The sequence below is a fragment of the Streptomyces axinellae genome (assembly GCF_039532135.1).
Lineage (GTDB): Bacteria > Actinomycetota > Actinomycetes > Streptomycetales > Streptomycetaceae > Streptomyces > Streptomyces axinellae.
Genome location: NZ_BAAARJ010000005.1, coordinates 342700 through 425214, shown reverse-complemented (window position 1 = coordinate 425214; position 82515 = coordinate 342700). Strand labels below are relative to the sequence as shown.

Sequence of the window (82515 nt, the reverse complement as noted above, 5' to 3'; positions counted from 1 at the left end):
CCCGGCAGATCGGGGTATCAACATATCTGGCGTTGACTTTTGGCACGCTGTTGAGTTCTCAAGGAACGGACGCTTCCTTCGAAACCATCTCACTGGCTTCTCCGGGCGCTTCCCTTTCGGTGTCTCCGACTCTATCAGATCGTTCCCCGGTCCGTTTCCGGCCCGAATTCCGAATCCGACTTTCCCCTGTCGGCGGGGCGCCTTCCGGCTGGCCCTTACTTTAGAGGATTTCCCCGCCAGGCTCAAAATCGAGCCTTTCGCAGAACAATTCGGCATGCCGAAAAGACCCCTGCGAAGGAGAGTCGTACTGAAGTAAGAGTTTCCGCCGGAGTGGCGGGAGAGCCGCCACGGAACCACTACAGCTCCCTGGCAACCCGGGGAACCTTACGGACCGGTGTCCAGGGTGTCAACTCGGGGTGAGAGGGACGTCAACCGCTGTGCGGTGGACGTCAGGCGCCCAGTTCTCGGCTACGGTCGCGGGCTGCCTCGATGGCGTCGATGAAGGCCGCGCGGACGCGGTGGTTCTCCAGTTCGCGGATCGCGTTGATGGTGGTGCCGCCGGGTGAGGTGACGTTCTCGCGGAGGGTCACGGGGTGTTCGCCGCTGTCGCGGAGCATCGTGGCGGCGCCGACGGCGGCCTGGACGATCAGTTCGTGTGCCTTGTCCCGGGGGAGGCCGAGCTGGATGCCGGCGTCGGTCATGGCCTCGACGAGGAAGAAGAAGTAGGCGGGTCCCGAACCGGAGAGCGCGGTCGCGGCGTCCTGCTGGCTCTCCGGGAGGCGGAGGGTCTTGCCGACTCCGCCGAAGATCTCGTCCGCGAGGGCGAGGTGGGTCTCGGTGGCGTGGACTCCGGGGGAGATGACGGACATGGCCTCGTCCACCAGGGCCGGGGTGTTGGCCATGACGCGGATGACCGGGGTCCCCTCGGGGAGCCGCTGCTCGATGAAACCCGTGGTGATGCCCGCTGCGCCGCTGATGACCAGGCGGCCGGCGGGGACGTGCGGGGTCAGCTCGTCGAGGAGGGCTGCCATGTCCTGGGGCTTGGGGGTGAGGATCAGGGTGTCGGCGCTCTTGGCGGCCTCGGCGTTGGGGACCGGCTCGACGCCGTAGCGCTCGCGCAGTTCGGCGGCGCGCTCGGGGCGGCGGGCGGTGACCAGGAGCCGGGAAGGGGACCAGCCGCCCCGGAGCATGCCGGAGAGCAGGGCCTCACCGATCTTGCCGGTGCCGAGGACGGCGACTTTCTGGGGGGTCATGGGGTGGTTCACCTCGTGCGTCATGGGGTGGGCGCTGGCCGTTGTACTGGTGGCTGCCCATCCTCGCACCGGGGCCCTGGCGTACGGAGGGGTGTGCCCGCCGGTCCGGGGCGCGCGTACGCCTCCCATGTCCGTACGTCCCTCATGTCCGTACGTCCCTCATGCCGTGCGGCGGCGGAGGGTGGCGGCGCCGAGGGTGAGGACGAGGAGGGCGCTGCCGGCGACGACGGCGAGGTCGCGGTAGAAGTCGCCGGTGGCGTGCGGGTGGTGGAGGACCTCGGTCATGCCGTCCACGGCGTAGGACATGGGCAGCGCGTTGGAGAGGCCCTCCAGGACGGGCTGCATGCTGTCCCGGGGTGCGAACAGGCCGCAGAGCAGGATCTGCGGAAAGATGATCGCGGGCATGAACTGGACGACCTGGAACTCGGAGGCGGCGAACGCCGAGACGAACAGGCCGAGCGCCGTGCCCAGCAGCGCGTCGAGCAGCGCGATCAGGAGCAGCAGCCAGGGCGAGCCGGCGATGTCGAGGTCGAGGAGCCAGATGGCGACGCCCGTGGCGAGGGATGCCTGGACGATCGCCAGGAGGCCGAAGGCCAGGGCGTAGCCCAGGATCAGGTCGGCCTTGCCCAGCGGCAGGGACAGCAGGCGCTCCAGGGTGCCGGAGGTGCGCTCGCGCAAGGTGGCGATGGAGGTGACCAGGAACATCGTCACCAGCGGGAAGATGCCCAGCAGGGAGGCGCCGATGCTGTCGAAGGCGTGGGGGTCGGCGTCGAAGACGTAGTGGAGCAGGACGAGCAGCAGTACCGGGACGAGCAGCAGCAGCGCGATGGTGCGGGGATCGTGGCTGAGCTGGCGCAGCACCCGGCGGGCGGTGGCCAGCGTGCGGGCCGGGCTCATGAGGGATGCGGGCGCGTGGGCGGCCGGGGCGGGGGTGCCGGGCCGCTGCTGGGGAGTGGTGGCGGTCATGGGGGCCTCGTCAGCTGGGGGCGGTGGGCTGGGTGCGGGCGGGGCGGACCAGTTCGAGGAAGGCGTCCTCGATGGTCGCGGTGCCGGTGCGCTCGCGGAGGGTCTGTGGGGTGTCGGCGGCGAGCAGGGTGCCCTCGCGCAGGAGGAGCAGGTGTGCGCAGCGGTCCGCCTCGTCCATGACGTGCGAGGAGATCAGCAGTGTGGTGCCGCGCGCGGCCAGGCGGTGGAAGAGGTTCCACAGGTCTCGGCGCAGTACGGGGTCGAGGCCGACGGTGGGCTCGTCCAGCACCAGCAGTTCGGGGCTGTCCAGCAGCGCGACGGCCAGGGAGACGCGGGAGCGCTGGCCGCCGGAGAGGTTGCCGGTCAGGTCGTCCGCGTGCGAGGTGAGGTCCACATCGGTGAGGGCCCGGGTGACGGCGGCCGGGCGCCGGGCGCGGGGGATGCCGAGGATCGCGGCGTAGTAGCCGAGGTTCTGCCGGGCGGACAGGTCGGCGTAGACGGACGGGGCCTGGGTGACGTAGCCGACGCGGGAGCGCAGCGGGGCGGAGCCGGCGGGGGTGCCGAGAACTTCGAGGGTGCCGGTGACCTTGGCCTGGGTGCCGACGAGGGCGCGGATCAGCGTGGACTTGCCGCTGCCGGAGGGGCCGAGGAGGCCGGTGACGGTGCCGGGGGCCACCTCGAAGGAGAGGCCGTCCAGCACCGTGCGGCTGCCTCGGACGACGGTGAGGCCGACTGCGCGGACGGCGGGGCGGGTGGCCGAGGAGGCCGGGTGGTCCGGTGATCGGTCCGGTGATCGGTCCGGTGATGGGTCCGGCGATGCGTCCCGGGGTCGGTTCGGGGGTGGGTCCGAGGGGCGGTTCGGGAAGGGGTTCGGGGGTGGGTTATTCATCGTGTGATGAATTGTGAATCCGGCGCTGTTGGAGCGTCAAGCAGCGGGGGCGCACGACTGTCGTGCCGACGCCGGTAGGGGGCGCTCACTGGTGGGGCGTACGCGGGGAGTCCGGGGTGCCGGTTGTGCCTCGGCCGTGCCTCGGCTTCGGTGCGGACGGCCTCGACGCGCCGTACAACCGCCCGGCCTTCGCTGGGCAGGATGGAGTTCAGTTCGCTGTCCGCGGCCCTGGCGAAGGCTCCCGTGGAAGGCGGCCACGGAAGGAGATCCCATGCGTTCCCCGTCCGGATACAGAACGTTCCGACGATTCGGGCGAGCGGCCCCGCGTGCCGCCCTCCGTTCCGACTTTCTCGCCTCGCTCGTCGTCTTTCTCGTGGCGCTGCCGCTGTGTGTGGGCGTCGCCGTCGCCTCGGGGGTGCCGCCGGAGCTGGGGCTGGCGACGGGGATCGTCGGCGGGCTGGTGGCCGGGCTGCTGCCGGGGTCCAGCCTTCAGGTGAGCGGGCCCGCCGCGGGGCTGACGGTGCTCGTCTACGAGGCCGTACAGGCGTACGGGCTCTCGGTGCTCGGCGTGCTGGTGCTGATGGCGGGCGTGCTCCAGATGACGATGGGGGCGCTGCGGCTGGGGCGGTGGTTCCGGGCGATCTCGGTCGCCGTGGTGCAGGGGATGCTGGCGGGCATCGGGCTCGTCCTCGTCGCGGGGCAGGTGTACGGGCTGGCGGACGCGCGGGCGCCGGAGGACGGGCTGGGCAAGCTGCGGGGGCTGCCCGGACTGGTGCGGGAGGTCCTCGGTTCCGCGGAGACCCTCGTCGCGCTGGCGGTCGGCGCCGGGACGGTGCTGGTGCTGGTGGTGTGGCCACGGCTGCGGGGCGTCGCGCGGCTGGCTCCGGCGCCGCTGGTCGCGGTGGGGCTGGCGGCCGGGGTCGTGGGGGTGTGGGAGTTACCGGTGACGCGGATCGAGGTGCGGGGGCTCGTGGGGGCGCTCCAGCCGCCGGGCGGCGCCGACTTCGCACGGCTGATCGAGGTGGGGGTGCTGGGCACGGTGCTGGCCTTCACGCTGATCGCGTCGGCCGAGTCCCTGTTCAGCGCGGCGGCGGTCGATCGTATGCACGACGGCACCCGCACCGACTACGACAAGGAGCTGATGGCGCAGGGGGCGGGCAACGCGGTGTGCGGGGTGCTGGGCGCGCTGCCGATGACGGCCGTGATCGTCCGCAGCTCGGCGAACGTCCGGGCGGGGGCGCGGACCAAGCTGTCGCGGGTGCTGCACAGCGTGTGGCTGCTGGTGTTCGTGGTGCTGCTCCCGCAGGTGCTCGGGCTGATACCGGTGGCCGCGCTGGCGGGGGTGCTGGTGTACGCGGGCTGGCAGCTGCTTCCCCTGCGGGAGTTCGCCACGCTCTGGCGTGAACACCGGGGCGAGGCGGTGGTGTTGACGGCCACCGCCGTATCCGTGGTGTTGACGAACCTCTTCGAGGGAGTGCTGCTCGGGCTGCTGCTGGCGGTGGTCAAGAGCGCGTGGGAGACCTCGCATGTGCATCTGGAGATCGAGGAAACGGGTGGGGAAGCGGGCGGGGAGGGGGAGCCTCGGGAGAGCGGGGCTCCGGTCCCGGACAGGGCCCCGGGGGACGCTCCGTTACGGGTTCGCGTCGTCGGCAACGCGACGTTCCTGCGGCTGCCCAAGCTCTTGGACCAGCTCGCCGAACTGCCCCGCGACCGCCCGGTGGTGCTCGACCTGTCGGGGTTACGGCACCTGGACCTGGCCTGCCGTACCGCGCTGGAGGGCTGGGCCGTGGAGGCGGAGTACGCGGGGAGGGCGGAGGCGGGGCTGGAGGGTGCCGGGCTGCTGGAGGGCACGGTCGGGAAGTGAGCGGCTCGGCGCCAGGCGGGGCGTGGTGTGGGCCGCCTGCCCGACCGCGTTCGACCGGCCTGGCTGCCTTCGCCGGTCCGACCGCGTTCGCCGACCCGGGCTGTGTGCGTCGGCCCGTTCCCGTCCGGCCGTGGTGGCGGGACGGGAGCGGGCCGGGGTGAGCAGACGGGGTGCGGGGCGGCGCGGGGCGGGGCCGTGGCAGGCGTCAGACCTTCTGGAGCTTTCGCGCCTCCCCCGTCCGCGGCGCCCCCGCGCCGGCGCCTTCGTAACCGTCACCGTCACCGACCCCGCTCTCGCCGTCGTCCCGGGTGGCGGCGGCCCGGCCGAGTCGGCTGGGCCACCAGATGCGGGCTCCGATGTCGAGTGCGAGGGAGGGGACCAGCACCGTGCGGACCAGGAAGGTGTCCAGCAGGACACCGATGCCGACCAGCACGCCCATCTGCGCCATGGTCACCAGCGGCATGGTCGCGAACACGGCGAAGGTCGCGGCCAGCACGATCCCGGCGGAAGTGATCACGCCGCCGGTCGAGGTCAGGCCGGTCAGGACACCCTTGGTGTGGCCCTGGCGCAGGGTCTCCTCGCGGACGCGGGTCATCAGGAAGATGTTGTAGTCGATGCCCAGCGCCACCAGGAAGACGAAGCCCATCAGCGGGATGGAGTGGTCGATTCCGGCGAAGCCCAGCAGGTGGGTGAAGAGGAGGTTCGAGGCGCCCAGCGCGCCGAAGAAGGACAGCACCACCGTCGCGAGCAGCAGCACCGGGGCGAGCAGGGAGCGCAGCAGCCACACCAGGACGAGCAGGACGACGCCGAGCACGATCGGGATGACCGTCCGCAGGTCGCGGCCGGCCGCGTGTGCGGTGTCCAGCGATTCGGCCGTCGTACCGCCCACCAGCGCGTCGGCGCCGTCGATCCGGTGAACCGCGGCGCGCAGCCCGGCGATGGTGTCCTTGGCCGCTTCGCTGTCCGGGGCGTGCTGGAGGACGACGGACAGCGAGGTCAGCGCGGCGTCGGGGGTGCGGTCCTCGGCCCTGACCGACTCGACACCGGCCACGCCGAGGGCCGCCTTCCGGGTGGCGTCCCGCGCGCCGGTCCTCACCACGATGGTGGCCGGGTCGGAGGAGCCGGAGGGGTAGTGCGCGGCCAACTTCTCCTGCGCGAGGACGGACTCGGGCTTGTCCTGGTACATCTCCTCCTGGGTGAGGCCCATGGTGATGCCGGTGGCGCTGAGTGCCAATACCGCCGTCATGCCGACCGACATCAGCCAGGACCAGCGCGGACGGCGCACCAGCAGGCCGCCGATACGGGACCAGACGGTGCGGGCCGTGCGCGGCTGGGTGCCGTACCGGGGGACGAAGGGCCAGAAGACCCAGCGCCCGGTGGCCACCAGCAGCGCGGGCAGCGCGGTGATCATCGCCAGCAGGGCGCAGACGACGCCGACGGCGCCGACCAGCCCCAGCGAGCGCGAGGAGTTGATGTCGGCGAAGGCCAGGCAGGCCAGGCCGATGGCGATGGTGCCCGCCGAGGCGACGATGGCCGGGCCCGAGCGGCGCAGCGCGACCCGCATGGCCTCGTGCCGGTCCTCGTGGCGGTGCAGTTCCTCGCGGTAGCGGGCGATCAGCAGCAGGGCGTAGTCGGTGCCGACGCCGAAGACGAGCACCATGAGGATGCCGCTGCTCTGCGGATCGACGGGCAGGGACGCGTACTTGGCCAGCGCGTAGGTGGCGACCTGGGTGAGGACGGCGGCGAAGCCGACCGACAGGACCGGGAAGAGCCACAGCAGCGGGCTGCGGTAGGTGATCAGGAGCAGCAGGGTGACGACGGCGCCGGTGGCCAGCATCAGGGTCGAGTCGAGCGTGTCGAAGACCTTGACGCTGTCGATCAGGGAGCCGGCCGGCCCGCCGACCTCGACGTCGAGTCCGGGAGGCGCGTTGGCCCCCGCGACGGTGCGGATCTCCTCCAGTGCGTCGCCGAGCCCGTCCTCCCCGGAGGCGAGCGGGGCGACGACCATCAGGGCCTTGCCGTCCTCCGCGGGCACGGGCCCGCTGATCTTCTCGCCCTTGGCGGCGTGCGCGGCGAACTCCGCGCGGTCGGCGCGCGCCTTCGCGACATCGGCCTGGGTCGTACGGGCGTCGTCCCGGGAGTAGACGACGACCGCCGGCATGATCTCGTCCTTGCCGCGGAACTTCTCCAACTGGGTGTTGACCTGCGCGGATTCGGCGCCGCGCGGCAGGAAGGAGTTGGGGCCGCTGTCCTCCACCTCGCCGAGCTTTCCGGCCAGCGGGCCGAGAGCCAGGGCGAGGAGCAGCCAGACGGCGAGGACCAGCCATTTGGTGCGGCTGCCGCCGGGGGCGGTGGCCAGGCGGCGCAGCGCGTGGCGGCGCCGCCCGGCCGGGAGCCGGGAGAAGGCGGGCATGGGTAATCTCCTGTGGTGTGAGTGCGGGTCGCGCGAGGGGTTCGCGGAAAGGTTCGCGCTCATGAGTACGGCCGGGAGTTGCCGCTCCCGGCCGTACGAGCGCCGAGGACGCCGGTGGCGCCGGTTATGCCGGTGCCGTCTGTGGCGTTGGTGACGTCTGCGTGTTGGTGATGTATGCGGGGTGTTGGTGATGTCCCTGACGTCGGTGTCGTCGGTGTCGTCTGTGGCGTCTGTGGCGTCCATGGCGCCTGTGACGCCTATGACGCCCCTCGTCAGCGCTCCGGGGTCATTCGATCTCGCGCATCATCTTTTCCATCGACGCGATCGACTGGCGTGCCTGCGTCAGCTCTTCGATACTGCGGCGGTGCAACTCCACGTTGTCCTCAAGGAGTTGCGCGTACTTCTCCGCCAGGTTCTTGTACTGCTGTTCGCGGGCCGCCACCATCCGGGAGCGCCATGTGGCGGCGAGTTGCCAGACGATGACGATGAGCAGGACGAAGATGCCGCCGGTCCCGAGCGCCGCCGCCCAGACTCCCGCCGCGTCGGTGCCGCCGGCGGCGACTAGCTGCTCGTTCACTGGGCTCCCTCTTTCTCGTCTTGACGGGGCGCGTCCGCGTTGTGCCGGGGCGCGTCCGGGCCGATACGGGCCGCGTCCGCGTCCTGGTCGGTGAGGCCGGCCGCCGCGCGGGCGATGGCCTCGGGGGTCAACGCGTAGGCGAACGGCGCCACCTCGAAGAACTTCATGGCCTTGCCGCTGTCCGACAGCTCCAGCGTCCCCACGACGAGTCCGGCCGCCTCCAGCCGCTGGAGGTGCATATGGAGCAGCGGACGACTCATCCCGATGTCGCGGGCGAGCCTGCTGACGTAGTTACGGCCCTGGGAGAGCGCCGCGACGATCCGCATGCGGTGCGGGTTGCCCAACGCCGCCAGGATCTTCAGCAGTTCGTCTCCTGTCGGGGTCTCGATCGCGCTCACCGCGACCCCTCTCTCTTGGGTGTAAGGAGAATCTGACACGTGACTGACCAGGCTGTCGAGGCAGACGGGCCCATGTCCGGGACAGCTCAGGGATCCCCCTGATACGGGGTGGGGAGACCCCCGGACACGGCTACGGGAGGGCCCGGATCGGGGTACGGAGGAGTCTCGGATCGGGGTACGGAAGGGGCCCGGCCCTGGGCGCCCGCGCCCCGTTTCCGCCGCGCCTCGCGCGTCCGCCGTGCCCCGGGCCCGCCGCGCCCCCGCGTCAGCCGCGCTGGGCCCGGTCGTACACCCGCTTGGCCGCGGCCCCCAGTACCTCGACCCGCGTTGCGGTCGGCGTCAGGGAATCCAGCGAGGCGTTGACCGAGACGAGGACGCCCTTGCCGCTGGCCTGTGGGTCCGCTCTCCGCAAGAGGGGGGAGACCGCCTGTTCGGTTGCGTTGTCCACAGCCTGTGACACACGACGTGCGAGTCGGGCGGGCTAGCTCTTCCGACTGTTCTTCTTCGCGTTCTTCGCGTTCTTCCCGCCGGAGCTGCCGTGCCCGCCGCCGCTCGCGCGCCGGCCGGCCGGATTCCTCGTACGTGCGGTGCGCAGGCGCTCGTGCCGGGCGCGGGCCTCCTCGTACTCGGCCCGGCGCAGCTTCTCCCCCGGTGCCTCCACGCAGCTGCGCAGCGCGTAGGCGAGCAGGACGCCGATGAACCCGATGAGCCGGATGCTGTGCATCGAGGACTCGGTCGCGGCCTCGCGTGCGTCGGGGCGGCGGCCGTAGAAGGTGAGGGTGCGGGAGAACGCCATCGCGCTGCACGCCGCGAACGCGACGACCAGCAAGATCGTCGCCCAGCTGCCGATGTCGGCGAGCGCCACGCCCTGGTAGGCGAAGCGCAGCACGAACGCTCCGGCGACCGCCGCCAACAGCGCGGCGAGGGCCAGACCCGTACGGCGCAGCAGGTAGCCGCCGGAGTGGTCCACCCAGGTGGTGCCGTAGAAGCGGATCGGCTCGGGTTCGGGTTCGCTGGGGGTCTTCGGGCTCTCTCGCACGTTTCGATTATGACGCGCCCCCGGGTACCGCCGGCTGGGGCGGTACCCGGGGGCGGGGCCACGGCCCTTCGGGCCGCATCGGATGGGGTCGGCCTGTCAGCGGGTCGGCGCGGGTCAGCGCTCCAGCAAGGTCACATCGCGCACCGCGCCCCGGTCCGCGCTGGTGGCCATGGCCGCGTAGGCGCGCAGCGCGGTGGAGACCTTGCGTTCGCGGGCCGTCGGCGCGTACCGGCCGCCGAGGGCCTCGCGGCGCGCGGCCAGGGTCTCCTCGGGCACGTCCAGGCGCAGCTGCCGGTCGGGGATGTCGATGACGACGCTGTCCCCGTCCTCGACCAGCGCGATGGTGCCGCCGGAGGCCGCCTCGGGGGACATGTGGCCGATGGACAGGCCGGAGGTGCCGCCGGAGAAGCGGCCGTCGGTGATCAGCGCGCACGCCTTGCCCAGACCCCGGCCCTTGAGGAACGAGGTGGGGTAGAGCATCTCCTGCATGCCGGGGCCGCCCTTGGGGCCCTCGTAGCGGATGACGACGACGTCGCCCTCCTTGACCGTCTTGTCGAGGATCTTCTGGACGGCGTCCTCCTGCGACTCGCACACCACGGCGGGTCCGGTGAAGGTCAGGATCGACTCGTCCACGCCGGCGGTCTTCACGACGCAGCCGTTCTCGGCGAGGTTTCCGTACAGCACGGCCAGGCCGCCCTGCGCGGAGTAGGCGTGTTCGACGTCGCGGATGCAGCCGCCCGCGGCGTCGGTGTCCAGGGACTCCCACCGCTCGGACTGCGAGAACGCCTCGGCGGAGCGGACGCAGCCGGGCGCCGCGTGGAACATCTCCACCGCCTCGGCGGAGGGCGAGCCGCCGCGGATGTCCCAGGTCTTGATCCACTCGGCCATGGAGTCGGCGTGGACGGTGTGCACGTCCTCGTTCAGCAGCCCGCCCCGGTACAGCTCGCCCAGGATGGCGGGGATGCCGCCGGCGCGGTGCACGTCCTCCATGTAGTACGTGCCGCCGGGTGCGACGTTGGGCGCGACCTTGGCCAGGCAGGGCAGCTTGCGCGAGAGCTGGTCGATGTCCTTCATCGTGAAGTCCAGCTCGGCCTCCTGCGCCGCCGCCAGCAGGTGCAGGATCGTGTTGGTGGAGCCGCCCATGGCGATGTCGAGGGCCATGGCGTTCTCGAACGCGGCGCGCGAGCCGACGTTGCGCGGCAGCACGGTCTCGTCGTCCTGCTCGTAGTAGCGCTTGGCGATATCGACGACCGTGCGGCCCGCCGTCTCGTACAGCTCCTTGCGCGCCGTGTGGGTGGCCAGCACGGAGCCGTTGCCGGGCAGGGCCAGGCCGATGGCCTCGGTCAGGCAGTTCATCGAGTTGGCGGTGAACATGCCGGAACAGGAGCCACAGGTCGGACAGGCGTTCTCCTCGATGCGGAGGATGTCCTCGTCGGAGACCTTGTCGTTGGCGGCCTCGGACATCGCGTCGATCAGGTCCAGCTTGCGGACCGTGCCGTTCACCAGCGTCGCGCGGCCGGCCTCCATGGGGCCGCCGGAGACGAAGACGGTGGGGATGTTGAGCCGCATGGCGGCCATCAGCATCCCGGGCGTGATCTTGTCGCAGTTGGAGATGCAGATCAGCGCGTCCGCGCAGTGCGCCTCGGTCATGTACTCGACCGAGTCGGCGATCAGGTCGCGGGAGGGCAGCGAGTAGAGCATGCCGCCGTGGCCCATCGCGATGCCGTCGTCCACGGCGATGGTGTTGAACTCGCGCGGAATGCCGCCCGCCGCCTTGACCGCCTCGCTGACGATGCGGCCCACGGGCTGGAGGTGGGTGTGCCCCGGCACGAACTCGGTGAAGCTGTTGGCCACCGCGATGATCGGCTTGCCGAAGTCCTCACGCGCTACGCCCGACGCCTGCATAAGGGCGCGAGCCCCTGCCATGTTGCGTCCGTGGGTGACGGTGCGGGACCTCAGCTCGGGCATGGCTGCCTCTCCCTTGGTGCGTGCGGCCGTGCTCCGGTGGACCGGCCGCTGCGGTACGTAGAAGTTTCCGAGGGTACGCCTCGGGCTCAGGATCCGGACATCGAGTCCGGATCCTGGACGAACCCGCCGGGCGTTTCCTGACCGCGTCCGCCGGACGTTTCCCGGCCGGACCCACCGGGCCGTTCCTGACCGGACCCGCCAGACGCTTTGCGGCCGGACCCACCGGACGTTCCCTGGCTGAACGCGCCGTGCGGGCGCGGGCCCGTCAGATGGTGCTGCACCACCGGCCCCAGCCTGCTGACCAGCTCAGCGACCGGCTCCGAGGCCACCGGCTCGATACGGATGACGTAGCGCAGCAGCGCGGCGCCGACCATCTGAGCCGCTGCCAGGGTCACCCGCAGCTCGGCGTCCGGGCCCTCCAGCTCGCCCGCGACACGGGCGAGCAGGTTGCGGGTCAGCAGGCGGCGGAAGACCGCGGCGGCCCGCTCGTTGTTCACCGCCGAGCGCACGATGGCCAGCATCGGTTCGCGGGTGGCCGGGTCCTCCCAGATCCGGAAGAACCCCCCGACGACCCGTGCCCCCAGCTCCTCGCGGGGACCGGCGGCGAAGACGGCGTCGGGGACGGCGACCGCGGGGGCGAAGGCGGCCTCGATGGCGGCGGCGAACACTTGTTCCTTCGTACCGAAGTAGTGGTGCACCAGCGCGGCATCCACCCCGGCGCCGCGCGCGATGGCCCGTACGGATGCCTTGTCGTAGCCGCGCTCGGCGAACTCGCCGCGCGCCGAGGCCAGGATCCGCTCCCGCGCACCGGGCCCGCCCGCCCCGGCCTGCCGCGCGGGACGGCCGCGCTTGCGGGGCTCTGGGGAGGCGGGCTCGTCCTGGCTCCGCTTCACGCGTCTCTCCGGCCACCGCCGTGGCCACCGCGCTCGCCCTGCCCACCGTGTCCGACGGGGCCGACGTGCCCCATGGGGCCGCCGTGCCCGCCGGGGGCGCCGTGGCCGGCGCCGCTGCCCGGGGCCGTCAGGCCCGTCGCCAGGTGCAGCCGGGCGTACGCCAGGGCCTCGGACAGGTCCTCCTCGCGCTCGGCGGCCGACATGGCACGCCGCGTGTTGACCTCCACGACCACATGCCCGTCGAACCCGCGCCGCCCCAGCCGCTCCAGCAGCTCCGCGCACGGCTGCGAGCCGCGCCCTGGCACCAGGTGCTCGTCCTTGCCGGATCCTGAGCCGTCGGCCATGTGGACGTGGCCGAGCCGGTCGCCCATCCGGTCCACCATGGCCAGGGTGTCGGTGCGGGAGGTCGCGGTGTGCGAGAGGTCGATCGTGAAGTGCCGGTAGTCGTTCCGGGTGGGGTCCCAGTCGGGCGCGTAGGCGAGCATCTCGCGGTCCCGGTAGCGCCAGGGGTACATGTTCTCGACGGCGAAGCGCACGTCCGTCTCCTCGGCCATGCGCCACACTCCCCGCTCGAATTCGCGGGCGTACGAGCGCTGCCAGCGGAAGGGCGGGTGCACCACGACCGTGGAGGCGCCCAGCGTCTCGGCCGCTGCCCTGGCCCGCACGAGCTTGGTCCACGGATCCGTGGACCAGACACGCTGCGTGATGAGCAGGCACGGTGCGTGGATGGCGAGTACGGGGACGCCGTGGAAGTCGGAGAGCCTGCGCAGGGCCTCCACATCCTGGCTGACCGGGTCGGTCCAGACCATGACCTCGACGCCGTCGTAGCCCAGCCGCCCGGCGATCTCGAAGGCCGCCGCCGTCGATTCCGGGTACACGGACGCCGTCGACAGCGCGACCTTCGCCTTGGGAACGCGCACAGTTTCCTTGCCCACCCCAGCCACACTAGGACGCCGGACGTGGTGCTCGCCCCTGGCCCCGCTCCCCGGCCCGGCACGGGAGCCGCCGGGCCGCGGCGGATCCCGGCGAAGAGTCCGGCCCCCTCACGCGGCCCGCAGGCGGTCCAGGCGGCGCAGGATGATGCCCTCCCGCAGGGCCCAGGGGCAGATCTCCAGTGCCTCGACGCCGAACAGGTCCATGACGCCCTCGGCGACCAGCGCGCCCGCCACCAGCTGGTGGGCGCGCCCCTCGGAGACGCCGGGCAGCGCGGCCCGCTCCTCGGCGGGCATCGCCGCCAGCTTCGGCACCCACTCCTCCAGGGACTCCCTGCTCAGCTCCCGCTGCACGTACAGGCCCTCGCCGGAGCGGGGCGCGCCCGCGATCCGGGCGAGCTGCTTGAAGGTCTTGGAGGTGCCGACGATGTGGTCCGGCGGGTTGAAACGGTTGAACTCCCCCACCGTCCGGGCGATTTCGGCGCGTACGTGCCGCCGCAGCGCCCGCACGTCCCCCTGGTCCGGCGGGTCGCCCGGCAGCCAGCCCGAGGTGAGCCGGCCCGCGCCCAGCGGCAGCGAGACCGCGGCGTCCGGCTCCTCGTCCAGGCCGTAGGCCACCTCCAGCGAGCCGCCGCCGATGTCCAGGACCAGCAGCCGGCCGGCCGACCAGCCGAACCAGCGGCGCACGGCGAGGAACGTCAGCCGCGCCTCGTCCGCACCCGAGAGCACCTCCAGCTTGACGCCGGTCTCCTGCGCGAGGCGGGCCAGTACGTGCTCGGCGTTGCTCGCCTCGCGGACGGCGGAGGTCGCGAAGGGCAGCAGCGCCTCGACGCCCTTGTCCTCGGAGACCTCCATCGCGTGGGTGAGCGTGGCGGCGATCCGACCGATGCCCTCCTCGCTGATCGCGCCCTGGGCGTCGAGGAGTTCGGCGAGCTTCAGCGTCGCCTTGTGCGAATACGCGGGCAGCGGGCGCGCACCGGGGTGCGCGTCCACCACGAGCAGGTGGACCGTGTTCGAGCCCACATCCAGGACACCGAGTCTCATAGCCAGCACGCTAACCCGCTTTACGGCGGGGCGTGGGCGCGAGGCAGACGGCGAGCAGACGCGAAACGGTCCGGCGGACGTGCCTCAGGTGGGGGACGCGGGGCAGGAGCGGCTGACGGGGGCGGGCGCCCGGGGCCCGTACGCTGGTCGCGTGGGTAAGACGAAAGCGGCGAAGCATAAGAAGCAGGACGGCCCCGGAGGTCCGGAGGAGGTTCCGGCACCCCGGGCACGCGATGAGGAGGTCGGCCTCGACTTCACTCGCGCATGGGTGGAATTCCCCGACCCCGCCGACGACGAACAGGTCTTCCGCTGCGACCTGACCTGGCTGACCTCCCGCTGGAACTGCATCTTCGGCCAGGGCTGCCAGGGCATCACCGAGGGCCGCCCCTCCGACGGATGCTGCACGCTGGGCGCGCACTTCTCCGACGAGGACGACGAGAAGCGCGTCGCCGCACATGTGGCGAGGCTCACCCCGGAGACCTGGCAGTTCCACGACGTGGGCACCGGGCCGCGCGGCTGGGCCGAGGTCAACGACGACGGCGAGCGGCAGACCCGGCGCTGGAAGGGCGCCTGCATCTTCAACAACCGCGCGGGGTTCGAAGGCGGCGCCGGGTGCGCCCTGCACACCCTCGCGCTGCGCGAGGGCCGCGAGCCCCTGGAGACCAAGCCGGACGTGTGCTGGCAAGTGCCGGTGCGGCGCACCTACGAGTGGGTGGAGCGGCCGGACGGCGAAGAGGTGCTGTACGTCTCGATCGGCGAGTACGACCGGCGCGGGTGGGGCTCCGGGGGGCACGACCTGCACTGGTGGTGCACGTCGGCGCCGTCGGCGCACGGCGCGGGCAAGGCGGTGTACGAGTCGTACCGGCCCGAGCTGATCGAGCTGATGGGCGAGGCCGGCTACGAGCAGCTCGCCCGGCTCTGTGAGCAGCGGCTCGCCTCCCAGCTGCCCCTGGTGGCTCCGCACCCCGCCGACTGAGCGCGCCGCCGCCGCTGACTCGGGGCGGTCGGCGGCGGGAGAGATCAGCACGGGCGACAGATCGCGACGGGCGACAGATCAGGACGGGGCCGGAGCCGGGGCCGGGGAGTGGGTCTCGGCAGGGGGCGATGGCGCGGGCGCGGTCTCCGGCTGCGTGGTGGCCGGCGGGGGCGGCGTCGGCGGGCGGGAAGGAGACCCCGTCAACGTGATGACCGCTAGCGCGGGATCGACCCGGACCCGCGCCGTCCACGGGGCGGCGGGCTCGCGGGCGTGGTCCACCAGGACACGGACCGCCGCGCTCTCCCCCGGCCGCAGCGTCCCGCCCGTACGGCTGAGGACGAGCCAGGGCGCGTCCGGCGACGCCGACCAGCGCACGGGGGCGCCGCCGGTGGCGGTGAGCGTGAGGAAGGAGCCGTCACCCAGCGGCTGGGCCTCGACGGTGAGGCGGCCGGGCCCTTTGCCGGAGCGCCGCGTGCCGCCCGGGCTCTCGACCTCGACGCCGACGCCCCCGCTCGCACTCGCGCCCGCACCGGCTTCGGACCTGATCTCGGCACCGCTGGCGGCTCCGGCTTCGGACCTGATCTCGGCACCGCTGGCGGCTCCGGCTCCGGGCCCGACTCCAGCTTCGACTCCGGCTCCGGCTCCGGCAGCGCCCGAACGCCGCCCCGCCTCCTGGGTCCTGGCGCCGGATCCGCCGCCGCGCCCCGCTCTCTCGGACGGGGGGCCGTCCAGGCTGTCGAGCCCGGTGGGGCCCGAATCCCCGCCCTTCTCCCGGTTCTTCTCGACGGCGGAGACGGAACGGTCCGCCGGGGACTCCCCGCCCCCGCCGCGGTAGGCGGCCCACAGCGCCAGGACGGGCGCCGCCAGCACCGTGGCGACGACGGTGGTCGCCAGGGCCTTGCTGCGCAGCCGGTCACGGCGCGCGGCGCGGCACTTGTCGTCGAGCGGGAAGCCCGCACGGTCGAAGCGGGGGGCGCGCTGGGCCCGCGCCCGGCGGGCCAGCGCGGCGGCGGCGCGCACCGCCGGGACGGGCGCCTCCAGCATCACGAGCGACCCGGCGACCGGCGCCGTACCGGGCCAGGAGACCCCGGCCATGGCGCGCTCGGCGGCACGGCGGCACTGCCCGCACCCGTCCACATGCCACACCAGCTCACGGCGCAGGGCGGTGCCGAGCAGCAGACGGTCATCACCGGCGAGGCGCGAGACGGCCGGGCAGCCGCCGGACTCGACGACACACAGCGCCGCGCGGGTGCGTTCGACCTCGCAGGCGGCGTGCGAGAGGAGGTCTTCGGCGGCCTCGGGGACGAGCGAGAGCACGGCCGCGATCTCCTCGGCCGGGAGCCCGTGGCGTACGGACAGCTCCAGGGCCTCGCGCTGCTCGGGTGACGTACCGGCGGCCTCCGGCCAGGCGAGCGCGGCCAGTTCCCGCCGCCGACGGGCCCGGTCCGCCCCGGTGGCCGACGGGGCGGCGGAACGGCGAGGGGAGGGAGGCGCGGCGGGGGTGGCGGACGCGGAAGGCGCTGGAGGCGCGAAGGGGCCGTCCCGCAAAGGACTCCGCGGCAACGGGCCGCCGCCCCGTGCACGGCGCGGGGCCGGGCCGCGCTCCCCCGCGCCACCCCCCTCGGTGGCCGACTCGCGTCCGGCCGCACCCGACTCGCGGCCATGCGGGCCCGATGCGCGCTCCCTCGCTCTCTGCTCGCTCAGCCGACGCGAACAGGCCCAGCGTGCCAGGGCATAGAGCCAGGGGCGGTGCGCTTCGGCCGCGGCGGGTGCCCGGCCGCGCGAGCGCTGCCGCTCGGCGAGAGCGAGCGTCTCGCCCACGGCCGCGATCGCGGCCTCGTGCTCGCACATCACCGACAGGCAGTAGGTGAACAGACCGTCCAGATAGGGCTCGTCGCACCGGGTGATGCTCTCCGCCTCGGGGGCAGAGGCGCCCGCCGCTTCGGGGGCATCCTCCGCTTCGGGGGCGCACTCGGCTTCGCGGGGCGTCGACCGGCTCACCGGACGCGCTGGGGGTGCGCCGGTGGTGTTCGTGGGGTGCTCGCGCCTGCTCGTCATCACCCGGCGACGGTAGGCGGATGATGGCGCTTTACTGGACCCGCAGGCATGGGATTACCTCCTTTGGGTGACGTTCTCCTTCAAAAGGGGACATGCGCCCCGGGTTTGACGACGGCGGAAGCGGTAAAGGGCGCGCAGGGGGCGCATACCCGGGGGGCGACCGACGGCGCGCGGCCGGACTGTCGGCAGGCGCCTATACGGTGGCCGTCATGGCGACCCGTAAGACCTCCGCGAAGGACCGCCCCACCTATCGCTGCACCGAGTGCGGCTGGCAGACGGCCAAGTGGCTCGGCCGCTGCCCGGAATGCCACGCCTGGGGCACCGTCGAGGAGGCGGGCGGCGCCCCCGCCGTGCGGACCACGGCGCCTGGGAGAGTGGCGGTCTCCGCGCTGCCCATCGGCCAGGTCGATGGCAGGCAGGCCACCGCGCGGGAGACCGGCGTACCGGAGCTGGACCGGGTGCTGGGCGGCGGTCTGGTGCCCGGCGCCGTGGTATTGCTCGCCGGCGAGCCCGGCGTGGGGAAGTCCACGCTGCTGCTGGACGTGGCCGCCAAAGCGGCGAGCGGCGATCACCGCACGCTGTATGTGACCGGCGAGGAGTCGGCCGGGCAGGTGCGGCTGCGCGCCGACCGCATCGGGGCGATCAGCGACCACCTCTACCTCACGGCCGAGACCGACCTGTCAGCCGTGCTCGGACACCTGGACGAGGTCAAGCCGACGCTGCTGGTGCTCGATTCGGTGCAGACAGTCGCCTCGCCGGAGATCGACGGCGCACCCGGCGGCGTCGCACAGGTCCGCGAAGTAGCGGGCGCGCTGATCCGCGCGTCCAAGGAACGCGGCATGTCCACGCTCCTGGTCGGCCACGTCACCAAGGACGGCTCCATCGCGGGCCCGCGCCTGCTGGAGCACCTCGTGGACGTGGTGCTCAACTTCGAGGGCGACAGACATGCCCGGCTGCGCCTGGTGCGCGGGGTGAAGAACCGCTACGGGACGACGGACGAGGTCGGCTGCTTCGAGCTGCACGACGAGGGCATCACGGGCCTGGCCGACCCCTCGGGCCTCTTCCTCACCCGCCGCGCCGAACCGGTGCCCGGCACCTGTCTGACCGTGACGCTGGAAGGGCGCCGCCCGCTGGTCGCCGAGGTGCAGGCGCTCACCGTGGACAGCCAGATCCCCTCCCCCCGCCGGACCACCTCGGGGCTGGAGACGTCCCGGGTGTCGATGATGCTGGCGGTGCTGGAGCAGCGCGGCCGGATCAGCGCCCTGGGCAAGCGCGACATCTACAGCGCGACGGTGGGCGGGGTGAAGCTCTCCGAACCCGCCGCCGACCTGGCGGTGGCGCTCGCCCTGGCCAGCGCCGCGAGTGACACACCGCTGCCCAAGAACCTGGTGGCGATAGGGGAGGTCGGCCTCGCGGGCGAGGTCCGCCGGGTCACGGGCGTCCAGCGGCGGCTGGCGGAGGCGGCCAGACTCGGCTTCACCCACGCGCTGGTGCCCGCCGACCCGGGCCGGATCCCCGAGGGCATGCGGGTGCTGGAGGTGGCGGACATAGGAGAGGCCCTCAGCGTGCTTCCGGCCCGCCCCGCCCGACCGGACCGCCCGGCCCGCGCCGATTGACCGCCCGGCCCGGACGAGTTGACCGACCGGCCGCATGAAGCGAGCGACCGGCCGGCACGGATCGAACGGCGCCGCCGGTAGCCACCCCGCCCGGCCGGACCCGCTGCGGCTGGGCCGGGCCGCCGCATACGGTGGGTGAGGCGCGGCGGGGCCCTCACGGGGGCGCCGGTAGACTTTGCCCGGTCTCGACCGACCGCGCGCGCCCCCGGGGCCGTGTACGGCGCCACGGGGGAATGCGGCCACGGCTCCCGGTGAGGTGGCGACGTCCAGTGACGTGGCAACGTCCGGTGACGTGCGCGGCGTCCCGAGGTGTGTGCGACGTCCCCGAGGCGGGTGCGGCATCCGCGGACGTGGCGACGTGGTCGAGGAAATGCCGACAGGCACCCGCACGACCGAAGGAGTGCAGTGGCAGCCAACGACCGGGCAGCGGTCCCCGGCAGGACCGAGGGAGCGTCCGGCCTGATGCGCGCCTCGCTGAGCGCGGTCGCGCCGGGCACAGCTCTGCGCGACGGGCTGGAGCGCGTACTGCGGGGGAACACCGGCGGTCTCATCGTCCTCGGCATGGACAAGACGGTCGAGGCGCTGTGCACCGGCGGCTTCGTCCTGGACGTGGACTTCAGCGCGACCCGGCTGCGCGAGCTGTGCAAGCTGGATGGCGCGCTCATCCTGGACGGCGACATCTCCAAGATCGTCCGAGCCGGTGTGCAGCTCGTCCCCGACGCCTCCATCGACACCGAGGAGACGGGCACCCGGCACCGCACGGCCCAGCGCGTCTCGATCCAGACCGGCTTCCCGGTCGTCTCCGTCAGCCAGTCCATGCGGCTGATCGCCCTCTATGTCGAGGGTCAGCGGCGGGTCCTGGAGGACTCCGCCGCGATCCTCTCCCGCGCCAACCAGGCACTGGCCACCCTGGAGCGCTACAAGCTGCGGCTCGACGAGGTCGCCGGCACGCTCTCGGCGCTGGAGATCGAGGACCTGGTGACCGTCCGCGATGTCACGGCCGTCGCCCAGCGGCTGGAGATGGTACGCAGAATCGCCACCGAGATCGCCGAGTACGTGGTGGAACTGGGCACCGACGGGCGGCTGCTCTCGCTCCAGCTGGACGAGCTGATCGCGGGCGTGGAGCCCGAGCGCGAGCTGGTCGTGCGGGACTACGCGCCGCAGACGGGAGGTTCGGGCCGCCGCGTGCGCACCGTGCCGGAGGCGCTCAGCGAGCTGGACCGGCTCACCCACACGGAACTGCTGGAACTCCCCACGGTGGCACGGGCGCTGGGCTACAGCGGGGCGCCTGAGACGCTGGATTCCGCCGTCTCACCGCGCGGATTCCGGCTGCTGGCGAAGGTGCCGAGGCTGCCGGGAACCGTCATCGACCGGCTGGTGGACCACTTCGGCGGGCTGCAGAAGCTGCTCGCCGCGAGCGTGGACGACCTCCAGGCGGTGGACGGCGTCGGCGAGGCCCGCGCCCGCTCCGTCCGCGAGGGCCTCTCCCGCCTGGCCGAGTCCTCGATCCTCGAGCGCTACGTCTGAGCACCCCTGGACTCTCCGTCTGGGCGCCCCTGGACTCTCCCGGGGCCCGTGCCGGGTCTGACGTACGGGACCTCTTGAACGTTTCCCGGGTCGGCGCCGCCCGGGCAACCGTCCGCGCGGCTCCGCGAGGTGCTTCGGGCGGAGCGGGGGCGGGCTACTTCACGAGCTTGAAGGTCGTGTGGACCTTCTTCAGGCCCTTGACCTTGACCTCGATCTCGTAGGTGCCCGGCTTCGGCGAATCGAAGGTCGGCGTACCGCAGTTGGCGGCGCTCGCCTTGCGGAACCAGGTGAGCGTGTGGACCGACTCGCCGTGCGCCGGAACCTGGCGCAGCATCGCCTTCTTGTTCGGCGGGCAGTCGTCGGAGGCCCAGAACTTCGCGTCGTCGGGGTTGGTGATCGTGACGATCGTCGCGGTACGGCCCAAGTCGATCTTGCAGTGGCCGCCCCGCTTGTTGACGACCTTCAGCTCGAACTTCGGCTTCTCGCCGGGCCCGTACTCCGTCTCGACGCTGCGCAGCTTCAGCTTCACGTCGGACTCCGCGCAGTTCGCGAGGCTCGGGGAGGCCGGGAGAGCGGCCTTGCCGCCGCCGGAGCCGCCCGAGCTGTCAGAGCCCCCGGAGCCGCCGGAGGCACCCGCGTCCGAACCGCCCCCGGCCGCACCGCTGCCGGGTCCGGTGCCCCAGCCGGTGCCGCCCGAGGAGGACTGGTCGTCGTCGCCCGCGCCGGACGAGGAGCCCGACCCGCCCGAGCCCTCGGAGCCGCCGTTCTCCTCGTCGCGCCCGCCGGGGCGCTGGCTGTTGACGGGGCCCGAATCGGTGGGGCCCGGAGTGATCGTGCTGGCTGGGCCGTTGCCCTTGCCGCCCTTGCCCTCGTCGCGGGAGCTGTTGTCGCCGTCGCCGGAGAACAGCACCCAGCTGACGACGAGGACCAGCAGCGCGAGGACGACAAGAGCAACTGCCCTCCGTCGCCAGTAGATGGAGGAGGGAAGCGGCCCGATCGGATTGCGCAGAGATCCCACGCGGAAACCTTACGAGACATCAGGGGCGGCACAGGCCGGTACCCGCCGCAGGGAACGCGAATTGTTGTGATGAGCGCCAGTCGGAACGCACCCTGCGGCACGACTCGTGACGATCCGTGAGGACTCAATTCCGCTTCGTGTGTTTTGCGAGGTAACGCCGTGCACAAGCTTTCGTGCCGCGTGTGCGTTTTTCGGATGAGGAGTGCCGTGCCAGGATCGGTCGTGCCATGACTGCGACCACCGAGACCTCCCCAGCCGCTTCGGCCGGCGCCGCACCCGAGCGCACAGCCGACGCAGAAGCCGTCGATCCCGCGCTGCGCGAGACCGCGCGCGCCCTCCACTCCCCCGTCGTCGACTGGTTCGCCGCACACGCCCGCGACCTCCCCTGGCGCCGCCCGGAGGCGGGTGCGTGGGGCGTCATGGTCAGCGAGTTCATGCTTCAGCAGACTCCCGTCAACCGGGTACTGCCGGTGTACGAGGAGTGGATGGAGCGCTGGCCGCGACCCGCCGACCTGGCCGCCGAGGCGCCCGGTGAAGCCGTCCGCGCGTGGGGCCGCCTCGGCTACCCGCGCCGCGCGCTGCGCCTGCACGGCGCAGCGAAGGCCATAGCGGAACGCCACAAGGGCGAGGTGCCCGTCGAGCACGCCCAGTTGCTGGCGCTGCCCGGCGTCGGGGAGTACACGGCGGCTGCCGTCGTCTCCTTCGCCTACGGCAAACGGCACGCGGTACTCGACACCAATGTGCGCCGCGTCTTCGCACGAGCGGTCAGTGGGCAGCAGTATCCGCCCAACGCGACCACGGCGGCCGAACGGAAGCTCGCCCGCATGCTGTTGCCCGAGGACGAGGCCACCGCCTCGCGCTGGGCGGCGGCGACGATGGAACTGGGCGCGCTCGTCTGCACCGCGCGCAGCCCCGCGTGCACGCGCTGCCCGATCGCGGCGCAGTGCGCCTGGCAGTTGGCGGGTGCCCCCGAACATCAGGGCCCCGCCCGCCGCACCCAGTCCTACGCGGGCACCGACCGCCAGGTGCGGGGCCGGCTGCTGGCCGTCCTGCGCGCCGCCAAGGACCCGGTGCCGCAGTCGGACCTGGACCAGGTGTGGCACGAGCCCGTCCAGCGCGCCCGCGCCCTGGACGGCCTGGTGTCCGACGGCCTGGTGGAGCCTCTTGAGGGCAAGCGCTACCGGCTGCCGCTGACCTGAGCCCCGGCACCGGTCTGCGGCGCTCACCGGGGTCCGTGACCTTTGGCCCCGGCCCGGCCCCGCCCCAGGCCACGGCCCCGGCCTCCCGCCCCGGACGTGGGTCCCGCTCCTGGCGTTGGCTCGCCGGGCGGGCGCGAGGGGTCGGTCCGGCACCCGAACCCGGGCTGGGGCCGGGGCGGTCGAGGCGGGAGGCGTCGGGGCGGGAAGCGTCGGGTCAGGCTTTGACGCCGACGGCGGCGTGGTCCTTCTCCGGAGCGTGCCGGGCATCCTCGTCGGCTGTGGCAGCCGTGGGCTCTGCTTCCGTCGCCGCGCCGTCCTCCTCGGAGGAGGCCGATATCTCCTGGGCGGTATCCGGCTGGGCCTTCTGCGCCTCGGCGTCCTTCAAGGGGACCTCCTTGATGAACCACGCCGCGAGGAAGGCGATCAGGGCTATCGCTCCGGCGAGCAGGAAGACACCGTTGCTGCCGCTGGCGACCGCATGCTCGTACGCCTCGCGGACCTTGGCCGGGAGCTTGGCGAGGGAGTCCGCGTCGAGTTGCGCGCCGCCTTCGGTGAGCTTGGCCATGGCCCCGCCGCTCTCCCGTCCTGCCGCCGCCGCGCTCTCCTTCATCGAGTCCTCGACCTTCCCGGAGAAGACCGTGCCCATCAGGGCCACACCGAACGAGCCGCCGATGGTGCGGAAGAGCGTGGTGGTGGAGGAGGCGACGCCCATGTCCTTCAGCTCGACGCTGTTCTGTGCGATCAGCATCGTGAGCTGCATCAGGAAGCCCATGCCGGCGCCGAGCACCGCCATGTAGAGCGCGGAGGTGAGGCGGGAGGTGCCCACGTCCATCTGGGCGAGCAGGAAGAGACCGGCGGGGATGAGCGCACCGCCGATGATGGGGTACACGCGGTACTTCCCGGTCTTGGTGGTGGCGCGGCCGGTGACCACGGACACGATCATCATCGGCAGCAGCACCGGGAGCAGCAGCAGCCCGGAGTTGGTGGCCGAGGCGCCCTGGACGCTCTGCTGGAAGAGCGGCAGGAAGGTCATCGCGCCGAACATCACGAAGCCGAGCAGGAAGCCGATGAGGGTGACCAGCGAGAAGTTGAGGTTCCGGAAGACCCCCAGCGGCAGGATCGGCTCGGCGAACCGGCGCTCCACGATCGGGAAGGCCACCAGTGCCGCTATCGCCAGCGCGGAGATGCCGATGATGGTGGCCGAGTTCCAGTCGTACTCCGTGCCGCCCCAGCTGGTGACGAGCACGGCCGCGGTGATGCCGATGGTCAGCAGTGCGGCACCCAGGTAGTCGATACGGCCCTGGGTCCGCTTCTTGGGCAGGTGCAGCACGCTCGTGATCATCGCGAGGGCGATGGCGCCCAGCGGCAGGTTGATGTAGAACGCCCAGCGCCAGCCGAGGTGATCGGTGAGGGTGCCGCCGACGAGCGGACCGCCGATCATGGCCAGCGACATCACGCCCGCCATCATGCCCATGTACTTGCCCCGCTCACGGGGCGCGATGAGGTCTCCCATGATCGCCATGGCGCCGACCATCAGACCGCCGGCGCCCAGCCCCTGGAGGGCGCGGAAGCCGATGAGCTGGCCCATGGTCTGCGCGGCGCCCGAGGTCATCGAGCCGGCGAGGAAGAGGACTATCGAGGTGAGGAAGACGCCCTTGCGCCCGAACATGTCGCCGAGCTTGCCCCATACCGGGGTCGAGGCCGCCGTGGTCAGGGTGTAGGCCGTCACGACCCACGACAGGTGCTCCAGGCCGCCCAACTCGCCGACGATGGTGGGCATCGCGGTGCCCACGATCATGTTGTCGAGCATCGCGAGCAGGACGGCGATCATCAGGGAGAGGAGGACGAGGCGCACGCTGCGCGGCTTGGGGCCCGCCCCGGCACCGCCCCCCGCCGCGCCGGCCCCGGCGCCTTCTGCGGCGGCCGGTTCGGCCTCCGGCTGTCCGGCGGCCGATTCGACAACCGGCTGTCCGGTGACCCGCCCGGCGGCCGGTTCGGGCTCCGTTCTGGCCTCCGCCTTGTCCTCCGCTTGACCTGTGCTCAACTCACTCTTGTCCATGGCACCCCCCTTGGCCGCCTTTGCCCCGTTTTTCCCGCCACTCGCACTCATGCGCGGCCACTCCCCTTTTGCCCGCCGCTTACTTGCCGCACGGCTAGTTCAGTACGATGGACAAGCTAAGACGTCCGCTAGCCGGTCGTCAAGTAAGTTGGGAAGGGATCGGCCATGAGCAGGGGCAATACCCGTCAGCGCATTCAGGACGTCGCCCTGGAGCTGTTTGCTGAACAGGGCTACGAGAAGACCTCGCTCAGAGAGATCGCCGAGCAGTTGGGCGTCACCAAAGCCGCCCTGTACTACCACTTCAAGACGAAGGAAGACCTGGTCAGCAGCATCTTCCAGGATCTGGCGGTGGGGCCCGTGGACGAGCTGATCGCCTGGGCCGAGGAGAACCGCCCGACCACGCTGGAGACCAAGCTCGAAATCCTGCGCCGCTACAGCGCCAGGCTGAGCCAGTCCGCGTCCGTCTTCCGGTTCATGCACGAGAACCAGGCGGCCCTGCGCGAGTTGTCCATCGGCGACCAGATGAAGTCCCGGATCTTCAGCCTGCTGAACCTGATCAAGGACTCCGACGCCCCCCTCGCCGACCAGGTCAGGTGCGCCTCGGCCCTGTTCACCATGCACTCGACGCTCTTCGTCCTGGAGGGGGCGGCGGGGGGCCCGGACGAGAAGCGCAAGGCCGCGCTGGAGGTCGCCGAGGAGCTGGTCACCTCCGCGCACCACGGTGGGGATGCCTGAGCGGCCCACCCGCCGCCGGGCGGCTGTGGCAGGACGCGGGGGTGCGGCCGCGTTCCGCGCGCCATAGCGCTCCCACACGAAAGGGTGACCCGCCGCCCCCGCCGCCCTCGTACACGAGTGAGCGCCCGCCCCAGCCGGGGCGGGCGCTCATCGTGTCAGGCCGTCAGGCCGTCAGGCGGGCGCTACGCGCCTCAGAAGCGCACGCCCAGCGAGCGCATGGCGTCCTTGGGATCGACCGCCGAACCGTAGGCGGCGCTCTTGCGGATCTCGAAGTGCAGGTGCGGGCCGGAGGAGTTACCGGTGTTGCCGGACTTGCCGATCGTCTGGCCGGTCCTCACCTGCTGGCCGGGCTTCACGTCGATCTGCGACAGGTGCGCGTACTGCGAGAATTCGCCGTTGCTGTGCCGGATCACTATCGCGTTGCCGTAGGCGGGGCCGTCACCCGCGCCGTTGCCGCCGGCCTTCACGACGGTTCCCTTGTGCACGGACTTGACCGGGGTGCCGATCTTGACGGCGAAGTCCTGGCCCGAGTGGTTGTGGGCCCAGCGTCCGCCGGCCTTGCCGAAGGAAGCACTCAGCTCGTAGTCGACCGAGACGGGCTTGACCCAGGACAGCTGAAGTCGCTTGGCGTCCCGGGCCGCCTTCTGGGCGGCGCGCTGCTTCGCCTGCTTGGCGGCGTCGGCCGCCTTGTGCTGCTGGTCGGCCTGGTGACGTGCGGAGTCGGCGAGCGTGCCCGCCAGGTCCGACGCGAAGACGTCGCCCCCGGCCCGGTTCGCCGCCCCGGCCTCGTTCGTCCTGTCGGCCGCCGTCGCCGCGCCCGCCCCCAGGGCCATCGACGCGCCGAGCCCGGCGACAATGACCGCCGCCATGGTCGCGGCGCTGTTGGTGGTCCTAGTCCTCGTCATAGGGGTGCTACCTCCGGATGGGAGTGTGGGATCCACGCCCTGAAGTGGACGCAGGACCTTGGTAACCCGCCAGAAAAGGGACATCAAGGGACCCAATTACTAAAGACCCACGTAGCAGACGGAGCGACCTGCGTCACTCCCAGCCCGGTGGTGCTGCCCAGCGCCGCCCGCCACCGCACCCCGAGCCCCCCAGGGCTCCTAAGCCGCGTAGTACAGCCCTCACCCCCTGTGCCTCACCTCACCCGGACGCCCCGCTCGTTGTGGCCGCCCTCATATGACGCCACTCACCCCACGGGCCGAAGCCCGAAGCTCCGCGCACCGAAGCCCGAAGCACCCGGCCGCAGCCTGAAGCCCGAAGCACCCCCGCCCGAGCCATAAGCATCCCCGTCGAAGCCTGAAGCGCCCGCGCCGAACCCCGGGCACGCCCCGCCGCGCTTCCCTTACGATCCGCGCATGGAGCCCTCGACTGTCGCCGCGCGCCTCGCCTCCAGCGCCGTAGCGCCCCTGGTCAGAAAGCTGTTCGTGGCCGAGGGGCCGGGGGCCGGGCTGGTGGCGGAGCCCGTGCGGGTCTCGGCGCGGCTCTCCTTCACCGGGGAGCGGCGCACGCTGTCCGAACGGGAGCTGCGCAAGCTCGCCCAGGAGCTGGTGGCCCGCTGCGTCCACGCGGCGGGGCCCGCCGAGGAGCCGGCCGCGGAAGTACGTGCCGAGCTGACGGACGCGCTGGTCACAGCCCTGCACAGCCTGGGCGATCTCGACATGGACGACGTACAGGCTGTACGGCTGGGGCCGACGGGGCTGGCGGCCCGGCTGGCCGCGCCCCCGCTGCTGTCCCAGGCCGCCGAGGCGCGCTTCCGTCCGCTGCTGCACACCGCCTGCCTGCACATCCTGCACTTCTTCACCCAGCGTTCCACCTTCGTCGCGCGCACCGTCACGGAGCAGACGCGCGCCCTGGACCACCTCGTCGCCACCACCGACCTCCTCGCCGCGCGGCTGCCCTCGCGCACCGCCGAGGACGCCCGCTTCGAGGAGCGCTACGCGCGGCACATCGCCCGCAAGCACGGCGAGACGGCCCTCTACCGCCTGGAGCGGGGGCACGGGCCCGGAGGCGGGCGGCCGGACTTCCGGCTCGACTCGGCCTATGTCTCGCTGGAAGCCGCGCAGGAGGCGGGTCCGCCGCTGGCGGCGGAGCGGGCCCTGGCCGGGCGCGAGCGCGTACTGCTGCGCGGCGGGGCCGGGAGTGGAAAGTCCACGCTGGTCAAATGGCTGGCGGTGACCACCGCCCGTCAGGAGTGCGAGAACGGCGAACCCCTCACCCACCTCACCCACCTCGTAGGGCGCGTGCCCTTCGTACTGCCTCTGCGGCGTGTGGTGCGCGAGGGGCTGCCGCCCACTCCCGACCGTTTTCTGCACGCCGTGGGCAGTTCCCTGGCCGGATCCCAGCCCCCCGGCTGGACGGACCGGGTACTGGGCGCCGGGCGCGGGCTGCTGCTGCTCGACGGGGTGGACGAGATACCCGAGCGGGCGCGGGAGGCCGTACGCCGCTGGCTGCGGGAGCTGGACGGCGACTTCCCCGGCAACCTGTGGCTGGTGACCGCGCGCCCCGCCGCCGTACGCGAGGGCTGGCTGGGCCCGGAGGGGTTCGCCGAGCTGTCGCTGACGCCGATGTCGCACGCCGACGTCGCCGCGTTCGTCCGCCGCTGGCACCGCGCGGCGGACGCGGAACCCGGTGCCGCCGAAGCGCTGCTGGCCGTACTCCGCTCCAGCGGCGATCTGCGGCGGCTGGCGGTGAATCCGCTGATGTGCGGGCTGCTGTGCGCGCTGAACCGGGAGCGGCGCGGCGTACTGCCGTACGGGCGCGGGGAGCTGTACGAGGCGGCGCTGTCGATGCTGCTGGAGGGGCGGGACACGGAGCGCGGCATCCAGTCCACGGACGGTCCGCGGCTCACCCTGGCGGCCCGGGTCCAGATTCTTCAGCGGCTCGGCCACTGGCTGATCCGCAACGGCCGCACCGAGCTGGACCGCTCGGACGCGGTGGCGCAGGTGGGCAGAGCGCTGGCCACCATGCCGCAGCCGGTCGCTGTGCCGCAGCCCGGCATCCCGGCGCAGCCTGTACCCCCACCGCAGCCCGGCGCCCCACCGCAGCCCGGCGCCGCGTCCGAGGCGGTCTTCCGGCAGCTGCTGGAGCGCTCCGGGGTGCTGGCCGAGCCCGCCGAGGGCCGAGTCGCCTTCGTCCACCGCACCTTTCAGGACTATCTGGGCGCGAAGGCCGTCGTGGAGGAGGGCGACTTCCCTCTCCTGCTGGACAACGCGCACCGTGCCCAGTGGGAGGACGTGGTGCGGATGGCCGTGACCCTGGGAGGGCCCGCCGAGCGCGAGCGGATCCTGCGCGGGCTGATCGAGCCGGATGAGGACGGCACGCCCGGGCCGGAGCGACTGGTGCTGGCCGCCGCCTGCCTCGACCACGCGGCGGGGATCTCCCCCGTGCTCCGCGAGCGGATCCTCACGCTGATCTCCCGGCTGCTGCCGCCCGCCACCCGGGAACTCGCGCGGATGGTGGGGCGTGCGGGGCCCGTGGTGCTGGGGCTGCTGCCGGGTCCGGAGGAAGTGTCCGGGAAGACCGCCGAGACCGCCGAGACCGCCGAGACCGCCGAGACCGCCGAGACCGCCGAGAATATTGTCATCACCGCCACCCGCGTCGCCACCGACGCGGCCCTCCCCCTGCTGTCCCGCTACGCGGCGCACCCGGCCTTGCGCGTACGGCGTCAACTGGCCTGGTCCTGGCGCCGTTTCGACACCGACGCGTACGCCGAGGAGGTCATCGCGCGGCTGGCGGAGGAAGACCTCTACTTCACCGCCCACACCACCGCGCACCTGCGTGCCCTCAAGGCGCTGGGCGGCCGGGCGCGCGTCCAGCTCGTGGGGGAATTCGGCACGGGGGCGTTCGACACCGGGGAGCTGACGGAGTTGCTCGTACCCGAACGGCTGACCCATCTGTGGCTCACCGGTCCGGGCCCGTCCGACGGCGCGTGGCTGGCGGCCTTTCCCCGGCTGAGCACGCTGGTGCTGCCGAAGGACACTTCGGAGCACGTGCCGCGCGGGGTGCCCGGCCATATCACCGTCGTCCGCGGCCGGTTCCCGGGCTGAGGACGGGCCGTCATCGACGCGGGGACCTGATCGTTCTACGCTGCTCGCCGTAAGCGACCCCGTACCGGGGGGAGTTGGCCGAGACGGGTGGCGGGGGTAAGCGGATGGATGCCGGGGTCGTGGGGGCGCGGATCGCCTCCAGCGTGGTGGCGCCGCTCGTCAGGAAGCTGTTCGTCGCTCAGGGGGCGGGGGCCGGACTGGCGGAGGCCCCCGTACGGGTCTCCGGCCTCGTCTCCTTCACCGGGGAGAAGCGCACCCTCACCGAGCGGGACCTGGAAAAACTCGCGGGGGAACTGGTGCACCGCGCCGTGCGGGACATCGGCCCCCATGAGGCGCCTTCACCCGGTGAGACGGAGCGGACCGTCCAGCGGCTCACCCGCACCCTGCACGCGCTCGGCGACATCGGCCTGAGCGATGTGGAGGCCGTACACCTGGGCCACACCGACTTCGCGCGCGCACTGCACGCCCAGGCCACCACGAGCCACCCCGACACCCACCCCGCGCACCTGGACCCCACCCCCGGCGAGGCCGCGCTCTACCACCGGGTGCTGGACACCGCCTGCCTGCACATCCTGCACTTCTTCACCCAGCGCTCCACCTTCGTCGCGCGCACCCTGGTCGAGCAGAGCCGCCGGCTCGGGGAGCTGATCACTCTCGTCGATGTCCTCATCGAGCGCATCCCCTCCCAGTCGGCGCGGGACGCGGACTTCGAGCAGCGCTACGCGCGCTACATCGCCAACAAGCACCGCAAACTCACCATCTACGGCATCGATCTCCAACAGGCCAGCGAGTGGCCGCTGGATACCGCCTACCTCAGCCTGGAGGCGGCCCCGTCCGTCGAACAGCCCGGCGCCGAGGACCCCACATGGCAGGCCGCCGGGGAACCGCAGCCGGCCGAGCAGGCGCTCTCGGGCCACCGCCGGGTCCTGCTGCGCGGCATCGCGGGCTCCGGCAAGACGACACTGGTGCAGTGGCTGGCCGTCACCACCGCGCGCCAGGCCGAACTGACCGGTAGGCGTGCACACCTGATCGGCCGGGTGCCGTTCGTGCTGCCGCTGCGCACCCTCACCCGCGGCGGCGGCGACCTGCCCGTGCCCGCCGACTTCCTGACCGCCGTCGGCTGCCCGCTGGCCGGCTCCCAGCCGCCCGGCTGGGCGGACCGCGTCCTGGACGCCGGACGGGGCGTGCTGCTGATCGACGGCATCGACGAGGTCCCCGAGGAGGAGCGGGAGCGCACCCGGCGCTGGCTGCGCGACCTGCTCGCGGCGTTCTCCGGCAACCTCCTGCTGGTCACCTCCCGCCCCTCGGCCGTCCGCGAGGACTGGCTGGGCCGCGAGGAGTTCACCGAGCTGACCCTCTCGCCGATGCGCCCCGCCGATGTCGAGGTGTTCATCCGCCGCTGGCACACCGCCGCCGAGGCCGGCGGCGAGCTGGAAGAGGCACTGCGCACCGCCGTCCGCGCCAAACCGGACCTGGGCAGGCTGGCCACCAACCCGCTGATGTGCGGCCTGATCTGCGCCCTCCACCGCGAGCGGCGCGGCTTCCTGCCACGCGGGCGCAAGGCCCTCTACGACGCGGCGCTCAGCATGCTGCTGGAGCGGCGCGACCGGGAGCGCGCGATGCACACCCAGCCGGGCGCCGTCGAGCTGGACGAGGAGTCCCAGGTCGAGCTGTTGCAGAAGCTGGCCTACTGGCTCATCCGCAACGGCCGCTCCGAACTGGCGCACGACGACGCGCTCGACCTGCTCGGCCGCGCCCTGCCCTCGATGCCGTACGCGGCCGGGCAGGGCACGGCCGAGGAGATCTACCGCCACCTGCTGGTGCGCTCCGGGCTGCTGCGCGAGCCGGCGCACGGCGCCGTGGAGTTCGTCCACCGCACCTTCCAGGACTACCTGGGTGCCAAGGCCGCCGTGGAAGAGCGCGACTTCGACCTGCTGGCCCGGCACGCGCACCTGGACCAGTGGGAGGACGTCATCCGCATGGCCGTCGCCCACGCCCGCCCCGACGAGCGGGCCCGCCTGCTGGGCCGCCTGATCGAGCGCGGCGACGCCGAGCCCGAGGCGCGGACCCGCCTCCACCTGCTGGCGATGGCGTGCCTGGAGCACGCGACGAAGCTGGATCCGGCGGTGCGCGCGGACGTCGAGGCCAGGGGCCGGGAACTCATCCCGCCGCAGAGCGTCGACGAGGCCAAGGCGCTGGTACCCATGGGCCCCGTGGTGCTGGAACTGCTGAGCGAGGTGACGGACCTCACCGTCGGTGAGGCGACGGCCGTCGCACACACGGCCGCCCAGATGGGCACGGACGCGGCGCTCGTGCTGCTCACCCGCTTCCGCGGCCACCACTCCCCCGCCGTACTCCAGCAACTGGCCGGCCACTGGGACCGCTTCGACGCCGAGAAGTACGCGACGGAGATCATCCGCTACCTGGCCGACCTCCCGACGGTGCAGGTGACCGCGAGCACCTCCGAACACCTCGCCTGCCTGCGCCGCATGGACGAGCGCCTCTGCTCCCGCGTCCGCGGCGAACTCTCCCCGGACGAGATCATCGCGGCGCAGGGCACCGGCACCAGACTGCGGCGCCTCAGCTTCGCCTACAACCCCGGCCTGACCCGGCTCGACTTCGTCAGCTCCTTTCCCCACCTCACCGACCTCGACATCCGCGAGTGCCCGGTCACCGACCTCACCCCGCTCGGCGAGCTGCCGCTGAGCACGCTGTACCTGTGGGACGTGCCCGCCCTGGACGCGCTCAAGGGCATCGAGGCCCTCAGCGGCCTCACCTGGCTCGGCCTGCGCGAGGGCACCAGGTGGCCCGGCGTCCGGCGCGTGGAGGCCCTCACCTCGCTCACCACGCTGCTGCTCCCGTACGACACCACCGAGTTCGAGGGCATCTCCCGGCTGCCGAACCTGGAGACCCTGAACGTCTACTGCGTGCGGGACGGCATCAACGCGGCGAGCTGGGCCGAACTGGCAGAACTGCCGCACTTTCGCGAACTCACCTGCGAACCCCACCACTTGGCGAGCCTGACCGCCTCGGGGACCGTCCTGCCCCACCTCACCCGGCTCCAGCTGGTCCTGGACGGCAAGGAAGCGGATCTGACACAGCTGACCCGCTGCGCTCCGGAGCTGGAGACTCTCCAGATCAGCACCGCCCCCAGCGGCATCAGCCTCGCCCCCCTCGCCGGACTGCCCCGCATGCACGAGGTGTCGCTGCAACGGCCGGCAGGAGCCGCCGAGGATCAGGGCCTCCCCTCCCGCATCAGCCTCAACTACATCGGGCATCCCACCCACAACATGCGCCCGCGCCGAGCCTGACCCGAACTCACGGTGACCGATTCCCTACGGGCGGCCTAGGCTGGGCCCCGACCAGTCAACCCCCTGCCCTCGTCGGGGAGTCCGCACGCCATGGATCCCGCAGTCCGTCTCGCGTCCACCATCGCCGATCCCCTCGTCAGCCAGCTCCTCCTCCCCGTCGAAGCCACCCCCGACAACGCCCAGACCGAGGACGAACTCCTCGCCCGGCTCGTCTCCTTCCGAGGCGCGGCGCCACCGCTGTCCTACGAGTCGCTGCTGTCGCTCGCCGGGGAGCTGGTCGCGCTCACCGCGAGCGGCTACCGGCTGCCGCCGCAGGACGAGACGCCGGTGGCCGGCGTACTCTCCCGCACGCTGTGGATCATCGGCGAGCTGGACACCACCGATGTGCAGGCCATCCGCCTGGGCCCGCAGGACTTCGCCCGCAAGCTGCGCTCCACCGTCCCGGGCGCCGACCGCGAGCTGAGTTCGGATGCCGCCTGGTTCCACGACCGGCTGCTGGTCACCGTCTGCCTGCACCTGCTGCACCATCTGATCCGCCGCTCGCCACGCCTGGCGGAGCGGATGCCCGAACGCGCCCACCGGATCCGCCAGTTGATCGACCTCAACGATGTGGAGGCCGTCCGTGGCCGTCCCGAACCATCCGCCATAGACGCGCGGTTCGAGGCGCGCTACGTCCGTTCGGTGGCCGAGCAGTACAACCGCGTGACCATCTACGGCATCGACCTTCCCAACCCCAACTCCCCCGACAGCTGGTCCCTGGACGCCACCTACCTCAGCCTCAGCGCCGAGTTCGACAACCCGGAGGAGCGGACCGAGGCGACACCGCCCCGCCCCGACGGCGACAGCGGCGAGCCCGTACTGTCCGCCGACCGCGCCCTGGGCGGCCACGAACGGGTACTGCTGCGCGGCGTGGCCGGCTCCGGCAAGACGACGCTGGTGCAGTGGCTCGCCGTCTCCACCGCGCGCGACGCGCTGCCGCCCGAACTGGCCTCGCTGCGCGGCCGGATCCCGCTGGTGCTGCCCGTGCGCCGCTTCGCCCGCGAGGGCTTCCCGGCGCCGGACGACTTCCTGAGCGCGATACGCCACCCCCTGGCCGGCGAGGCACCCGACGGCTGGGCCGCCAGAGTGCTCGCCGAAGAGCGCGGACTGCTGCTGGTGGACGGGATCGACGAGGCACCCGAGTCGGAGCGCACCGCACTGCGCGGCCGGCTACGGCGGCTGATGCGCATCTATTCGGGCAATTTCTGCCTGGTCACGGCCCGGCCCTCGGCCGTAGAACCCAACTGGCTGGCCGACGAGGGCTTCGACGAGCTGGCCCTGGCCCCCATGAACCGCGACCAGGTGGCCGCCTTCATCACCGCCTGGCACGCGGCGGCCGGTGACGACGAGGGCAAGGACCACCGCCGCCTCGACGACTACCGCGACCGGCTGCTGGCCTCCATCCCGCTCTACCGCGAACTGCGCGGGCTGGCCACCAACCCGCTGATGTGCGGCCTGATCTGCGCCCTGAACCGCGACCGGTCCGGCTCGCTCCCCCAGGGCCGCAAGGAGCTGTACGAGGCGGCCATGGAGATGCTGCTCCAGCGCCGCGACCCCGAGCGCCGCGTGCTGTACGCGGACGCCGTCAAGCTCCAGCGCGGCGCCCGCGAGCGGCTGCTGCGCAAACTGGCCTACCGGATGCTCGTGGACCGCAGAGTCGAGCTGTCCATGGACGAGGCCCTGGCGGAGATCGCACGCCAGCTGCCCGCCATCCCCTCCACCTCCGGCCAGGGCAGCCCCGAGGACATCTTCAACCACCTGCTGCTGCGCACCGGCCTGCTGCGCGAGCAGTCCGACCACTCCGTGGAGTTCGTCCACCGCACCGTGCAGGACTACCTCGCGGCGAAGGAATCCGTCGAACAGGGCGCCTTCGACCTGCTGCTCGCTCACGCGCACGAAGCGGAGTGGGAGGAGGTCATCCGCATGGCCGTCGCCCACGCCCGCCCCGGCGAGTGCGCGAAGCTGCTGGGCGGCCTGCTGGCCCCGGGCCGCACCGGAATGCAGCGCAACCGCCGCCGGCTGCTGGCCGCCGCCTGCCTGGAGCACGTGACGGAACTGGACCCGGACACCCACTCCCGCATCCGCCGCGAGACCCGCCACATGGTGCGCCCGACCACCCTGGAGGCGGCCCGCAGCCTGGGCTGGGTGGGGCCGATAGTGCTGGAGATGCTGCCCGACCCCACCCGCGTCACCGACCGCGAGGCACACCGGCTCGCGGTCACCGTCACCCGCATCAACGACGACGCCGCCATCCACTACCTCGCACAGCTGCGCAACCGTGCCTCGCTGGAGCTGCGCGCCGAACTCGCGCGCGGCTGGCACAACTTCGACACCGACCGCTACGCCGAGGAGATCATCGGGCATCTCGACCCGGAGGGCCTGTACTTCCCCGTCTCGGACCGCTTCGAGCTGGCCGCGCTGCGGAAGCTCGGAGGCCGCTCGCGGGTCCAGATCGTCGGCCACTTCACCCCCGACGAGCTGCTGGAGGGCCTCGCCCACGACCAGCTCACGCACCTGTGGCTCGCCTACGACCTGGGCGTCCCGATGGGCTGGCTGGCCTCCTTCCCCCAGCTGACGACGCTGCGCGTCAACCCCCGGCTGCCGAGGGTGAGCGGGGTGCCGGACGGCATCCGCATCCTCAGTTAGCGCACCTCGGTCGGGGCTCCGCCACGGCACTCCACAGCGCGCCACAGCACACAGGGCCGGCCCCCGAGGGGACCGGCCCTGTGTGGTCGAGCGCGGGGAGGCTACGCCTCCTTGGAGAGGTTGGGCCCGCCACCTGCGGCGGACTCGACCGGCGGAACATCCGGCAGAGCCGACTTCTCCTCACCCCGGAAGGTGAAGGTCTTCGCCTCGCCCTCGCCCTCGGTGTCCACGACCACGATGTGACCGGGCCGCAGATCGCCGAAGAGGATCTTCTCGGAGAGGATGTCCTCGACCTCGCGCTGGATGGTCCGGCGCAGCGGCCGGGCGCCCATCACGGGGTCGTAGCCCTTCTTCGCGAGCAGTTCCTTGGCGTCGGTGCTCAGCTCGATGCCCATGTCCCGGTCCTTCAGCCGCTCATCGACCTGGGCGAGCATCAGATCCACGATGCGGATGATGTCGTCCTGCGTGAGCTGGTGGAAGACCACCGTGTCATCGACACGGTTGAGGAACTCGGGCCGGAAGTGCTGCTTCAGCTCGTCGTTGACCTTGGCCTTCATCCGGTCGTAGCCGGCCTTGGTGTCGCCCTGTGCGGCGAAGCCGAGGTTGAAGCCCTTGGAGATGTCACGGGTGCCGAGGTTGGTCGTCATGATGATGACCGTGTTCTTGAAGTCCACGACCCGGCCCTGGGAGTCGGTCAGTCGGCCGTCCTCCAGGATCTGCAACAGCGAGTTGAAGATGTCCGGGTGCGCCTTCTCGACCTCGTCGAAGAGGACCACGGAGAACGGCTTGCGCCGCACCTTCTCCGTGAGCTGGCCGCCCTCCTCGTAGCCGACGTATCCGGGCGGGGAGCCGAAGAGCCGCGAGACGGTGTGCTTCTCGCTGAACTCCGACATGTCGAGCGAGATGAGCGCTTCCTCGTCCCCGAACAGGAACTCGGCCAGCGTCTTGCTCAGCTCGGTCTTACCCACACCGGACGGGCCGGCGAAGATGAACGAACCACCGGGCCGCTTGGGGTCCTTGAGGCCCGCACGGGTGCGCCGGATCGCCTGGGAGAGCGCCTTGATGGCGTCCTCCTGGCCGATGACGCGCTTGTGCAGCTCGTCCTCCATGCGCAGCAGGCGCGAGGACTCCTCCTCGGTCAGCTTGAAGACCGGGATGCCCGTGGCCGTGGCCAGGACCTCGGCGATCAGCTCCTCGTCCACCTCGGCGACGACGTCCATGTCGCCGGCCTTCCACTCCTTCTCGCGCTTGGTCTTCTGCGCGAGAAGCTGCTTCTCGGTGTCGCGGAGGGAGGCGGCCTTCTCGAAGTCCTGCGAGTCGATCGCGGACTCCTTGTCCCGGCGCACGTTCGCGATCTTCTCGTCGAACTCGCGCAGGTCCGGCGGCGCGGTCATCCGGCGGATGCGCATCCGGGAGCCGGCCTCGTCGATCAGGTCGATGGCCTTGTCCGGCAGGAAGCGGTCCGAGATGTAGCGGTCCGCGAGGGTCGCGGCACCGACCAGGGCGGCGTCCGTGATGGAGACGCGGTGGTGCGCCTCGTAGCGGTCGCGCAGACCCTTGAGGATCTCGATGGTGTGCGGCAGCGACGGCTCCGCGACCTGGATGGGCTGGAAGCGGCGCTCCAGCGCGGCGTCCTTCTCCAGGTACTTGCGGTACTCGTCGAGCGTCGTGGCACCGATGGTCTGCAGCTCGCCGCGGGCCAGCATCGGCTTGAGGATGCTCGCCGCGTCGATCGCGCCCTCGGCGGCGCCCGCGCCGACCAGGGTGTGCAGCTCGTCGATGAACAGGATGATGTCGCCGCGCGTGCGGATCTCCTTGAGCACCTTCTTCAGGCGCTCCTCGAAGTCACCGCGGTAGCGCGAGCCGGCGACCAGCGCGCCCAGGTCGAGGGTGTAGAGGTGCTTCTCCTTGAGGGTTTCGGGCACCTCGCCCTTGACGATGGCCTGCGCCAGCCCCTCGACGACGGCGGTCTTGCCGACGCCGGGCTCACCGATGAGCACGGGGTTGTTCTTCGTCCGGCGGGACAGGACCTGCATGACCCGCTCGATCTCTTTCTCGCGCCCGATGACCGGGTCGAGCTTGGACTCACGGGCGGCCTGCGTCAGGTTGCGGCCGAACTGGTCCAGAACGAGCGAGGTGGACGGCGTGCCCTCGGCGGGGCCACCGGCCGTGGCGGCTTCCTTGCCACCCGAGTATCCAGAAAGCAGCTGGATGACCTGCTGGCGCACCCTGTTCAGGTCGGCGCCCAGCTTCACGAGGACCTGGGCGGCGACGCCCTCGCCCTCGCGGATCAGCCCCAGCAGGATGTGCTCGGTCCCGATGTAGTTGTGGCCGAGCTGAAGGGCTTCTCGGAGCGACAGCTCCAGCACCTTCTTGGCACGGGGCGTGAAGGGAATGTGGCCGGACGGGGCCTGCTGGCCCTGCCCGATGATCTCCTCCACCTGCTGGCGGACAGCCTCAAGCGAGATCCCGAGGCTCTCCAGTGCCTTAGCGGCGACACCCTCACCCTCGTGGATCAGGCCCAGAAGGATGTGCTCGGTGCCGATGTAGTTGTGGTTGAGCATCCGGGCTTCTTCCTGAGCCAGGACGACAACCCGCCGCGCGCGGTCGGTGAACCTCTCGAACATCGTTAATCGCTCCTCAGAGCGGTCAGGCAGTGAGGGGACGCTCCCCTCGCTGTCCTTCCGCAGCTTAGTCCCGCAACGGGGGACCGCTCATTCCAACTGCCGACTGCGGCCCGATCGACCGGCTCGATCATGCGCCTCCTGCCCCGGACAGCCGACAACAGTTCCAACCCGATGGTGCGAGACGATGTTCCCGCAGGCCAGGCGTATTCACCTGGATCCACTACGCCGACGGCGAACGCCCCCGCACCGACGCGCTCTCCTCTCATGGGAGCCGTCGCTCCACACCCCCGTTCCGCCCGCTGTCACCTGGGCTTCCAGCCCGTCAGAGCCTTCTTACCCGCTCGGTGTGACAGTCCATGCGGCCTTCGGCGGATACGGACCCGCGCATCCGCTGTTGGCGAACAGCCGGACATGCGTCCGGGTCCACCCTCGCGGACAAAGCACTCTGAGTAGTTACCCTCAACGCTGCGTCACCACATCGCCGTTCGGCGACAGCGCGGGCGCACCCGCGGACGGAACACCGGCCGCCGGATACCCGGCGGACGCCTGGGAGGCCGCGGCATACTGCGGCCTCCCGAGCCGGGGTGCGCGCCGGGGCCGGCCACCGAGGCCACCCCGCGCTCCCTCTCGCGCTCCCGGTGAATCGCGGTGGAAGACCCACTGAAAGACCTGCGAGATCCGCGAGCCCCGAGGGACCTGCGAGACCTGAGAGAGTTGCGGGAACTGCGGGAGCTACGGCGCCATGGGAACTACGGGGGCTGCGGGGACTACCGGACAGGGGCCCACCGCGCCCCCGTCCCGGGCCTCCGGGCCCAGGGGCCCGGAGCGGTTCAGCCGTTGGCCTTCTCGTACGCCTCGCGAATGCTGGCGGGGACCCGGCCCCGGTCATTGACCTCGTAACCCTGCTCCTTGGCCCACGCGCGGATCTTCGCGGTGTCCTGGCTGCTGCTGCCGCCGGTTGCGGCGCGGCCACCCTTTCCGCGGGCGGACCGGCCACCGGTGCGGCGGCCACTCTTGAGATAGGGCTCCAGAGCGGTCCTGAGCTTGTCGGCATTAGAGGTGGTGAGGTCGATCTCGTAGGTCTTCCCGTCGAGCGCGAACGTCACGGTCTCGTCCGCCTCGCCACCGTCGAGGTCATCGACAAGAAGAACCTGAACCTTCTGTGCCACCGCTACTCCCATTCGTCATCGATAACGGATTACTGATACTGCCGACGAAAGCAAACCGCTTTTCCGGGAGAAACACAAACCCTCGGCTGAGTTTGCCCCGCGGCCCGCTGGGATTGGCGGGACCTTTCGGACATAGTGGTGGCCGTTCTGGGCGGTCTTCAGAGATGCAGCAGCATGCGGCTGTTGCCCAAGGTGTTCGGCTTCACTCGTTCGAGACCCAGGAACTCGGCTACTCCCTCGTCATTGGAACGCAGCAGCTCGCTGTAGACATCCCCGTCGACTGGAGTCTCACCGATCTCGGTGAAGCCGTGCTTGCCGAAGAAGTCGACTTCGAAGGTGAGGCAGAAAATTCGCCGCACACCGATCCAGCGAGCGGTCCGCAGGAGCTTCTCCAGGAGCAGATGTCCGAGTCCGGTTCCGCGCTGCGCCGGATCGACCGCCAGCGTTCTGACCTCGGCCAGGTCTTCCCACATGATGTGCAGCGCGCCGCAGCCGACGACTTCCGCGTCCGCATCCCGTTCCGCCACCCAGAACTCCTGGATGTCCTCGTAAAGCGTCACCGTGGCTTTGTCGAGGAGGATGCGCTCGCGGGAGTAGGCGTCGAGGAGCCGACGCACCGCGGGGACATCGGCCGTACGTGCCCTGCGGATGGTGACTTCGGATAGCGGCGCGCGTTCTGGCATGAACGGACGCTATCGCTCTTGGCCCTCACCCTCCTCGGCGGGGCCATCGAGATGGACGCCGTTCAGTTGTACGACGCGCAAGGCGTCACGCAGCACCTCGACCTGTTCCGGCGACATCATGCCGAAGAAGTCCACGAGAGCGGCGGCAGGGTTGTCACTGGCCGACCACGCTTCGTTCATGAGAGCCGCGGAGTAGGCGGCCCGGGTGGAGACCGCCGCATATCTATAGGCGCGGCCTTCTTGATCCCTCCGGAGCCAGCCCTTCTGGCGCAGGTTGTCCATTACGGTCATCACCGTCGTGTAGGCGACGGTGCGTTCCTTCTGCAGATCTTCGAGGACTTCCCGCACGGTGACCGGGCGGTTCCAGCGCCATACCCGGGTCATCACGGCATCTTCCAGCTCTCCCAATGGCCTCGGCACGGAAGAACAATAGTGGAAAATGTCCGAATCGAGGGAATTAGGGAGGGTGGGGGCCACGTCACTCCCGCACTTGTACGGAGTCGGCTCTCACCCTTGTGACGGGTCGGCTCTTCCGCTTGCACCGGGTCGGCCGGCGCGCTTGTCCGGTTCAGCTCCCGGCTTGTGCAGGGTCAGCTCTCGCGCTTCTGGCGGGTGCCTTCGGCCCTGGCCAAAGCGGCATCGACGATGCCGTCCTCCTTGGCCTTGTTGGCGCCGCCCTGACTCTTGACGATCGTCACGATGAGCGCGGTGAATGCCACCGCCATCACGAGCGGCGGGGTGAGCGCGGCGACATAATCCATGGCCGTCCTCCTCGGTGAGCAGGCGTCCAGAGTAACCCCGTCGCCTTATGCGGAAACGGGGTCCCTCCGCTTCACGGACTCCTCGGTACCGGGCCGTTCCGTCTCCGGCACCCCCGGTTCGGGACCGGCGGGCGGCGAATCCGGCGCCTGCGGGTCCTGCGGGGACTGGGGAGCGGGGCGGCGCCGGGGCGGGAAGACCTCGGCAGGGGTGGGGACGGGGCGCGAGGGCGCGGCCCCCGGCTCCGTCGGGCCGGGCTTGCCGGGGCCGGGCTCGGCGCCGGGCTCCGCGTCGCGTTCCGGTTCGTCCCCGTTCCCGGCGTTCGCAGTGTGCCCGGCGTGCCCGGCCTGCCCAGCGTTCCCGGCGTGCCCGGCGTGCCCGGCGTGCCCGGCGGCGACGGGTGCCGGGGGGCGCTCGTCCCAGGGCAGGCGGCCACTGGGGACGAACCGCAGCCTGGTGCGTACGGCTCCCGCGGCCGGGGTCGGCGCCACGAGGCGTGCGCAGCGGCGCAGCAGCGAGGCCCGGCGGGCGCTCTCCCGTTCCCCGGCGGCCTCGGCGCACAGCGTGCGGAGGGCGGCCAGGTCCTCGGGGCGGGGGCGGTATCCCGCGGCGAGGGCGCCGTCGAGCCGGTCGAGGTAGCCGAGGGCGGCGCCGGGCAGGGCCGCGCGGTGACGGGCGAGGTCGGCCAGCAGGAAGGCGCGCAGTCTGGCGCCCTCGCGCGCCGCCTCCTCCACGGACCGCGCGAGCCGCAGATACTCCCCGGCCCGTTCGGGCGCGGGATCGGACTGGAGGGCGATGGCGAGGGCGCCGCCGAGCACACGCAGCTCGTCCGCGCTGAACGCCACGCCGCCTCGTGAACCGTAGGGCGTGGGCATGAGGCGACGATAGGGGGCAAAACGACTAAATGTGCTTATCTACCGGGTGCCGGGCGTGGCGAGCGCCTGCTGTCGGGATCGGCTCCGCCCCGCCCAGGCCCCGCTCGGCTCCGCTCAGCTCGGCTCCGCTCAGCCCCGCTCCCGTCAGCTCCGGTCGATGTTGCGCTCGTACACCAGGCGCAGGCCGATCAGGGTGAGCCAGGGCTCGTGCTCGTCGATGACGGCGGACTCCCCCAGCACCATGGGCGCCAGGCCGCCGGTGGCGATGACGGTGACGTCCTCGGGGTCGTCCGCCAGTTCGGTCGCCATCCGGTTCACCACCCCGTCCACCTGGCCGGCGAAGCCGTAGACGATGCCCGCCTGCATGGCCTCGACCGTGTTCTTGCCGATGACGCTGCGCGGGCGGGCGATCTCGATCTTGCGCAGCTGGGCGCCGCGCATGCCCAGCGCGTCCACGGAGATCTCGATGCCCGGCGCGATGACGCCGCCGACGTACTCGCCGCGCGCCGAGACCGCGTCGAAGGTGGTGGCGGTACCGAAGTCCACGACCACGCACGGGCCGCCGTACAGCTCGACGGCGGCCAGCGCGTTGATGATCCGGTCCGCGCCGACCTCTTTCGGGTTGTCCATCAGGATCGGCACGCCCGTCTTGACGCCCGGCTCGACCAGCACGGCGGGGATGTCGCCGTAGTAGCGGCGGGTCACCTCGCGCAGTTCGTGCAGGACGGAGGGGACGGTGGAGCAGATGGCGATGCCCTCGATGTTGTCGCCCAGCTCCTCGCCCAGCAGCGGGTGCATGCCCATCAACCCCTGGAGCAGCACGGCCAGTTCGTCGGCGGTGCGGCGGGCCTCGGTGGAGATGCGCCAGTGTTCGACGATCTCCTCGCCGTCGAACAGCCCCAGCACGGTGTGGGTGTTGCCCACGTCGATGGTCAGCAGCATCAGACCGGCTCCTCTCGCAGGTCCAGGCCGATGTCGAGGATCGGGGAGGAGTGGGTCAGGGAGCCGACGGACAGGAAATCGACGCCGGTGGCGGCGTATTCGGCCGCGTTCTCCAGGGTGAGCCGCCCGGAGGACTCCAGCCGCGCGCGGCCCGCCACGAGCGTGACGGCCTCGGCGGTGAGGCCCGGGGTGAAGTTGTCGAGCAGGAGCAGATCGGCGCCCTGGTCGAGGACCGGCGGGATCTGGTCGAGGCGGTCCACCTCCACCTCGATGGGCAGGTCCGGGAATTCGGCCCGGACGAGCGCGAACGCCTCGGCCACGCCGCCGGCCGCGATCACGTGGTTGTCCTTGATGAGCGCCGCGTCCGAGAGGGACATCCGGTGGTTGACCCCGCCGCCGCAGCGCACCGCGAACTTCTCCAGCGCGCGCAGCCCGGGCGTCGTCTTGCGGGTGTCGCGCACCTGGGCCTTCGTGCCCTCCAGCGCGTCCGCCCAGGCGCGGGTCGCGGTCGCGATGCCGGACAGCCGGCACAGCAGGTTGAGCGCGCTGCGCTCGGCGGTGAGCAGGTCGCGGGTGCGGGTGCGGACGGTCAGCAGCTTCTGGCCCGCCTCGACGCGGTCGCCGTCCAGGACGTGCCGTTCGACCTCGAACTCGTCGGTGCACACGACGGACAGCACGGCCTCGGCCACCCGCAGCCCGGCGACGGTACCGGCCTCGCGGGCGGTGAAGTCGCCGGTCGCGACGGCCTCTTCGGGGACGGTGGCGACGCTGGTGACATCCACCCCCCGGTCCAGGTCCTCCTCGACGGCCAGGTGTGCGATGTCCTCGACGTGCACGGGGTCGAGACCGGCATCGGCCAGGAGCGCCGCCAGGTCGGGGTCGAGGCCGCACTCCAGCGGGTCGAGGCCGGGCTCTTCCGACGCGCAGCCGCAGCCGTCGCCGCAGCCGCCCGAGGTCCCCTGGGGGGCCTGGCCGATCTGGAGGAGGGGGAGGTCGTCGGTCACTGTTGCTGCTCCTTGGACGGGGCGGCCCGCGGGGACGCCGGGGGCACGGGCGCGGTGGTGGGCGGGAAGGCGGTTGTCCGGGTCGTACGGACGGTCAGGGGCGCGCCGGGCGCGCGGCTGATGATCAGGTGGCGGCGCCAGGCGGTGTCGTCGCGGTCGGGATGGTCCTCGCGCCAGTGGCAGCCGCGGGTCTCCTCGCGGAGGGCCGCGGCCTCGACCAGGACCTGGGCGACGAGATGGAGGTTGGTGGTCTCCCAGGTCTCGACGCCCGGTTCGGCGGGTCCGGCCGGTCCGGCGGGTTCGACAGGTTCGGTGGCTTCGGCGAGTCGGGCGTCCGACCTAGTTGCGCCGGGCTCACCGGTTGAACCGGTGACGGTCGCCGGGCCGGGGGGTGCCGCCGATGCGGAGAGTGCCTCCAGGCGCGCGGCGGCGGTGGCGAGTGAGCGCGCGGAACGGAGCACTCCGGCTCCCTCCGTCATGATGCGCTGGATCTCGGCGCGGGCCCCGGCCGGAAGGAGAGCGCCCGCGGCTTCCCTCGTCCCTTGGCCCGCCTCTCGGGCCGCTTCCGGGCCGTGCGCTGGAATGACCGGCTCCGGATTCCGTTCGCGGGGCCTGAGCCGAGCGGCGATCCGTTCCGCGAAGACCAGGCCCTCCAACAGGCTGTTGGAGGCGAGGCGGTTGGCGCCGTGCACGCCTGTGCAGGCGACCTCGCCGCAGGCGTAGAGACCGGGCACCGTGGTGCGGCCGTACAGGTCGGTGCGGACACCGCCGCTGGCGTAGTGCGCGGCGGGCGCGACCGGGACCAGTTCGGTGACCGGGTCGATACCGTGCGCACGGCACGCGGCGAGGATCGTGGGGAAGCGGGTCCTCCACATGGCGGCGCCGAAGTGCCGGCCGTCCAGGAACATGTGGTCGGTGCCCTGCTCGGCGGCCCGGCGCATGATCCCCTTGGCGACGATGTCGCGGGGCGCCAGCTCGGCGAGCGGGTGCCGGCCCACCATGAAGCGCGCCCCCGCCGCATCGACCAGATGCGCGCCCTCGCCGCGCACCGCCTCGGAGATCAGCGGCTGCTGGCCCTCGGCGTCCGGGCCGAGGTAGAGCACCGTGGGGTGGAACTGCACGAACTCCAGATCGGAGACCTCGGCCCCGGCGCGCAGCGCGAGGGCCACGCCGTCGCCCGTGGAGACGGCGGGGTTCGTCGTCGCGGCGAACACCTGTCCCATGCCGCCGGTGGCCAGGACCACGGCCGGAGCGTGGACGGCGCCCACACCGTCCTCCTGCCCCTCGCCCATGACGTGCAGCGTCACCCCGGCCGCGCGGCCCTCGGCGTCCTTGAGGAGATCGAGGACCAGGGCGTTCTCGACGGTGCGGATGCGCTGTCCGCGTACGGCGGCCACCAGCGCGCGGGAGATCTCGGCCCCGGTCGCGTCGCCGCCCGCGTGGGCGATACGGCTGCGGTGGTGACCGCCCTCGCGGGTGAGCGCGATCCCCCCGGTGGCCGCGGAGGTGTCGAAGGCGGCGCCCGCCCGGATGAGCCGTCGCACGGCATCCGGCCCCGCGGTGACCAGGGCGTGGACGGCCGCCTCGTCACACAGCCCGGCGCCCGCCTCCAGGGTGTCGTCACGGTGCTGGGCCGGGCTGTCGCCCTCGCCCAGCGCCGCGGCTATGCCGCCTTGGGCCCAGCGCGTGGAACCGTCGTCCAGGCGCGCCTTGGTCACCACGACCGTCCGGGCACCGGCCGCGGCGCAGCGCAGCGCGGCAGTGAGCCCGGCCACCCCTGAGCCCACGACGACGACGTCGGCCTCGACGGTCCAGCCGGGCGGGGGTGCGGCCAGCAGTCCCGGTGCGGGGTCGCTCTTCGCGGAGCCGGGGCCTCGGCCTGCATCTGGGCCTGGGGCTGGGGCTGCGTCTGGGCCTGGGCCGGCGTCCCGGCCCGGGCGTGGGCTCATCGTGCGGGTCCCGGTGCCGCGAGGAAGCGGAGGGGGACGTTGTCGATCAGCCGGGTGCTGCCCACGCGGGCGGCGACGACCAGTACCGCCTCGCCCTCCCAGCTCTCGCCCCCGTCGATCGCGGTGAAGCTCGCGGGATCCACGAGCGCCGCGTAATCGACGTCCAGCCCGTCCGCCTCGGCGAGCACCGAGCGGGCCGCGTGCAGCGCGGCGGCCGGGCCCCGCTCCGCGGCGCGTCCGGCGGCCGTCAGCGCGCGGGAGAGCGCGAGCCCCTCTCCGCGCTCGCGCGCGGAGAGGTAACGGTTGCGGCTGGAGAGGGCGAGGCCGTCGGCCTCGCGGACGGTGGGGACGGCGACGATCTCGGCGGGGAAGTTCAGATCGCACACCATGCGGCGTACGAGCGCGAGCTGCTGGGCGTCCTTCTGGCCGAAGAAGGCCACATCGGGCGAGGTGAGGTGGAGCATCTTGGCGACGACGGTGAGCATGCCGTCGAAGTGCCCCGGCCGCACGGCACCCTCCAGCACCGCGCCCATCGGGCCGGCCGAGACCCGCACCTGGGGCTCGCCGCCCGGGTAGACCTCGTCGCCGGACGGCGCGAAAATCACGTCGGCACCCGCCTCCCCGGCGACGACGAGATCGGCTTCCAGCGTGCGCGGATAGCGGTCCAGGTCCTCCCCCGCGCCGAACTGGAGAGGGTTGACGAAGACCGTGACGACGACCTGACCGCCCGGCCCCACCCGCTCGCGGGCCGCACGGACGAGCGCCGCGTGGCCCTCGTGCAGGGCGCCCATCGTCATGACCACGGCACGCTCACCGGCCCGCGGCAGGGCCCGCAGCCCGGCGGTGGTGATGACGACCTCGGGCAGCACCGGCGAGGCGGGCGGCGCGGGCGACGCGGGCGACGGCACGGGTGCCGTACCGGTCGCGGAAGCAGGGGGCGTCGCGGGAGTCCCAGGCGCGGCCGAGATCATGAGTCCGTCCCCTTGTCCTCCGGTCCGCCGTCCTCCGGTCCGCCGTCCTCCGGGCCGCCGCCGTCCGGGCCGCCGTCCTCGGGCCCGTCGTCGTCCTTCCGCTTGCCGGCCGTCCCCGCGTCGCCGTCGGTCGCGAGGACGTCGAGCAGGGCCTCGGCCAGTCCGGGCTTGAGGAGGCCGTGTGCCAGTGCCCGGTCGGCGGTCGCCCGGGCCATCGCGAGGTATCCGGCGACGGTCTGCGGGGCGTGCTTGCGCAGCTCGGTCACGTGTGCGGCCACGGTGTCCGCGTCGCCCCTGGCGACCGGCCCCGTCAGCGCCGAATCGCCCGAGCGCAGCGCGTTGTCCAAGGCGGCGCCCAGGAGCGGCCCGAGCATCCGGTCGGGCGCCTGCACGCCGGAGGCCCGCAGCAGGTCCATGGCCTGGTTCACCAGTGTGACCAGGTGGTTGGCGCCGATGGCGAGGGCCGCGTGGTAGAGCGGACGGGACTCCTCCGCGACCCACTCGGGCTCCCCGCCCATCTCGATGACCAGCGCCTCGGCCGCCAGCCGCAACTCCTCCGGCGCGGTGACCCCGAACGAGCAGCCGACCAGACGCTGGACATCGACGGGGGTCCCGGTGAAGGCCATCGCCGGGTGCAGCGCGAGCGGCAGTGCTCCGGCGCGCAGCGCGGGCCGGAGCACCCCGGCCCCGAAGCGGCCCGAGGTGTGCACCAGCAGTTGCCCGGGGCGGACGGCGCCCGTCCGCGCCAGCCCGGACACCAGGTCGGGCAGCGCGTCGTCCGGCACGGTCAGCAGCACCAGATCGGAGCGGGCCAGCACCTCGGCCGGGTCCACGAGGGGGACGTCGGGGAGGAGTTCGGCGGCCCTGCGCCGCGAGGCGTCCGAGACGCCTGAGGCGGCGACGGGCCGGTGCCCGGCCAGCCGCAGGGCGGCGGCCAGCGCGGGCCCGACCCGGCCGGTGCCGACGACGCCGACCGCGAGCCGCGCGGGCCGGTCCTCGGCCCGCGCCGCCCCCGAGGGGTCGGGGGCGGCGGAACCGGTGGCGGACGTGGACGATCCGGACGTGGACGATCCGGACGCGCTCGCGGAGGCTCCGGACGCGGACGGTCGGGGAGCGCTCGCGGACGGGACCGGCCCGTACGGGGACTTGTCCGGCTCGTCCGCCGGAGAGGGGTGATGTGCGTTCACGGAGTGGCCTTCCGTATGCGTTCCGGTCCGCTCATTGACGCCGGTACCGGACGTGACCACGCCATGCTAAGCCCTGCGCGCGGGCCCCTCGGGTGACGGTGCGCTCGGGGCCCGCTCACCGGGGCGGGGCGGCCGGACGGCTCACCCCCCGGCCTGCCGAGGGCCCCGGCCCGTCTCCTTTCCCGCCTCTTCACGAGCCGCATTGCGGGCCTCTTCACGGGCCTCTTCACGGGCCTCTTTGCGGGCCTCTTTGCGGGCCGTCCACCAGGCCCACAGGATCCTGGCCTCGTGCGCACCGGGCGCCGGGGGCTCCGGTACGCCCTGGCCACGAAGCCGCCAGATGTCCATCGCGTACTGCTCGGTGATGCTCATGCCCTCGACGCTGCGCCCGTTCCAGGAGCCGGTGCACGCCGATTGACCAGGGACGTCAACCAACGCCGGACAACGCCCCGCAGGCAGCGCGCCGATTGACGGCCCTGGTCAATCGGCGCACCGCGCGCTCGGCCAGAGCGGCACGATGGGGGCATGAGCGTCACCATCCACATCGCCGGACTGCCACAGGAACGGATCGTCTTCGCGCCGTCTCCCCTGGCGGAGCTGGGCACCGCGCTGCACGCGCTGTCCGAGCCCGGCCACCACCCGGGGGTGCACGGCTGGGCCACGGCCACGGAAGCCTCCCTCAAGCAGGACCTCGCCGACCGGCTGTGCGAGGCGGACTTCCTGTGGCGCACCACGTTCTCCGACATCCTGCTGGGGTTCGCCGGGCTGCGGGACGCCTCGGTGCGGCCCGGCGAGACGCTCGCGCAGGACCTGGACACCCTCGACCGGCTGGACGACGAGGAGTACGTCTCCGCCGCACTGGAGTTCACCTGCTCCACGCGGTACGGCACCGCCTCGCCGCACTCGCCCCTCACCGACCCCGCGCTGCACGAGCGCGCCGTCGAACTGGCCTCGGCGCGCGGCCCGCAGCAGCGGAAGTTCACCGAGTGGCTGCTGGCCGATCCGCCCGCCGTACGCGCCTGGGTGCGCCGCCTGTTCGAGGACTGCGACCAGGCGTTCTTCGCCGACACCTGGAACCGGGTGCGCTTCCAGCTGGCCGCCGACGCCCGCGAGAAGAGCGAACTGCTGCGCCGCAGAGGGCTGGCCGCGACGATGGAGGCGGTCTCGCCCGCGCTGTCCGTGGACGAGGCGTGCACCCGCATCGACGCGGACAAGCTCGCCAGCGCCCGGACCACGGCGGTCGATCCGGAGGTCGGGGCGGGGATCACCTTCGTGCCCTCCGTGTACCAGTGGCCGCATCTGGTGGTGCTGCACCGGCACGGCTGGCGGCCCGTCGTGCACTACCCCGTCGCGGGGCGCGAGCTGCCGGGGCCACTGTCGGTCGAACAGTTCGAGCTGCGGATGGAGGCGCTGGCGCATCCGATGCGGATGCGGCTCTGCCGCAATATCGCTCGCGCTCCGTACACCACGGGAGAGCTGGCCGATCACTACGGGATCAGCGCTCCGGAGGTCTCGCGGCACCTCGCCGTACTGAAGAGGGCCGGGCTGATTGTCGCTCGGCGGCGGGGGCGCTATGTGCAGTATCAGCTTGATCTGAAGATTGTTGCGCGGCTGGGCAGTGATTTTCTGGAGACGGTGCTTCGGTGACTTGGGGGGTCGGGGAGCCGCCGTTGTGGCTTGCGGGTCGTCGCCGAGCGCGGGTTGTCTGTGACTGAGCGCGCCGTTCCCCGCGCCCCCTTCGGGGCCCTTCGGCCCCTACGCGCTGCCTGCTCTCACCAGGCCCGTTTCGTAGGCCAGGACTACCGCCTGGACTCGGTCGCGCAGGCCGAGTTTGGCGAGTATGCGGCCCACGTGGGTCTTGACCGTCGCCTCGGACAGGACCAGCCGCGCGGCGATCTCTCCGTTGGACATGCCCTGCGCGATCAGCGTGAGCACTTCCCGCTCCCGGTCGGTCAGCCGCTCCAGTTCCTTGGCGACCGGTTCGGAGGTGGTGGCGGGCAGCACCGAGGAGAAGCGGTCGATCAGGCGTCGGGTGGTGCTGGGCGCGACCACGGCGTCCCCGCTGTGCACGGCGCGGATGGCCTCCAGCAGGTCGCCGGGGGGCACGTCCTTGAGCATGAAGCCGCCGGCCCCGGCCTTGAGCGCGGAGAAGGCGTACTCGTCCAGGTCGAAGGTGGTGAGGATGAGCACCTTGGGGGAGCCGGGGCCGCCTTCGCCGTCCTCGCAGATGCGGCGGGTGGCCTCGACCCCGTCGACGTTCGGCATGCGCACGTCCATCAGCACCACATCGACCGGTGTCTCGCGCAGGATGGCGAGAGCCTCCGCGCCGTCGCTCGCCTCGGCCGCGACCTCCATGTCCGGCTGCGCGCTCAGCACCATCCGGAAGCCGGTGCGCAGCAGCGCCTGGTCATCGACGAGCATCACGCGGATCGTCATACGGGGTCCCTTCGGGGCGGAGGCGGGGCGAGTGCGAGGCGGGGCGAGTGGGGGGCGGAGGCGAGTGCGGGGCGGAGGCGAGTGCGGGGCGGAGGCGAGTGCGGGGCGGAGGCGAGTGGGGCGGCAGCCGGAGGAAGGCCGGGGGGCACGCTACGGGGGTCAGTCGGCGCCTTTGAGGGGCAGGGCGGCGTTGATGCGAAACCCTCCGCCGGGGCGAGGACCGGCCTCCAGCGCGCCGCCGACCATTCCCACGCGCTCGCGCATCCCGATCAGCCCGTGGCCGAGTCCGTCGGTACCGCCCTCCTGGTACAGCTCCCGCTGCGCGCCCCGGCCGTCGTCCTCGGCGAGCACGGACAGCTCGTCGTCGCCGTAGCGCAGCAGCACCGAGGCCCCCACGTCGGGCCCGCCGTGCTTGCGGGTGTTGGTGAGCGCCTCCTGCACGATGCGGTACGCGGTCAGCTCCACGCTGCTGGGCAGCGATCTGGGGGTGCCCTCTATCTTGAAATTCACAGTGAGGCCCGCGCCGCGCACCTGTTCGACCAGGTCGGCGACCTGCTCGACCCCGGGCTGCGGGACGTACTCCCCGCCGTCCTGCTTGCCCCCGTCGCCCGTGCGCAGCACACCCAGCAGGCGGCGCATCTCGGCGAGGGCCTGGCGGCCGGTGCCCGAGATCGTCTCCAGCGCCATACGGGTCTGGTCGGGCGCGGTGTCCAGCACATAGGCGGCGCCGTCCGCCTGGACGACCATCACGGACACGTTGTGCGCGACCACGTCGTGCAGTTCGCGGGCTATCCGGGCGCGCTCGGCGGCGACGGCGACCTTGGCCTGGGCCGCGCGCTCCTTCTCCAGGCGGGTGGCGCGCTCTTCGAGCTGGGAGTAGTAGGCGCGGCGGGTGCGCAGCGAGTCCCCGAGCACCCAGGCCATCACGAAGACGAGCCCGACGAAGACGCCGCCGAACAGCTGGCCGACCACATCGATGCGGTCGTTGGGCCAGCGCACCGCGTCGATGGCGGGGGCCAGCAGGGCTCCGGTCAGGGCGAAGCGCGAGGCCCAGCGGGTGGGGCGGGAGGCGACGGTGAAGATGATGACCACGAAGGCCAGGTTCCCGGGGAACGGCTCGACGTCGGTGATCACCTGGGCGAGACCGCCGCCGGTGGCCAGCAGCAGCATCTTCTCCGGGGCTCGCCGCCGCAGCGCCACCACCAGGCACATCGTCAGCGTGATGGGGAGTGCGGCGATCTTCTCCCCGGGCCCGTGGGGCAGCCCGGTGGCCCCGTCGGGCGCGGTCAGGCTGGCGACGATCCAGAGCGACGACAGCAGCAGCAGGAAAACAGCCCAGAGGCTGTCCACCCACGTGGGGTGCCTGCGGATGAAGTCGTAGAGCCGGTTCACGTAACCCAGCGTATGCAGGCCGAGTACGTGCAGGGGTCAACCGGACGGCCGATCCGTGGGCCCCTCGCATACTCCGCAAGGTGGAGGAGCGGGATCCGCACATACGGTGAGGCGCATGATCCCCGAGCCGCCGGGCTGGCGCACAGCCACCGAACGCGCCCTCTACGGGCCCCGTGGCTTCTACACACACCAGGCCCCCGCCGCGCATTTCCGCACTTCCGTGCATGCCTCGCCGCTGTTCGCCCGAGCCGTCGCGGTCCTCCTGCTGAAGGTGGACGAGGCGCTGGGCAGGCCCGCCCGGCTGGATCTGGCCGACATCGGCGCGGGCCGCGGCGAACTGCTGACCGGAGTGCTGGCCGAGCTGCGCTCCCCGCACGGCCCCGCGGGCGGTACCGCGGGCGCCGACGCGGCGGCACGGCTGCGCCCGGTCGCCGTCGAACGCGGCCCCCGGCCGCCAGGGCTGGCGGCCGGGATCGCGTGGCGGCCCGAACTGCCGGAGCCCGGCGCCCTGACCGGTCTGCTGTTCGCCAACGAGTGGCTGGACAACGTGCCCGTGGACGTCGCCGAGAACGACCCCGAAGGCGTGCCCCGCCTCGTCCTCGTCGAGGAGACGGGGGAAGAGCGGCTGGGCCCCGAAGTGGCGGGCGAGGACGCGGAGTGGCTGGCGCGCTGGTGGCCGCTGGCCGGCGCGGGGCCCGGCGCCCGCGCGGAGATCGGACACCCTCGCGACGCGGCCTGGGTCGCCGCCGCCGGGACGCTCGCCGCCGGAGCGGCCGTCGCCGTCGATTACGGGCACACCCGCGCCGCCCGGCCGCCCTTCGGGACGCTCACCGGATTCCGCGACGGCCAGGAGAGCGCACCCGTGCCGGACGGCGGGTGCGATCTCACCTCGCATGTGGCGCTGGACGCGGTCGCCTCCGCCGCGCCGGGCGAGCCCGCGCTGCTGACCCAGCGCGCCGCGCTGCGCGCCCTGGGCCTGGAGGGCCGGCGCCCCGCGCTGTCCCTGGCGAGCGAGGACCCGGCGGCGTACGTACGGGCGCTCGGCGCGGCGGGCGAGGCCGCGGAACTGCTGGATCCGGCCGGACTGGGCGCGTTCACCTGGCTGGTGTGCGAGCGGGACTGCGCGACGGGGCTGGTCTGAGCCCGGGACCGCGCGACGGGGCTGGTCCGAGCCCGGGACTGCGCGACGGGGCCGGTCCGAGCCCGGGACTGCGCGACGGGGCCGGTCCGAGCCCCGGGCTGCGCGACGGGGCAGCCCGGGCGCGCGACGGGGCCGGCCCGGGCGCGCGACGGGGCCGGCCCGGGGCCACCGGTCGTCTCCCGCCGTGCGGATGCCCGCGGGGCGGCGCCCTCTTATGCTCGCGGGGAGGCGCGGGGTGCCGTGCGGCCGGTCGCGGACCGGCCGTCCGCTACCGGCGTCCGCGGACCGGAGGAGGCCGGGCATATGGCACGCGAGTGCGATGTCGTCGTCGTGGGGATGGGCCCCGGGGGCGAGGAAGTGGCCGGGAGACTGGCCGAGGCGGGGCTGGACGTGGTCGGTGTCGAGGCGGAACTGCTCGGCGGCGAGTGCCCGTACTGGGCGTGCGTCCCCAGCAAGATGATCGTGCGCGCGGGCAATCTGCTGGCCGAGGGGCGGCGCGTCCCCGGCATGGCAGGCAAGTCCACGGTGGAGCCCGACTGGTCCCCCGTCGCGGCCCGGATCCGGGACGAGGCGACCACGGACTGGGACGACGCGGGCGCCGTCGAGCGGTTCACCGGCAAGGGCGGCCACTTCGTCCGCGGCCGGGGGACGTTCACCGGGCCCGGCCGGGTCGAGGCGGGCGGCGAGACGTTCACCGCGCGCCGGGGCGTGGTCGTCGCCACCGGCAGCAGCCCCTCGGCCCCGCCGGTGGACGGTCTCGACCAGGTGCCGTACTGGACCAACCGCGATGCCGTCTCCGCCACGGAACTCCCCGCCTCGCTGCTGGTGCTCGGCGGCGGCCCGGTGGGCGTCGAACTCGCCCAGGGCTACGCCCGCTTCGGCACCCGAGTGACGATCGTCGAGGCATCCGGACGCGTGCTGTCGGTCGAGGAGCCGGAGAGCGGGGAGATGCTCACCCGGCTCCTGACCGAAGAGGGCCTGGAGGTGCGGACGAACGCCCGCGCCCGGGCCGCACGCCACGAGAACGGCGAGTTCGTCCTCACCCTGGAGAGCGGCGAGCGGCTGCGCGCGGAGAAGCTCCTGGTGGCCACCGGCCGCAGGCCCCGGCTGGGCTCCCTCGGGCTGGAGACCCTGGGCCTGGACCCGAAGGCCCGCGCTCTGGAGGTGGACGCGCACATGCGTGCGGCCCCCGGGGTGTGGGCGGTGGGGGACGTGACGGGCAAGGGCGCCTTCACCCATGTCGCCATGTACCAGGCGGACGTGGCCGTGCGCGCCATCCTCGGCGAGGAGGGGCCGGGCGCCGACTACCGCGCCGTCCCCCATGTGACCTTCACCGAGCCGGAGATCGGCTCGGTCGGCCTCACCGAGGCCGCGGCACGCGAGCAGGGGCTGCGGGTGCGCACCGGACTGTCCCGTACGCCGTCCAGCACCCGGGGCTGGATCCACAAGGCGGGCAACGAAGGGCTGATCAAGCTGGTCGAGGACGCGGACCGGGGCGTGCTGGTCGGCGCCACGGCGGCGGGCCCGATGGGCGGCGAGGTGCTGTACGGGCTCGCCGTCGCGGTGCGCGCGGCGGTTCCCGTGGCGACCCTGCGCGACATGATCTACGCCTATCCGACCTTCCACCGGGGCGTACTCGACGCACTCGCCGACCTCGGCAGGGACTGAGCGCCCCGCCTCCAGCCCGGGCCTCCGGCCGGAACCGGCCGGAGGCCCCTGCGCGGCTCACGGCTCAGTCGGCCGGCTCAGTCCGCCGGCTCCGCCGGGAGCCGCACGGGCAGACCCGCCGCGCGCCACGCCTGGAAACCGCCGTCGAGGTCCGTGGCCCGGTACAGGCCCAGGGAGCGCAGCGAGCGCGCGGCCAGGCTGGAGGCGTAGCCCTCGTTGCACACCACGACGACCGGCAGCCCGAGGCCCGTCGCCTCGCGCGCCCGGTGCGGGCACGAGGGGTCGAGCCGCCACTCCAGTTCGTTGCGCTCGACGATCAGCGCGCCCGGAATGGTGCCGTCCCGCTCGCGCAGCGCGGCGTACCGGATATCGACCAGCAGGGCGCCGGAGCGCTGGGCCTCGGCAGCACCCGCGGGATCCAGCCGCGCCAGCCCCGCACGGGCGCGGGCCAGCAGCGCATCGACCCGGCTGGACCCGGGGCCCTGCCCGGCCTCCGCGTTCGCGCCGGACTCCGCGTTCACGCCGGATTCCGCGTTCGCACCGGCCTCCGGGCCCCCTCCGGCAGCCGCCCCATCCTCACGACGTGTCATTCCCACTCCCCAGGGCGCTCGACCTCTTCGAGCCGCAGCACTGCGCCGGTACGGCTGTAGCGGCGCATCAGCGGCAGCGGAGGGTAGTAGGCGTGCGCGGAGACGGCGTGCTCATTCGGCGCGAGGTTGAGGACCTCGTGCACATGGTGCGGCCCGAAGGCCCGCCCGCGCCCCTTGCCCAGGCGCCGGGAGCGGTCCACACCGTCGGCCAGCTCCAGGGTCTTCCACCCCTCGGTGGGCAGCCGCGCCGCCAGCGAGTGCTCGGTCAGCTCGCCGCCCGCCGTGGTGAAGGCGCCCCGCGAGCCGCCGTGGTCATGCCAGCCGGTGCCGGTACCCGGCGGCCAGCCGATGAGCCACGCCTCGCTGCCGCCCGGCCCGTTGAGCCGCATCCAGGTGCGGCCCTCCGGATCGAGTGGCAGCGAGGCGACGAGGGCCTCGTCTGCGGCGATACGGCGTACGAAGTCGAGGAGTTCGGCCTCCGAGGGCCCCCGCGCGGCACTTTCGGAGGAACCGGCCGGGGGCTCCGGAGAAGGCGCGGGGGACGGCACGGAAGGGTGCACGAAAGGTGCGGGTGACGCTGAGGACACTGCTGCCATCCTGAGAACGTGATCGTGGCCGCGCCCCGGCCCATCGGAAACCGGGTACGCGGAACCCCGCGCCGGGCGCGTGGGTCCAAGGGAAAGAAGCGATCAACGGGATGGCAGACACACACAGCCCGCGTAGCGGAGCAGGTCCAGATGAACCCTCCGCCAGAAGTGGCCGCGCGCGCTGGTCATCCCCGGAGTGCAGCACAGCCCCCCGAACCCTGTCAACGCCCCTGGATCACGCCCTCCCGGCACCAGGGTCGCCCCGGCGGGGGCGCCCCCAAGGGGCGCGAGACTGTGTCATATGCGCCTCCGCCGCCCGAGCGCGCCCGCGCAACACAGCAAGGGGCTACACCGTGCCCCGAAGGGGCGCGGGGAACTGCGCGAGCAGCCCCCGCCCACCCGCACCCTGCACCACACAGCCAGGGGCACCCCCTGCCCAGCCACCCCCACTGCCACCCCGGCAAGGGGCTAGCTCTCGATCGTCTCCAGCTCCACATCCCCGCGCGGTACCTCGCGCTCGTCCGCGTCCACCGAGCGCCGCAGCGCCTCGTGCAGCCGGGCGGGGGTGAGGACGCCGACGAATCTGTCGCCCTCGTCCAGTACGGCGATCCACCCGGCGTCGTGCTGGAGCATCGTGCTGAACGCCTGCTTGAGCGAGGAACCCAGCGGCAGCCAGGCTTCCATCCGGCGTGCGTGGTCGCCGACGGTTCCGGAGCCCTCCGCGATCGCCCCGGCCGAGACCCAGCCGTGCAGTTCGTCGGCGTCGTCCAGCACCACCGCCCAGCGGGCGTCGCTTGTCGCCATGCGTTCGGCGGCCTTGTCCAACCGGTCGCTCAGGTGCACGATCGGCGGCTCCTCCAGGTCGCCCAGCTCTATGGGGGTGACGGACAGCCGCTTCAGGCCCCGGTCGGCGCCGACGAAGTCCGCCACGTAGGGGGAGGCGGGGGCGCCCAGGACCTTCGCGGGCGGGCCGTACTGCTCGATACGGCCCTCGCCGTAGACCGCGATGCGGTCGCCGAGGCGCACCGCCTCCTCCATGTCGTGCGTGACGAAGAGCACCGTCTTGTGCAGCCTCGACTGGAGGCGCAGGAATTCGTTCTGCAGGTGTTCGCGCACCACCGGATCGACCGCGCCGAAGGGCTCGTCCATCAGCAGCACCGGAGGGTCGGCCGCCAGGGCGCGCGCGACGCCGACGCGCTGCCGCTGGCCGCCGCTGAGCTGGTCGGGGTAGCGGTCACCGAAGACGGCGGGGTCCAGGCCGACGAGGTCGAGCAGTTCGCGGGCCCGCTCGCGCCGCCGCGCCTTGGACCAGCCCAGCAGGTGCGGGACGGTCGCGGTGTTGTCGAGGACCGAGCGGTGCGGGAACAGTCCGGTCTGCTGGATGACGTAGCCCATCCGGCGGCGCAGCTCGACCGGTTCGGTGGCGGCGATGTCCTTGCCCTCGACGAGGATCCGGCCCTCGGTCGGCTCGGTGAGCCGGTTGACCATCTTCATGGTCGTCGTCTTGCCGCAGCCCGACGGGCCGACGAGTGTGACCAACTCCCCCTCGGCCACCTCGAAGGAGAGTCCTTCGACCGCGATGGTCCCGTCGGGGTAGCGCTTGGTCACGTTCTCGAAGCGAATCATGTTCCCATCCTCATCCTCCGGGCCGCTGTCGCCGTACCGAACGCGGAACTCTTGTCGTACGGAATACAGAAACAACAGAACCAACAGAAGCACAGCACACCGACAATCCTTTGCGCCGAGGATGAACAGTGTGTTTCCCGTACACGGCGCTGCGGACCGATTGTCAGTGCGCCGGGATAGGGTCGCCCGGACCTGATCGAGGACCCGCGCTAGGGAGGTGACCGGCGTGAGCAGCAGCACTGCGGCGGGCGGCCCCGGAGGCTGCCTCGCGGCGAACGACTGGCTGTGCGGTGAGTATCTCCGCACCCGCCAGAGCGAGTTGATCGATGCCACCGTCGAGCACGTCTGGATCACGGCGTCGTCGATCGTGATCGCGATCGTGATCGCGCTTCCGCTGGCCGTCGCGGCCCGGCGCTGGCGTGCCGCCCGGGGCCCCGCCCTGGGGGTGACGACGGTTCTCTACACCATTCCGTCACTGGCGATGTTCGCCCTGCTCCTGCCGTTCTTCGGCCTGTCCGCGGCCGTGGTGGTGACGGGCCTGGTGCTGTATTCGCTCACGGTGCTGGTGCGCAACCTCCTGGCCGGGCTGGACTCGGTGCCGGACGAGGCCACGGAGGCGGCCCGCGGGATGGGGTACGGGCCCGGCAGGCTGCTGTTCGAGGTGGAGCTGCCGCTGGCGCTGCCCGCGATGCTGGCGGGTGTGCGCATCGCGACGGTGACGGCCGTCTCGCTGACCACGGTCGGCGCCATCGTCGGCTACGGCGGCCTGGGGAACCTCATCTACGACGGCATGGAGAGCTTCTTCAAGGCGCAGGTGCTGACCGCTTCGGCCATCTGTGTGGTGCTGGCGATCGTCGCCGATGTCCTCCTCCTGTGTCTCCAGCGCGCCCTCACCCCCTGGACGCGTGCCGTCAAGCGCGAGCGCCGGGGGCGCGGCGACCCGGCCGCACGCGCGGCGAAGGACACGGGCAGCGGCCCGGAGGACGGCGGCGGCAGCGGGCCCGGAAGCGGCCCGGACGGCGGCGGCAGCGGCGGCCCGATCGGCGGCGACCGCGCGACGGGCGCCCCTACGACGGACAGCCGTGCGGCGGACGGCGGCACCGGCCGGGGCGGCCCGTTCGGGCTCGCCGGAAAGACGACGGGGTGAGCGGCGATGCACATCGTGGGCGAGGTCTGGACGTGGCTGACGACGGGTTCGCACTGGGGCGGTGAGGGCGGTGTCCTCCAGCGCCTGGGCGAGCACGTCTATCTGACCGGCGTCTGCCTGCTGATCTCCTGCGCCCTGGCGCTGCCGGTGGCGCTGTGGCTCGGGCATGTGGGCCGGGGCGGCGCGCTGGCGGTCAACATCTCCAACGCGGGCCGCGCGGTGCCCACTTTCGCGGTGCTGGTGCTGCTGACCATGAGCCCGCTGGGCAAGCAGGGCGACTGGGCGACGATCGTGGCCCTGGTGCTGTTCGCGCTGCCGCCCCTGCTGACGAACGCCTACACCGGGATCCGGGGGGCCGATCCACAGGTGGTCGAGGCCGCCAGAGGCATGGGCATGACAGGGTGGCAGTTGATGCGCCAGGTCGAACTGCCCCTCGCCCTCCCGCTGATCATGACGGGGATCCAGACCGCCGCCGTGCAGCTCGTCGCCACCGCGACGCTCGCCGCGCTGCCCGGCGGCGGCGGCCTCGGCCGTCTGATCACGGCGGGATTCGGCAACTACGACACACCCCAGGTGGTGGCCGGCGCGCTGCTCGTCGCCGTGCTGGCCCTGCTGGTGGAGCGGGCGCTGACGCTGGTCGAGCGGTTCCTGGACCCGATGCGCAAGCGCCGCGCCTCCCGCCGCCCCTCCCCTGCCGACGTCAAGGGCGACGACGGCGGACGCGGCGGCTACGACGACACAGATGGGGGCAGCACCGGGCCGGGTCAGGATCCACCACCCGGGAAGACGGCACCGGCAGCCTCGACGGCCTGATCCCACCGGGCTGTCCCGATATGTCCCGCTGCCCCTCTGGACCCAACAGGGCGCCGGCCGAGGCGCCCCACGACGAAACGGACGAATGATGGTCCCGACGCACAAGTCCCCGCACCCGAGCCACCCCGGGCCCGAGCCCGCCGGCTCCGGCCGTACTCCCGCGACGCCCGCGGCATCCGCGACGCCCGCGCGCCGTACCGGCGCGCCCGTCCGCGTCCTCGCCCTGACCGGCGCCGTCGCCGCGCTGGCCGTCTCGCTCACCGCCTGCGGCGGCGACGGTCTGGAGAAGGAGGGCGGCGCCGGAGGCGGCGGCAAGGGCAGCCTGGTGATCGGCTCAGCCGGTTTCACCGAGTCCCAGATCGTCTCCGAGCTGTACGCCGGGGTGCTCTCCAAGGCGGGCTACAAGACCTCCGTGAAGAAGGTCAAGAACCGCGAGCTGTACGCACCCGAGCTGGAGAAGGGCCGCATCGATGTCGTGCCCGAGTACGCCGCGACGATGGCCGAGTTCCTCAACGCCAAGAAGAACGGCCCCAAGGCGAAGCCGGTCGCCTCCAGCGACTCGGACGAGACCGTCGAGGCGCTGCGCAAGCTGGCCGGGCCGCGCGGCCTGAAGGTCCTGGAGCCGGGCAAGGCCGTGGATCAGAACGCCTTCGCCGTCGCCAAGGACTACGCGGCCGAGCACAAGCTCAAGACCCTCTCCGACCTGGGCAGGTCCAAGGAGAGCGTGACGATCGCCGCGGGCGACGAGTGCGAGACCAGGCCGTTTTGCCAGCCGGGCCTGGAGAAGAAGTACGGCATCGACGTCAAGGGCATCGACCCCAAGGGCGTGGGCACCACCCAGTCCAAGCAGGCCGTCAAGGACGGCAAGGACCAGCTGGTGCTGACGACCACCACGGACGCCACCTTGAGCCAGTTCGGCCTGGTGCTGCTGAAGGACGACAAGAAGCTGCAGAACGCCGACAACGTCCTCCCGGTCGTCAACGCCAAGGACGCCGGGGGCAAGAAGGTCGCCGAGGCGCTCGACAAGCTCACCCGCACCCTGACGACCAAGGACCTCACCGACCTCAACCGCAAGGTGGACCGCGACCGCCAGAAGCCCGAGGACGTGGCGCGGGAGTACCTCAAGAGCAAGGACCTTGCGTAGCACGGGACTTGGCACGGCGGATGGATGAGCGGGCGGATGAGGAGGAGGGACGGGGGTGGACGGCACGCGGCACGAGCGGCCGGGGCGTGAAGGTCCGCGGCGGAATGTGAGGGCCCGACGAAGAGGTTCGTCCGGTGTCGTCCCCCCAGGGGCACACGGTAAATTTCCAGCCATGCCCCGTGGACGTCATCGCCATTCCCCGCCGCTGCACCGGCTCCTCGCGCCGGTGACCGTCGCAGTGGTTCCGCTGGCCTGCGCCGGTGGTGCCTGGCTGATCGGCGAACCCGGCATAGGCGACATCGAGACCGTGGCGCTCCGCGCGCTCACGGCCGTCGCCGCGCTGAGCGCCGTCACCGCAGCGGTGCTGCTGCGCCGATGGGACCGCGAGGCCGGGCGCCGCGTCGGCGACCTCAAGGCGCGGCAGGCCAGCAACGCCTGGCGGGCCGAGGAAAAGCAGGCCGAGCTGGAGACCGACGCCGAGGAACAGCGCGAGCTGCGCCTCAAGCTGGACGCCAAGCTCCGCGCGAAGCGCGCCGAACTGGCCCGGCTGCGCACCGAGCACGCCGCCCTGCTGCGCCGCTACGCCCACGCGCAGACGGAACGGGCCCGCGCGCTGGAGGGCCGCACACGCCCGGCCATCGGCTCCGCCGCGCCCGCCAAGGCGCTGACCGCCGCCGCGACCGACCACCGCCACAGCTCGGGCGCACCCACCCCGCTCGCCTACGCGCAGGCGGACGAGGCGCTCAACGGCCTCGTCCGCAGCGCCTCCCGGCAGCGCGAGGCCGAGGAGCGGCGCGCGCGGGAGCAGCGGATCGAGCGGGAGCGGCAGGAGGCCGAGCACCGGGCCCGCACCAGCGCGGCGGCTGCGGTGCCGCCCCAGCCGGAGCCCAGGCCGGAGCCCCGGCACGGGCCCAAGCACGCGTCCCCGTCCGGGGCGGACGCCGGGTCCTCGTCCGGATCCTCCGGACCCGCGCCCGGCTCCCCGTCCGGGCGGCCCGACAGGAGCGGTGCGGACGGCGGGAAAGGCGCGGACGAGCGGAAGGACGACCAGGAAGGCCGCAAGGACAAGGACCGGAAGGACCGGAAGGACCGGAAGGACCGGAAGGACCGGAAGGACCGGAAGGAAGGCGACGGGGGCGGCCGGGCGGAGGAGGCCCCGGCCCGGCAGCCCGCCGACCCGGACGGCAGCTCCCCGGATACCGGCGGCTTCGACTTCTTCGGCAGGAGCACGAGCACCAGCGGCGCGACCTCCTCGCCCTGAGCCGCCCCGCCCCCTCCCCCGGGACACGGCGGGCCCAACTCGGCGCGGCCCAGCCCCGCTTGATCCCGTTCAGTCCCCCTCAGCCCTACTTGTCGATATCCCCGACCACAAAGAAGAACGAGCCCAGGATCGCCACCATGTCCGCGACCAGCGTGCCGGGCAGCAGCTGGGAGAGGGCCTGGATGTTGTTGTACGACGCCGAGCGCAGCTTGAGCCGGTAGGGCGTCTTCTCGCCCTTGGAGACCAGGTAGTAGCCGTTGAGCCCGAGCGGGTTCTCCGTCCAGGCGTAGGTGGCGCCCTCCGGGGCCTTCAGCACTTTGGGCAGCCGCTGGTTGACAGGGCCCGGCGGCAGCTCGGCCAGCCGGTCGAGGCAGGCGTCGGCCAGGTCGAGGGAGTTGTGCACCTGGTCGAGCAGCACCTCGAAGCGCGCAAGGCAGTCGCCCTCCTGGCGCGTGATCACCTTCAGGGTGTCCTGGAGCTGTCCGTAGGCCAGATACGGCTCGTCGCGGCGCAGGTCGAAGTCCACGCCGGAGGCGCGGGCGAGGGGTCCGCTCACGCCGTAGGCGTGCACCAGCCCGGGGCTGAGCACGCCGACGCCGCGCGTCCGGCCCCGGAAGATCTCGTTGCCGAGCACCAGCTTGTCGAAGGAGTCCATCCGCCCGCGCACCGCGCCCACCGCCTGCCGGGCCCGGTCGCGCCAGCCGGCGGGCAGGTCGTCCTTGAGGCCGCCGACCCGGTTGAACATGTAGTGCATCCGGCCGCCGGAGACCTCCTCCATCACGTTCTGGAGTTCCTCGCGCTCCCGGAAGGAGTAGAAGACCGGCGTGATGCCGCCCAGCTCCAGCGGATAGGAGCCAAGGAACATCAGGTGGTTGAGGATCCGGTTCAGCTCGGCCAGCAGCGTGCGCGTCCACACCGCGCGCTCCGGCACCTCCATGCCGAGCATCCGCTCGACGCCGAGGACGACACCCAGCTCGTTGGAGAACGCCGACAGCCAGTCGTGGCGGTTGGCCAGCACGATGATCTGGCGGTAGTCGCGTGCTTCGAAGAGCTTCTCCGCGCCCCGGTGCATGTAGCCGACGATCGGCTCCGCCGCCTCGATCCGCTCGCCGTCCAGGACCAGCCGCAGCCGCAGCACTCCGTGCGTGGAGGGGTGCTGCGGGCCGATGTTGAGCACCATGTCGGTGCTCTCCGCCGCGCCGCCGATGCCGACCGTCGTGGCGGCGGTCTCCGTCTGAGTCATGAAACTCAGTCTGTCAGCTTCCTTCTCCAGGTGGACAAGGTCCCGTGTGGACCGCTCGTACGCTGAACGCATGACCAGGGGAACACCTCCCGACGCCGACGGCAGGCAGGGCGACGGCGGGCGGGGCAACGGTGGACAGGGCGACGGCGGGCAGGGCGAGGGCAGCGGGGGCCCGGACGCGGGGTGGCGGGGTGTCGAGAGGGCGCTGCTGTCGCTGCGCAGGCTCGTGCTGGTGAGCGTGCTGCTGCCGCTTGCGGTCGTGCTCGGTGTGGTGCCGGTGTTCACCGTGGGGCCGGCGTGGGCGCTGTTCGCGCTGGTTCCGCTCGTCGTCGCCGTCTGGGGCTGGGGCGCACTGGCCCGTAACTGGCGCTCGTGGCGGTACACGGAGCGCGCTGGGGGCACCTCCCGGACGGAGTCCGGGGGCGATCTGCTCATCTCGCGCGGTGTGCTGTGGCAGGAGACGACGGTGGTGCCGTATGGACGGATGCAACTGGTCGAGGTCACCTCGGGCCCGCTGGAGCGGCGCTACGGCCTGGCCACCCTCCAGCTCCACACCGCCGCCGCCACCACGGACGCCTCCATACCCGGACTGTCCCCGGCCGAGGCCGAACGGCTCCGCGACCGGCTGACCGAGCTGGGCGAGGCCCGCTCGGCGGGCCTGTGAAGCCCGGACCGGGCGCCGCGAGCCCGGCGCCCCCGGGGCCGTCCGCCGCCGGCCCGCGCTTCCTCCCCCGCCGCCCCGAGGGCAGCAGACTGCATCCCGTCACGCCCTGGCGCCGGGCTTGGGCGCCGCTGGCCGCGCTGCTCGCCTTCTGCGCGCACGACTTCGAGCGGGCCCGCGAGTGGTCCGAACGCCTGACCGCCGGGTGGGTGCTGCTGGGGCTGGCCGCGCTGTTGCCGGTGGCCGCCGCCTACGGCTTCCTGTCCTGGTGGTGCACCAGCTACCTGGTCACCGACACCGAACTGCGCATCCACACCGGCCTGTTCTTCCGCCGTGCGGCGCACATCCGGCTCGACCGCATCCAGGCCGTGGACGTCTCCCGCCCGCTGCTCGCCCGGCTCGTCGGCGTCGCCAAGCTGAAGCTGGACGCGGTGGGCACCGAGTCCAAGGACGAACTGGCCTACCTCGGTGAGGCCGAGGCCGTGGCACTGCGCGCCGAACTGCTGGCCCGCGCCGCCGGGATGGCGCCCGAGGACGCGCCCGAGGCGGGCGAGGCCCCCTCGCGAGACCTGCTGCGCCTCCGGCCGCGCACGCTGATCGTCAGCGTGCTGCTGACAGGCGGCGCATGGGGCATGCTGGCCGCGCTGTTCGTCGTGCCCGCGGGCGTCTACCTCGGCGCCGGCAGCGTGTGGCCCGCGCTGGCCGCGCTGCTCCCACTGGCCGGCGGCTTCTGGACCACCGGGGCCGGCCGCGTGGTGCGCGAGTGGGACTGGACGGTCGCCGAGTCCCCCGACGGCCTCCGCCTGGACTCCGGGCTCCTGGACCGCCGGCACGCCACCGTGCCGCCCGGCCGGGTCCAGGCCGTACGCATCGTCGAGCCGCTGCTGTGGCGGCGGCGCGGCTGGGTCCGCGTCGATCTGCGGATCGCGGGCGCGGGCAAGGACGCGGAGCACGACGGTCTGCTCCTGCCGGTGGCCGAGTGGGGCGAGGCCGCCACCGTGCTCTCCCGCGTGCTGCCCGGCGTCGTCCTCGACGAGGCCCTCGCCTCGGCCGCACCGGCCCCGCGCCGGGCGCGCTGGTGCGCCCCCGTGGTGCGCCGCGGCTACGCGCACGGGGTGACACCAGAGGTCTTCGTCACCCGCGAGGGGCTGTTGAAGCGCAGCACCACACTGGTGCCGCACGCCAAGGTGCAGAGCGTGCGGCTCACCCAGGGCCCCTGGGAGCGGCGGCACGCTCTGGCCGACGTCTGCCTCGACCACGGCGCGAACGGCAAAGCGTGCGCCCGGCTGCGCGACGTGACGGAGGCGCGCGCCCTCGTGCACGCCCAGGCGGAGCGCTCCCGCGCGGGCCGCCGCACCGCCGCCCCCGACCGCTGGCTGACGTGACGGCGGCGGCCCCGCTCTCGGCCCCGGCCCCGGCCGACGGTGAACCGGTGACCGATGACCGGTGACCGGTGACCGGTGACTGCGGACCCGCTCCGACGGCGAGGAGCGGCCCGGCAGCGCCCACGGCCGCCCCTTTCGTCCCGTACCCCTACGCTGGGCGCATGAGTGCGAGGACGCGTGGCCGAGTGGACGGGCTCCCCGAATGGGACCGTTGCGCCGTGATGGGTGTGGTGAATGTGACGCCCGACTCGTTCTCGGACGGAGGGCGCTGGTTCGACACCGAGGGCGCGGTCAAACACGGGCTCGATCTGGTGGCGCAGGGCGCCGATCTGGTCGATGTGGGCGGCGAGTCCACCCGCCCGGGAGCCGCCCGGGTGAGCGAGGCGGAGGAGCTGCGCCGCGTCCTGCCCGTCGTGCGGGGCCTGGCCGCGGAGGGCGCCGTGGTCAGCGTCGATACCATGCGCGCCTCGGTCGCGGCCCGCGCCGTGGCCGCCGGTGCCGTGCTGGTCAACGATGTGAGCGGGGGTCTCGCCGACCCCGAGATGGTCCCGGCAGTCGCCGAAGCTGAGGTTCCGTTCGTGGTGATGCACTGGCGCGGCCAGAGCATCGACATGAACAATCGCGCTGTCTACACGGACGTCGTAGGCGAGGTGGTCAGCGAGTTGCGGGACGCGGTGGACCGCGCCGTCGGGGGCGGGATCGCACCCGCCCGGATCGTCGTGGACCCGGGCCTGGGCTTCGCCAAGCGCGCCGAGCACGACCTGGCGCTCGTAGCAGCTCTGGCCCGCCTGCGTACCGAGCTGTCCCGCCCGCTGCTGGTCGCCGCCTCCAGGAAGCGCTTCCTGGGCCGGGTGCTGGCCCACGAGCACGGCACCACGCCGCCGCCCGCCCGTGAGCGCGACGCGGCGACAGCGGCCGTCTCGGCCCTCGCGGCCCGCGAGGGCGCCTGGGCCGTCCGCGTCCACGAGGTACGGGCCAGCGCCGACGCCGTCCGCGTGGCCCGCGCCATCGAGGAAGCGGCCCCACCGCACGACGCCGGCGCCCCCCACGGCCCCGAAACCTCCCACAGCTCCCACGCCCCCCACCGTCCCGAAACCCCCCGAACCGAGGACACAGAGGCACCCGAGTGAGCAGCGCCCGTACGGACATCGAGGCGGTCGAGGCCGCCAACACCGCGCTGTACGAGGCGGTCGAGCGAGGCGACCTGGAGGCGCTTTCGGCGCTGTGGCTGGAGGAGGGCGAGGCCGGAGAGAGCCCCGCCGCCGCCGGGCCCACCGACACCGCCGACACCACCGACACCGCCGACACCGAGAGCACCGACGGGGCCGGGAGCCACGGCGGCGTCAGCGTCGTCCACCCCGGCTGGCCCGTGCTCACCGGCCGCGGCGAGGTGCTGCACTCCTACGCGCTGATCATGGCGAACACCGAGTACGTCCAGTTCTTCCTCACCGACACCGAGATCTCCGTCCTGGGCGACACCGCGCTGGTCAGCTGCACGGAGAACATCCTCAGCGGCGGCCCGGCCGAGGAGGACGGCTCCGCCGGCCCGCTGGTGGGCGGCCTCGTGGTGGCCACCAACGTCTTCCGGCGTACCGGCGAGAACGAGTGGAAGCTGTGGTCGCACCACGGCTCACCCGTACTGGTGGAACGCGACGACGAGGACGATGAGGACGGCGAGGACGAAACCGACCTCGGCCAGGGCGATATCGACATCTGAGGGCTGCCGAGTCGCCTCGGTGCGGGGCAGTCCCACCCGTTGGTGGCATGTGGCGCGGAATGTGCGCGTGGCAATCGGTGCTGTGGGGTATGCGGCGGCGCAAGCCGCCGGACGGCGGCCCCCCGGCGGCCCGGCCAGGGCTCTCAAGTGCTCCTGCCGGGCGACGGGAGAGCCTCCTCGCGGGCCCCTCGGCCGGGTGGCCGGGGGCTCGCAGGTAGATTCGATTCGGTGGCGCGACCAGCGGCGCCGTGTCCACACGACCGACGGGAGTGACGCACATGGACCGCGTCGCACTGCGCGGCCTCAAGGCGCGCGGGCATCACGGGGTGTTCGCCAGGGAACGCGAAGAGGGGCAGATCTTCGTCGTCGACCTGGACATGGGTCTCGACACCCGTCCGGCCGCCGACGGCGACGACCTGGCCAAGACCGTGCACTACGGCATCGTGGCGGAGGAAGTCGTCGCGGTCGTCGAGGGCGAGCCGGTCGATCTGATCGAGACGCTCGCCCAGCGGATCGCGGACACCTGTCTGCGACATGAGGCCGTAAGGGAGGTCGAGGTGGTCGTGCACAAGCCGGACGCCCCGATCACCGTGCCGTTCGAAGACGTGACCATCACTATCAAGCGGAGCCGCGCATGACGCCGAACAGTGACCCGACCGTACAGCCGGTGCCCGCCTCGGTGGTGCAGCAGGTGGATGCGGCCGATGCGACCCTGCACAACCCCCAACGCGCCGTCATCTCCCTCGGCAGCAACCTCGGGAACCGGCTGGAATCCCTCCAGAGCGCGATCGACGCCCTCGCCGACACCCCCGGGCTGAAGGTCAAGGCCGTCTCACCGGTCTACGAGACCGAACCGTGGGGCGTGGACCCGGGCAGTCAGCCCACCTACTTCAACGCGGTCGTGGTCGTCAAGACGACCCTGCCGCCCGACTCGCTCCTGGAGCGCGGCCACGCCATCGAAGAGGCACTCGAACGCGTCAGGGACGAGCGCTGGGGCCCCCGCCCCATCGACGTGGACATCGTCGCCTACCAGGGCGTCGTCTCCGACGACCCGAAGCTGACCCTCCCGCACCCGCGAGCCCACGAGCGGGCCTTCGTGCTGGCACCCTGGCGCGATGTGGACCCGGCGGCCGAGGTGCCGGGGCACGGCCCGGTCGAGCAGCTGCTCGCCTCGCTCGGCACGGAAGGCGTCACCGTGCGCCAGGACCTGGAACTCAGCCTGCCCGCGTAAGCGTTGGGTGCCCCGTGCCGCTCTTTTCCGGGTGCCGTCCCGGACCCACCGCCCCGCGAGGTGAAGCTCTGTGAAAGAACTCCGTATCCGCACCCTGGCGGCCCTCTTCGTGGTCGCCGGGGTGCTCTCGTGGGGCGGAGCGAGGCTCTGGGACTCGCTCGGCACCCTGCCGAGCGTCCCGGTCGCGGCCCCGATCGTGCTGGGCGCGATCGCCGCCGTGCTGCTGGCCACGGCCCTGTCGCTGCGCTCCCGGCTGAAGGCGCAGCGCGAACGGGTGCCGGGCGCGAAGGGGGTCGATCCGATGATGGCGGCCCGCGCCCTCCTGTTCGGCCAGGCCAGCGCACTGGTGGCGGCGCTGGTCTCGGGCATGTACGGCGGCACGGGCCTGTTCCTGCTGATCGAACGCTCCGACATCCCGGCCAGAACCGACCAGGCCCTCTACGCGGGCCTCGCCGTGGCCGGCGGCATCGCCGTCATAGCGGCAGCGGTCTTCCTCGAACGCGTCTGCCGCCTCCCGGACGACGATGACGACGACCTCCCTCCGGCGGCGAGAGCGTGACCCGCCTCACCCTGCGCCCATGAGGTGACCGGGCGCCAGAAGGCGCGGGTGGGGCTCCAGGCCCGCGTCACTTGGCGAGTATCAAGCTCATGGCCTCGGACCGGGTGGTGGCATCCCTGAGCTGGCCGCGGACGGCGGAGGTCGTCGTCTGGGCACCGGGCTTGCGCACGCCCCGCACAGACATGCACATGTGTTCGCATTCGATGACGACGATCACACCCCTGGGCTCCAGAATCTTCATCAGCGAGTCCGCGATCTGGGTGGTGAGCCTCTCCTGGACCTGCGGGCGGCGGGCGAAGACATCCACAAGGCGGGCCAGCTTCGACAAGCCAGTGATCTTGCCACTGGTCGCCGGGATGTAACCGACGTGTGCCACTCCGTGGAAGGGCAGCAGGTGGTGCTCGCACTGACTGACGACCTCGATGTCCTTCACCAGGACCATTTCGTCGTGACCGAGGTCGAAGGTGGTCGTCAGCACGTCCTCCGGCCGTTGCCGCAGCCCGGCGAACATTTCCCGGTACGCACGCGCCACCCGCGCGGGCGTCTCCACGAGTCCTTCCCGGTCCGGGTCCTCACCGACCGCGATCAACAGTTCCCGTACCGCGTTCGCGGCCCGCTTCTCGTCGAACTCACCTATCGGGGTCTCGCCCTCCAGGGTCACCGGGTCGGTCATGTGTTCCTCGATCCTCATACGTACACAGCGGAAAGCCGCGCCCCTCAGAGGCTAGAACCCGAGGGACGCGGCTGACATTCCGGGGTACGGCCCGGCCCGCCGTGCTGCGGCTGCCGACTACCCGTTGTCCGGGTCCACCGGCTCGACGATGGCATCCGAGTCACGGGGCCCGATCTCCTTGCCCAGCGACGGCGTGGAGCCGTTCGTCAGGGCGGCCGGCGGGGCCGAGACCGGCGGCCGGGTGGAGGGGGTACGGCGCGAGGAGCCGGTCCAGGCGGGCCTGGCGGGACGCTTCACGATCGGGTTGAAGATCTCGGCGATCTCCTCCTTGTTCAGCGTCTCCTTCTCCAGCAGGGCCAGGACGAGGTTGTCGAGGACGTCGCGGTTCTCCACCAGGATTTCCCAGGCTTCGTTGTGCGCCGTCTCGATCAGCTTCTTGACCTCCTCGTCCACCAGCCCGGCGACCTCCTCGGAGTAGTCGCGCTGGTGGCCCATCTCCTTGCCCAGGAAGGGCTCGGACTGGTCGGAGCCGAACTTGATCGCCCCGAGCCGCTCGGTCATGCCGTACTGCGTGACCATCGCGCGGGCCGTGGCGGTCGCCTTCTCGATGTCGTTGGCCGCGCCCGTGGTCGGGTCGTGGAAGACCAGCTCCTCGGCCGCCCGGCCGCCCATCATGTAGGCGAGCTGGTCGAGCATCTCGTTTCTCGTCGTGGAGTACTTGTCCTCGTCCGGCAGCACCATCGTGTAGCCCAGTGCGCGGCCTCTCGACAAGATCGTGATCTTGTGAACGGGGTCGGAGTTCGGTGAGGCCGCCGCGACCAGGGCGTGACCGCCCTCGTGGTACGCGGTGATCTTCTTCTCCTTGTCGCTCATGATCCGGGTCCGCTTCTGCGGGCCCGCCACGACGCGGTCGATCGCCTCGTCCAGGTACTTGTTGTCGATCAGCTTCTGGTCACCGCGCGCGGTGAGCAGCGCCGCCTCGTTCAGCACGTTGCTCAGGTCGGCACCGGTGAATCCGGGCGTCCGCCGGGCGACCGCGCTCAGGTCCACGTCGGAAGCCATCGGCTTCCCCTTCTGGTGAACCTTGAGGATCTCCAGACGGCCCTGCATGTCGGGACGGTCCACCGCGATCTGGCGGTCGAAGCGGCCCGGACGCAGCAGCGCGGGGTCCAGGATGTCGGGCCGGTTGGTGGCGGCGATCAGGATGACGCCGCCCTTCACATCGAAGCCGTCCATCTCGACCAGCAGCTGGTTGAGCGTCTGCTCGCGCTCGTCGTGGCCACCGCCCATGCCGGCGCCGCGGTGGCGGCCGACGGCGTCGATCTCATCGACGAAGACGATCGCCGGGGCGTTCGCCTTGGCCTGCTCGAACAGGTCGCGCACCCGGGAGGCGCCCACACCGACGAACATCTCGACGAAGTCGGAGCCGGAGATCGAGTAGAACGGGACGCCCGCCTCGCCCGCGACCGCGCGGGCCAGCAGGGTCTTACCGGTGCCGGGCGGGCCGTAGAGCAGCACACCCTTGGGAATCTTGGCGCCGACGGCCTGGAACTTCGCCGGCTCCTGGAGGAACTCCTTGATCTCGTGCAGTTCCTCGACGGCCTCGTCGGACCCCGCCACGTCGGAGAAGGTCGTCTTGGGAGTGTCCTTGGTGATGAGCTTGGCCTTGGACTTCCCGAAGTTCATGACCCGGGAGCCGCCGCCCTGCATCTGATTCATCAGGAACAGGAAGACGACGATGATCAGGACGAACGGCAGCAGCGAGAGCAGCATCCCGACGAACGGGTTCTGCTTCTGCGGCGCGACCGTGTAGCCCTTGGGGATCTCCTTCTGGTCGTACTTCTGCTGAAGTTCCTTGGCGATGTCGACGCCCTGGTCGTCGATGTAGCTCGCCTTGATCTTGTCGCTGTCCTCGACCTTGGCGCCGTCCTTGAGCTCCAGTTTGACGATCTGTTCGTCGCCCGTGGTGAGCTCGGCGGACTTCACCTTGTCTTGTCGGATCGCCTGTACGACCTGGCCGGTGTCCACCGTCTTGAAGCCGCCGGACGAGCCGACGACCTGCATCAACACGACCACGGCAAGGACGGCCAGCACGATCCACATGACCGGCCCGCGGAAGTATCGCTTCACGTCCATCCATACGGAGCGCGTGCGCCCCGTCCCTCCTGCCACAGTGAGTTGAAAAGCCTGACCTTCGGACGGTACCCCAGCATTGTCACCCGGCGCCGCCGAGGACGGTTAACCACACCGCCCTCCGAAGCTCCAACGTGGGGGCCCGGCCCAGTGTTCCCGCTCCGCAAGCGCGTGCGGGCCGTTGCGCCGACCGGTTCGGTGAACCGTTCGGCGTACCGCTGTGCGCCGGATGGCCCGGCCGCCTGTCAGCCGCCGTAGACGTGCGGTGCCAGCGTGCCCACGAAGGGCAGGTTGCGGTACCGCTCGCCGTAGTCGAGTCCGTAGCCGACCACGAACTCGTTGGGGATGTCGAAGCCCACCCACTTCACGTCGATCGCCACCTTGGCGGCGTCCGGCTTGCGCAGCAGCGTGCACACGTTCAAGGAGGCGGGCTCGCGCGAGCCCAGGTTGGACAGCAGCCACGAGAGGGTCAGACCCGAGTCGATGATGTCCTCGACGATCAGCACATGCTTGCCCTGGATGTCGGTGTCCAGGTCCTTGAGGATGCGCACCACTCCGGAGGACTGGGTGCCGGCGCCGTAGGAGGACACCGCCATCCAGTCCATCGTCACCGGGTTCGACAGTGCCCGCGCCAAGTCCGCCATGACCATGACGGCGCCCTTGAGGACGCCGACGAGCAAGAGGTCCTTCCCCGCGTACTCAGCGTCGATCTTCGCGGCCAGCTCCGCCAGCTTCGCGTCGATCTCTTCCTTGCTGACCAGCACCGACTGAAGGTCGGTGCCCATGTCTTTCTCGTCCACCCGTGCCGCTCTCGCTCGTCGAGGTCTCAGCCCCACCGGAGAGGCCGGGCGGCCGTCGTGCGACGTGCCGCCGGCCGGTGCCGGTCAGTGCCGGTCGTTCGGTGAGCCATGCCGGATGACCAGTCTGCCACCCTGCCTGCTGGCCTCTACACGCCCGGGGAGGTTGAGGGCCCGCTGACCGCGCCACGCGGTGATCAGCCGGTCCATCTCCTCGATGTGCCGGGCGAACAGGGAGCCGGCCGGAGCGCCCGCCTCGATCGCCGCCCGCCGCAGCACGCGCCGCCGCACGGCGGGGGGCAGCGCGTACAGCCGCGCGGTGTCCAACTCCCTGCGCAGACCGGGGGCGCCACCGGATGCGGCGCCCGGCGCACCACCCCGGGACCCCGGGGTGCCTCGGTTCGGACCCGGGCCGGAGGCGGGGCTCTCGGGGGAGGGTGCCGGGTGCAGCACCGTGCGCTCGGCGTCCTCCGTCCACGCGTCCAGTGCGTCCGCGTCGTCGCGGGAGAGCTGTGCGGTACGGGCGAGGGCCTCGACGACGCCCTTGCCGAGGGCCTTCTCCAGCGCGGGCAGCGCCTCGTGGCGTACGCGGGAGCGGGTGTAGGCGGGGTCGGCGTTGTGCGGGTCGTCCCAGACGGGGAGCGACTGGACCATGCACGCCTTGCGGGTGGATTGCCGGTCCACGCCCAGGAAGGGGCGCCGGTAGCGGCCCCGGGGGCCGGAGACCGCGGCCATGCCGGACAGGGAACGGATGCCCGAGCCGCGGGCGAGGCCGAGCAGCACGGTCTCCGCCTGGTCGTCGCGGGTGTGCCCGAGCAGTACCGCGGCGGCGCCGAGCCGCTCGGCGGCCTCGTCGAGGGCGCGGTAGCGGGCGTCGCGCGCGGCGGCCTCGGGGCCGGTGTTCGTACGGCCCACGCGTACGGCGACGGACTCGACGGGGCTCAGGCCCAGCTCCGCGAGGCGGTCGGCGACGTCCTGGGCGCGCTCGGCCGAGCCGGGCTGGAGGCCGTGATCGACGGTGACCCCGCCGGCGCGCAGACCGAGGCGGGGGGCTTCGAAGGCGAGCGCGGAGGCGAGCGCCATGGAGTCGGCGCCGCCCGAGCAGGCGACAAGCACGAGCGGCGCGCCGGAGGGCACGGCCGGCCGGGCACGGGGGGAGGGCGCGGTGGGCCGCGTGCGGGGGGAGACGGGAGGGGGAGGAGTGAGGGGGGCGGGGGTGGCGGTGGGCGCGGGGAGGGGCGCGGCGCCGGGGGATTCGGGGGCGGGGAGGGAGAGGGCCGGCTGGGGGGCTGCCGTCACATGTGCGCTGAGCACGTCGTGGAGTGTGCGGCGGACCGCCAGGCGTATCGCGGCGACCGCGGGGTGGGGACCCATGTCCGATTCACATCCTCGTCAAGTGATCTGCGTCGATGCGGGGTCCGCAGATCTGCGGGGGTTTGCGGGGTTCTGCGGGGGGACTTGCAGCTGGTCTTATCACGCTGTGTATGAGGATGGTGACAGAGACGAGCCGTGTTCCCCGAGCATCGCACGCGTACCCCGCCCTCACGGTCCCTCAGAAGGGTGAATGGCGAGGCTCCCGGTAGCCTCAGTCGGCCTTTCGGTGCACCCTCGCGACCCACTCCCCGGGTTTGGCGATCTCCGCCTTCGTCGGGAGCGTGTTCGGTGAGGTCCACACCCGGTTGAAGCCGTCCATGCCGACCTCGTCCACCACCGCGCGCACGAAGCGCTCGCCGTCGCGGTACTGCCGCAGCTTGGCGTCGAGGCCCAGCAGCTTGCGCAGTGCCTGGTCGAGACGGCCGGCGCCGCTGGCGCGGCGCTTTTGGAACTTCTCGCGGATCTCCGAGACCGAGGGCACGACCTGCGGCCCCACCCCGTCCATGACGTAGTCGGCGTGGCCCTCCAGCAGGGACATCACCGCGGTCAGCCGGCTCAGGATCTCGCGCTGGGCCGGGGTCTGCACCAACTCGACGATGCTGCCGCGCTCCTCGCGCGCCGCCGCCTCCTCTCCCGCGGGGGCCTCGCCCGGCTTGTTGCCGGTCAGGGACTGGGCGGCCTCGCGCAGGCGCTCCAGGAAGGTGGAGGGGTCGATGTCGGTCTGCTCCAGGAAGGACTGGATCTCCATCCGGATGTGGTCGCGCAGCCAGGGCACGGCCGTGAACTGGGTGCGGTGGGTCTCCTCGTGCAGGCACACCCACAGCCGGAAGTCGTGCGGGTCCACTTCCAGTTCGCGCTCGACGTGCACGATGTTGGGCGCCACCAGCAGCAGCCGGCCGCCGCCCTCGGCGCCCCCGGGCAGCTCGCGGGTGGCCGGGGCGAACGTCTCGTACTGGCCCAGGACGCGCGAGGACAGGAACGAGAGCAGCATCCCGACCTCGACGCCGGTGACCTTGCCGCCGACGGCGCCGATCACCGCGCCGCCGGGCACCGTGGCGCGGCGCTCCTCGACCTTGCTGAGCAGCGGCGAGAGCAGTTCGCGGAAGCCGGCGACGTTGGCACGCACCCAACCGGGCCGGTCCACGACCAGGACGGGTGTGTCCCTGCCCTCGGGGCCGGCCGCGCTCAGGCGGGTGAACTCGCGGACGTGCTCCTCGGACGCCTTGGCGTGCCGCCGCAGTTCGGCGACGATGCCGCGCGCCTCTTCCCTGCTGACTTCGGGCCCCGGCCGCACGAGCCGGGTCGCGGTCGCGACCGCGAGTTTCCAGTCGACCATCTCCACACCACCGAGGCTCGTCATTCCTTCACCGTACGTGCAGTGTGCTCCGTACGGGAGGAGACCGGGGTACCACCGGCTCTCCCCGGGGGCCGTCCGGCTCCGGGCCGGTCCCGGAGGGTGCGGGCGGGGGCGGTCAGCCGGCGGAGGGTGAGTCGCGGCAGCCGCAGTTGGCCAGGGTGGAGGCCAGGCGGTCCAGGGAGTTCTGCGCGGCTGCCGGATCGGTGGTGCCGCTGGTCATGAAGGCGAAGGACAGCATCCGGCCGTCGGCGTCCACGACGGTGCCGGCCAGGGTGTTCACGCCGGTCAGAGTGCCTGTCTTGGCCCGGACCAGGCCCGCGCCCGGCGCGCCGCGCTCGCCGCCGTAGCGGGCGTCGAGGGTGCCGGTGAACCCGGCGACCGGGAGGCCGGTGAGCACCGGCCGCAGCGCGGGCTCCTCCGGGGCCCCGGCGCGGACCAGGAGCTGGGTGAGCAGCGCGGGCGAGACGCGGTCGGCGCGGTCCAGGCCGCTGCCGTCGGCGAAGACGGTGCCCTTCAGCGGCAGGCCGAGCCGCTTGAGGGTGCTCCTCACGGCGCGGCCCGCGCCCTTGAAACTGGCGGGCTCGCCCTTGGCCAGCGCGGTCTGGCGGGCGAGTGCCTCGGCGATGTCGTTGTCGCTGTTGGTGAGCATCCGCTCGACCAGGGCGCTGAGGGTGGGTGACTTGTGGACGGCCAGCGAGCGGGCCGAGCCGGGGGCTTGGCCGGACTCGGCCGGGCCGGTCGTCCGCACGCCGGCGCGGCTGAGCCGGTCGGCGAACTCCTGGGCGGCCTGGCCGGACGGGTCGGGGGTGCGGGCCGCGGGGCCGTGGTCGCTCTTGTCGAGCCGGCCCTCGTTGAGCATCAGCGGGGTGACCAGGGCCAGGTTCTCGTTCGGGCCGATGGGGTGCTGCCGGGTGCCGGTGTAGCGGCTGAGGTCGTAGGTGAGCGTGACCTCGCGCACGCCGCGCTTGCGGAGGGTGCGGGCGGTCTCCTCGGCCAGGTCGGCGAGCGCGCCCTTGGTGAGCGTGGGATCGCCGCCACCGACGAGCGTGACGCGGTCGCCCTTGCCGACGACGCGGGTGGCGACGCGGTGGTTCTCGCCGGCGGCGGTCAGCGCGGCGACGGCGGTGGCCAGCTTGATGGTGGAGGCGGGGGTCGCGGTCTGGCCGGCGCCCTGGGCGAACAGCTGCCGGCCGGTGACGGCATCGACGACGGAGGCGTGCTGTACGGCGCCGAGCGACTGATCGTCGAGCAGGGGTTCGAGGGTGTCGGCGAGGGCCGAGGCGGTGGGCGGCGGCACCTTGGCGGCCCGCCGGGAGCCCCCGGCGCTGCCGTCCGGGGCGCCGCCTTCGCCGTTGCCGACTCCCTTGGTACCGGTGGTGGCGCCCGTACCGGGGAGGGGGCCCGCCTGGGCGAGGACCTGGGGGGCGGTGAGCCCGGAGCGGTCCTCCTCGCCGGGGCCGCCGGGCCCCTGGCCGGCCGCCCAGACGCGCTCCGCCGTACGCTGCCCCCCGTCCCAGGGGCCCGTGGCGGCCACGGTCGTCAGCGCGACCACGAGACCGACGGCGGCGGCGCCCGCCGCCAGGCGTATGGTCTGCCGCTGCTGCGGCCCGGCCTCCCGCCAGTGTCCCGGGATCCCGCGTATGGCGGTGTCGGCGGAGCGTGCCGCCGCCCCGGCGCGGCGGCGTGCCGCTCCCGCCGACCGCGCAGCCGCGCGATACGCCCGGTTCGCGGTGTCTCGCACCTTCGATGCGGTGTTCGGCACCCCGACCAGCCCCTTTCGCGAGCACACATGTGCGTGGGGGACACTTAATCACCAGACTGGAGTTCTTCTGGGGGACGGCCCCCAGGGCACGCGAGTGCTGATCTATTGATGATCTATACGGAGGAGCCTCCCTGTGGAGTTCGACGTCACCATCGAGATCCCGAAGGGTTCGCGGAACAAGTACGAGGTGGACCACGAGACCGGCCGCATCCGGCTCGACCGTCACCTGTTCACCTCGACCGTGTACCCGGCGGACTACGGCTTCGTCGACGGCACCCTGGGCGAGGACGGTGACCCGCTCGACGCTCTGGTGCTGCTGGAGGAGCCGACGTTCCCGGGCTGCATCATCAAGTGCCGGGCCATCGGGATGTTCCGGATGACCGACGAGGCCGGCGGCGACGACAAGCTGCTGTGCGTGCCCTCCTCGGACCCGCGCATGGAGCACCTGCGCGACATCCACCACGTCAGCGAGTTCGACCGGCTGGAGATCCAGCACTTCTTCGAGGTCTACAAGGACCTGGAGCCCGGCAAGTCGGTCGAGGGCGCGAACTGGGTGGGGCGTGCGGAGGCCGAGGCCGAGGTCGAGGCTTCGGTGAAGCGGCTGGCCGCCGAGGGCGGCGGTCACTGAGACCTCGCCGGTCCGGCCCGCTCGTTATTCGTTCCGCCGCGACGGCGGGTGCCATCCGATGGCACCCGCCGTCGCGGCGGAAAGTCGTCAGGGGCGGCGGAAAGTCGTCAGAAGCCGCGGGTCCGCTTGGCCGCGCGGCGGCCCGGCAGCGGGGTCTCCTGGCCGGGGGTCTTGATGAACAGGCGGGCCAGTTCTCCGCCGAGGTTGACCCCGATGGCGATGGCGAGGGCCAGCGCGCCCGCCGTGGCCAGGTGTTCGAAGCCTTTGTTGACGTCTTCCTGGGCGATGTTGAGCAGCCCGAAGTACGTCGCGCTGCCCGGCAGCAGCGGCCCGATGGCCGCCGTGATGTAGGGCAGCGAGGAGGAGAACTGGTAGCGGGACAGGAGCTGGCCGAAGAGGCCGACCAGCCCGGCGGCCACCACGGTGGCCGGCACCGGCGGCACCTTCGCCATGGTCAGCGCCCCGTAGATCAGCCAGGCCACTCCCCCGTTGAGGGTGGCCAGCAAGACGGTGTGACGTTCCTGCTGGAGCAGCACGCAGAAGGCCAGCGCCAGCAGCATCGCGGCGAACAGCTGGGTGACCGGGCGGCTGGCGTGGTGCACGACGTCGGGGGTCAGCTTGGCGTCCAGCTTGGCACCGACGTACAGGACCAGCAGCACGCCGCAGACGATCCCGACGATCAGGTAGATGACCTCCAGCAGGCGGGCGGCGGCGGTGATGTAGAAGCCGGTCAGCCCGTCGTGCACGGCCGCGACCAGCGCCCGCCCCGGGATCAGCGCGAAGAGGCCGCCGGTGATGACGGCGGACGCCTGGAGGCGTGAGTCGTTGACCTGGTAGAGCAGCGCGACGGTGACCCCTATGGCGGCGGGCGGCATCGCGGCGGCGGCGAACTGGTAGAACTCGGGCAGCCCGCGCCCCGCGCACAGCCAGGCCAGCCGGTCGCCGAGCATCGCACCGAGCGCGGCCAGCACGAACACCAGCGCGTCACCGCCGACCAGCAGCGACGCCGCACCCGACAGCGCGCCGCTGGCCACGGTGAGCGCGCCTTTGGAGAAGGGGTGCCGGTTACGGCGCATCTCGGCCAGGCGCCGGTACGCCTCCTCCAGCGTGACGTCGCCCTGGGTGATGTCGGCGACGAGGCCGAAGACGGAGGCGAGGCGCGTGTAGTCGGTGCCGCGCCTGCGCACCGTCCTGCTGAGCGTCACCGGGTCGTCCACCAGCGAGGGCTGGTGGGTGATGGACAGCAGCGTGAAGGTGACGGTGGGCTCGGTGCGGTCCAGGCCGTAGGCGTGGGCGACGCCGAACATGGCGGCCTCCACGTCCTCGGCGCCCTCTCCCCCGGCCAGCAGCAGCTCGCCGATACGCAGGATGAGGTCGAGGACGCGGGGAGCGGAGGGCCCGGTGTCCACGTCCTCCGAGCGCGCGGCACGCTCGGGGACGGGCCGCTCGGCCAGCGGCATCCGCACCATGGTGCGCATCCGGTCCTGCCAGGGCGAGCCCGGCTTGGCCAGCGGTCCGATGACGGGGATGCCCTCCGGCGGGGTGAAGGCACTGCCCGGCTCGTAGGGCTGGGGCGCGACGAGCCCCTCGGGGACGGCGAACTCGGAGGTGGGCTGCTCGTCCTCCGGTACGGGCGGGAGCGGTACGCCCAGCGGTGGGGTGAACGCGCTGCGCGCCTCGTCGGAGTGCGGCTTGTCCTCCGGTTCTTCCCCCTGCTCTGCGGCGTCGCCGTTTCCTCTGGGCTGCCCCACCACGTTCTGTCCGCTCCTCACACTCTTGCGCCTTAAGCGCGGTAAGCCTCAAGTCTCCAGCAGTGCCACACCCTCCACGCGGTGTCCAGCGGAGCTGGTTCCACCTGGCGGAAGCGTGATACCTCACAGTGGAGCGCCGTGTTCTCCCAAGGTCCCCCCAAAGGTCCCCCTGAACAGAGGGATTAAAAGGAAGTCAGGTGACGGATGTGAGTCGGGGGTTGAACGCGGCAGGGGACGGCATGCGCGAATAGTCATACTTCGCACATACCGTCCCCGGCGCGGATTCCCGTCACGCCCCAGCACGCCAGATGCAGCCGTGCAGCGCAACGCGCCCCTCTGCGCCGCGATGCGCCGCAGAGGGGCGCGACGTGAGCCCCCACCGAGGGGCACGACGTGGGCCCACGCGGACGGGCCCCACGCAGCCGCGCGGCGCGACGGCCCGGGCGCGCCCGCCCTCAGCCGGCGCGGGCAGCGCGCGCGGCGTCGGCCGCGATCGCGTCCCGCATAGAGGCGGCGAGGCCCGGCCTGATGGCCTCGTAGGCGGCGGTGAAACGCTCGTCCGCCACGTACATCTCGCCCTGTCCGCGGTGCATCTCACAGCCGCACTCCCAGCTGGTGCGCGAGATGAACCCGCGGTGCTCCTCCGCCAGGTCCATCGCCCCGGGGGCGTCGGCGGGCACGCCTGCTGCCGTGCGCCGGCCAGGGCGCAGCAGCCCGACCTCGTCGTAGTGGTGCGGCGTGCGCACCGTCACGCCGGCGAAACCGGCGACCTGCCCGACGGAGTGAACGCCGGGGCTTTCCGCAAGAGTTCCGGTAGCCCACGTCCGCCTCCTCGTTCGCTTGACGACGCCCACGGTGCGTCCTCACACCGCGTGAGGTGCGAGCCCGTACCGGCAGCAGTCTCCCGGCCGGCTGCCGGAGGGGCGCTCACCTCCCCATCGCCGCGTACTTGCGCACCGCCAGCGGGAAGAAGACCGCCAGCATCGCCACCGGCCACGCCACCGCCAGCAGCGCCGCGTGCTCGGCCGCCCAGGAGCCGCCGCCCCACACCGGGTTGCCGAACAGCTCCCGCACGGCGCGGGCCGTCGCGGACATCGGGTTCCACTCGGCGACGGCCCCCATCCAGCCGGGCATGGTGGAGGGCGAGCTGAACACATTGGAGAAGAAGGCGACCGGCCAGATCAGGATCTGCGCGGCCTGCACCATCTCGGGCCGCCCGGCGACCAGTCCGAGCCAGATGCCGGCCCACAGCATCGCGAAGCGCAGCAGGAGCAGCAGCCCGAGCGCGGCGAGCACGGCCCCGGGCCCGCCGTGCCAGCGCCAGCCGACCAGCAGCCCGGCGAGCAGGAGAACGGCCAGGGCGACGGCGGACTCCAGCATGTCGTGCACGCTGCGGCCCACCAGCACGGCGGACCGGGACATGGGCAGGGAGCGGAAGCGGTCGATGACGCCCTTGTTCAGGTCCTGGGTGAGCGCCACCATCGTGGACTCCAGCCCGAAGGCCATGGTCAGCGCGAACATCCCGGGCACGAGGAACTCCCGGTAGTTGCCGACCCCCATGCCCCCGCCGATGAAGTACACGAACATCACCAGCATCATCAGCGGGAAGAAGACGCTGATCACGGCCCGCATGGGCCTGCGCTGCCAGTGGGCCAGTTCCCGCCTGGTCATCGTCCAGCAGTCGCTCAGCACATGGATGCGCATGGTGCTGCTCGTACTCGCACTCGTATCCGTGCTCGTGCTCGTGCTCGTGCTCGTGCTGCTCATGCCGCGGACCGCCTTTCCCGGTGCGGGCCCGCTTCGGTGGTGTGCAGGAAGACCTCGTCGAGCGTGGGCCGCCGCAGCGCGATGTCCTCGGCTTCGATCCCGGCCGCGCCAAGGGCCCGCACGGTCTCGGCGAGGGCCGCCATCCGGTCGGCGACCGGGGCGCTGAGCAGTCTGCGGTCCTCGTCGCGGGTCACCTCGGCCCCGGTGGCCCCGGCCGCCGCGCCGAGGACCGCGGCTGCGGCGGACAGGCGTGCGGCATCGCGTACGACCACGTCGATCCGGTCGGCGCCGAGCCTGGACTTCAGCTCGTCGGCGGTGCCCTCGGCGACGACACGTCCGGCGTCGATGACGGCGATGGCGTCGGCGAGTTGGTCGGCCTCCTCCAGGTACTGCGTGGTCAGCAGCACCGTCGTCCCCTCGCCGACCAGGGTGCGGACCGCGCTCCACACCTCGTTCCTGCCGCGCGGGTCCAGGCCGGTGGTCGGCTCGTCCAGGAAGAGGACCCGGGGGCCCGCGCCCCCGGCTCCGGCACCGGTTCCGCCGGCCCCGCCGATGAGCGAGGCGGCCAGGTCGAGGCGGCGGCGCATGCCTCCGCTGTAGGCGCTGACCGGCTTGCGGCCCGTGCCGGTGAGGTCGAATCGCTCCAGCAGTTCCCCGGCACGGGCTGCCGCGTGCCGGGCGCCCAGGTGGTGGAGGCGGCCGAACATCTCCAGGTTCTGCCTGCCGCTCAGTTCCTCGTCCACGGCCGCGTGCTGGCCGAGCAGCCCGATGCGGCGGCGGACCGCGTCGGGCTCGGCGGCCACGTCGTGGCCCGCGACGAACGCCCGCCCGGCGCTCGGTCGCAGCAGGGTCGCCAGGATGCGCACGGCGGTGGTCTTGCCTGCGCCGTTGGGCCCGAGCAGTCCCTGTACGGTGCCGGCGGGCACTGTCAGATCCAGTCCGGCCAGCGCCTGTTTCGTGCCGTAGTCCTTCCTCAGCCCCTCGATGACGACGGCATCGCCCGTCCCCATGGCGTCTCCCCTCGGTTCCCCTCGACGATTAGTCAAGCTTGACTAGTGACGGGAAAGATAGCCCCGGGCCCCGTACTAGTCAAACTTGATTACGAGGGGAAGGGAAGGGCGGGAGGTCTCCGCTGCGGGGAGTCTCCGGCTGTTCCGGGTCGTCGGCTGCTTCGAGTCGTCAGCTTTCCGGGTCCGCCGCCGTCAGACCGGTCAGGTCCCGTTCGCCCTCGCCCGCCATGACGTACAGGCCGCTCTCCAGCCGAGCGATCAGCGCCCGCGCCCAGGCGGCGCCGCTGTCGGCGGTGTGCACCCACAGCTGCATGATCTCCCCGATGTGGCCCCACTCCTCGGGGGTGCTGCCCTCGGGGGTCCAATAGCGGGTGACCTCGGCGCGCCACTCCTCCAGCGCCGTCACCCGCTGCCTGAGCAGCGCGAGGGCCTCGGCGCGGGGCAGTTCGACGAGGAAGCCGACGCCCGCCGACAGCACGTCCGGCTTCTCGTCGACGGAGGTGAGCGCATGGCGCAGGAGCTTCATGAACTCCGCCTCGCCCGCCGCCGTCAGCTCGTACTCGGTGCGCGGCGGTCCGCCCGCCGTACTGGGCGCGACATCGTGCGCGAGGAGCAGCTCCTGCTTGGCGAGCTGCTTGAGCGCGTGGTAGATCGACCCCGGCTTGGCGCTGGACCACTGGTGCGCACCCCAGTACTCCAGGTCGTTGCGGATCTGATAGCCGTGTGCCCGCCCGTGCAGGCGCACGGCTCCCAGGACCAGCAGCCGGATCGGTGACATCGGTGTTCCCGTTCTCCCGGTTCCCCGCGACTCATGCGTACGCGAGCACCCTAGTCAAGCTTGACCAGAGAGGAGACGCCACCCGGGGTCACCGGCCGGGCGGCGTCACGAGGCGGGCGGCACCGGGGATCCCGGCCGCCGGGACACCGGGCGCCAGGGGCGTTCACTGGGACGAGTCGAAGCCCGACCAGTCGGGTTCGGGCATCGCGCCGGTCTCGAAGACCAGGTCGAAGGCGCCCTTGCCGTCGA

70 protein-coding genes and 1 pseudogene (1 of these 71 only partly in view) are annotated in these 82515 nt (G+C 72.3%); 24 read left to right on the top strand and 47 right to left on the bottom strand.

All coding sequences use genetic code 11. The features are described from left to right. Positions 1–449: 449 nt before the first annotated feature. The 3 genes from proC to ABD339_RS10235 all read right to left on the bottom strand — a co-directional run bounded on the left by proC (position 450) and on the right by ABD339_RS10235 (position 2919). A complete protein-coding gene (proC, locus tag ABD339_RS10245) occupies positions 450–1253 on the bottom strand; it encodes a pyrroline-5-carboxylate reductase (protein ID WP_344564410.1) in 804 nt (267 codons plus the stop codon). Between the two features lie 159 nt (positions 1254–1412). Then, positions 1413–2219 carry an ABC transporter permease gene (locus ABD339_RS10240; RefSeq protein WP_425575943.1) on the bottom strand — a complete coding sequence of 269 codons (807 nt, stop codon included), beginning with the start codon at positions 2217–2219 and terminating at the stop codon, positions 1413–1415. Positions 2220–2229: 10 nt separating this feature from the next. Next, positions 2230–2919, bottom strand: coding sequence for an ABC transporter ATP-binding protein (locus tag ABD339_RS10235; protein ID WP_344564408.1), 690 nt, complete (start codon positions 2917–2919; stop codon positions 2230–2232). Positions 2920–3379: 460 nt separating this feature from the next. Between ABD339_RS10235 and ABD339_RS10230 the strand changes: the two genes are divergently transcribed. Next, entirely contained in the window at positions 3380–4972 is a 1593-nt protein-coding gene (locus ABD339_RS10230) for a SulP family inorganic anion transporter (protein ID WP_344564406.1), read from the top strand. Between the two features lie 205 nt (positions 4973–5177). On the opposite strand, the gene ABD339_RS10225 is transcribed toward ABD339_RS10230, so the two are convergent. From ABD339_RS10225 to ABD339_RS10185, 9 genes and pseudogenes are all read right to left on the bottom strand, one after another. Then, the gene (locus ABD339_RS10225) at positions 5178–7385 is read right to left on the bottom strand and encodes an MMPL family transporter (protein WP_344564404.1); all 2208 of its coding nucleotides are present in this window, start codon (positions 7383–7385) and stop codon (positions 5178–5180) included. Between the two features lie 286 nt (positions 7386–7671). Continuing rightward, the gene (locus ABD339_RS10220; protein WP_344564402.1) at positions 7672–7962 is read right to left on the bottom strand and encodes a hypothetical protein; all 291 of its coding nucleotides are present in this window, start codon (positions 7960–7962) and stop codon (positions 7672–7674) included. After that, the gene (locus ABD339_RS10215) at positions 7959–8360 is read right to left on the bottom strand and encodes an ArsR/SmtB family transcription factor (protein WP_344564400.1); all 402 of its coding nucleotides are present in this window, start codon (positions 8358–8360) and stop codon (positions 7959–7961) included. The genes ABD339_RS10220 and ABD339_RS10215 overlap by 4 nt, the downstream gene beginning before the upstream one ends. 265 nt (positions 8361–8625) lie before the next feature. Continuing rightward, on the bottom strand, positions 8626–8808 hold the full coding sequence (locus ABD339_RS10210) for a hypothetical protein (protein ID WP_344564398.1): 183 nt from the start codon (positions 8806–8808) through the stop codon (positions 8626–8628). Between the two features lie 33 nt (positions 8809–8841). Continuing rightward, positions 8842–9399, bottom strand: a complete 558-nt coding sequence (locus ABD339_RS10205; RefSeq protein WP_344564396.1) for a hypothetical protein — start codon at positions 9397–9399, stop codon at positions 8842–8844. 114 nt (positions 9400–9513) lie between these two features. Further along, positions 9514–11367 carry a dihydroxy-acid dehydratase gene (gene ilvD / locus ABD339_RS10200; protein WP_344564394.1) on the bottom strand — a complete coding sequence of 618 codons (1854 nt, stop codon included), beginning with the start codon at positions 11365–11367 and terminating at the stop codon, positions 9514–9516. A gap of 257 nt (positions 11368–11624) precedes the next feature. After that, positions 11625–12260 (bottom strand): annotated as a pseudogene (locus tag ABD339_RS10195) (TetR/AcrR family transcriptional regulator); the annotation flags it as partial. Then, entirely contained in the window at positions 12257–13195 is a 939-nt protein-coding gene (locus ABD339_RS10190; RefSeq protein WP_344564392.1) for a sugar phosphate isomerase/epimerase family protein, read from the bottom strand. The pseudogene ABD339_RS10195 and the gene ABD339_RS10190, both read right to left, overlap by 4 nt. A 108-nt stretch (positions 13196–13303) precedes the next feature. Then, on the bottom strand, positions 13304–14236 hold the full coding sequence (locus ABD339_RS10185; protein ID WP_344564390.1) for a Ppx/GppA family phosphatase: 933 nt from the start codon (positions 14234–14236) through the stop codon (positions 13304–13306). A 151-nt stretch (positions 14237–14387) separates the two neighbouring features. Here ABD339_RS10185 and ABD339_RS10180 point away from each other — a divergent pair, with 151 nt between their 5' ends. Further along, complete coding sequence (locus tag ABD339_RS10180) at positions 14388–15212, top strand: DUF3109 family protein (protein WP_344564388.1); 825 nt, start codon at positions 14388–14390, stop codon at positions 15210–15212. 78 nt (positions 15213–15290) lie between these two features. Here the strand turns inward: ABD339_RS10180 and ABD339_RS10175 are convergent, their stop codons facing one another. Further along, positions 15291–17270 carry a sigma-70 family RNA polymerase sigma factor gene (locus ABD339_RS10175; RefSeq protein ID WP_344564386.1) on the bottom strand — a complete coding sequence of 660 codons (1980 nt, stop codon included), beginning with the start codon at positions 17268–17270 and terminating at the stop codon, positions 15291–15293. A gap of 209 nt (positions 17271–17479) precedes the next feature. Here ABD339_RS10175 and radA point away from each other — a divergent pair, with 209 nt between their 5' ends. After that, complete coding sequence (gene radA / locus ABD339_RS10170) at positions 17480–18886, top strand: DNA repair protein RadA (RefSeq protein WP_344564384.1); 1407 nt, start codon at positions 17480–17482, stop codon at positions 18884–18886. 405 nt (positions 18887–19291) lie between these two features. Then, a complete protein-coding gene (gene disA, locus ABD339_RS10165; RefSeq protein WP_344564382.1) occupies positions 19292–20413 on the top strand; it encodes a DNA integrity scanning diadenylate cyclase DisA in 1122 nt (373 codons plus the stop codon). Between the two features lie 154 nt (positions 20414–20567). Here the strand turns inward: disA and ABD339_RS10160 are convergent, their stop codons facing one another. Next, positions 20568–21431: a hypothetical protein gene (locus ABD339_RS10160; RefSeq protein ID WP_344564380.1), complete on the bottom strand. Its 864-nt coding sequence runs from the start codon at positions 21429–21431 to the stop codon at positions 20568–20570. 227 nt (positions 21432–21658) lie between these two features. Here ABD339_RS10160 and ABD339_RS10155 point away from each other — a divergent pair, with 227 nt between their 5' ends. After that, entirely contained in the window at positions 21659–22630 is a 972-nt protein-coding gene (locus tag ABD339_RS10155) for an HhH-GPD family protein (protein ID WP_344564378.1), read from the top strand. Positions 22631–22844: 214 nt separating this feature from the next. Here the strand turns inward: ABD339_RS10155 and ABD339_RS10150 are convergent, their stop codons facing one another. Continuing rightward, a complete protein-coding gene (locus ABD339_RS10150) occupies positions 22845–24689 on the bottom strand; it encodes an MDR family MFS transporter (RefSeq protein ID WP_344564376.1) in 1845 nt (614 codons plus the stop codon). Between the two features lie 165 nt (positions 24690–24854). On the opposite strand from ABD339_RS10150, the gene ABD339_RS10145 reads away from it, so the two are divergent. Next, positions 24855–25424, top strand: coding sequence for a TetR/AcrR family transcriptional regulator (locus ABD339_RS10145; RefSeq protein ID WP_344564374.1), 570 nt, complete (start codon positions 24855–24857; stop codon positions 25422–25424). 191 nt (positions 25425–25615) lie between these two features. Here the strand turns inward: ABD339_RS10145 and ABD339_RS10140 are convergent, their stop codons facing one another. Further along, entirely contained in the window at positions 25616–26329 is a 714-nt protein-coding gene (locus tag ABD339_RS10140) for a M23 family metallopeptidase (protein WP_344564372.1), read from the bottom strand. Between the two features lie 453 nt (positions 26330–26782). Here ABD339_RS10140 and ABD339_RS10135 point away from each other — a divergent pair, with 453 nt between their 5' ends. The 3 genes from ABD339_RS10135 (at position 26783) to ABD339_RS10125 (ending at position 35469) form a co-directional block, all read left to right on the top strand. Beyond that, positions 26783–29473, top strand: coding sequence for an NACHT domain-containing protein (locus ABD339_RS10135; RefSeq protein ID WP_344564370.1), 2691 nt, complete (start codon positions 26783–26785; stop codon positions 29471–29473). A gap of 74 nt (positions 29474–29547) precedes the next feature. After that, entirely contained in the window at positions 29548–32784 is a 3237-nt protein-coding gene (locus ABD339_RS10130; protein ID WP_344564368.1) for an NACHT domain-containing protein, read from the top strand. Between the two features lie 90 nt (positions 32785–32874). Beyond that, the gene (locus tag ABD339_RS10125) at positions 32875–35469 is read left to right on the top strand and encodes an NACHT domain-containing protein (protein WP_344564367.1); all 2595 of its coding nucleotides are present in this window, start codon (positions 32875–32877) and stop codon (positions 35467–35469) included. Between the two features lie 101 nt (positions 35470–35570). Here the strand turns inward: ABD339_RS10125 and ABD339_RS10120 are convergent, their stop codons facing one another. The 12 genes from ABD339_RS10120 to ABD339_RS10065 all read right to left on the bottom strand — a co-directional run bounded on the left by ABD339_RS10120 (position 35571) and on the right by ABD339_RS10065 (position 48007). Further along, positions 35571–38096 (bottom strand): ATP-dependent Clp protease ATP-binding subunit, encoded by a 2526-nt coding sequence (locus ABD339_RS10120; RefSeq protein WP_344564366.1) that lies wholly within the window; start codon positions 38094–38096, stop codon positions 35571–35573. A gap of 830 nt (positions 38097–38926) precedes the next feature. After that, on the bottom strand, positions 38927–39265 hold the full coding sequence (locus ABD339_RS10115) for a histone-like nucleoid-structuring protein Lsr2 (protein WP_344564362.1): 339 nt from the start codon (positions 39263–39265) through the stop codon (positions 38927–38929). Positions 39266–39423: 158 nt separating this feature from the next. Further along, positions 39424–39948, bottom strand: coding sequence for an amino-acid N-acetyltransferase (locus ABD339_RS10110; RefSeq protein WP_344564360.1), 525 nt, complete (start codon positions 39946–39948; stop codon positions 39424–39426). Positions 39949–39957: 9 nt separating this feature from the next. Continuing rightward, on the bottom strand, positions 39958–40368 hold the full coding sequence (locus ABD339_RS10105) for a BlaI/MecI/CopY family transcriptional regulator (RefSeq protein ID WP_344564358.1): 411 nt from the start codon (positions 40366–40368) through the stop codon (positions 39958–39960). A gap of 170 nt (positions 40369–40538) precedes the next feature. Further along, positions 40539–40709 (bottom strand): hypothetical protein, encoded by a 171-nt coding sequence (locus tag ABD339_RS10100; RefSeq protein ID WP_344564356.1) that lies wholly within the window; start codon positions 40707–40709, stop codon positions 40539–40541. Between the two features lie 45 nt (positions 40710–40754). Beyond that, a complete protein-coding gene (locus ABD339_RS10095; protein WP_344564354.1) occupies positions 40755–41582 on the bottom strand; it encodes a hypothetical protein in 828 nt (275 codons plus the stop codon). 144 nt (positions 41583–41726) lie between these two features. Continuing rightward, complete coding sequence (locus ABD339_RS10090; RefSeq protein ID WP_344564352.1) at positions 41727–42524, bottom strand: type III pantothenate kinase; 798 nt, start codon at positions 42522–42524, stop codon at positions 41727–41729. Continuing rightward, the gene (gene nadC, locus ABD339_RS10085; protein ID WP_344564350.1) at positions 42524–43528 is read right to left on the bottom strand and encodes a carboxylating nicotinate-nucleotide diphosphorylase; all 1005 of its coding nucleotides are present in this window, start codon (positions 43526–43528) and stop codon (positions 42524–42526) included. Before nadC ends, ABD339_RS10090 begins: the two co-directional genes overlap by 1 nt. After that, positions 43525–45477, bottom strand: a complete 1953-nt coding sequence (locus ABD339_RS10080; protein ID WP_344564348.1) for an L-aspartate oxidase — start codon at positions 45475–45477, stop codon at positions 43525–43527. Before ABD339_RS10080 ends, nadC begins: the two co-directional genes overlap by 4 nt. Beyond that, positions 45474–46448 (bottom strand): pantoate--beta-alanine ligase, encoded by a 975-nt coding sequence (panC, locus tag ABD339_RS10075; RefSeq protein WP_344564346.1) that lies wholly within the window; start codon positions 46446–46448, stop codon positions 45474–45476. The genes ABD339_RS10080 and panC overlap by 4 nt, the downstream gene beginning before the upstream one ends. Further along, positions 46445–47635, bottom strand: a complete 1191-nt coding sequence (locus tag ABD339_RS10070; RefSeq protein ID WP_344564344.1) for a Rossmann-like and DUF2520 domain-containing protein — start codon at positions 47633–47635, stop codon at positions 46445–46447. Before ABD339_RS10070 ends, panC begins: the two co-directional genes overlap by 4 nt. Positions 47636–47776: 141 nt before the next feature. Continuing rightward, positions 47777–48007 carry a hypothetical protein gene (locus ABD339_RS10065; protein ID WP_344564342.1) on the bottom strand — a complete coding sequence of 77 codons (231 nt, stop codon included), beginning with the start codon at positions 48005–48007 and terminating at the stop codon, positions 47777–47779. 153 nt (positions 48008–48160) lie between these two features. On the opposite strand from ABD339_RS10065, the gene ABD339_RS10060 reads away from it, so the two are divergent. After that, positions 48161–49282 (top strand): DUF5937 family protein, encoded by a 1122-nt coding sequence (locus tag ABD339_RS10060; protein ID WP_344564340.1) that lies wholly within the window; start codon positions 48161–48163, stop codon positions 49280–49282. A 108-nt stretch (positions 49283–49390) separates the two neighbouring features. Here ABD339_RS10060 and ABD339_RS10055 read toward each other — a convergent pair whose 3' ends face one another. After that, positions 49391–50071 (bottom strand): response regulator, encoded by a 681-nt coding sequence (locus ABD339_RS10055; protein WP_344564338.1) that lies wholly within the window; start codon positions 50069–50071, stop codon positions 49391–49393. Positions 50072–50230: 159 nt separating this feature from the next. Beyond that, positions 50231–51463 carry a sensor histidine kinase gene (locus ABD339_RS10050; RefSeq protein ID WP_344564336.1) on the bottom strand — a complete coding sequence of 411 codons (1233 nt, stop codon included), beginning with the start codon at positions 51461–51463 and terminating at the stop codon, positions 50231–50233. Positions 51464–51578: 115 nt separating this feature from the next. Between ABD339_RS10050 and ABD339_RS10045 the strand changes: the two genes are divergently transcribed. Both ABD339_RS10045 and ABD339_RS10040 read left to right on the top strand, forming a co-directional pair. Next, positions 51579–52604, top strand: a complete 1026-nt coding sequence (locus tag ABD339_RS10045; protein WP_344564334.1) for an SAM-dependent methyltransferase — start codon at positions 51579–51581, stop codon at positions 52602–52604. Positions 52605–52907: 303 nt separating this feature from the next. Then, positions 52908–54272 carry a dihydrolipoyl dehydrogenase family protein gene (locus tag ABD339_RS10040; RefSeq protein WP_344564332.1) on the top strand — a complete coding sequence of 455 codons (1365 nt, stop codon included), beginning with the start codon at positions 52908–52910 and terminating at the stop codon, positions 54270–54272. A 77-nt stretch (positions 54273–54349) separates the two neighbouring features. Here ABD339_RS10040 and ABD339_RS10035 read toward each other — a convergent pair whose 3' ends face one another. From ABD339_RS10035 to ABD339_RS10025, 4 genes are all read right to left on the bottom strand, one after another. After that, positions 54350–54793 carry a rhodanese-like domain-containing protein gene (locus tag ABD339_RS10035; RefSeq protein ID WP_344564461.1) on the bottom strand — a complete coding sequence of 148 codons (444 nt, stop codon included), beginning with the start codon at positions 54791–54793 and terminating at the stop codon, positions 54350–54352. A gap of 65 nt (positions 54794–54858) precedes the next feature. After that, positions 54859–55458: a cupin domain-containing protein gene (locus ABD339_RS10030; RefSeq protein WP_344564330.1), complete on the bottom strand. Its 600-nt coding sequence runs from the start codon at positions 55456–55458 to the stop codon at positions 54859–54861. A gap of 93 nt (positions 55459–55551) precedes the next feature. Beyond that, positions 55552–55638: a putative leader peptide gene (locus tag ABD339_RS33750; protein ID WP_425575948.1), complete on the bottom strand. Its 87-nt coding sequence runs from the start codon at positions 55636–55638 to the stop codon at positions 55552–55554. A 279-nt stretch (positions 55639–55917) separates the two neighbouring features. Continuing rightward, on the bottom strand, positions 55918–57075 hold the full coding sequence (locus ABD339_RS10025) for an ABC transporter ATP-binding protein (RefSeq protein ID WP_344564328.1): 1158 nt from the start codon (positions 57073–57075) through the stop codon (positions 55918–55920). 226 nt (positions 57076–57301) lie between these two features. Here ABD339_RS10025 and ABD339_RS10020 point away from each other — a divergent pair, with 226 nt between their 5' ends. From ABD339_RS10020 to ABD339_RS10005, 4 genes are all read left to right on the top strand, one after another. Further along, the gene (locus ABD339_RS10020; RefSeq protein WP_344564326.1) at positions 57302–58222 is read left to right on the top strand and encodes an ABC transporter permease; all 921 of its coding nucleotides are present in this window, start codon (positions 57302–57304) and stop codon (positions 58220–58222) included. 6 nt (positions 58223–58228) lie between these two features. Then, complete coding sequence (locus tag ABD339_RS10015) at positions 58229–59035, top strand: ABC transporter permease (protein WP_344564324.1); 807 nt, start codon at positions 58229–58231, stop codon at positions 59033–59035. Positions 59036–59123: 88 nt separating this feature from the next. After that, complete coding sequence (locus ABD339_RS10010) at positions 59124–60179, top strand: ABC transporter substrate-binding protein (RefSeq protein ID WP_344564322.1); 1056 nt, start codon at positions 59124–59126, stop codon at positions 60177–60179. A 172-nt stretch (positions 60180–60351) separates the two neighbouring features. After that, positions 60352–61440 carry a hypothetical protein gene (locus tag ABD339_RS10005; protein ID WP_344564320.1) on the top strand — a complete coding sequence of 363 codons (1089 nt, stop codon included), beginning with the start codon at positions 60352–60354 and terminating at the stop codon, positions 61438–61440. An 85-nt stretch (positions 61441–61525) separates the two neighbouring features. On the opposite strand, the gene ABD339_RS10000 is transcribed toward ABD339_RS10005, so the two are convergent. Beyond that, on the bottom strand, positions 61526–62683 hold the full coding sequence (locus ABD339_RS10000; protein ID WP_344564319.1) for an NADH-quinone oxidoreductase subunit D: 1158 nt from the start codon (positions 62681–62683) through the stop codon (positions 61526–61528). Between the two features lie 70 nt (positions 62684–62753). Between ABD339_RS10000 and ABD339_RS09995 the strand changes: the two genes are divergently transcribed. The 7 genes from ABD339_RS09995 to ABD339_RS09965 all read left to right on the top strand — a co-directional run bounded on the left by ABD339_RS09995 (position 62754) and on the right by ABD339_RS09965 (position 68236). Next, complete coding sequence (locus ABD339_RS09995; protein ID WP_344564318.1) at positions 62754–63347, top strand: PH domain-containing protein; 594 nt, start codon at positions 62754–62756, stop codon at positions 63345–63347. Beyond that, the gene (locus ABD339_RS09990; protein ID WP_344564316.1) at positions 63344–64729 is read left to right on the top strand and encodes a PH domain-containing protein; all 1386 of its coding nucleotides are present in this window, start codon (positions 63344–63346) and stop codon (positions 64727–64729) included. Before ABD339_RS09995 ends, ABD339_RS09990 begins: the two co-directional genes overlap by 4 nt. Before the next feature lie 161 nt (positions 64730–64890). Beyond that, positions 64891–65859 (top strand): dihydropteroate synthase, encoded by a 969-nt coding sequence (gene folP / locus ABD339_RS09985; RefSeq protein WP_344564314.1) that lies wholly within the window; start codon positions 64891–64893, stop codon positions 65857–65859. Continuing rightward, complete coding sequence (locus ABD339_RS09980; RefSeq protein ID WP_344564312.1) at positions 65856–66446, top strand: nuclear transport factor 2 family protein; 591 nt, start codon at positions 65856–65858, stop codon at positions 66444–66446. The genes folP and ABD339_RS09980 overlap by 4 nt, the downstream gene beginning before the upstream one ends. A 278-nt stretch (positions 66447–66724) precedes the next feature. Beyond that, positions 66725–67084, top strand: a complete 360-nt coding sequence (gene folB, locus ABD339_RS09975) for a dihydroneopterin aldolase (protein ID WP_344564310.1) — start codon at positions 66725–66727, stop codon at positions 67082–67084. Further along, positions 67081–67677, top strand: a complete 597-nt coding sequence (gene folK, locus ABD339_RS09970) for a 2-amino-4-hydroxy-6-hydroxymethyldihydropteridine diphosphokinase (RefSeq protein WP_344564308.1) — start codon at positions 67081–67083, stop codon at positions 67675–67677. The genes folB and folK overlap by 4 nt, the downstream gene beginning before the upstream one ends. A 70-nt stretch (positions 67678–67747) precedes the next feature. Further along, entirely contained in the window at positions 67748–68236 is a 489-nt protein-coding gene (locus ABD339_RS09965; protein WP_344564306.1) for a DUF3180 domain-containing protein, read from the top strand. Between the two features lie 67 nt (positions 68237–68303). Here the strand turns inward: ABD339_RS09965 and folE are convergent, their stop codons facing one another. The 6 genes from folE to dacB form a co-directional block, all read right to left on the bottom strand. Continuing rightward, positions 68304–68909: a GTP cyclohydrolase I FolE gene (gene folE / locus ABD339_RS09960; RefSeq protein ID WP_344564304.1), complete on the bottom strand. Its 606-nt coding sequence runs from the start codon at positions 68907–68909 to the stop codon at positions 68304–68306. A 117-nt stretch (positions 68910–69026) separates the two neighbouring features. After that, positions 69027–71045, bottom strand: a complete 2019-nt coding sequence (ftsH, locus tag ABD339_RS09955; RefSeq protein WP_344564300.1) for an ATP-dependent zinc metalloprotease FtsH — start codon at positions 71043–71045, stop codon at positions 69027–69029. 242 nt (positions 71046–71287) lie between these two features. Further along, positions 71288–71827, bottom strand: a complete 540-nt coding sequence (gene hpt / locus ABD339_RS09950) for a hypoxanthine phosphoribosyltransferase (RefSeq protein ID WP_344564460.1) — start codon at positions 71825–71827, stop codon at positions 71288–71290. A 99-nt stretch (positions 71828–71926) separates the two neighbouring features. Continuing rightward, positions 71927–73213: a tRNA lysidine(34) synthetase TilS gene (gene tilS, locus ABD339_RS09945; protein ID WP_344564298.1), complete on the bottom strand. Its 1287-nt coding sequence runs from the start codon at positions 73211–73213 to the stop codon at positions 71927–71929. A gap of 211 nt (positions 73214–73424) precedes the next feature. Further along, entirely contained in the window at positions 73425–74573 is a 1149-nt protein-coding gene (locus ABD339_RS09940; RefSeq protein WP_344564296.1) for a zinc-dependent metalloprotease, read from the bottom strand. Between the two features lie 112 nt (positions 74574–74685). Then, entirely contained in the window at positions 74686–76311 is a 1626-nt protein-coding gene (dacB, locus tag ABD339_RS09935; protein WP_344564294.1) for a D-alanyl-D-alanine carboxypeptidase/D-alanyl-D-alanine endopeptidase, read from the bottom strand. 154 nt (positions 76312–76465) lie between these two features. Between dacB and ABD339_RS09930 the strand changes: the two genes are divergently transcribed. Then, positions 76466–76960, top strand: coding sequence for an inorganic diphosphatase (locus ABD339_RS09930; protein WP_344564292.1), 495 nt, complete (start codon positions 76466–76468; stop codon positions 76958–76960). Between the two features lie 107 nt (positions 76961–77067). Here ABD339_RS09930 and ABD339_RS09925 read toward each other — a convergent pair whose 3' ends face one another. The 6 genes from ABD339_RS09925 to ABD339_RS09900 form a co-directional block, all read right to left on the bottom strand. After that, the gene (locus ABD339_RS09925) at positions 77068–78714 is read right to left on the bottom strand and encodes a threonine/serine exporter family protein (RefSeq protein ID WP_344564459.1); all 1647 of its coding nucleotides are present in this window, start codon (positions 78712–78714) and stop codon (positions 77068–77070) included. 452 nt (positions 78715–79166) lie between these two features. Then, positions 79167–79565, bottom strand: a complete 399-nt coding sequence (locus ABD339_RS09920) for a MerR family transcriptional regulator (RefSeq protein ID WP_344564290.1) — start codon at positions 79563–79565, stop codon at positions 79167–79169. Positions 79566–79638: 73 nt separating this feature from the next. Further along, entirely contained in the window at positions 79639–80415 is a 777-nt protein-coding gene (locus ABD339_RS09915; protein WP_344564458.1) for an ABC transporter permease, read from the bottom strand. A gap of 59 nt (positions 80416–80474) precedes the next feature. Next, positions 80475–81488 carry an ATP-binding cassette domain-containing protein gene (locus ABD339_RS09910; protein ID WP_344564288.1) on the bottom strand — a complete coding sequence of 338 codons (1014 nt, stop codon included), beginning with the start codon at positions 81486–81488 and terminating at the stop codon, positions 80475–80477. 169 nt (positions 81489–81657) lie between these two features. Then, positions 81658–82266 carry a PadR family transcriptional regulator gene (locus tag ABD339_RS09905; RefSeq protein WP_344564286.1) on the bottom strand — a complete coding sequence of 203 codons (609 nt, stop codon included), beginning with the start codon at positions 82264–82266 and terminating at the stop codon, positions 81658–81660. Positions 82267–82429: 163 nt separating this feature from the next. Beyond that, positions 82430–82515 carry the 3' portion of a DinB family protein gene (locus ABD339_RS09900; RefSeq protein ID WP_344564284.1) on the bottom strand. It continues 487 nt past the right edge of the window, so the window shows 86 of its 573 coding nt (coding positions 488–573); its start codon lies beyond the right edge, outside the window — the gene reads right to left on this strand; the stop codon is at positions 82430–82432.

What these genes read in the sequence shown, in the direction of transcription:
- proC (WP_344564410.1), bottom strand. Translation starts at nt 1,253, where the DNA reads ATGACCCCCCAGAAAGTCGCCGTCCTCGGCACCGGCAAGATCGGTGAG.
- ABD339_RS10240 (WP_425575943.1), bottom strand. Translation starts at nt 2,219, where the DNA reads ATGACCGCCACCACTCCCCAGCAGCGGCCCGGCACCCCCGCCCCGGCC.
- ABD339_RS10230 (WP_344564406.1), top strand. Translation starts at nt 3,380, where the DNA reads ATGCGTTCCCCGTCCGGATACAGAACGTTCCGACGATTCGGGCGAGCG.
- ABD339_RS10225 (WP_344564404.1), bottom strand. Translation starts at nt 7,385, where the DNA reads ATGCCCGCCTTCTCCCGGCTCCCGGCCGGGCGGCGCCGCCACGCGCTG.
- ilvD (WP_344564394.1), bottom strand. Translation starts at nt 11,367, where the DNA reads ATGCCCGAGCTGAGGTCCCGCACCGTCACCCACGGACGCAACATGGCA.
- ABD339_RS10185 (WP_344564390.1), bottom strand. Translation starts at nt 14,236, where the DNA reads ATGAGACTCGGTGTCCTGGATGTGGGCTCGAACACGGTCCACCTGCTC.
- ABD339_RS10175 (WP_344564386.1), bottom strand. Translation starts at nt 17,270, where the DNA reads ATGACGAGCAGGCGCGAGCACCCCACGAACACCACCGGCGCACCCCCA.
- radA (WP_344564384.1), top strand. Translation starts at nt 17,480, where the DNA reads ATGGCGACCCGTAAGACCTCCGCGAAGGACCGCCCCACCTATCGCTGC.
- ABD339_RS10155 (WP_344564378.1), top strand. Translation starts at nt 21,659, where the DNA reads ATGACTGCGACCACCGAGACCTCCCCAGCCGCTTCGGCCGGCGCCGCA.
- ABD339_RS10150 (WP_344564376.1), bottom strand. Translation starts at nt 24,689, where the DNA reads ATGGACAAGAGTGAGTTGAGCACAGGTCAAGCGGAGGACAAGGCGGAG.
- ABD339_RS10145 (WP_344564374.1), top strand. Translation starts at nt 24,855, where the DNA reads ATGAGCAGGGGCAATACCCGTCAGCGCATTCAGGACGTCGCCCTGGAG.
- ABD339_RS10140 (WP_344564372.1), bottom strand. Translation starts at nt 26,329, where the DNA reads ATGACGAGGACTAGGACCACCAACAGCGCCGCGACCATGGCGGCGGTC.
- ABD339_RS10135 (WP_344564370.1), top strand. Translation starts at nt 26,783, where the DNA reads ATGGAGCCCTCGACTGTCGCCGCGCGCCTCGCCTCCAGCGCCGTAGCG.
- ABD339_RS10125 (WP_344564367.1), top strand. Translation starts at nt 32,875, where the DNA reads ATGGATCCCGCAGTCCGTCTCGCGTCCACCATCGCCGATCCCCTCGTC.
- ABD339_RS10120 (WP_344564366.1), bottom strand. Translation starts at nt 38,096, where the DNA reads ATGTTCGAGAGGTTCACCGACCGCGCGCGGCGGGTTGTCGTCCTGGCT.
- ABD339_RS10110 (WP_344564360.1), bottom strand. Translation starts at nt 39,948, where the DNA reads ATGCCAGAACGCGCGCCGCTATCCGAAGTCACCATCCGCAGGGCACGT.
- ABD339_RS10100 (WP_344564356.1), bottom strand. Translation starts at nt 40,709, where the DNA reads ATGGATTATGTCGCCGCGCTCACCCCGCCGCTCGTGATGGCGGTGGCA.
- ABD339_RS10095 (WP_344564354.1), bottom strand. Translation starts at nt 41,582, where the DNA reads ATGCCCACGCCCTACGGTTCACGAGGCGGCGTGGCGTTCAGCGCGGAC.
- ABD339_RS10090 (WP_344564352.1), bottom strand. Translation starts at nt 42,524, where the DNA reads ATGCTGCTGACCATCGACGTGGGCAACACCCACACCGTGCTGGGGCTG.
- ABD339_RS10080 (WP_344564348.1), bottom strand. Translation starts at nt 45,477, where the DNA reads ATGAGCCCACGCCCGGGCCGGGACGCCGGCCCAGGCCCAGACGCAGCC.
- panC (WP_344564346.1), bottom strand. Translation starts at nt 46,448, where the DNA reads ATGATCTCGGCCGCGCCTGGGACTCCCGCGACGCCCCCTGCTTCCGCG.
- ABD339_RS10065 (WP_344564342.1), bottom strand. Translation starts at nt 48,007, where the DNA reads ATGAGCATCACCGAGCAGTACGCGATGGACATCTGGCGGCTTCGTGGC.
- ABD339_RS10060 (WP_344564340.1), top strand. Translation starts at nt 48,161, where the DNA reads ATGAGCGTCACCATCCACATCGCCGGACTGCCACAGGAACGGATCGTC.
- ABD339_RS10055 (WP_344564338.1), bottom strand. Translation starts at nt 50,071, where the DNA reads ATGACGATCCGCGTGATGCTCGTCGATGACCAGGCGCTGCTGCGCACC.
- ABD339_RS10045 (WP_344564334.1), top strand. Translation starts at nt 51,579, where the DNA reads ATGATCCCCGAGCCGCCGGGCTGGCGCACAGCCACCGAACGCGCCCTC.
- ABD339_RS10040 (WP_344564332.1), top strand. Translation starts at nt 52,908, where the DNA reads ATGGCACGCGAGTGCGATGTCGTCGTCGTGGGGATGGGCCCCGGGGGC.
- ABD339_RS10030 (WP_344564330.1), bottom strand. Translation starts at nt 55,458, where the DNA reads ATGGCAGCAGTGTCCTCAGCGTCACCCGCACCTTTCGTGCACCCTTCC.
- ABD339_RS33750 (WP_425575948.1), bottom strand. Translation starts at nt 55,638, where the DNA reads ATGACCAGCGCGCGCGGCCACTTCTGGCGGAGGGTTCATCTGGACCTG.
- ABD339_RS10025 (WP_344564328.1), bottom strand. Translation starts at nt 57,075, where the DNA reads ATGATTCGCTTCGAGAACGTGACCAAGCGCTACCCCGACGGGACCATC.
- ABD339_RS10015 (WP_344564324.1), top strand. Translation starts at nt 58,229, where the DNA reads ATGCACATCGTGGGCGAGGTCTGGACGTGGCTGACGACGGGTTCGCAC.
- ABD339_RS10010 (WP_344564322.1), top strand. Translation starts at nt 59,124, where the DNA reads ATGGTCCCGACGCACAAGTCCCCGCACCCGAGCCACCCCGGGCCCGAG.
- ABD339_RS10005 (WP_344564320.1), top strand. Translation starts at nt 60,352, where the DNA reads ATGCCCCGTGGACGTCATCGCCATTCCCCGCCGCTGCACCGGCTCCTC.
- ABD339_RS10000 (WP_344564319.1), bottom strand. Translation starts at nt 62,683, where the DNA reads ATGACTCAGACGGAGACCGCCGCCACGACGGTCGGCATCGGCGGCGCG.
- ABD339_RS09995 (WP_344564318.1), top strand. Translation starts at nt 62,754, where the DNA reads ATGACCAGGGGAACACCTCCCGACGCCGACGGCAGGCAGGGCGACGGC.
- folP (WP_344564314.1), top strand. Translation starts at nt 64,891, where the DNA reads ATGAGTGCGAGGACGCGTGGCCGAGTGGACGGGCTCCCCGAATGGGAC.
- folB (WP_344564310.1), top strand. Translation starts at nt 66,725, where the DNA reads ATGGACCGCGTCGCACTGCGCGGCCTCAAGGCGCGCGGGCATCACGGG.
- folK (WP_344564308.1), top strand. Translation starts at nt 67,081, where the DNA reads ATGACGCCGAACAGTGACCCGACCGTACAGCCGGTGCCCGCCTCGGTG.
- folE (WP_344564304.1), bottom strand. Translation starts at nt 68,909, where the DNA reads ATGACCGACCCGGTGACCCTGGAGGGCGAGACCCCGATAGGTGAGTTC.
- ftsH (WP_344564300.1), bottom strand. Translation starts at nt 71,045, where the DNA reads ATGGACGTGAAGCGATACTTCCGCGGGCCGGTCATGTGGATCGTGCTG.
- hpt (WP_344564460.1), bottom strand. Translation starts at nt 71,827, where the DNA reads ATGGGCACCGACCTTCAGTCGGTGCTGGTCAGCAAGGAAGAGATCGAC.
- tilS (WP_344564298.1), bottom strand. Translation starts at nt 73,213, where the DNA reads ATGGGTCCCCACCCCGCGGTCGCCGCGATACGCCTGGCGGTCCGCCGC.
- ABD339_RS09940 (WP_344564296.1), bottom strand. Translation starts at nt 74,573, where the DNA reads ATGACGAGCCTCGGTGGTGTGGAGATGGTCGACTGGAAACTCGCGGTC.
- ABD339_RS09915 (WP_344564458.1), bottom strand. Translation starts at nt 80,415, where the DNA reads ATGCGCATCCATGTGCTGAGCGACTGCTGGACGATGACCAGGCGGGAA.
- ABD339_RS09910 (WP_344564288.1), bottom strand. Translation starts at nt 81,488, where the DNA reads ATGGGGACGGGCGATGCCGTCGTCATCGAGGGGCTGAGGAAGGACTAC.
- ABD339_RS09905 (WP_344564286.1), bottom strand. Translation starts at nt 82,266, where the DNA reads ATGTCACCGATCCGGCTGCTGGTCCTGGGAGCCGTGCGCCTGCACGGG.